Origin of the sequence: Variovorax sp. LG9.2 (assembly GCF_035018885.1) — a bacterium.
GTDB lineage: Bacteria > Pseudomonadota > Gammaproteobacteria > Burkholderiales > Burkholderiaceae_C > Variovorax.
In genome coordinates this window covers 1-113,172 of sequence record NZ_JASJXB010000007.1, presented here as the reverse complement: position 1 = coordinate 113,172, position 113,172 = coordinate 1, and the positions used below count along the sequence as shown (strand labels likewise).

Here is a 113,172-nt window from a genome sequence, read left to right as displayed (position 1 = left end):
TGACGTCCCAGCCCATCTCGCGATTCACGGCGCAGGCTTGTGCAGCGAAGGCTTCGTTGATTTCGAGCACGTCGAGGTCTTGCGGCTTCCATCCGGCGCGTTGCAGCGCCTTGGTCGACGCGGCCACCGGTCCCATGCCCATGATCGCCGGGTCGAGACCCACGGTCGCGAAGCTGGCGATGCGGCCCAACGGCTTCAGGCCGAGTTGTGCCGCCTTCTTGGCGGTCATGACCATCACGGCGGCGGCGCCGTCGTTCAGGCCCGACGCATTGCCCGCCGTCACACCCCCCGCCTTATCGAAGGCGGGGCGCAAAGCGGCCAGACCTTCGGCGCTGCTCTTGCGGTTGATGAATTCGTCCTTGTCGAAGACGAGCGGGTCGCCCTTCTTCTGCGGAATGTTGACGGCGACGATTTCGTCCTTGAACTTGCCGGCGTCCTGCGCGGCCGCAGCCTTGGTCTGGCTGCCCAGCGCCAGCTCGTCTTGCGACGCACGGCTGATATCGAACTTCTTGGCCACGTTCTCGGCCGTGATGCCCATGTGGTACTGGTTGTACACATCCCAGAGGCCGTCGACGATCATGGTGTCGACCAGCTTCCAGTCGCCCATGCGCTGGCCATTGCGCGAGTTGGGCAGCACGTGCGGCGCCATGCTCATGTTCTCTTGACCCCCGGCGATGACGATCTCGCTGTCGCCCGTTGCCACCGCTTGTGCCGCCAGCATCACGGCCTTCAGGCCGGAGCCGCACACGGCGTTGATGGTGAGCGCCGGGACCGACTTGTCGATGCCGCTCTTCAGCAGCGCCTGACGCGCCGGGTTCTGGCCGGCGCCTGCTGCCAGAACCTGGCCCATGATGACTTCACCGATCTGGTCGGGTGTGAGCTTGGCACGTGCCAGAACTTCTCGGATGACGATCGAGCCGAGCTCGGTGGCTGCGATGCCGGCGAGCGAGCCGCCGAACTTGCCGACGGCTGTGCGTGAGGCCGAAACGATGACGATGTCTTCCATGCTTTCTCTCCGATGGTGTAGTTGAAATGACTGTATTGCAAACAAGCTTCAGGCGGCGACCGGCGTCGTGGCTTTGGCCTTGACGTAGCGCCCTGGTGCCGGCTCGCTCGCCTTGTAGGCGCTGCCCTTGCCGTACGCCTTGGGCGCCGCGATCTGCTTGCCCGCGTGTCCCTTGAGCCATTGGGCCCAGTCGGTCCACCAGCTGCCGGGATGCTCCTGCGCGCCGGTCAGCCAATCGGCCTGCGACGCTGGCAGCTTGCCGTCTTCGCGAATCCAGTGGCTGCGCTTTTTCTTGGCCGGCGGATTGATCACGCCGGCAATGTGGCCCGACGCGCCCATAACGAAGCGCTTCTTGCCCTTCAGCAATTGGGTCGATGCATAGGCACCGCCGATCGGCACGATGTGGTCTTCACGCGAGCCGTAGATGTACACCGGCGCATCGATGGCGCCGAGGTCGATCTTCTCGCCGCACACCGTCAGCGCGCCCGGCACCTTGAGCTTGTTCTCGTGGTACGTGTTGCGCAGATACCAGACATAGAACGGCCCAGGCAAATTGGTCGCATCGCAATTCCAGTACAAAAGGTCGAACGGCGGCGGCGTTTCACCCTTCAGGTAGTTGCCGACGACGTAGTTCCAGACCAGGTCGTTCGGCCGCAAGAAGCTGAAGGTCGATGCCAGTTCGCCGCCGTCCAGCAAGCCGCCGGAGCCCATCTGCATTTCGCGAAACTTGACCATCGCCTCGTCGATGAAGATGTCGAGGATGCCGGTGTCGGTGAAGTCGAGCAGCGTGGTCAATAGCGTGACGGAAGCGGCCGGCTTTTCACCGCGTGCCGCCAGCACCGCCAGCGCCGTGCTGAGGATGGTGCCGCCGACGCAGAAGCCGAGCGTGTTGATTTGCTTGCTGCCCCCGATCTCCTGCACCAGATGGATCGCGTTGATGGCAGCGTCTTCGATGTACTGGTCCCACGTGGTGTCTCGCAGCGATTCGTCCGGATTGCGCCAGCTGATGACGAACACGCGATGGCCCTGCTCCACCGCATACCGGATGAGCGAGTTCTCGGGTTGCAGGTCGAGGATGTAGAACTTGTTGATGCAAGGCGGCACCAGCAGGAAGGGACGCTCGTAGACCTTGGCTGTCAACGGCTTGTATTCGAGCAACTGAAAGAGTTCGTTCTCGAACACCACCGCACCCTCGGTCGTCGCCACGTTGCGACCCACTTCGAAGGCCGTCTCGTCGGTCATGCTCAGATGACCCCGCTTCACATCGTCCAGCAGGTTCTTGAGGCCCTTGGCGATGCTCTCGCCCTGCGTGTCGATCGCACGCTTTTGCGCCTCGGCATTGAAGGCGAGTGAGTTGCTGGGCGACGACGCCGCCATCCATTGCTCGACCGCAAAGCGAAGGCGCGACTTGGTCTTGGCGTCGGCTTCGACCGCTTCGACCATGTTGAGCAAGGTGCGGCCGTTGAGCAGGTAGACCGCAGCCGTGAAAGACGAGACTGGGTTGCTGCCCCAGGCCTCGCCGGCAAAGCGACGATCGCTGCTGGCCGTGGTGGATGTCATGCCGGCCTTCCACAGTTCACCGGCCTCCGCCAGATACTGTTCTTGCAAGCTTTGCAGCTTGTCGGGGGCGAACGAAAGCTTGGGGAGATCGAAAGATGGCGTGGCACCGTTGGCACCGATCGACTGCAGAGACGTCAGTGCCTTGTCCCAGCCCTGCGTCAGCGCCTGGTGAAAGGGTGCGAAAGCATCGACCCCGTTGGCTTGTTTTTTCATGTGGTGTCTCCTGCTGCCTCGCCTGAATCGGGTGGCTTTTGAGTATGCTGCATTCGACCAGCGCTCACAACGCCGTGTTTTCGCCTAGCCCTTGTTTTCTACTCCGACAACGACAACGCCCACTCATGCACCTGGTTGTAATTGCCTGGCTCTACGTCACGATGATGATGGCCGTGGCGGAGGCCACCAACACCACCGGCACCGTGCTGGGTGCCAGCGTGACGTTCGTGCTGTACGGGCTACTTCCGGTTGGACTCATCATGTATTTCATGCTGACGCCCGCAAGGCGGCGGCGCGCCCGAGAACGAGAAATCGCAGCGCAGGAAAAGGCTCGCGAGGCGCACCAGTCGAGCAATCCGACTGGCCCCGATGGTCATCCGACCAGCGCTCCGGCAGATGACAACCTTCCGTCAGACCTTCCAGATCAGCGCGGCGAAGCGGCCGCTGCCAGCCTCCCGCCGGTACGAGAAAAACTGTGACGAGTTGCTAACGGTGCACCAGGCATCGCTGCCGTCGTTGCCGTAGACGGCTTCCACGCCCATCGCCCGCAGCCGCTGCCGGGCCAGCGCCGGCAAATCGGCGAGCCACTTGCCGGGCACCGCGCCAGGCTCGAAGCACGACGCGGCTCCGGCGGAATGCGCTTCGAATGCGGCCTTGACCTCCGAGCCGACTTCGAAGACCTTGGGGCCGATGCAGGGGCCGAGCCAGGCGATTATTTTTGAAGCGCCGCGCTCGTGCGCATCGCCTTGCGTCCCAGCGCCCGTTGGCCTCACGTCCTTCGTGAACGTGCCGAGGGTGCGTTCCAGCACGCCCGCAGCCAGTCCGCGCCATCCGGCATGCGCCGCTGCCACGCGCTCCCCGGCTTCGTCGGTGAACAGCACCGGCATGCAGTCGGCGACCATGATGGTGCAGGCGATACCCGTACCGGTGGTAGTGCAAGCGTCCGCTGCGATGGCACCTGACCCATCGGATGTGTCTGCGTCGAGCGCAGCGACATCGGTGCCGTGCACTTGCCGCAGGAACACGGGACGAACACCGATGACCGACCGCAGCCGCGACCGGTTCTCGATAACAGCCTCCGGCGCATCGCCGACGTGCTCGCCCAGGTTCAGGCTGGCGCAAGGGCCGGTCGAGACGCCACCGGCGCGCGTGGTGCAAAGCGCCCGGACGTTGGCCGGCGCCGGCCAGTCGGGCACCAGCGGCACCAGCGGCACCAGCGGCATGAGCGGCACCAACGACTTTGACGACTGCACCGCCATCAATTCTCCGCGTCCGGACACCGTGACGGATGCGCGCGCTGGAAGGCGTCGAGCTGCATGCAGGCCTCGTAAGCCGCCGTGGTGCGCGGCAGGCCGCTCAGATCGCAATCGAAACGCTGCGCGTTGAAGATCTGCGGCACCAGGCAACAGTCGGCCAACGTCGGCGTGTGGCCCCAGCAATACAGGGCGGCCGGCCGCTGCGCCAGCTGGCGCTCGAAAGCCTCCAGGCCGAGCCGGGTCCAGTGCCGGTACCACGCGTTCTTGGCCGCGTCGTCCAGCTTGAGGTCGCGCACCAGGTACTTCAGCACCCTCAGGTTGTTGATCGGGTGGATCTCGCAGGCGATGGTTTCCGCCAGTGCCCGCACATGCGCCCGGCCGGCGGGGTCGCGCGGCATCAGCGGCGGTTCTGGATGCACCTCGTCGAGGTACTCGATGATGGCCATCGATTGCGAAAAGCGCTCGCCTTGTTCTTCGCCCGCGGCAGGTTCGTCCTCGAAAAGAGGCACCAGCATGTCGGCCGAAATCTGCGGATAAGCACCTGCCAGATGCTCACCCCTGGCGATGTGCACGGGGAGGTACTCGTAGTCGAGCCCCTTCAGGTTGAGCGCGATGCGCACCCGGTAAGAGGCGGACGAGCGGAAGTAGTTGTACAGCTTCATCATGCGCCGAGCATAGCTTCGCAACGCCGGCGCGCGCAGGGGTAATGCGCAGGGGCGGTACCCTCTGGCACACTGCCGGTTCGGCGCGCAGCCGGCAGACAAAGGACACAACGCCATGGCATCAGAATTCGTTTTTCCACCTCCCGCGACCGTCTCGGTTCCCGTGGTGGGCCAGACCGCCCGCTTCGCGGTGCACCGCATCTATTGCGTCGGCCGAAACTACGAGGATCACGCCAAGGAAATGGGCTTCACTGGCCGCGAGCCGCCGTTCTTCTTCATGAAACCGGCCGATGCGGTGGTGGTGGTCGACGCCGGCCAGACCGGCACCATGGCATACCCGACGCTGAGCAAGAACCTGCATCACGAGATCGAGTTGGTCGCCTGCATCGGCACCGGCGGCAAGAACATCAAGGCGGTCGATGCGCACAAGCACATCTACGGCTATGCGGTCGGCCTCGACATGACGCGTCGCGACCTGCAGGGCGAGATGAAAAAGCAGGGCCGCCCCTGGGAGATCGGCAAGGCTTTCGAGCAGAGCGCACCGATCGGACCGATCGTTCCTGCGGCCGCGGCCGGCGACGTCGAAAAGGCCGAGATCTCGCTGCAGGTGAACGGCACCGACCGCCAGCGCAGCAACGTGAGCAAGCTGATCTGGAACCTGGGCGAAACCATCGAGCATCTGTCGGCGGCGTGGGAGTTGCAACCGGGTGACTTGATCTTTACCGGCACGCCCGAGGGCGTCGCAGCCGTGGTCGCTGGCGACACGCTGGTCGGTGAAGTCGCCGGTCTGCCATCGCTGACCGTCAAGATCGTTTGAACCCTCTTTAAAGCTGCCGGCCGATGACCTTTCGCGTTCCCATCAAGCACTGCAAGAATTGCGGCTCCGCGGTGGTCTACCGTCTTCCGGACGATGGCGACACCAAGGAACGCGCGGTTTGCCCCGCCTGCCACACCGTTCATTACGAGAACCCGCTCAACGTGGTCGGCACCATTCCCGTGTTGGGTGATCGCGTGCTGCTGTGCAAGCGAAACATCGAGCCGCGCTGGGGCAAGTGGACGCTGCCGGCCGGCTTCATGGAGCTGAACGAAAGCGCATCGCAAGGCGCTGCGCGCGAGACCGATGAAGAGGCTGGCGCGCATTTCGAAATGCAGGGTCTGTTCGCGGTGATGAGCGTGATACGGGTCGGTCAAGTGCACCTGTTCTATCGCGCCAAGCTGCTCGACGACGTGTTTGCTCCCGGCCACGAAACGATCGAGGCCAAGCTCTTCACCGAAGAAGAAATCCCCTGGGACGAGATCGCTTTTCGTACCGTGCGCGAAGCACTCGAATGCTTCTTTGCCGATCGCAAGCGCGGCAGCTTCGACCGGGTGCATACGATCGACATCGCCTGAAATCCATGAACCCTATTCACCGCATCGCCCGTCCCTTTTTGCGCACTCTCGGGGGCGCGTTGTTGCTCGCGGCGACGTTGAGCGCACATGCCGAAGTTGTCGGCGATGTCGACACCGCCTTCAAGCTGATCGGCCCCGATCACAAGATCGTGGTCGAGGCCTACGACGACCCGAAGGTCGCCGGCGTGACCTGTTATGTGTCGCGCGCAAAGACTGGTGGCGTCTCGGGCGCACTGGGCTTTGCCACGGACAAGGCCGAGGCGTCGATCGCGTGCCGTCAGGTTGGTCCGGTGAGCTTCAGCGGCGGGCCGCTGCCACTGCGCGAAGAAGTATTCAGCGAACGGCTTTCGATTCTTTTCAAGCGGCTGCGCGTGGTGCGCATGGTCGACACAAAGCGCAGCGCGCTCGTGTACCTCACCTACTCCGATCTGCTCATCGACGGCTCGCCGAAGAACAGCATCACCGCGGTCGCCATCGACCGCGGTACGCCCATTCCGGTCAAGTAACGGGCCTCACGAAACGCCAAGAGACTCGAGGATGCGCCTGGCACCGGACCAGCCCCTTCGCGTCTTGTACACGGCGCTGTGGCGCTTCGCGCTCGGCGCACGTGGCCAGCTGGTCGCCTCGCTGTCGCTGCTGACCACGTCTCAGCTCATCCGCCTGAGCATGCCTTTCCTGGCGGGCAAGGCCATCAACGCGCTGCAGCATGGCGAGCTGGGCATTGCAGTGCGCTGGATCGCCCTGTTGATCTTTGTCTACGTCGTTTCGTGGAGCGTGCACGGGCCGGGCCGCGTGCTGGAGCGCAACGTGGCCGTGCGCATCCGCGAGACGCTGGCCGACACGCTCTACGCCCACATCGCAGGCGCGCCGATGACATGGCGCGACACGCACCACTCGGGCGAATTGCAGCACCGCGTGCACCAGGCGAGCCGGGCGCTGTCGGACTTCGCGCAGAACCAGTTCGTCTACCTTGCCAACGCGGTCAGCTTCGTCGGGCCGCTGGTCGCGCTGGTACTGCTGTCGCGTGTCAGCGGGTTGATCGCATTCTTCGGCTACGTGCTGGTCGGCCTGATCATCCTGCGCTTCGACCGTGCGCTGATGAAGCTGGCCCGCACCGAGAACGACGCCGACCGGCGCTATGTCGCGGCCTTGCTCGACTTCATCGGCAACGCCTCCACGGTGGTCGGCCTGCGGTTGCAGCAAGCCTCGCGCGCGCTGTTGCGGCGGCGCATGGAGGCAGTGTCGACGCCGCTCAAGCGCACTGCGCTGCTCAATGAAGGCAAGTGGGCCACCGTGGACCTGCTCGGTCTCGGACTCACCTGGGCGCTGGTGCTTATCCACGTTTGGCACGAGCGCACGCCCGGCACGGCGGTGCAGCTGGGCACCGTGTTCATGATCTACCAGTACGCGCAGCAGGCCGCCGCAGTGGTCGGCTCGATGGCCGCCAACTTTCAGGGCTTTGCGCGCATGCACACCGACTACCTGAGTGCCGAGCCGATCTGGAATGCGCCCGATGCGGCGCCCGACACCGCGCACGCAATCGATGCCACGGCCAGCTGGAAGAACATGACCATCGATGGCTTGCGCTGGGACTATGCCGACACGTCGCGCGGCGGTGGCCTGCAGGATGTCGCGCTCACGCTGCGTCGCGGCGAGCGGGTTGCTCTCGTCGGCCCGAGCGGCGGCGGCAAGAGCACGCTGCTGCGCGTGCTGGCCGGGCTCTACGTGCCGCAGCACGGCAGCCTGTCGTTCGACGGTGCCCCCCGCGAATGGCGCTCATTGCGCACGCTGGCCACGTTGATCCCGCAAGAGACCGAGGTCTTCGAGGCCAGCGTGCGCGAGAACCTGACATTCGGCGAAGCGCACGACGATTCGAAGCTTCAGGCGGCCCTTCATTCGAGCGCGTTCGACGAAGTGCTCGAAGCGATGCAGGGCGACCTCGACACGATGCTGACCGAGCGTGGCTTCAACCTTTCCGGGGGCCAACGCCAGCGGTTGTGTCTGGCGCGCGGCGTGCTGGCGGCCAAGGGCAGCACGCTGCTGCTGTTGGACGAGCCAACCAGCGCGCTCGATGCCGCGACCGAGACGCGTGTGCTCGACCGCATTGCCGCGGGCTTTCCGGGTGCGTGCCTCGTCGCGTCGATCCATCGGCTCAGCGTGCTCGACCATTTCGACAGCATCGTGCTGATGGAAGCTGGCCGCGTGCGCGACTACGGCCCATGCGACGCGGTGCTGGCACGTCAGCCGCAACTACAAAAACTGGCGGCACACCCTAGGCCAAACCCTTAAAGTAAAAAAAGGCTACTTGTGGAACGTCTGGCATCGATTGCGTTCCAATGAGCGCCATGCACCTTTCGACCCTGATCCTTCGCGCAGCCGCGGCCGTCTTCATCGCTACCGGCCTCGTGGCCTGCGGCACCAACGTGCCGTTGAATGCGCCGCCGTCGCCCTCGCTGCCGCCGGTGGCGCAGCAGCCGCCTGTTGCTCCACCCGTCACGCCGCCGCCCAAACCAGCACCGCTCTTCGGTTCACCGGCAGCAGGCGCCACTATCGCGCGCTTCGACGGCAACAAGAGCAAAGGCCTGGACATCGCGGGCGAGTTGGGCGACCCGATCCTGGCATCGCGCGACGGCCGCGTCGTCATCGTCAGCAATGCGTTGAAGGCCTACGGCACGATGATCATCGTCAAGCACGACGACACCTACATCACCGCCTACGCGCACATCGACAAGGCGCTGGTCAAAGAGAACGACGTGGTGCGGCAAGGCCAGAAGATCGCCGAGATGGGCAAGAGCGGTACCGACCGCGTCAAGCTGCACTTCGAGATCCGGAAGCAAGGCGTCGCGGTCGATCCGGAGCCTTTCCTGAGCGGCAAACAACGCTAGGCTTCAGCGCGGCGGTGCGGACCTGAGCCAGGCGCCGTGCTCGGGTCGAAGCTCAGGCCTGCGCCGGCTCCAGCACGAAGCCGAAGTCGAGCGTGTGAAACGCGGTTGCCTGCACGCAGCCGTCGGGTGCCGTGCCCGGCGCATGACGCACGTAGTTGCCGATCAACGAGGTGCGCACCCCGAACACCGCATCGCTGTCGAGGTACGTATCGCCGTCGACGAAGACATGCGTGATGAGCGTCTCATAGCCCGGCGCCTTCACGATGAAATGCACGTGCGCCGGGCGCCACGGATGCCGCTTGACCGCGGCCAGCATGCGCCCCACCGGCCCATCGGTCGGAATCGGATAAGCCACCGGCAACACCGCCTTGAAGTTAAGCCGCCCTTCACCATCGGTCTTGAACACAGCTCGGCCTTGCGGGCCGGTGAGCTCCGGGCGTTGCACGTCGTAGAAGCCATCGGCGTCGGCCTCCCACACATCGACCTCGGCATGCGGAACCGCCTCACCGCCGATGCCGCGCACTGTGGCTTGGACGAAGAGCGGCTCACCGACCGCGCCGCCGGACATGTCGTCGCCCTGCTCGAGCTGCGGCGCGCCGTGCACATGAAACGGCCCGAACACCGTCGCCTCAGTGGCTTGCGGACTCTTCGAATGGTTGAGCGCCACCGTCAGCATCGACAGGCCCAGCGTGTCCGAGAGCAGGATGAACTCCTGCCGTTTCTCGTCGCACTTCTGCCCCGTGGCGGTCAGGAACTGGATGCCCTCCATCCACTCGGCCTCGGTGAGCTTCACCTCGCGCGCGAAGTCGTGCAGATGGCGCACCAGCGCCGACATCACTTCCTTCAATCGCGGGTTGTCGCAGCCTGCGATGCTTTCGAGTACGGCGGTGGTGATGGTGTCTTCGTTGATGTTTCTCATGGGGAACGGTCTCCTGAAATTTCAATCAGCCGGCGCTGCGTGGGAAAGAGCGACCAGCCCCAGCGTTGCTGCGCGTAGCCCCACAAGCCCTGCTTGAAGAAAAGGGTGACCACGATCGCGAGCAGGCCGAGGCCGAGCAAATACCAAGTGCCATAGTCGCTCAAAAATTTGTTGAGCGCCCAGAAGATCACAGCGCCGACGAGCGGCCCTTCGATGCGACCGATGCCGCCGATCACCACCATGAAGATCGCGAAGGCCGACCAGTTGACGCTGAAGGCTGCATCGGGGCTGATGCGCAGATTGCCAACGAAGTACAGAGCTCCCGCCAGCCCGGCACCGAAGGCCGCCACCACATACACGGCGAGCTTCATGCGCGCCACCGGGATGCCCTGCGATTCGGCCGCCACTTCGTTGTCGCGTATCGCGAGCAATGCCAGGCCGCGCTTGCTGCGGAGGAAAAGAAAAACCAACGCGATGGCCGCCACCACGCAAGCCAGTGCCATCCAGTAGGTCACGCTTTCGCGCGTCGCTTTCTCGATACCACGCAGCGCGGTGAGCGTGGTGCCGGAGCCACCCCCCACCGCAGACACGTTTGCGAAGCTCAGGCGAAACACTTCGGCGATGACCCAGGTGCCGATTGCGAAGTAGCCGCCCGCCAGCCGGAACGCGACGTAAGACACAGGCACCGCGATGAGCCCCGCAGCGACGGCACCCAGCGGAATCGCGACAAACGGATTGAGCCCGAGGAAATTTCCGAGCATCAGCATCACGTAACCGCCAAAACCGAAGTACGCCTGCTGGCCGATGCTCACCATGCCGCCATAGCCCGCGAGCAGGTTCCACATCATCGCGAAAATGAAGTAGCAGGCGACCTGTACGAACTCGCGCATCCAACTTGATTCGCCCCAGAACGGCAGGCTCGCCGCCAGCACGACGAGCACGGCCGCCACTACCAAAGCGGCACGGCTGGCGGCGGTACCGCGCACGACGTCGACATTCGAATCGGTCACTTGCGTCATCGGCATCATCCTCGGGTCTTCGGAAAGAGCCCCTGCGGGCGCAGCACCAGCACGAGCAGAAAAACGATGTGGCCGAACCAGATGCCCCAGCCCGGATCGAGCCTGAAGCCGATCTGCTGCGTGATGCCGAGGATCATCGCGCCGGCCAGCGTGCCCCAAAAGGAACCCATGCCGCCGATGATCACGGCCTCGAAGGCAAAGAGCAGCAGCAGCGGGCCATCGGACGGCGACACCGTTGTGCGCATACCCTGCAACGCCCCCGCAATGGCGATCAGCACGAAGGCGATTGCCGTTGCCAGCGCGTAGACCTTCTTCGCGTTGAGGCCCATGAGTTCGGCGATCTCGCGGTCATCCGACACCGCCCTGAACGAGCGACCGAGCGCCGTGCGTGCGAAAAGCCACTGCAGGGCGGCCGTCGCCACCAGCGCGATAGCAAGCACGATCAGCGGCAACACGCCGACCGACAGCGACTCACCAATGCGCAAGCCTTGCGTGTTGAGACCAGCCGTCTCGATGGAGCGCGGGTCGGCCGAGAACAATTCGAGCAGCATGTTCTGGATCACGATCGAGAGGCCGAAGGTCACGACCAGCGACGGCAGCGGATCTTTGCCGAGCGTGCCGTTCAACACGTAGCGCTGCAGCGCGTAGCCGAACCCGAAGGCGATCGGCAACACGGCGAGCGCTGCCACCGCCACCTGCAGCGGCGCATCTCCGAACAGCGACGTGCTCGCGATCACCGTAAAGGCGCCAAGGATGATGAAGTCGCCCTGCGCCGTGTTCGTCAGCCGCATCACGCCGAACATCAGCGACTGGCCGAGCGCGAACAGCGTGTAGAGACCGCCGAGCAGAATGCCCTGGAGGATGGTTTCGATCAATGCAGTGGCTCCACTCGCGTTACGTTTCGTGCTGCCATCACAAGCCGAAGTACGCCTGCGATATCTGTTCGCGCGTCATCGAAACGGAGCGGCCCTGCAACGACACACGCCCCTCCTGCAGACAGTAGATGCGTTGCGACACGCGTTGCGCCATCGTCACGTCCTGCTCGACGATGACCACCGTCATGCCTTCACCCGTGATGTCGGGCATGGCGGCGTAGATCTCGCGGATGACGATGGGCGCCAGGCCCAGGGACAGCTCGTCGCACAACAGCACATCGGGGTTGCTCATGAGTGCCCGCCCCAGCGCCACCATCTGCTGCTGGCCACCCGACAACGACGTGGCAGGATGGCTGCGCTTGTCGGCCAGGATGGGAAAGAGCGCGTAAAGGCGGCTCAGGTTCCACGGCCCCTTGCGCTGTGTGAGGCCACCGATCAGCAGGTTCTCCTCGACGCTCAGGCTCGGAAACAGACGCCGGCCTTCCGGCACCATCGCGAGACCGCGCTTGACGATCTCGCCGGGGGGTAATCCGCCAATGGTTTCGCCCTTGAATCGCACCGCATCGCGCGGCGCGCGAACCAGGCCGGTCAGGCACTTGAGCAGCGTCGACTTGCCCGCACCATTGGCGCCGATGATGGCGACCAGTTCGCCTTGCGCCAGCGTGAAGTCGACACCGAACAGCGCCTGCGCATCGCCGTAGAAGGCTTGCAAGCCCTGTGTCTGCAATAGAGCCGTCACGCTTCCATCCCCATGTACACACGGCGCACTTCGCCGTCGTTCATCACGGCACGCGGTTCGCCCTCGGCCAGCTTCTGTCCGAAGTTGATGACGAACAACCGGTCGGCAAGCGACAGCAGCGCATGCACCACATGCTCGATCCAGATCATGGTCATGCCACGCGACTTGATGCGCTGCAGTTCCTCGACCAGCTGCTTGGCCTCGTGCTCGGTAAGGCCGCCCGCGATCTCGTCGAGCAACAGCAACTTGGGCCGCGTCGCCAACGCCCGCGCAAGCTCCAGCCGTTTGCGATTCAGCAGCGTCAGGCCACCCGCCGGCTTGTTGGCGTGCGGCATGAGCCCGGTCTGCTCCAGCACCTCGTGCGCCGTGTTCCAGGCTTCCCGCTCGCTTTGCTGCGCCCCGAAGCAGGCAGCGGTCACCAGGTTTTCGAACACGCTCATGTTGCCGAACGGCTGCGGCACCTGATAGCTCCGGCCGATGCCGGCCTGGCAGCGCTGATGCGGCTTGAGCCCGGTCACGTCGCGCCCCTCGTACTCGATGCGGCCGGCATCGGCCCGCGCGTCGCCCGAGATCAGGTTGAACAGCGTGGTCTTCCCCGCGCCGTTCGGCCCGAGGATGCCCAGCGTTTCGCCCTCGCTCACCGACAACGTGATGTCGTCGATAACCTTGAGCGCGCCGTACGACTTGCTGACCCCGTGCAGCGCCAGAAGCGTCATCGCTCAGCTCGGCATCGGCCGCAGCGTGCCGCCGACCGGAATGCTCTTGGCTGCTTCGTCGTTGACGATGACCATCTCGTACTTGTACTTCTTGCCCTTGCCCCACTGGCCGAGCACCAACGGCGTCTTGCTCACGTTCTTGAACGGGCCCTGACCGCCCCACTTCACCGGGCCGACCACCGAATCGATCGACGTCGCGGCGACGGCATCGCGCACGTCGGACGCCTTCTGCGACTTGGCGCGCGACAGCGCATCGACCGCCACTTCGAAGAGCGCATGCGAAAAGCCGATCGGCTGCGTCCACTGCTTTTTCGTACCGGCTTCGTAAGCGTCGGCCAGCGCCTTGGCGCTCTGCTTGGTGAGGCTCGATGTGAACGGATGCGACGGGCTCCACCAGACTTCGGTCGACAGGCCATCGCCCAGATCGCCGAGCGCTTCAATGGCCCCCGGGAACAGCAGCGCTTTGCCGAGCGTAATGATCTTCGGCTTGAAACCCTGCTGTTTCGCTTGCGTCAAAAAGGTCTTGGCGTCCGGCGGAATCACCACCCCGGTGACGATCTCGACGCCGTCTTTCTTGAAGGCCGCGATCTGCGCACTGAAGTCCTGCGTGCCGTTCTGGAAGCGGCCGGGGTCGGTCAGGGTGAAGCCCATCTGCGCCAGCGGTTTGGGAAAGCCGAGCTCCTTGTCGCCCCAAGCGTTGCCGTCGCCATCGTTGGGGAACAGGCCGCCGACTTTCTTGTTTGTCGCCACCGTCTTCCAGCCATTGGTGTAGGTGGCGATGACGTCCTCGAGCCCCCAGAACACGTGGTAGGTCCAGTTGAAACCTTTGGCCGGGTCGCCCTTGCGCCCAAAGAACCAGGGCTGCCATGGCACCACGCTGGAGATGCAAGGCACCTCGTTCAGCTCGCACGCATCGCTCACCGGGTTGGCGGTTTCGGGCGTACCCGCGGTAAGCATGAGCGCGACCTTTTCTTTCAGGATCAGGTCGTTGGCGACTTCGCCGGCCCGGTTCGGATTCGACTGGCTGTCTTTCAGTACGATCTGCACCGCGTACTTTTTGCCGCCGACGTTGATGCCGTCCTTGAAGGCCGTCTTCATCTGTTCGATGACCCACTTGTCGGCTTCGCCGAACGGCGCGAGCGGGCCGGTCTGCGGCGACACGAACCCGATCTTTATCGTGTCGGCCGCGAACACCAGCGGCGTAGCGCCGGTGGCGGCGAGGGCCGCTGCGGCCTGGGTGAACTGTCTGCGATTGAAAGCCATGGTTGTCTCCTTCTTCGTTATGTCGTTGCACAAATTCGGTTGCTACCGGACGCCATCAGCGCGGCGGCTCGCCATCCCAGGCGCGCTGCAGCAGCGCGCGAATCGCGCCGCGTTCTGTCGGGCCAAAAGGCCGCGGGTTCCAGTACGGATTGCTCACCGCCAGGTCCGCTGCGCGGTCGAGGTCTTCGGCTCGCATGCCAATGTCTTTGAGCGCGGTGGGTGCGCCGTTGTCGCGCGCCAGCGCGTACAGCCCCGCCGCCGCTGACGCGCTGCCCAGCGCCTTGGCAATTCGCGCCATTGCAATCGGCGCCGCACCGGCATTGAAGGCCAGGGCATGTGGCAACACAACGGTGTGTACCTCCGCATGCGGGAGGTTGAAGCTGCCGCCCAGCGTGTGGCACAGCTTGTGGTGCAGCGCCATGCCCACGCTGCCGAGCACACTGCCGCACAGCCATGCGCCATAGAGCGCATCGGTGCGGGCATGGATGTCGAGCGCGTTTTTGCGGATCGACGGAAGCGCGCGTGCCATGGCTGTGATGCCTTCGACTGCCATCAGGTCCATCACCGGATTGCTGTCCTGCGCGTAGAGGCCTTCGGCCGCATGCGCGATGGCGTTGATGCCGCTGGTGACGCTCATCGCCAGCGGCAAGGTCTGCGAAAGCTCGGGGTCGTAGAGGACGGTGCGCGGCAGCACACGCGGGTCTTTGCCGGTCTTCTTCACGCCGGCTTCGGTGAGGCCGTAGATCGACTTCATCTCACTGCCGGCGTAGGTCGTCGGAATGGCGAGGATCGGCAAGCCCGAATCGAGTGCGATCGCCTTGCCCAGCCCGGTGGTCGATCCGCCGCCGATGGCGACGGCGCAGTCGGCGCCGAGCCGGCGTGCCACGTCACGTGCTTCGCGCGCCGTCTCGATCGGCACGTGCATCACGGCGCGGTCGAAGATGCCAGCGGCTTGCGTGCCGAGCATGTCGGCCACGCGCTCGGCCTGCGTGCGTTGCTCGGGCGTCGACAACACCAGCGCGCGGCACCCGCCGAGGGCGTCGATCTCGCGCGCCAGATGCTTCATCGACCCGATGCCGAACACCACGCGCTGCGAATGGCTGGTGTAGACGAAGTCTTGCATCGGAGCTTTCACTGCGGCTTTTTTCAACGTACGAAGTGCGGTGGAATCTGCGCGTCGATGTTGACCCACACACTCTTGACCTGGGTGTACTCGCGCATGGCGTCGAAGCCCATCTCGCGCCCGTAGCCGCTCTGCCCGACGCCACCGAACGGTGAGCCGGGACTGACGCGCTTGTAGCTGTTGATCCACACCATGCCGGCGTGCAGGTCACGCGCCATGCGGTGCGCACGTTGCAAGTTGCCGGTCCACAAGCCGCTGCCCAGGCCGTAGTCGGTGCCGTTGGCGATCTCCATCGCTTCCGCCTCGTCCTTGAAGGTGAGCACGGTGACGAAGGGACCGAACACTTCTTCCTGTGCAATGCGATCGCGTGACGAACGCGCCCGTACGATGGTCGGCTCGACATAGCAACCGGCCGCCAGGTCACCGCCCGGTGCGCGGCCTCCCACCAACACCTCGCCGCCCTGCTCGCGCGCGATGTCGACATACGCCAGCACGCGGTCTTTGTGCAGCGCGCTGGTGAGCGGGCCCATTTCGGTCGCGTCGTCGAGCGGGTTGCCGAGGCGGATCGACTGCGCCAGCGGGACGAACTTGTCGAGGAAGGCGTCGGCGATTTTCTCGTGCAGCATCAAGCGCGAACCTGCGATGCAGGCCTGCCCCTGGTTATGGAAAATTGCCCAGGCGCTGCCGTTGACGGCGGCCTGCAGGTTGGCGTCTTCGAACACGATGTTCGGGCCCTTGCCGCCGAGTTCGAGCTGCACCTTCTTGAGATTGCCAGCACTGGCTTGGACGATGCGGCGACCGGTCGCAGTGCTGCCGGTGAAGGCGATCTTGGCGATGTCCGGATGCTCGGCGATGCACTGGCCCGCCACGCTGCCGAGCCCCGGCAGCATATTGACCACGCCGGGTGGCATGCCGGCCTCGGCCATCAATTCTGCAATCTTCAAAGAGCTGAGCGGCGTGATCTCCGAGGGTTTCATCACGATGCAGTTGCCCGCAGCCAGCGCAGGCGCCATCTTCCAGCTGGTGAACATCAGTGGAAAGTTCCACGGCACGATCTGGCCGACGACGCCGACCGGCTCGCGCAGCGTGTAGTTCAGGAAGCCGGCCTCGACCGGAATCGTCTCGCCCTGGAACTTGTCGGCCATGCCACCGAAGTAGCGGAAGCACGCTGCCGTGCGCGGCACGTCGAGTTTGCGGGAGTCGCGTATCGGATGGCCGGTGTCGAGCGATTCGAGTCGCGCCAGTTCTTCGGTGTTGGCTTCGATCAGGTCGGCAAGCTTGAGCAGGATGCGTCCACGATCGGCGGCCGCCATGCGACTCCACGCGGGAAACGCCCGCTTCGCCGCAGCGACGGCCTTGTCGACGTCGGCCTTGCCGGCGAGTGCGACCTGGGCGATGGTCGAGTTGTCGTGCGGGTTGAGCGTAGCCAGCGTTTCGCCCGATTCGGCATCGACGAAGCGTCCGTCGATAAAGAGCTGGTGGCGAACAGGCGTGACAAGGCCAGCCGCGGCCTGAATGTCCGCAAGAGTCATGAAAAGGTTTTCCTTGGTGCGGTCGCGATGGACCGCATGGCTTCAGAACTGAACGGGGATCTCTGGGCTTTCGCCCTTCTGGATCTCGTGGACCAGGGTGGGCGAGCCGTTTTCCCAGACCAGCAGCATCGAGCGCTTGGGGCTGTAGCCCTGGTGCCGGCAATAGGCGGGCATGGCGGACATGTCTCCCGCCTTCATGATCACGCGGGCCATCGGCTTGCCGGTGTTCTTGTCGGCGCAGTCCCAATGGATTTCATCGGTCATCTGGAAAAACCACTCGACACGATCATTGCCATGAATGATCGGCAGCATGTGCTCTTCGGTGGTCGGGCACATGAAGCTGTGCTTCACCACCGAGGTGAAACTCGGGTTCCACGTCACTTGCGAGCGGCTCAAGAAGCCGAACAGGCTGAACGCATGGACTTCGTTCTCGAAGCCGGGCTCGGGATGCAGCTCGGGCTGAGACTGCGAGACGTCGGCGAAGGCCCGGTTGATCGGCGCCCCGCTTTCATCGCTGCGCAGATTCAGGTCGCCTTTGAGGCCGACGCAACGCGTGGCGAGTTCACGGGCTCGGGTGATCTTCGCGGTGTTGCTGCCGTTCTTGCGCCCGTAGGCGGAGCCGGTTTCCTGCGGGGCGGAGAACGGATCGAAGCTCTCGTTGGTCCAGTCGTCCAGCATCGCCTCGAAGGTGGCACGGATCTGTGCCGTCGGGAAGTTCTCCAGCATGTCGATGCCGGCGTCCTTCATGGTGCCGTTGAAACTGCCGGCGTACATGTCGACCGACTGGTAGTGGTTGACCGTGCCGAACACGTTGTCGAAGTTGACCCAGCCGTAGAAGAAGCCCCAGGCTACGTCGCGCATCAGTGCACGCAGGTAATTGCCGGCGTCCATCGTGTGGCTCATGGGCCGGCCGTCGCGCGTCTTCCAGTTGATATGGACGAAGTATTCGTCACGCCGAAAGCCGAAGCTGCCGAGCGAAAAATTCTTGTAGCCGAGTGAGGCGTCTGGCTGCGACGCGATCACCTTGGCGAGTTCTGCGGGTGCGTTCATGTGCGTGGCTCCTCAATCAGTGCGTTTGGCAGATATCGGCCCACTTCTCGATCGAGAGGTCGCCCTTGCAGGTCTGCAGCACGATCACGCCGGGCTCGCCGGGCGTACGGAACTGGTAGGCGGTGCTCTTGGGCAGCAGCGCCTGATGGCCGCGCGACAACTTCATCCAGCCCATCTTCTGGCCACGGGGTTCGCCCTCGACCCTTACCGCACCGTTCTTCTCGACGTCAGCAACGGCCTGCGCCGCGTCGAGCTTGATCAGGTGCACCTCGACCTCACCGTCCATCACCAGCGCGAACTCGTCGTGCGCACAGGTGTACCAAGGCGAAGTGCCCTCTGCGCGCAGCGTTTCGAGCACGTAGATCTGGTTCTGCCCGAACACGACTTTTTCGTAAGGCTTGCTCTTGCTCGCGATCTCGAAGCAGTTGGAAAACGCGTAGTGGCGCACGTCGTCGGAGATCGGCTCGACATGGCCCTTTTCAAAATTCTTCAGCGATCCGAAACGGGTCTGGTAGACGGCTGCCATGGGGTGTCTCCTTTGGTCATCCTGTGGTGGTCAACGAAGCGCCATCGTGGTGCTGCGGGATGCAGGCACTTTATGAAGCGGACCGGTTTTCCGGTAGGCCTTAAATGTGGCCCGCATTGTTCGGTGAATCCGGTCAATCGACAGGGTTTTCCCGGGGCTGTAACCCCTTGAAGACGCTCAGTCGAAAATCAGTTGCGCGGGCAACAAACCCTTGTCGACCATGGCTGCGTCCCATGGCGGCACGCGCGCGAAAGCTGCCACGATGTGTTCTATGAAGAGCTTGAGCTTGAACGCATTGCGCGACGTCCCGGCATAGACGGCGCTCAGCGAAAACGAAGACAACTGGTGCTGCGGCAGCACCACCTGAAGATCGCCTCGCAAGATCGCGTCGCCGGCGACGAGCGTCGGAAGGCACACGATACCGGCATGCTCCAGCGCATATTCCCGCAGCAGGTGGACGCTGTTGGTGAGCAGGCTGGCCGTCATGTACATGGTCACCTGTTCATCCGCGTGATGAAAGGTCCAGCGGTCGCGCGTGGGGTAGCCCGAGTAGAGCCCGAGCGTGTGCTTATGCAGTTCTCGCGGGCTCTCCGGCGTGCCGCGCGAACGCAGGTAGTCGGGCGTGGCGCAGAACACGCGACGCACAGGAAAGAGCGGGCGCGACACGAGATCGGTCGACGCCGCCGGAAAAATTTGCAGCGCGCAATCGACACCCGCCTTGACCGGATCCACAACGGCGTCGCTGACGATCAGCTCCAGATGAATGTCTGGATAACTCACCTGGAATTCGCGAAGCAAAGACGCGAAGTGACCCAGTACGAAGCCGGTGAGCGCATGCACGCGCAAGGTGCCCACCGGCCCGCTCTTGGCATCGCGCATCTGGTCGATGACGTCGTTCGCCCGTCCGACAAGTTCGGTGCAGTCGCGCAAGAAAGCCTGGCCCACATCGCTGAGCCGGACGACTCGTGTGCTCCGATGAAAGAGCGGTGCGCCGACATGGTCTTCGAGTTGCCTTACGCGGGCGGTGACGACCGAACGCGCGACGCGCATTTGTCGGGCGGCCTCGGCGAAGCTCTGTGTTTCGGCGACGCGGACGAATGTCTCTATGTTTTCTAGGCGGTCCATGCGCGGGAGGGTAACGCGTGTCGTGCGTTCGGTTTTGCGGCCACAGCTTTGCCCGCTTCAATCGACACGCCGGTTTGGTCAGCTTGTGGAAGGGTTCGGCCGTGCAGCATGGCGCACACATGAAAAATGCTCCGCGCCTTGGCCTGTCTCGCGCCGCAATGAAGCGGCTCGTAGGCCTCACCCTGATCCTCGCCGGCATGGGCCTGCTGATCGAAGGCGTGCGCGCCGTGCTGCTTCAGTAACGGCTTGCGTCGAGGTCTGCATGTGCGGCTGGCGTCGCCGCTGCACCCACCGGCCTGGCTGCTAGGTCGTCTTCTCGATCCGCCCACCCAGATACGCCGCCCGCACTTCGTCGTTCGACCACAGCTCCGCCGGCTTGCCTGACACCGCCAGTCGTCCGGTCTCCAGCACGTAACCGCGATCGGCCACCGACAGCGCCATGCGCGCGTTCTGCTCGACCAACAGCACTGTGGTGCCGCGCCGGCGGATCTCGCCGATGATCGAAAACACCTTTTGCACGATGACGGGCGCGAGTCCCAACGAAGGCTCGTCGAGCAGCAGCAAGCGCGGCTTGGCCATGAGGCCACGCGCCACGGCGACCATCTGCTGCTGTCCACCCGACAGCATCCAGCCGAGCGAATCGGCAAACGGTCGGATGTCGGGAAAAAGGTCGAACATCTCGTCGGATTCGCGGATCAGTTCAGCCTTGGCGATACGCCCGCGGTTCGACGCGCCAAGCATGATGTTCTCGCGCGCGGTGAGCCCCGGGAACAAACGTCGCCCCTCGGGCACATGGGCGATGCCGAGCTTGACGATGGTTTCCGGCCCGAGCCCGGCAATCGACTTGCCATCGAACAGCACCTCGCCGCTGGAGGGTTTGTTGAGCCCGGAGATCGCGCGCAGCGTGGTCGACTTGCCGGCTCCGTTAGCACCCAGCAGCGTGACGACTTCGCCGCTCTCGATCGACAGCGAGAGGCCGCGCAGCGCCTCGATCTCGCCGTAGCGGACGTTCAGCCCTTCAAGTGAAAGCAGGGGCATCGGGTTCCGTTCCGAGGTAGGCCGCGATGACGTCGGGCTGACGCAGCACGTCGGCCGCCACGCCATCGGCGATGCGGCGACCGAAGTTGAGCACGGTAATGCTTTCGGCGACCTCGGTCACCAGCGTCATGTCGTGATCGATGATCAAAATGGTCAGGCCCTTCGCGGCGATGCGTTTCAACAGATCGCGCAGATCTAGCTTTTCCGTCGAGTTGAGCCCGGCCGCAGGCTCGTCGAGCAGCAGCAACGTCGGGTTGCCGGCCAACGCCCGGGCAATCTCGATGAGACGTTGGTGCCCGTATGAAAAGCCGGTCACCAGTTCGTGTGCGCGCGCTTCGAGCCCGACGAATGCGAGCGCCGCGCGAGCGCGCTCGACCAGCGCCGCGTGACCCGAAGCAATCTGATTGCCGGGCTGCTCGGCACCGATGATCACGTTCTCCAGGGCCGTCATCGAGCGAAAGAGCCGAATGTTCTGGAAGGTGCGACCCAGCCCCGCGACCGTGCGCGCGTGAGGCGGCAGCGCCGTCACGTCGCGACCGCCGAGCAACACGCGACCCGAGGTCGCGGTGTAGATGCCCGACAGCACGTTGAGCGTGGTGGTCTTGCCCGAGCCGTTGGGTCCGATCAATGCATGAACCTGCCCACGCCGCACCGAAAACGAAATGCCATCGACCGCCTTCACGCCGCCAAAGTGCTTGCAGAGGTCTCGTACTTCGAGCGCCATCGGCGCGGCGTCGGCGCTGGCCGCATAGGCCGGCGCCAGCATCAGCTCGGCCGGCGCTCCGGCGAACGGCGGCGGTGCCAGCCAGCGGCGCACACGGTTCTGCACGAAGCCCCAGATGCCGTCGGGCATGTAGCGAATGATGAGGATGATCGAGAGCCCGTAGATCGCCAGGTACAGCCCCGGCACGCTCTTCAAAAAGCGCAGGCTCTCCGGCAGCACGATCAATAGGCCCGTGCCGATGAGCGCGCCGACCGGTGCCGCGACGCCACCGAGCAGCGTCATCGTGATGAAGACGATCGACTCGGCAAAGCTGAACTGGTCGGGACTCACGTAAGCGAAGCCGCCGGCAAACAGGCCACCGCCGATGCCGCCGAGCACGGCCGACAGCGCGAAGGCGGCGACCTTCACCTTGTAGACGTTGATGCCCGCGACGCCGGCGGCCAGTTCGTTGTCGCGCACCGCGCGCATCGAGCGGCCGAGCGGTGTTTGCGGCAGCCGCCACACCAGGTAGCCGATGACCGCGACCGCGAATACACAAACGCCGAGAAACGCCTGCGACGACTGGAACAGCAGCGGCCGCTGAATGCGCCCGACGCCATCGGGCCCGTGCGTCACCGGAATCCAGTTGACCATGATGAGCGTCACGATCTGCTGGAAGCTGATGGTCACCATCGCGAGGTAGTGACCGCCCAGCTTGAGCGTGGTCATGCCGAGCAAGGCACCCATTACCAGCGCGATGCCCGCGCCCATTGCCAGCGCAAGCCAGAAGTTCATGTGCAGGTCCGCGGTGCCGAGCCCGACCGCGTACGCGCCGAACCCGAAGAACGCCGCCTGCGCCAGATTGATTTGCCCACAGAGCCCGAGCACCACCGTCAGCCCGAACACCGCGATGGCGAAGGTCGATGTCTGCACCAGGATGTGGACCGTGTAGTCCTGCATCGGCACCAGCGTGACGAGTGCCACCGCTGCTGCCGCCAGGGCCGCGAAGCCCAGGGTACCCAACGTCTGCCGTGTGCTCGCCACGGCTATGCTTTCTCGGCCACGCGCTCGCCGAAGATGCCCTGCGGTCGAAAGATGAGGAACGCGACGAGCACCAGAAACGCGAAACCGTCCTTGTACGGAACCGAGATGTAGGCGGCACCGAAAGTCTCGATCACGCCGAGCGCGAGCCCACCGATGATCGCGCCCTTGACGTCACCGAAGCCGCCGATGATGGTGGCCGCAAAGGCCTTCAGCGCGATGGTCGAGCCCATCTGGATCGACACGAAAAGAATCGGCGCCACCAGAATGCCCGCCACGCCACCGAGCAGCGCCGAGTACACGAAGGTGAGCATGATCATCGCGGACACCGGGATGCCGAGCAACGACGCCATCTCCTTGTCTTGCGAGGTCGCCTGCAGTTTTTTGCCGAGCATGGTGCGCTCGAAAAACCAGAAGTTGAAGGCGACCAGAACCAGCGTCACCACCATGATGAGCAGGTACTGGCTGTCGAGGTACACCGGGCCGATCTGCAGGCCCGGCGTTTCGAACCAGCCTTCCAGCACCTGCGGTTGCGGCCCGTACAGCGCGAGCACCGAGTTGGACAGGAAGATGGACGCGCCGATCGTTGCGATGATCACCGGCAAAAACGTGCGGTTGCGCAGCGGGTAGTACACGCCGAGGTTGAACACCGCACCGAGCAGCGCCATGCCGGTGAGCGCCGCGAGAAAGGCCCAGCCGTACGGCCACTTGAGGTCGACGGCGAAGACGACCATGAGGTACGCGCCGACCATCGAGAACTCGCCCTGGGCAAAGTTGACGACGTTGGTCGCGCGAAAGATCAAGACGAAGCCAAGAGCGACCAGCGCGTACACCGCGCCGATGCCCAAGCCCGTGAAGAAGAGCTGAAGGGCGAGATCCATCGCGGATCAGGTGCCCGACTCGACGTGCTTGTCGAAGACGATGTTGCCCTTGTCGTTCTTCACGATGTTGTAGCCATGCAGGCCGTCGCCGTTGGCGTCGAAGTTGTACTCGCCCTCGGCGCCGGCGTGTTTTCGGATCGCCAGGATGGCCTCGCGCACGGCGACGGGATCGGTCTTGCCGGCTTTGTTGATCGCCATGCACAGCACGGTGATGGCGTCGTAGGTCCATGACGACTGGTTGTCGGGCGCGACCTTGGCGACATCGCGGTAGGCCTTGCCGAACGCCTTGGAGGCCGGGCTCGACTCCTCGGCGTAGTCCGCCACGCCGTAAGTGCCGTAGAGCGCCGGGCCGGCGAGCTTCAAGGCCGTGATGTTCACGATCGATGGCGAGCCGATGTAGGGAATGGTCACGCCGAGTTGGCGCAGTTGCCGGGCGAACACGCCGAGGTCGTTTTCGAACGTGAAGTAGGAGCCGAGGATGTCGGCGCCCGACTGCTTGATGGCGAGCACCACCGGCGTGAAGTCCTGGCTCTGGTTGGCGTAGCCCTGATCGAGCGCGATGGTCGTGCCTTCGTGTTTGGCTAGGCCTGCCGTCAGCGCCTTGCCGCCCGCCGTGCCAAAAGCGTCCGTCGAATGCACGATCGCCCACTTTTTCTTGCCGAGCGTCTTGACGCCGTATTCGGCGATGACGCTGCCCGAGTACGAGTCGTTGGGACGAAAGCGAAACAGCCACTGGTTGCCCATGTGCGTGAGCGTCGGGTCGGTGCCACCGATCATCACCGGCTTGCCGATCTTCATCACGTCGGGTGCCATCGCGTGGACTTGCGTCGAACGAATCGAGCCGAGGAAGCCGACGATATCGGTCTGTGAGGCCAACTTGGAAAATGCCAGCACGATGCCCGGATTGGTGGTCTGGTCGTCTTCGACGATCAGTTCGACCTGCTTGCCAAGCACGCCGCCTGCCTTGTTCACAGCTTCGATCGCGAGCTTGGCCCCGATCTGTGCATACCTGCCCGACTCAGCGGCCGGACCGGTCACCGGCGCGCACATGCCGATCTTGATGGTGGCACCCTGCGCCCACGCCTGACCCATGAAGCCGGGCAATGCAATGCTCGCGGTGACAGCACCGGAAAGAGCCCCTGAAAACTTGCGGCGGGAAATGCCGGAGGTGTGGCTGATGGTCATGACGTCCTATGGGTGTGCGGCACCGCTGTATCGCGGCATCGTTGTCTCAACGGGCAATGTATTTCAGCGCCCGGCAAAACCGACCGAGGGTATTCATCCATGACCGGCACTACGTTGCGTGGTGTCGGTGTCGAAGCTCGCTGGCGCGGCGTCCGCTATCGGTCCGTCAGGACGGCCACATCGACTGGTCGTCGGCTGCCGAATTCCAGAACTTCCACCACGGCCGCGCAATCGGCGGCTTCTCGGGCGGCAGTTGTTGCATCTGGCTCGCCCGCAGGCGTCGCCTGCGTTCGACTTCCAGTGCATGCGCGATGCCAAAGGCTTCTCGGTCACCACGTGCCGCCTGCGCACGCCAGCTCGCAGCGAGGCTCGCGAGTGCATCGTCATCGATGTGGGCGAGTTGCGGCGGCGTTGGCACGGTGGTCATGGGAAGTCGAAGATAACGCACTAACGCGACGTCGAGTCGGCGGACACGCCGGAGTTACCTATTTCATACGCTCCCTGCAATAGAACGGCGTCTTTTCTGACACGGGTTTGTAAGGGTGGGCTGCCCACAGCAGCGCTTCCGGTCCATTGTCACGTGGCAGCGCCCGCCTGCGGCTCTCCGTAAGAGACCGTCAAGCGGCAGGGCCGGTCGCTAATCGGCTGCTGGCGTCACGCCACCTTCGGACAGGCGCAGCACGGCTCGCTTCATGTGGCGCGTGGCCATGCGCCGCGCACGCGCGCTGTCGTGTTCGGCGATGGCCTGCACGATGTCCGCGTGCTCAGCCCGAACGGCATTCGCGAAGTCCGACCGGCGTGCCTCGTTGGCCCGCGTCACGCGCATCGCGTCGCGAAGGTATTGCTCGATGAAGCCGATGAACAATCCGAACTGTGGATTGCCGGTCGCCTCTGCAATCTTGCGGTGGAACAACAAATCCTCGGCGACACCGTCGGCTCCGGCGGCGGTTGCAGCGTCGAGCGCCTTCAATGCCATGCGCATTGACCGCACCTGCGTCGCGGTCGCCCGCTCGGCCGCGAGTGCCGCCATCTCTCCCTCGAGCGCACGACGCACCTCGACCACCTGGACAACGGACAAGGGAGAAGTCAGCACGCGCGAATCGAACACCAGCGGTTGCGTCGTCGAAGGCGGCTGAACGAATGCGCCGGAGCCCTGGCGCGAGCGCAACAGCCCGCGCGAGCGAAGCAGGTGCAAGGCCTCGCGCACGACGCTGCGCGACACGCCGTGGGCATTGGCGAGGTGCGCTTCCGTCGGCAAACGATCGCCGGGTCGCAATTCGCCCAGTTCGATCTGCGAAGCGAGAATCGAGGCCAGTCGATCCGACAACCGGTCGACCGACAGCAGGCGGCCCGGGGCGGGGGCGGCCGGCAGGTTCATCGTGCTGGCGATGCGCTCGGCCTGCGGGCCGCGCTTCATTCCGAGTGCCGGCGCCCACGCCCGTAGACGAGCAGCATCGCGATGATGACCACGCCATAGATCACCTGACGGCCCATCTCCGGAATCTGCATCACCGACAGGATCGATTGCAGCAGGGTGATCATCACCACGCCGACGACGGTGCCGAGGTAGGAGCCTCGTCCACCCAATATGTTGGTGCCGCCCAGCACCACCGCTGCGATGGCAGGTAACTGGTAGGCGTCGCCCATTGCCTGGTAAGCCTTGGTCGAATAGCCGGTGAGCAGTACACCGGCCGCGGCCGAGCATGCCCCGGCGATGACGAAGCACAGCAGGGTGACTCGTCGCGTGTCGATGCCGGACAGGTAGGCCGCGCGTTCGCGGTTTCCGACGGCATAGATCGAGCGGCCCAGCGTCGTGCGGTGCAGCAGGAACATGGTCGCAGCGCCGACGACAGCCCACACCAGCAACGCATTCGGCAAGCCGAACACCAGCCGCCCGGTCGCCAGTTCGTGCATCGCAGGGGTCGCCCGGTCTTGCGGCGCAAAGCCACCGGTCTGCAGCACGATCAGGCCCTGGGCGACGGCGTTGATGCCCAGAGTGAAGATCATCGAGGGCACCCGCAGGTACGCCACGCCGATGCCATTGAGCAAGCCCAGCATCGCGCCGCATCCGATGCCGAAAGGAATGGCCAGCAACGCGCCGGTGTCGCCCCACCAGCCTGCCGCGGCAGTCGACATCATGCCGCCCACCGTGACGACCCACGGCACCGAAAGATCGATACCACCCAGCAGGATGACGAGCATCGCGCCGGTCGCAACCACGCCAAGGAAGGAGGCGATCTGCAATTGCAGCAACAGATAGTCGGCCGAAAGAAAGTTGCGGGAATACAGGCTGCCGATCAGCAGGAGGCCGAGCGTGCACAGCGCGCCCGCCACCACCGGCAGATGGCCTGAATCGCGAAGTCGCAGCACGAGGGTCGTCATGCGCGCGTCATCTGAACATGTCGAGCCGGTTGTCGAGCCTGAGCAGGCGGAGCGAACCGAGGCTGACCGCCACCAGCAGGATCACGCCCTGAAACAACGGCTGCCACAACGGCTCGAGGTCGAAAACGAAAAGCAGGTCACCGATGGTGCGAAGCGTGAAGGCGCCGAAGATCGATCCGATGGCGCTGCCGGCGCCTCCCGACAGCACTGTGCCGCCGATCACGACGGCGGCGATCGCATTGAGCGTATAGACGCCGCCGATGGCCGCCGAGGCTTCGCCCGAGAAGGTGACGAAGGTCAGCAGCAGACCCCCCACGGCGGCCAGAAAGCCGGCCAGCGTGTACGCGACGATCCTTGCCCGGCCAATTGCAACGCCGGACATGTAGGTCGCGGCTTCCGACGACCCGATGGCCAGCGCAGCGCGGCCGACGACCGAGCGGCTGTACGGGACCCACACCAGCAGCACCACGGCGAGCAGCACGACCAGCATCGTCGGCACACCGCCAGGCAACGCACCGGTGAGCGCCTCGGCGAGATCGGCCTGCACGTCGCCACCGGGTACCGGCCGTAGGCCGAGGGAGAAGCCGAAATAGATGATGCCGGTGGCCAGCGTCGTGATGATCGGCTGCAGCCTTCCGTAGACGATGATCGCGCCGTTCACGAAGCCGCAGGCAGCCCCTGCCGCCAGCACTGCAATCACGCCGACGGCCGCCTGCAACGGCGTACCGACCACCAAATGCGACGCGAGGCAATTGGCCAGCACGAACACCATGCCGACCGAGAGGTCGATGCCTCCCGTCAGGACCACGAGCGTCTGGGCCATCGCGACGATGGCCAGCAGCACGCCCTTGTTCGCCGCCGTCGTCAAAACAGGCACCGTCCATCCGACCTGGTGCTTGGCAATGTAGAGCGCGAAAATCACGACGAACAAGGCCACTGCGATCAGCGTGGCACGGTGTTCGCGCAGACGGTAGTACGCGTCGGAGTGCATCAGGCGGTCTCGGCCTCGAGGTTGAGCGCGCTCGACACCAGCGCGTGTTCGGTGAGTTCGGCGCCGGCCAGCCAGCGCACGATGCGCCCGTCGAAGAACACCGCGACCCGATCGCAGCAGCCGATGAGCTCCGCATAGTCCGTGGAATACAGCATGACCGCGGCGCCCGCGGCAGCGAGTTCGCGCAGCAGCGCGTAGATCTCCTGCTTGGTACCGACGTCGATGCCGCGAGTCGGGTCGCTGAGCAACAAGACGCGCGGCGCGTTCATCAACCACTTGCCGATGACGACCTTCTGCTGGTTGCCACCCGACAGCGTGCCGACGGGCACGCGCACGTTCGACACCTTGATCGACAGCCGTCGCACCATCTCCGCCACGGCTTTGTCCTCGACCGCGGTCGCGACCACACCCATGCGGCTCAGGCGATCGAGCGCCGCGAAGCTGAGGTTGTCGTTGACCGACATGGGCAGCATCAGCCCGTCGGTCTTGCGGTCTTCGGGCACCAGGGCGATGCCCACCTCGGTGCTCTTGGCGTGTCGGGGATTGCGGACCTTGACCGGCCGGCCCTCCAGCAAGAGTTCGCCGGCCGCACCGCGCAACACGCCGAACAGGGCCAGGAACAACTCGCGCTGCCCCTGACCATCCAGGCCGCCGAGGCCCACGATCTCGCCAGGCCGCACGGCGATGTCGATGTCGTGAAGACGGCCGTTCCACGACAGGCCGCGTACCTCGAGCGCCGGCGTGCCGGAGGGGTCGCAAGGTGCGGGCTTGGGGGGGTACGCATGCGCGATGTCGCGCCCGATCATCATTTCCACGGTCTGCGCATCGCTCTGCGTCCCGGCCGCGAAGGTGGCCACGTGGCTGCCGTTGCGAAACACGGAACAGTCGTCAGCAAGTTCCTTGATCTCGTTCATGCGGTGCGAGATGTAGACGATCGCCATGCCTTCGCTGCGCAGCCGATTGAGCAGCGTGAACACGCGCTTCACGTCGGCCGCGGTCAGCGCCGAAGTGGCTTCGTCGAGGATCAGGATCTTCGGTTCGCGCGCCAGGGCTTTCGCGATCTCGACCATTTGCCGACGGGAGAGCGTGAGGCTCTCCACGGGCGCGAGCGGATGGATGTCTTCGGCACCCGCTCGCGCCAATGCGGCTTCGGCCACGCGACGTTGTGCCTTGCGATCGACCAGGCCGAAGCGCGTGGGTGGATCGGTGATGCAGATGTTGTCTGCCACGCTCAGATCGGGCATGAGCGACAGTTCCTGAAAGATGCAGGCGATGCCGGCGCGCACCGCCTGCTGCGGGTGCGCGAACCGACGCTCCACGCCTTCGAGGACGATCCGGCCTTCGTCCGGCTGGACTACACCGGACATGACCTTGATCAGTGTCGACTTGCCCGCCCCGTTCTCGCCCAGCAATGCATGAATGCGCCCAGGCGCGACGGCAAAGCTGGCGTGCTCGAGCGCACGCACGCCGCCGTAGCGCTTGGCCACGTCGATAAGTTGCAGGATCGGCTCCACGGCGTCGAGTGCGCGGTGTGGCCTAGTTATTCTTCTCGTCCTTGGACATGATGTCCGTGGCCTTCAGGTTCACACCGCAGTCGGGGAACTCGTTGGTAGTGAAGAAGTTATCGCTCAGGTCGGGGTAGTAGGTCTCGCCCGCCTTGAAGTTCGGATGGCTGGTCTGCGGAATCGGCACCGAGATCAACTGCGGCATGACCTTGCCCTGCAGGGCGGACACGGCGGCTTTCATAGAGATCGCGACCAGTCCGGGAGACTGGCCGATCGATGCGCACAACAAGCCGTCTTTCGCATTGGCGACGCACAGTTTGCGAAAACCGTTCTCGTCGGCACCCGACACGGGGATCATCGGATGCTTCGCGTCGATGAGCGCACGCACGGCACCCGTGGAGCCGGCCTGCACGAACATCGCGTCGAACTTCTTGTGCACGGACACGGCATCCGCAACCGCCTTCTGCGCTGTTCCGTCGTCCCAGTTGCCGACGACCTCGATGATTTCGAACTTGTTGCCCGGCGCCTCGACGGACTTCCTGAACCCGAGGTGACGGTCGCGGTCGACCGAGTTGCCCGGCAGGCCGCGCACTTCCAACAGCTTTCCTGTCTTGCCTTTCAGGTTCTTCAACAGCCAATCGCCAGACTGCGACCCAATCGAGGTCTGGTCCTCGTTGACCATCATGACCTGGTCGGAATCGAGCACGTTGTCGAACGGCACGATCACCACGCCCGCCGCGTTGGCACGCTTGATTACCGGACCGAAGGCCGACGGGTTGACCGCCAGCGTGATGATCGCGTCGTAGCCGGAGTTGATGAAGTTGTCCATCGCCGCGATCTGGGCCGCCACGTCCGTGCCCGTCGACACGATCTTGAACTCCTTGACCTGCGACTTCATGTCGGGCGTCGCGGCATAAGCCTTCGCCATCTTGATCATCTGGATGCGCCAGGTATTGCCTACGAAGCCGTTGGCCAGCGCGATGCGATAAGGCCCCTTCTTGGCAGGCCACTGGAAGTATTTGGTGCTGGCGTCCCAAGGCTTGAAGCAACCGGGGTTTTCGCCGGGGCCACTGACCACGGCAGGACCTGCGGCAAACGCTGCGGTAGATGCCACGAGTGCCGCCGTCGCGGCGATGCGAGTGAGGAAGGTCATTTTTGTCTCCTGTTATTTTTGAAAGACTGCTCGAGGCAAACCAACGCTCACACGGTCGCAACCGGGCAGTGCCAACCGGTCAAGTCGTCCATTGAGCAGGTTGGCAGGTCATCATACAAATCCCGGAGTGAAACGATTGAGGACTAACCCTCGCCTCTTTCGATCAACGCAACAAGGCATTCGCTATCAAGCTGGCAGTCGCCGCCCTCATCATTCGCGCGAAGCTGACCACCTAGTCAGCTACCAGCTCGCAGGCCTTCACTGCGGCGGTATCCACAGCGACCTGGCCACCAACGGACAGCAACCGCAAGCCCCTACCCCAAGGACGGGCTGCTCAGGGTGGCGATAGGGGCCATGCGTTTGAAGCGACATCACCGAGCGCTTGATGCCGCGCACCAATTGACGTCCGACTTCCGCTTGCGACTGGCCGCGGTCGTTCGCCCGCAACTACGGCAATGTCCAACTCAAAAGTACCGCGAGGGCGATGCCTCCCATCAGCAAAATGACCGGGCGCGCCCATAGGTTTCGCTTCGTCTCGCCGACGGGCGTCGGCGTCTTCTCAAGGGTGCTGTATTCAGTGTTCATGGAAGGATCCTAGCTGCCTTCGGCTACCCTGTAATAACAGGCTTGAGCGCTTCCATCTCAGCCACCATGAAGTCGAAGAAGGCACTCACACGAGCCGTCTTCCGTATCTCCGGCATCGCCAACAGCCGCCAGTCCCGCGATAACTCAGCGACCGGTCCGAGCACGCGGACCAGCTCCGCTTCCGAGTCGCCCAACGCCGTCGGCAACGGGCCGATGCCCACGCCCGCCTTCACCGACAGCAGCAGGCCGAGCACGCTGTCGTTGCGTGCCACCACGGTGGCATCGGGTGCTACCTGGCGCAGCCACTGGCTCGCGCGGTGGGCCGCCATCGATTCCTCGAATGCCACGATCGGGTGAGCAGAAAGCTCTTGGACACTCGACGGCTTTCCGTGTCGCGCCACGTAGTTCTTGCTGGCATAAACGGCCCACAGCGAGTCGCCCACCTTGCGCCCCACCAGCACGCCATCGTCGGTGTCCCCGGACCGCAGTGCGACATCGGCGCCTCCGGCACGCAGGTCGATGTACTTGTCGCTCATCACGAACTCGACGTGCAAGCCGGGGTGCTGCGCACTGAAGCGGTCGAGCAGGCCTGATCGCGTGAGGCGATTGACCAGAGGCTCCGGGCAGGTGAGCCGGATCGCACCTGCCGCATTGCGCCTGGAGACAGAGAGCGCCTGCTCGAAGGCCTGCACGGCGCACTCGACTTGCTGCGCCGCCTCGAGCATCTCGGCACCGAAATCGGTGAGCCGGTAGCCGCTGGTATGACGCTGAACCAGGGCACGCCCGATATGTCGCTCCAGCGCGGTCAGTCGCCGCTGAACGGTCGATTGGTCGACTTCCAAAGCCCGGCCTGCGGCAAGGGTGCTGCCGTGCCGGGCCACCGCCACCAGGTACTTCAGGTCATTCCAGTCGAGCATGCTCCGTTATGCACTACTGCGGCCCCGTTCTGCAAGTCTGCGCCTTGTGGCGGGCTGGTTGCATGCTTACGCTGAGTCTCCGAATCACATCGCCGCAACCATGAAGACACACGCCCTCGCGACTGGCTTAGTGCATCGCAGCACGAACGGCCTGAACAGCTTTATGCCAAGGCGCAGCGTGCTGATCGCCGTCGCCACCGCCGCCGCCACGCTCGTCAGCCCGTTCGGCTTCGCGCAAACCCCGTCGACACCCAGGCGCGAGCGGCTTCGAATCATTTGCACCGGCCCCGCAGGCAGCGTGCCGGACACCATCGCGCGTCGCTTCGCCGAAGAACTCACGGGCGTGTTCGCGCAGCAGGTCGTCGTCGACAACCGCGCGGGTGCGGCGGGGCAAATCGCGGTGCAGGCACTCAAGTCGGCACCACCCGATGGCTCGACCTGGCTGCTTGGTCAGGGCGCGCTCGCCAGCCTCTACCCCACGCTCTACGAGAAGCTCGGCTACGAACCTGCGCGCGATCTTCGGCCGGTTTCGCTTGCCGCGGAAATGAACCTCGGCGTGGTCGTTGGCCCGGCAGTGCCGGCCGATGTCGACAGCATCGCATCGCTGATCGACTGGATGCGGCGCAACCCTGCTTCGGCCAATGCGGCATCACCGGGAACCGGCACCCTGCCGCACATCCTGGAGGCGATGCTGTTCGACAAGGCCGGCCTGGACTGGCGCCATGTGCCATACCCCGGCGGGCCGCCGGCCATGGTCGCGCTGCTCGGCGGCCAGGTCGCGGTGCTGGTGCTGCCGGAAGGGCTGCTGTTACCGCACCTGGCGAATTTGGCGAATTCGACGAGTCCGCCGAGTGCAGCTGGCGCCCGCCTGCGAATGCTCGGCACCTCGGGACTCGAGCGCAGCCGGTTTTCGCCGGGCGTGCCAACGCTGGTCGAGCAAGGCTACGCACGATCGGAAATGCGCGAGTGGTTCGCCTTCTTCCTGCCGGGTGGCGCATCGGCCAGCGTGGCAGAAGAAGCCTCGGCGGCAGTGAACACTGTCGTCGCTCGCGAGGAACTGGGGCGGCGATTCCATGACGCGGCGATGGTCGCCGTGCACAGCACGCCGGCACAACTCGCCGCGAAGGTCGACGAAGACCGACGGGCCTGGGCGCCGCTGCTGGTCAGCGCCGGTATCCGGGGCGACTGAACGGGCCGACGCGCGGAGGCCGGCAACGCGTTGTGTCCACCACGGCTTTCACCACGAGTGCGCGAAGACGGGCCGCTGCGATGCCACGAAGGCCGCCTGCAGGCGCCGAACGATGCGGACCGGCACATAGCCGTGCGGCGCACGCCGCGCCACCTCGCGTTGCGAGACTGGCGCAATGCGCCAGACCGATGCCGTGCGTGCAATCACGCATCGGGCTTGCGCAGTGGGGACGAGGAGCATGTGAGATTCCGGGGATCGTGAAGAAAAGGAACGAGGGGCAAGCCAGCGGATTCTGGAGACGCGCAGGCCAGTCGCAAACGAACGAATTCGTGTTTGCTGATGCGTTTTTCGTTGCAGCCGCACGCCCGCTGTCTGTGCTTGAACTCGCGAGTTTTTGCGAGGTCCACTCAGATCATTCCCTTATTTGAAAGCAACGAATCGGTAGTTCGGAATTCGAAAGCACGCGCACAGAATTGAAGGCCAGCTGCCTGCTGGCACTGCTTCTTTTTTCTGGGTTCCATGAATTTCCAACAGTTGCGCTCCGTGCGCGAAGCCGTGCGATGCGGCTTCAATCTCACCGAAGCGGCGCATGCGCTGCACACCTCGCAGCCCGGCGTTAGCCGACAGATTCGCGAACTCGAAGACGAGTTGGGCATCGCCCTCTTCGCGCGCGCAGGCAAGCGATTGACCGGGCTCACCGCGCCCGGTGGTCACCTGCTGCCGATCATCGAGCGCGTGCTGATGGAGAGCCAGAACTTGCGCCAGGCCGGTAAGGAATTCCTGGCGCAAGAAGACGGCTTGCTCTCCATCGCCGCGACGCATTCGCAGGCCCGCTACGCCCTGCCGATGGCGGTGCAGGAGTTTCGCAGCCGCTTCCCCAACGTGCAGTTGCACCTGCGCCAGGGATCGCCGCAGCAAGTCGCTCAGATGCTGCTCGAAGGCGAGGCCGATGTCGGCATCGCCACCGAAGCGCTGGGCGACTACACGCAGCTCGTGGCGCTGCCGTGCTTTCGCTGGACGCATTCATTGATCGTGCCGCCAGGCCATGCGCTGCTCGAAGGGCCGCTCACCATCGAGCGCCTGGCGGGCTATCCGCTCGTCACCTACGACAGCGGCTTCACGGGACGCACGCGTATCGATCAGGCTTTCGCCGAGGCCGGCCTCAAGCCGGACCTGGCCATCACGGCGATGGATGCCGATGTCATCAAGACCTATGTCGAACTGGGCGTGGGCGTCGGCATCGTCGCCAGCATTGCCTTCGAAGCCGAGCGCGATCTCAGACTGCGCGCGGTCGACGTCGGACATCTGTTCGGCATCAACCTCACCAAGCTGGCGGTGCGCCGTGGCGCTTATCTGCGGTCCTATGTCTACGCTTTCATCGAAGCCTTCTCGCCGACGCTGACGCGACCGGCCGTTGAAGATGCACTTGCCGCATTGGGTCCGCTTGGAAATGGCACAGCAGATGAAGGCGAAGCGCTGCCCGAGTCGGCACTGGCACAACTGCTATCGCGTTCGCCGGGCGCTGGCGGCTCGATTCCCGCACGGCATTGAGTCGAAGTTCGATGTCATCTACAACTCCTTTCGCTGCCGCCGCTGTCCCTCGCCCTTCCACCGCATTCTCTTCACAGCAACTCGCCGAACGCTTTCACCCGATCTTCAAGCGCATCGCCGGAGCAGTTTTTCGATCTCCTGATCCAGCTCGGCGAGGCTGACTCCAACTTGCCGCAGGTGCTTCGGGCGCACTTCGGCTTCATAGAGCGGCTCTTCGCCGAGGTCGGTTCGGCTTCGCATGAGCGATGGTTTCGTCTTGCCGCGGATGGCGTCATCTTCGGCAATGCCACCACCGAGTTGGGCCACGGCGCGCTGGGCAATCTGCAAACCAAACTGCGCAGGGATGGCGACCACTGGCGGCTGGACGGCGACAAGTTCTACAGCACCGGCACGCTCTACGCGAACTGGATCGGCGTCGCTGCGCAGCGCATCGATGAACGCGAGGAAGGCGAGGAAGGCGCCAACGAGCGGGTACTGGTGCTGGTGCCTGCTGATGCCCAAGGCGTCGAGCGGGCCGACGACTGGCGCGGCTTCGGTCAACGGTTGAGTGCTTCAGGCACGACGCGGTTTCGCGATGTCCGTATAGACCCGGCCAACGTGTTGCCGAGCGCACGCACCGGTCCCACGCCGATGACCGCCTTCTTTCAAACCGTGCATCTTGCGACGCTGGCCGGCATCGCACGCGCCATCGAGCGCGACGTCATCGCCTTCGTGCAGGCACGCAAGCGCGTGTACAGCCATGGCAGCGGCGGCACGCCGCGTGAAGACCCGCTGGTGCAGCAACTCATCGGTCACCTGGCCGCCACGGCCTTCGCAACCACAGCCACCGTGCGGGCCGTTGCCGCCGGCCTGGGCGACATCGACCGGTTGCGTGCGGCGGGCGAACCCGTGCCTGTCGAGCTGCTGGTGGATGTGGAACTGCGCATGGCCAAAGCGCAGGTGTTCATCGGCGATGCGGTGCTGCAATCGGCCACGCGGCTGTTCGACGTGGGTGGCGCGTCCGCGCTGCAGGAAGACGCGCGGCTCGATCGGCACTGGCGCAACGCCCGTACGCTGGCGTCGCACAACCCGGCCATCTACAAGGCGCGCGTGGTGGGCGACCACGCACTCAACGGGATCGATCCGACCTTCTACTGGACGGTCGGCGCCAACGCGAGTTGAGCAGCGATCAGGGCGGATCAACCGCCTTGTTGCGACGTGCTCAGACCAACGCCGGCGCCGCGACAGCGCGGTGACTGCGTTGCAACAACACCGGCACCGCACGCTCGACGGCCAATGCGATGCGTGCCCGCAGCGCGTCGCTGCTCACACGGTAGTTGTCAAACTCCTTGTCGGTCGCATACACGCCGATGGGCAGTGTGTGGGCCTGAAAGAAACTGAACAACGGCCGCAGCTGGTGGTCGATCGCCAGCGCGTGGCGGTCGCTGCCGCCGGTCGCGGCCAGCAGCACCGGCACGTCGATCAACGACTCGTGGTGAACGAAGTCGAACAGGTGCTTGAAGAGCCCGGTGTAAGAGCCGCGATAGATCGGGCTGGCGACCAGCAGCAAATCGGCCGTCTCGATATCGCGCAGGATCGACTCGATCTCCGCGGGCAGATGGGAGCGCTGCAGCACGCTGCCGAACTTCGGGACGATCTCGCCCAGCTCGATGAGCCGCGTGTTGGCAGGCACCGCATCGTTCAACCCTTCGAGCAAGTTTTCTACCAGTGCAAGGGTGTGTGAGGGACGTTGCAGGCCGCCGGAGACGGCGACGATCTTGAGTTTTTTTGCCATGTTGGAACGCTGGAGAAAGAAGTGAACTTCAAGGCGGCTTCAGCAGGCTACCGAGAAATGAAACATCAGACTGTGCAGCCGCAATGCGCGTTTCACCACCGTCGGCCTAGAAGCATTTCAGCTATCGATATGCGGATTGCGATGTCGTGCTCGATCAGCGGCAGCGATGCGCGCGTCCGGTTCAGGGAGGATCTCTGTTTCAGACTCGCAGCGGCCACGGTCTGCTTGCCCGCACTGCGTGATCGCGAAGACAAACGGCTGCTGGTCCAGCGTGATCAACGCACACGCTCTCGCTACGAACCGCCCTCCCCGTGCAAGCTAACGATCAAGGCCCGCAACCATGCGATGGCCGGATCCTTGTTGTAGCGTCGATGCCAAAAGAGATTGATGGCAATTTCCGGGAGCTTGGCGGGATGGCGAACGTAAGCAAGTCCAAACGGATGTGCCAAGGCTTGCGCGAGACGCTCCGGAACGGTTGCCACCAAGTCGGAGTCGTGCAATATGTGCCCGACAGCAACGTAGTGGGGAACGGTCAGTACGACCTTGCGGCTAATTTTTCTGCGCTCCAGCAAGTCGTCTGCTTTTCCATGGCCGGTGCCTTTCGAGATGACGACAACATGCTCCGCGTTCGAGAATTCGCTCAGTGACATCGACCGCTTGTCGAGCGCATGACCGCTTCGAAACATGCAGACGTAGTGTTGCTTGAACAGCCGGCGCTGGTGATAGCCCGCCTTGAGTTGCGGCAGCAGGCCGATCGCCAACCCGACGTGCCCCGCCTCCATTTCGTCCTGCAAATTCACCGCCGCGTTTCGGACCGTGCTGAGCGTGATGCCAGGCGCGACACGGGCTATCTCCTTCATCAACTTCGGCAAGAAGTAGATTTCCCCTATGTCGGTCATCCCCACCGTGAACGCACGCTGCGAGGTCGCCGGATCAAAACTCGCCTGTTGGTTCATTGCGGAATGAATGACCTGAAGCGCACGGGCGGTCGGCTCGGCCAGTTGCTGCGCAAACGGGGTCGGCTCCATCCCGGTCGGGGTGCGAAGAAACAGTGGATCGTTCGTCACCTTGCGCAAACGCGCCAACGCATTGCTGACGCCCGGTTGCGACAGGCCGAGGTTCTCGGCAACCTTCGACACACGCCGGTCCACAAGCAGTTGCTGAAAGACGACCAGCAAATTGAGGTCGATGTCCTTGAGTTCCATTGCGCAGCTCACATTCGCGAAATCAATTTTGCTTATTGCTCATATTCTATTGAACGATGAGAGCCCGGGCTGGATCATTCTTGCAACGCGATAAGCAGCTGTGACACACGGCTGGACAGGAGACAAAAAATGGACAACACCTCAGCCGTGTTTCCCCAGCAAATCCACTGGGAAGACAAGGGCACCAGCCGCATCCCCTTCATGGCCTACACGGAGGCAGACCAGCATCGGCGCGAGCTGGAGCGTTTCTTCTATCGGAACCACTGGTGCTACGTGGGCCTGGAGGCAGAGATCCCCAAGGTCGGAGACTTCAAGCGCACGGTCGTCGGTGAGCGATCCGTCATCATGGTGCGCGACTCCGAGGACTCGATCAGCGTGGTCGAGAACGTTTGCGCTCACCGCGGCATGCAGTTCTGCCGCGAGCGGCATGGCAACCGCAAAGCCGAAGGGTTCACATGCCCGTACCACCAATGGAACTATGCGCTGACCGGCGATTTGCAGGGCGTCCCTTTCCGCCGAGGCGTCAAGCAGGATGGCAAAGTCAACGGCGGCATGCCCGCAGACTTCAAGACGGCCGACCATGGCCTCAACAAGCTGAAAGTCGCCGCCCGCGGTGGGGTCGTATTCGCATCATTCGACTCAGAGATCGAGTCGTTCGAAGACTTCATGGGGCCTGAGATCCTCCGTTACTTCGATCGTCTTTTCGACGGCCGCAAGCTGACGATCCTTGGCTACAACCGCCAGCGCATCCCAGGCAACTGGAAGCTCATGCAGGAGAACATCAAAGATCCCTACCATCCGGGGCTCTTGCACACGTGGTTCGTCACATTCGGACTCTGGCGCGCTGACAACAAATCAGAACTGAAGATGGACCGGCACCACCGGCATGCCGCGATGATTTCGACGCGCGGGGCCAGTGGCAAGGCGGATGAGGTCACGCAGGTTTCGAGTTTCAAAGAGAGCATGCAACTCAATGACCCTCGTTTCCTAGACATCAAACCAGAGGCTTGGTGGGATGGGCCGACCGCTGTGTTGATGACGCTGTTCCCCAGCGTCATTCTTCAGCAGCAGGTCAACAGCGTGTCGACGCGGCACATCCAGCCCAGCGGTCCCGGTGCCTTCGACTTCGTCTGGACGCATTTCGGATTCGAGGCGGACGATGCCGAAATGACGCAGCGTCGGCTTCGTCAGGCCAACCTTTTCGGGCCGGCCGGCTTCGTTTCGGCGGACGATGGGGAAGTGATCGAACTGTCCCAGAAAGGGTTCGAGCAAAAGCCCTTCCACCGTACGCTGGCGGAGCTGGGTGGCCGTGAAGTAGGCGACACCGATCACATGGTCACTGAAACACTGATTCGCGGTATGTACGAATACTGGCGCAAGGTCATGGAGGCGTGACATGAACTTTCAGGATCACCTCGACTTGAACCAGCTGTATGCCAGCTATGCCAGCGCCGTGGATTCGGGACAGTGGGAGCTTTGGCCGGAGTTCTTCACCGAAGAATGCATCTATCGCCTGCAGCCACGAGAGAACTATGAACGTGGCTTCCCGCTCGCAACGCTGTCCTTCGAGAGCAAGGGCATGTTGAAGGACCGTGTCTACGGCATCCGCGAAACGCTGTTCCACGATCCTTACTATCAACGCCACGTCGTGGGTTCACCACTGGTCTTGAAAGCCGAGCAGGACCGCTTCGAATGCGAAGCGAACTACGCGGTGTTTCGCACCAAGCTTTCAGAACTGTCGACGGTCTTCAACGTGGGTCGATACATCGACACCGTCGTTCGAACCGAGGACGGACTCAAGTTCAAGTCGCGCCAGGTCATCTACGACAGCGAGATGATTCCCAACTCGATCATCTACCCGCTGTAAGGACATCATGAGCGAAATCCAATGGACCGATGCGGCCTCGTTCGATGAGGTACCAGCCGACGATGTCATCGGAAAAATCGTTGATGGACGCGACCTGGCGCTCTACAACGTAGAGGGTGAAGTCTTCGCCACCGACAACCTCTGCACACATGGCCACGCGCGTTTGTGCGAAGGGTTTCTGGAGGGCCACGAAATCGAGTGCCCTTTGCACCAGGGCAAGTTCGACGTGCGCAACGGCGCCCCGACCTGCGCCCCCGTCACTGAAGCCATTCGTTCGTATCCCGTGAAGATCGAAGCAGGCCGCGTGTATTTGGCTCTCGGCTGAGCAATGGGGTTGAACACGCCATGAGCACCGAGACCATCGTCATCGTGGGTGGTGGGCAAGCCGGCGGCTGGGCCGCCCAGACCCTGCGAACGAAAGGCTTTGCTGGCCGGATCGTTCTCGTAGGCGACGAAGCGCACAGGCCGTACGAGCGGCCCCCACTTTCCAAAGCCGTGCTGTCCGGCCATGCCATGGTCGAGTCGACCTATCTGCAAAAGCCCGAGGCATTCGAAGCACTCCAACTCGACTGGCGACAGAACGTGGGAGTGACTGCGATCGATCGGCGATCCAGAACGGTCCGGCTCACGCAAGGCGAGCCGATCTCGTACGACAAGCTGATCCTCTGCACCGGCGGACGGGCCCGCAGTCTGAATATTCCTGGTGCAAATCTGCCGGGCGTCTTCATGCTGCGCAGCATCAAGGATGCTGAAAAGCTGGGTGCCGCGCTGGTCGCAGACAAACGGCTGCTGGTCATCGGCGGCGGTTGGATAGGCCTGGAGGTTGCATCGACCGCAAGGAAGAAGGGGCTGGACGTCACCATCGTCGAGGCGTCCGAACGTCTTTGCGAACGGACCGTCCCGCCCGGGGTCTCTGACTACTTGCTGCGTCTGCACACCTCGCACGGGGTCCGGGTCGAACTGGGCGCCGGCATCGAGCGCCTTGCGCCATCGGCCTCAGGGGTGTTGATCGCAATGTTGAGTGACGGACGTGAGGTTGAAGCCGATGTCGTGCTCATCAGCGTCGGCCTTGTTGCCAACGATGAACTCGCACGTGCGGCAGGTTTGGCCTGCGACGGGGGTGTCTCTGTCGACTCGCAATGCCGCACCTCCGACCCTGACATCTTCGCGGCAGGTGACGTCGCCGTTTGGCACTCCAAGTGGGCCGGCCGGCATATGAGGCTGGAGTCCTGGCAGAACGCGCAGGAACAAGGCATTGCGGCCGCTTGTGCCGTCCTCGGCATGGATGTCGACCACCAGCCTCTCCCCTGGTTCTGGTCGGATCAATTCGACGTGAACCTGCAGATCTATGGCATGCCCGCTCCAGCGCACCAGACCGTGTTGCGGGGCAACGCGAACTCCAACGCATTCGTGATGTTCTTTCTGGATCACGGCAAGGTCGCCGCTGCACTCGGACCGAACTCAGCGCGAGATCTGCGCTTTGCGCGACGGCTGATCGAGCGGGGCACCCTGGTCGACCCAGCACTGCTGGCCGACGTCGAGATGCCGCTTTCCAAACTTTAGTCCCGCATTTGCACACAACCATTTCTTCACCGAGACCCACATGACCACCACCTACCTTTGGACCCCGCCCGCCGTCCCGTCACTTCCGGTGCGCGGCAAGTCCGAACGCGCACCCGTCAATCGCCTTTTCTTCGTGGGCCGCAACTACCACGCCCACGCGGTCGAGATGGGGCGCCCTGTCGACAAGTCCGTGGAGTCGCCGTTCTATTTCACGAAGAGCCCGTCCACACTGGTCGAGTCCGGTGCCACGGTTTCGTATCCCGCAGAGACGAAGAACTATCACCACGAAATGGAGCTGGTAGTAGTCATCGGCGCGGCGGGGTTTCGCGTGAAGCGTGCCGATGCGGCGTCGCTCATCTACGGCTACGCATGCGGCCTGGACATGACCCGGCGCGACCTGCAGCTCGTGGCGCGAGACAAGGGCCGGCCGTGGGATCTCGGCAAGGACGTGGAGCAATCTTCGGTGGTGTCGGAGATCGTGCCGATGACGGGAACGGTGCTGGAAAGCGGCGCTCTCGCGCTCAGCGTCAACGGCCAGACGTGCCAGAGTTCCGACCTGGACAAACTCATCTGGAACATCCCCGAACTCATCGAAGACCTTTCGAAGTTCTATCACCTTCAACCCGGCGACTTGATCTTCACAGGCACACCGGAGGGCGTCGGTCCACTGCAGCCAGGCGACCATATCGAAGGCAGCGTCGCAGGCGTCGGGACCATCTCCTTGACGGTCGGCCCGGCAGACTGACGCCGAACCGACGCCACTTCGCATCTACTGCGGTGCGCACCCCACGAAAGACTTCCATGATCGTCGACGCCGTTCCCTCTCCCGTTCGTCTCACGGTGGCAGCTGGCCCCGGACAGCCCGATCCCAGTCCCGAGCTGGAACAGCTCTACCGCGGCTTCGAGCGAGAAATGCTGGTCCCCTTGTGGACCGAGATCGGCGACTTGATGCCACGTCATCCGCGCAGCAAAGCAGCGCCGCACGTCTGGCGTTGGGATCGCCTGCTCGAGCTGGCAGGAGAGGCCGGACGCATCGTCCCTGTCGGCCGCGGCGGTGAGCGACGGGCCATCGCCCTCGCCAACCCTGCGCTGGGTGGACGGCCCTTTGCGACGCCGACACTGTGGGCCGCGATTCAATATCTGATGCCTGGCGAGAACGCGCCCGAGCATCGCCACACCCAACATGCATTCCGCTTCGTCGTCGAAGGGGAAGGTGTCTGGACCGTCGTCAATGGCGATGCGGTCCGGATGTCACGAGGCGACTTTTTGCCGCAAGCGGGATGGAACTGGCATTCGCACCACAACGCCGCGACCGCACCGATGGCCTGGATCGACGGACTCGACATTCCGTTTTCGTACTTCACTGAATCGCAGTTCTTCGAGGTTGGCCGCGAGCGTGTCGCCGATGCCGAGATGGGCACGCCGGATCGATCGCGCTCCGAACGGCTTTGGGGCCATCCGGGACTGCGGCCGCTGTCTCAGCCAGACGCGCCAACCGCCACACCGTTGCTGGCATATCGTTGGGCCGACACCAATCGCGCTCTGGCCGATCAGCTCGCGCTGGAAGACGAAGGTCACGAAGGCACGCTGAGCCCCGGGCATGCCGCAGTGCGCTTCACCAACCCGAGCAGCGGACGCGATGTCTTACCGACCATGCGTTGCGAAATGCACCGTATCCGTCGCGGAGCACGCTCCGCGGCACGGCGCGAAGTCGGCTCGTCGGTCTATCAAGTGTTCGAGGGCGAGGGACAGATCACCGTCGACGAACGAAAGTGGACGGTCAAACGGGGCGATCTGTTCGTGGTCCCGTCGTGGTCTTCGTTCACCGCCAGTTGCGGCAACGACAGCGCTTCTGCCCTCGATCTTTTCCGCTTCAGTGATACACCCATCTTCGAAGCGCTCCACGTCCACAGGTCGAGTTCAGATGCCCCGGCCTGATTCAACCCGGATGACCGGCATGTAAGGCGCGACAGAGCAAACCCATCGATGGAATCAAGCCGAAATCGATATGAACGCTTCCGTCCCCTTCCCTTTCTTCGCATCGAAACGCGCGCGCGTTGAACTGGCTCGACAGCGGTACTTCGAGGAAGGACTGCTGCCATCGGGTGTCGTGAGCGACGCCGTCTACGAATCCTGGGCGCGCTGTCAGCGCTTGCACGCGAGCCCGTCGGGAAAAGTGGCATTCCAGCCGGTGTCGCCCAGCCGCACGCACCTGGCGCTGCAGAAGAACCACGAGCTCGTGCAAGCATGGCTGGACGAACTTCCGAAGCTGCAATCCGTCCTGGGCGCAACCTCCTGCGCGGCGATGCTCACCGATGCCAGCGGCGTGATCGTCGGCGCTACTTGCGTCGGGCGCGCTCACGAATCGATCATGCTGATTGCCGCACGTGTGGGCGTCAACCTTTGCGAAGAAGCCGTCGGCACGACGGCACCTGGGGTTGCCGCGCGCACAGGACTTGCCGTTTCCGTCGATGGCGCAGAGCACTTCTTCGACGCAGTCGGTTCCATGCATTGCGCCGCCGCACCGATCCGCAACATTCGTGGACAGCTCGCCGGCGTCTTGGATATCTCAAGCGAAGCCATTCCCTTTTGCTTCGATGCCACCGCAGTTGTCGGGCTGTACGCCGCTGCGATCGAGAACCGTCTTTTCCTGTCGCAAGCGAGCGAGCACCTGGTCGTTCGATTCCAGATCGATCCCGCTTTGGTCGATTCCAATTTCGTTGCGCTGGTGGGCGTCGACAAGAACGGCGATCTGGCTTGGGCGAACAACTCGGCGTCTCGGCTCCTCGGCCTCGGACCGGTCAAACCCCGTGCCGAGACGACTTCTGTCGAAGCTGCGTTCGATGCAACCACCTCGCAGCTGGCCTCATTGCCTCGATCCGGCTCCGGCCTGCTTCGGCTGGCAAACGGACTGATGGTCTGGGCACGGTCCGAGATGAAAGTACAGGATGGGCATCGCGATCTCGTTCTCGGTGTGGACGCGGGGCGCCTTGATCTCGATGCTGCGAACAGTCGTACCCATACGGCTTCGAGCGACACACCGACCGGGATGACCCCCGCTGTGCGCATCCATCTCGAAGCGGTGCATTCCGAAAGCGGCGACTCGCTCGAACCGATGCACGCGCCAGAACAGCAGGCTCCGAGCCAGCGCTCGCCTCGGCTGCAAGACTGCGGGAAAGACCTGATCGAGCAAACGCTGGCAGCTTGCGAAGGCAACTTGACCAGAGCAGCAGAAATACTCGGCGTCTCCCGCGGCTTGATCTACCGACGGCTCGGTCGTCCAGCACGCCCTTCGCTTTCTGTGTGAAGACAGGGCGTCGCGATCGTTCCAAAACGGAACAACGCGCCGCCCGGGTATTCCCGATGTACCGGCAACGCCATCGCCTCACTTACCTTGCAGTCCGTTGCCAACACGGTGCTCAGGCTCAACGTGCGGCAGCAAGGGGACTCTTTTTCATATTCGGAGGTGGACAACGACATGCAACCTACTCGCCATACTTACAACGCAAGCCAGGACAACGGCTTGTTGGACAGACTTGAACAGGCTCTGCTCGCGGGTCGTCTAGACCGGCGCAGCTTTCTCAGAGCAGCCGCAGCGGCCGGCTTGGCCAGTGCCAGTCTTCCGTCACTTGCCGATGACCTGGACGCAGCGCGTGCCAACCAGGCGGAGCGCTCGGCCAAGCTGCTTCCGGCATACGACTACGTCATCGTCGGAACGGGCAGCGGCGGCTCTGCACTGATCGGCCGGCTTGCCGCCAAGACAAATGCCAGCATCCTGGTGATCGAAGCCGGCGACTGGGACACGACACCGTCCGTCATGGACCCGAAGCTGTGGTTTACCAACCTCGGAACCGAGCGGGACTGGCAAGACGCGGCGCTGCCAGCGGCCAGCACGAACAACCGTGCCATCGCGGAGACCATGGGCAAGGTGGTGGGGGGCGGCAGCAGCATCAACGCGACCATCTGGGCGCGTCCCTTCAAGGCAAACCTGGACCACTGGGCACAGGAAAGCGGCGATGCGAGCTGGGGCTATGAGCACGCACTGTCCATCTACCGCCGAATGGAAAACTGGCAAGGCAAGCCCGACTCGCACTACCGTGGCAAAGGTGGCCCGGTCTGGGTTCAACCTGCGTTCGACCCGCCACTAGTCGCATTGGGAATGCTTGCCGCGTGCAAATCGCTGGGCATGCCGATCCTGGATGACCTGAACGGCGCGCGCGAACTCGGCAGCGGCGGCTTCGCATTGATGAACCAGATCATCAGGGATGGTCGCCGGCAGAGCTTGGCGCGCTCCTATCTGTATCCCGTGCTGGCGCGCAAGAACGTCACTCTCCTGGTGAAGTCCCACGTGGATCGCCTCACCTTCTCGGGCACGCGGGTCACAGGTGTCGAGTTGCGCCAGGGCGATGGCGCCCCGATCCGCATTCAGGCCAACGCCGAAGTCATCCTCTGCTCGGGTGGCATCAACACACCCAAGCTCATGATGCTCAGCGGGATCGGCGACCAGCAACAACTGCGCTCGCACGGTATCAAAACGGTCGTCCACTCCCCAGAGGTCGGTCAGAACTTTCACGATCATCTGCTCCACGGGGGGTGCATCTGGGAGCCCAACGAGCATGTCCCGCATCGCAACAGCGCAGCGAACGCCTCGGGGTTCCTTAAGAGCCGGTCCGACCTTCTGTCGCCTGACCTGAATCTGGTTCAGATCGAGCTGCCATATGCCAGCGACGTCGTCGCCAAGCAGTTCTCCCCGCCACCGACCAGTTGGGCGTTGTGCTCCGGGCTCGTCGCGCCGAAGAGCCGGGGCGAGATCAGGCTCCGGTCCGCCAACCCGAATGATCGACCGATCGTCGACGCACGCTTTCTCAGCCATCCCGACGATGTCAAGGCCATGGCGCATGGCATCGAGGTCTGCCGCGAGATCGGCAACTCCTCTGCCATGCGCCCATTCGTGAAGCGCGAGGTCGCCCCAGGCAAGACGCTCAGCGGACAGGCGATGGACGACTTCGTGCGAAACGGCGCCACGACCTATTTCCATCAGGTCGGCACATGCCGCATGGGGAAGGACGACCGCGCGGTCGTCGACGCCAAGCTTCGTGTCAACGGCGTACAGAACCTGCGGATCGCAGACAGCTCGATCATGCCGCGCATCCCCGCGGTCGCGACGATGGCGACCTGCGCGCTGATCGGGGAACGCATGGCAGAGATACTGCGACCAAAGGCGTGAGTACAGCACCCCTATCGAACCGCGAAGCCTCCCCAATTACTCAATCTCAAAATCAAGGTACGTCATGCAATCCGAACTGATCCTAGACAACGAGAAGCGCGTCGCACAAGGCAGTGCAACGTTCGAGCGTCGTCACCCGATCACCAACAACGTCGTCACGACCGCAGCCGCCGGGGGCGTGAAAGACGCCACCGCAGCCGCAGATTCGGCCGGTACCGCATTCAAGACATGGCGTCACAGCACGCCATCCGACCGGCGCCGAATTCTTTTGAAGGCGGCCGATGCGCTCGAGGGCAAAACTCCAGAGTTCATTGAAACCATGGCTGCAGAAATCGGCGCCTCGGCGCTCTGGGCAGGCTTCAATGTGTTCCTTGCCGCAACCGCGTTTCGCGAAGCCGCATCGATGACAACGCAAATCCAGGGAGAGACCATCCCGACGGACAAACCCGGCGCTCTGTCGATGACTGTGCGTCAACCAGTCGGCGTGATCTTGAGCATCGTCCCCTGGAACGGGCCGGTCGTTTTGGCCGCACGCGCCATTGCCTACCCGCTGATGTGCGGCAACGCGGTCGTGTTTCGCGCATCGGAAGCAAGCCCGCGGACCCACATGCTCGTCGCGGAAGCGCTCGTCGAAGCCGGGCTTCCACCGGGCGTGTTGAACTTTCTGACAAACGCGCCGCAGGATGCGCCGGAAGTGATCGACGCGCTCATCGCCCACAAGGCGGTACGGCGCATCAACTTCACCGGGTCAACAAAAGTCGGACGCATCATTGCGCAGAAGGCTGCGGTTCATCTGAAGCGTTGCCTGTTGGAACTCGGTGGCAAGTCGCCGCTCGTAGTGCTCAAAGATGCCAACATCGACGACGCTGTCAAAGCCGCGGTCTTCGGCTCCTTCTTGTACCAAGGTCAGATCTGCATGTCGACCGAGCGGATCGTTGTCGATGAATCCATCGCCGATGAGTTCGTCGCGAAGTTCGCAGCCCAAACGCGAAACTTGCCCAGCGGTGATCCGATGACCAATCCGCAGTGCGTCATCGGACCGATGATGTCCAAGGACTCCGGCCCTCGACTGAACGCTCTCATCGACGACGCTCTGGCCAAGGGCGCCAAGTTAGCCTGCGGCGGCCGTGCCGATGGCGCCACGATGCCGGCGACCATCGTCGATCACGTGACACGTCAAATGAAAATCTTCGACGAAGAAACGTTTGGACCGGTGACGACGATCGTCCGAGTCAATGGTGACGCTGAAGCCATCGCCGCCGCGAACGACACGGCCTACGGCCTGTCGGCAGCCGTCTTCTGCAAAGACGTGATGCGCGCGTTGAACGTCGCGCTGCAGATCGACACCGGCGCGTGCCACGTGAATGGAGCGACGGTACAAAACGAGGCACAGGCACCCTACGGTGGCACCAAAGACAGTGGCTATGGCCGCTTCGACGGCCGTGCCGTGATTGACGAATTCACAGAGTTGAAGTGGATCACGATCGAACCGGCGGGTCAGCAATATCCTGTGTAGCGCACCAGCGGCCGGGTCCACGCGCAACGCGCTGGACCCGTTTTTCAAGATCAGGCGATCGACATTTCTGGGGTAGCAACGATGGCTGCTTCAGAGTCGGCTATTCGCAGAATCTATGTTCTGTATTTCGCACATCCTATTGGATTATGTCGACGTTGACGCAATGATTGTCTGCCCCTTAAACAGAGATTAGGCGCCTTCCAGGTAGCCTTCGAAGGAGACAGACATGAACCGTTTCTTGCCTTTCCGGCAGCCTCCAGTTTCGTGTTCAACCTTGCTTGCACTCCCATTGATCTGAGTGCCGTCATAAGGTTAGGCGACGACATCGGCCGTTCATGAGCCGGTCTGGCTGACAGGCGAGCAATTCGGCAAATTTGCCAAGTTACCGGCCGATCGATGCGCCCACAGGTTCGCCAGCTTCGATGCGTGCACTCTGCGACTCGCTCAGGGCAGCGATAGGCCGATCGAAACGACCATACTTTCGCTGGTTCAGTAATTCATCAAATATGAGGAATTGGCCAAATTTCGATGCCTGCTGCTGTGTCGACCACTGCGGCCTCGACCAGCGCGACGGGGACCAGCGATCGCCAAACGACTCCGCATGTTGAGACGGCTGGCGCTGAAAAGGTGAACCGACGAATGCGCCTGCGCGAAGCGGATTGTCGTAAGGCGCTCGGTTACTTCCAGTCGGCCCAGCGAAGAAAAAATAAAAGGTAGGGATCTCGGATATCGAGCACATCGTTTGCCGCGTCCCATTCGATGACCTGCCGGTTCTCTGCATCGTTGGCGATGTCTGAGATGTGAACGCAGGCTCCTGTGACGCTTGATCCGCTGGGCGGGTCGCCTTCGCAGACGCTTACGATGCGAACTTGAAGATTTTGATACCGGATTGTGAGTTCGGGCGGGTTGGCGGCAATCGCGCCAAGGATGATGGGGTACACGTCTTTCACAGTGCCATCGAGCATGCGATGCGAGTTGCGGATCGTGCCGCGCGTCTTCGGCCCCTCTTTCAATTTTTCGACCGTCGACGAGTAGTCGGTGGTCATCATCGTGCGGCGACAGCTTCGCGAAATCAGGTCGAGGTCCGCCTGAATGGTGATGGGCTCGGTCGACCGATCTTCCAAGCCCAGTTCGAAGCACGCACTGAGGCACAGCGATTGCATCAATTGCGGCGATCCTGCTGCCTCCCGCGCGAAGGCTTCACTGAGTGCATCCGATGCCGTCGCATTCAGCGCTTCGAAGCCCAACGCGGCGATCTTCTTTAGGTTGGGCACCGACCAGTAATCGAAATCGAGCTTGAATATCCGTCCGCGCAAATCGGAGTTCGCGCGCAACACGTCATCAGAGTGATACGGCACCGCCGCACAAATGAACCGGACGCCGCCACGAATCGCCTCCTTGATCTCGTTCGCGACCTGCTGCTGCACGGCGGTGGGGATGTAATGGAAGTCGTCGATGAACACAACGAAGTCCGTGCCGCCAAGCTCCTTGATCAGCAATTGAAGGTAGTCCGGCGCATAGTCGGTCGAGGTCGCCTCGGTCTTGGCCCACGCGCCAGATGCCGACGCCTCCCCGGACACCACAAGCGGCACACCGGTCGCCGCCTTAGCCCCAATCGTCCCGGTGAACCCACTCCCGCCCGTGGTCGAGCCCCTTGTGGGCGTCCCAATGATTCCGAACACCCGATCCCATAGCTTGGCCGGACTGTCGGCGCCGGCGCCCGTCACCTGAATCAGATTCTCCTTGCCGAGCGTCTTCTCAATGAAGACGGTCTTGCCCGATTTCGAAGGCCCGGATAGTGAGACCACGGCAGCGCCCGTTTCCAGCGCCTGTCTTAGTGTCTTGGTGGCCTCCTTCAGGTGATCGTCGATGAACGTCACGTCTGGCAACTTGTTTGGCGTGAAAACTTCGCTGGCGCGCATAACGTCTCCGGTTGTTCGAGGCGTTGAAGTGCCGTCGAGACTCAGCGGTTTAGGACAAATCAAGGACAAGGCAAGCCAAAATGACAAAGGGGTTAGCAACCACTAAGCTGCTAACCCCCGTCAATACTGGTCGGTGTGAAAGGATTCGAACCTTCGACCCCTTGCACCCCATGCAAGTGCGCTACCAGGCTGCGCCACACACCGAAGTCTCAAATTATAGCGGGGCCGTTTTAACGTCCGACGGAGAGAAGCTCGCGAATTTCGAATAGCTCACGGCGCAGCAAGATGAGCTGCGCGCGGTCGACCTGTCGGGGCGGGTTGGTATCGAGTGCCTGTTGCAGCACGACAGCAGCATCGAACTCTTCCTGATCGATTTCGACTGCCTCCATGCCCTCCAGCGGCACCTCGCCGGCTTTGCGCTTGTCGCGCTCGTTTTGCACCAGTTCCTGCAGCTTGTTGCGGGCGCCGCTGATGGTGAAACCCTGGTCGTACAGGAGGTCGCGGATGCGGCGAATCATGAGCACCTCGTGGTGCTGGTAATAGCGTCGGTTACCGCGACGCTTCATCGGCCGAAGTTGCGTGAATTCCTGTTCCCAGTAGCGCAACACGTGCGGTTTGACGCCACAGAGTTCGCCGACTTCACCAATGGTGAAGTAGCGTTTGACAGGAATAGGCGGGAGCGTTTTCTCCATTGAAATCAAGACGGTGCCGGGGGAAGCTCAGAGGTTACCCCACGTGCACGCAGAGCCACAAGAACTATTCGGCGCCAACGCTCCACTCAACCTCTTTTGCGCCACTGCTTTCGTCTTCGGCAGGGACGATGCTGCCGTGAATCTGCTCTTTGAGCTTGGCGCTCGCATGAAAGGTGGCGACCCGGCGCGCGCCGATCGGAATCGCTTCGCCGGTGCGCGGGTTGCGGCCGGGCCGTGGCGCCTTCACCCGGATCTGGAAGTTGCCGAAGCCCGAGATCTTGACGTCTGTGCCTTCGATCAGACTGCCGGCGACCAGATCGAAAAACGCTTCGACCATGTCTTTGGATTCGCGCTTGTTGAGGCCGATCTGCTCGAACAACAGGTCCGCCAGATGCGCCTTGGTCAGGGCCGGTGTTTCGAGCGCTTCAAACGTAAATTCCATGGCGTCGATCATCCACGCAAACGTGCGCCGAGCTTGGCAGAAAGTTGATCGACGATGGCGCGTACCGCCGGGTCGACCTGCTCGTCGGTGAGTGTCGCGCTGTCGTCATGAAAAGTCAGGCGAACCGCCATGCTCTTCTCGCCCGATGCGAGCCCTGGAGACGCCGGCACCGTGCCGTCGCGTCCGGCTTGCGGCCGATAGATGTCGAACAATGCGGCGTCGCGCAGCAGGCCACCGGTCGATGCCGAATCGATCGCAGCGGACAACGCTGCGAAGCTGACGGCCTCGGCCACCACGACTGCGATATCGCGCTCCACAGACTGATGCCTAGGCACGGGTTGGGCGAGCGGAACGGGGCGCGCGGTCACCGCGTCGAGATCGAGTTCGAACAGCACTGGCGCTTGCGCGAATTCCCATTGCTGACGCCATCGCGGATGCAACTCGCCGACCACACCGATCGCTTTTCCATCGACGAGCACGCGTGCGGCGCGGCCCGGATGCAGCGCCGGATGTTCAGTGCGTTCGAATGTCGGCGCCAAGGGTGCCAGCAACGCTTCGACATCGCCCTTGACGTCGAAGAAGTCGGCGCGCGCCGGCTTGGCATCCCAACGCGCCGCCTGCGCATCGCCCCAGGCGAGACCCGCGACGCGCATGGGCTGATGGATGCCTTTGACGGTGGTGTCGGTCGTGGCAACAGACGCATCACGCATGAAAACGCGGCCAATTTCGAAGACGCGTGCGGCCGGCGCCTTGCGGTCGAGGTTGAACTTGAGCACTTGCAACAGCGAGCCGAGCAACGACGAACGCATCACGCTCATCTGGCTGGCAATCGGATTCAACAGCTTCACCGGGTTCGCATTCCCGGCCAGGTCACGCTCCCAATCGGCTTCGACAAAGCTGAAGTTGATGGTCTCCTGGTAGCCCAACGAAGCGAGCCGATGCCGCACCGCGAAGCGGCTGCGCTGCGCCTCGGTCTGCACGCGCGCGGTGATTGGCGCGAGCGGCGGAGTCGTAGGCAGGTTGTTGTAGCCGATGAGGCGCGCGACCTCTTCGATCAGGTCTTCCTCGATGACAAGATCGAACCGATGCGGCGGCGGCGTGACGATCAATGTGCCGTCGCCTTCGATCAAGGCAAAGCCGAGTCGGCTCAACGCATCGACGCATTGCGCCTGGGTCAACGGCATGCCGATGACGCGCGCCGCGCGTGCAACGCGCAAGGTAACAGGCTTCAAGTCTGGAAGGTGCAGGGTCTGGTCGTCGGTCGGCCCTGGCTGGCCGCCACAGATATCAACGATCAACTGCGTGATGCGTTCGATGATCTGCACGGTGCGGCTCGGGTCGACGCCACGCTCGAACCGATGACCGGCATCGGTCGAAAAGTTGAAGCGGCGCGAGCGCCCCTGGATCGCATCAGGCCACCAGAACGCGGCCTCGACATAGATGTTGCGCGTGCCGTCGGACACGGCGGTGGCGTCGCCGCCCATGATGCCGGCAAGCGATTCGACTTCGCGCTCATCGGCAATCACGCCGACCTTGTCGTCGACGGTCACGGTGTTGCCATTGAGCAGCTTGAGCTGCTCGCCGGGTTGACCCCAACGCACGGTAAGGCCGCCATGAATCTTGTCGAGGTCGAAGATGTGCGTGGGTTGCCCGTACTCGAACATCACGTAGTTCGAGATGTCGACCAGCGCCGTGACGCTGCGTTGACCGCAACGCGCCAGCCGGTCGATCATCCACGCAGGAGTCTTGGCTTCAGGGTCGACGCCCTTCAGCACGCGGCCCGAAAAGCGGCCGCAGAGTTCAGGCGCATCGACCTTCACTGCGAGCTTGCTGTGGTGCGTCGGCATGACGGCGGGTGTCGCCGGCGTCTTGAGGGGCACGCCAGTCAATGCAGACAGTTCGCGCGCCACCCCGTAGACACTGAGGCCATGTGCCAGGTTCGGTGTGAGCTTGAGGGTGAGCAGCACATCGTCGAGCTTCAACACGTCGCGCACGTCGACGCCAATTGGCGCGTCTGCAGAGAGTTCGAGAAGACCGCCGTGGTCTTCGCTGAGCTGAAGCTCGCGCGCTGAGCACAGCATGCCTTGGCTCTCCACGCCACGCAGCTTGCCGAGCTTGATCAAGAAGGGTTTGCCATCTTCACCAAGCGGCAGTTCTGCACCGACGAGCGCACACGGCACCTTGATGCCGACGCGCGCATTGGGTGCGCCACAGACGATGTTGAGCAAGGTTCCCTGCCCGACATCGACCTGGCAAACCTTCAAGCGATCGGCGTTCGGGTGCTGCGTCGCTTCCTTGATTTCGCCGACCACGATTTTCGTGAAGGCAGGTGCGGCGGACCGACGCTCTTCGACTTCGAAACCGCCCATCGTGAGCGTGTCAGCCAGCTCAACGCTGCTGAGCGGCGGGTTGCAGAACTCGCGCAACCAGGACTCGGGGAATTGCATCTCGTCGTACTCGTTTCTGTTTATTGGAACTGCGACAAGAAGCGCAGGTCGCCGTCGAAGAAGTGGCGCAAGTCGTTCACGCCGTAGCGAAGCATCGCGAGCCGGTCAGGCCCCATGCCGAACGCAAAGCCGATGTAGCGCTCCGGGTCCAGTCCCATATTGCGCACGACGTTCGGATGAACCTGACCCGCTCCGGACACTTCCAGCCAGCGGCCGGCCAACGGGCCGGTTTGAAACTGAATATCGATCTCAGCACTCGGTTCGGTAAACGGGAAGAAGCTCGGTCTGAAGCGCAACACCAGATCGTCGGTTTCGAAAAAAGTACGGCAGAAGTCGGTGAACACGACCTTCAAATCCTTGAAGCTCACATTGGCGCCGAGCCACAGCCCTTCGCACTGGTGGAACATCGGCGAATGCGTGGCATCGCTGTCGACGCGGTAGGTACGGCCCGGCGCGATGACGCGGATCTCGGGTGCGTGCACGGTGCCGGTGGTGTCCTTGGCCGCCGCCTCGAACAGTGCAGCGTGCTTCTTGATGTGCTGGTGCGCGTAACGCACCTGCATCGGGCTGGTGTGCGGCCGCAGGTTGTACGGCACACCGTCTTCACCGTCGATGTCTACATAGAAGGTGTCTTGCATCGACCGCGCCGGATGGTTCGGCGGGTTGTTCAGCGAGGTGAAGCTGTGCCAGTCGCTTTCGATCTCGGGGCCGTCGGCCACGTCGAAGCCCATGCTGGAAAAGATCGCTTCGATGCGCTCAAGCGTGCGGGTCACCGGATGCAAACCACCACCGGTGCGACGTCGGCCCGGCAGGCTGATATCGAGCGCTTCGGCCTTCAGTTGCAGGTCGAGCTCGGCATCGGCAAGTTGCTGCCGACGTTCGGTCAGTGCAGCCTCAATGGCCTGCTTGGCAATGTTGATCGCTGCGCCACGCGACTTCTTCTCGTCGACGGCGAGCTGGGCCATGCCCTTCATCAGTTCGGTGATGCGCCCAGATTTACCAAGAAACAGTGCCTTGGCGTTCTCGAGATCCGCGGGGGCCTTGGCATCCGCAAATGCAGTGCGGGCGTTGTCGACCAGGGTGTCCAGCTCGTTCATGGAATTCTTGAATTACTTGGCGCGGGGAAATAAAAAAGGGCTGGAGCTTTTTCAAGCGCCAGCCCTTGTACCGTGGGTGCGGACCACCGTCCCGGGGGACGGCTGGTTCGCTGTGCAGGATCAAGCGGCCAGCTTGGCCTTGACCTGCTCCACGATGCCGGCAAAAGCGGCCTTGTCGTGCACTGCGATGTCCGCAAGCATCTTGCGGTCGATCTCGATGCCGGCCTTGCGGATGCCGTTGGCGAACTGGCTGTAGGTCAGGCCCAATTCACGCGAGGCGGCGTTGATACGCGCAATCCACAACTGACGGAAAACACGCTTCTTGGTACGGCGATCACGGTAGGCGTATTGGCCTGCCTTCATCACCGCCTGTTTGGCGACGCGGAAGACATTGCCGCGACGACCGCGGAAACCCTTGGCGAGTGCGAGAACTTTTTTGTGGCGGGCGCGAGCCGTTACACCACGTTTGACGCGAGGCATGTGTGTACTCCTTGTTCGTCTGGGTTAAATGCCACGACCGGGCAGCATTGCGGCGACAGAAACCATGTTGGTTTCATGCACTGCGACTGCACCACGAAGGTGACGCTTGTTCTTGGTGGTCTTCTTGGTCAGGATGTGACGTTTGAAGGCTTGACCGCGCTTGACGGTGCCACCTGGACGAACGCGGAAACGTTTTTTCGCGCTGCTCTTGGTCTTCATTTTGGGCATGTAATGCTCCTTTAATTGTGCTCGTGAGGCGCCGCGGATATTCCACGAACTTGTTGGCCCCGAGACACTTCTTTATCTCGCTGCTGCCTGCGCCTTTCAGCGCCGGCATTCACGAAATTCCTGCAACTAGCTAAAACTTCAAATCGGTCGGACCTAGGCCGTTGCGGGTGCCACGGATTCCGCCGCCGGCTTCACCGGTGCTCCCGCCTTCTTGCGGCCGGGTGCGATCATCATGATCATCTGGCGGCCTTCAAGCTTCGGAAACTGCTCGACCATGATCAGGTCAGCCAGTTCATCGCGAATACGCTGCAAAAGAGCCAGACCGAGTTCCTGGTGCGTGATCTCGCGGCCGCGAAAGCGCAGCGTGATCTTGCATTTGTCGCCCTCTTCAAGAAAGCGCTTGATATTGCGCATCTTGATGTTGTAGTCACCATCGTCGGTACCGGGCCGGAACTTGATTTCCTTGACCTCGATGACCTTCTGCTTGGACTTCGCCTCGGCAGCCTTCTTCTGTTCGTGGTACTTGAATTTTCCGTACTCGATCAGTCGACAGACCGGCGGGTTGGCCGCAGCCACGACCTCTACCAAATCCACGTCTTGTTCACCGGCCAGGCGCAAGGCCTCGACAAGACTCACAACTCCCAATGGCTCGTTTTCCGGGCCGATCAGGCGGACTTCCGGGGCCATGATTTCCCGGTTAAGGCGGTGTTGGCGTTCCTCGCGGTGGCGGCGGTCGCGAAATGCAGTAGCGATGGTCAGAATCCTTCAAAATTTGCTACAGAATCTGTAGCGAACACCGTTCAGCCCTCGCGGACAAGCGGTACGTTTGGCCAGAAGCAGATGGGGTGCTTCAGGGACAAATCAACGCTTGTCGGCAATGTCCTGAAAGAGCCGTTGTTTAAACGATTCGAGGGACATTGCACCGAGGTCTTGATTGCCTCGGGCGCGCACTGCGACGGCACCGGCTTCCTTTTCCTTGTCGCCTACGACCAGGATGTAAGGGAGCTTTTGCAACGAATGCTTGCGTATTTTATACGTGATCTTCTCGTTGTGCAGGTCGAGCTGGACCCTAACCCCTTGATCCTGCAGCGTTTTAGCCACTTCCGCAGCGTAATCCGCCTGCCCTTCGCTGATATTGAGCACCACGACCTGCACCGGCGCAATCCAGGCGGGCATCGCGCCGGCATGGTGTTCGATCAGCATGCCGATAAAGCGCTCGAGGCTACCGACGATGGCGCGGTGCAGCATGACCGGGCTGGCGCGGCCGCTGGTTTCGGTCACGTATTCGGCGCCAAGGCGCTCTGCCGTGTTGAAGTCGACCTGCATCGTGCCGCACTGCCACTGCCGGCCCAGCGCGTCTTTGAGCGTGTACTCGATCTTCGGGCCGTAAAAGGCGCCGTCGCCGGGCGAGATGATGAAGTCCACGCCCGACCTGCGGAGTGCCTCCATGCAGGCGTGCTCTGCCTTGTCCCACAACTCCTCGGCGCCCACACGGTTCTCGGGGCGCGTCGCCACCTTGTACAAAATCTCGCCAAAACCGAAGTCGGCATAAACCTTTTGCAACTTGGCCGTGTAAGCCACGCATTCGTCGAGGATCTGGTCTTCGGTGCAAAAGACGTGGCCGTCGTCCTGCGTAAAGCCACGAACACGCATGATCCCGTGCAGCGCGCCCGAGGGCTCGTTGCGATGGCATTGGCCGAACTCGCCATAACGGATCGGCAGGTCGCGGTAGCTACGCAAGTCGCTCTTGAAAATCAGCACATGGCCCGGGCAGTTCATCGGCTTGAGTGCGTATTCGCGCTTTTCCGACTCGGTCGTGAACATGCTTTCGCGGTAGTTCTGCCAATGGCCCGTTTTCTCCCACAGACTCTTGTCGAGGATCTGCGGGCCTTTTACTTCCTGATAGCCCGTCTCGCGGTAGACGCGACGCATGTATTGCTCGACCTCTTGCCACATCGCCCAACCCTTCGGGTGCCAGAACACGACGCCCGGCGCCACCTCGTCGATGTGGAACAGGTCGAGTTCCTTGCCGAGTTTTCGGTGGTCGCGCTTCTCCGCTTCTTCGATGCGCTGGATGTACTGATCCAGCTGCTTTTTGTCGGCCCACGCCGTGCCGTAGATGCGCTGCAGTTGCTCGTTCTTCGCATCACCGCGCCAATACGCGCCCGCCAGCTTCGTCAGCTTGAAAACCTTCAGGAAGCGCGTGTTCGGCACGTGCGGGCCACGGCACATGTCGACGTATTCCTGGTGGTAGTAGAGACCCATCGACTGCTCGTCGGGCATGTCGTCGACAAGGCGAAGCTTGTAGTCTTCGCCGCGCGCCTTGAAGACGTCGATGACCTCCGCACGCGGTGTCATTTTCTTGACGACGTCGTAGTCCTGCGCGATCAGCTCGCGCATCCGCGCTTCAATGGCCGCCACGTCGTCGGGCGTGAACGGCCGCTCGTACGAGATGTCGTAATAAAAGCCTTCGTCGATGACCGGGCCGATCACCATCATCGCCGTCGGATACAGCTGCTTCACCGCATGGCCCAGCAGGTGCGCCGTCGAGTGACGAATGATCGCCAGCCCTTCTTCATCGCGCGGCGTGATGATCTGCAGCTTGGCGTCGCGATCGATGATGTCGCTGGCATCGACCAGCAGCCCGTCGACCTTGCCGGCCACGGTCATTTTCGCCAGGCCGGGGCCGATGGATTGAGCGACTTCGGCGACCGAAACGGGGCCTGGATACTCGCGGCGCGAGTTGTCGGGAAGCGTGATCTGGATCATGTGAAAACCTCGGGGCAGAAAACAAAAAAGCGCGGTGATCGACCGCGCTTTGCATTGGCTTGATTGCCGGAGAAATCCAGCGTGCGCGGGCTACCGGTCTCGTCCTTTCAGGAAAAGACCGCTGATGGCTTGCGGCGTAGTTCGCGGTGTCATAACCAAAATGCCTTTCTCGCCCTGGTTGCGGATCGGACCGGAGATTCTATCCGCGCGCACAAAAAAGCCCGGCCAAGGCCGGGCTTTGGGGTCACGTTCACGTTCGCATTTGTCGTGAACGCAGGTTCAGTGGAACTGCTCTTCTTCAGTCGAACCGGTCAACGCCGTCACGCTCGACTTGCCGCCTTGAATCACGGTCGTCACTTCGTCGAAGTAGCCGGTGCCGACTTCTTGCTGGTGCGACACGAAGGTGTAGCCACGCTCACGCGCCGCGAACTCGGGCTCTTGCACCTTCTCGACATAGGCCGACATGCCACGTGCGACGTAGTCTTGCGCCAGATCGAACATGTTGAACCACATCGAGTGGATGCCCGCCAGCGTGATGAACTGGTACTTGTAGCCCATGGCGCCCAGCTCTTTCTGGAACTTGGCGATGGTCGCGTCGTCGAGGTTCTTCTTCCAGTTGAACGAAGGAGAGCAGTTGTACGCCAGCATCTTGCCGGGGTGAACCTTGTGCACGGCGTCGGCGAACTTCTTGGCAAAGGCCAGATCCGGCGTACCGGTTTCACACCACACCAGATCGGCGTAGTGGGCATAGGCGACGGCGCGGCTGATGGCCTGGTCCATGCCCTTGCGAGTCCGGTAGAAGCCTTCGGCCGTACGTTCGCCGGTGATGAACGGCTTGTCGTTTTCGTCGTAATCGCTGGTGATGAGATCGGCCGCTTCAGCGTCGGTCCGTGCGATCACCAAAGTCGGCGTGCCGCAGACGTCGGCCGCCATGCGTGCGGCGATCAGCTTCTGTACCGCCTCGATCGTCGGCACCAGCACTTTGCCGCCCATGTGCCCGCACTTCTTGACCGATGCGAGTTGGTCTTCAAAGTGAACGCCACCGGCGCCGGCCTTGATCATGGCCTTCATCAATTCGAAGGCGTTCAGCACACCGCCGAAGCCGGCTTCGGCGTCGGCCACGATAGGAGCGAAGTAGTCGATGTAGCCTTTGTCGCCAGGATTCGTACCCTTCGACCACTGGATTTCATCGGCGCGCTGGAACGTGTTGTTGATGCGTTCGACCACTGTCGGCACCGAGTCGACCGGGTACAGCGACTGGTCCGGGTACATCGATGCGTAGCTGTTGTTGTCTGCGGCCACTTGCCAGCCCGACAAGTAGATTGCCTTCACGCCGGCCTTGACTTGCTGCATGGCCTGGCCGCCAGTGAGTGCGCCGAGGCAGTTGACGTAAGGCTCGCTGTTGACGAGATCCCACAACTTTTCTGCACCACGATGGGCCAGCGTGTGCTCGATCCGTACCGAGCCGCGCAACCGCACGACGTCGGCGGCGCTGTAGCCGCGCTTGATGCCCTTCCAGCGCGGGTTCGTCGCCCAGTCTTTTTCGAGTGCGGCGATCTGTTGTTCTCGGCTCAGTTGTTCTGTCAGGGTCTGGGGCATGTGCACTCCGTGAGGTTGATTGGTTGACTTGGATCGGTTGGGCGCTTCCGCCATGGGGCAAACTTTAACGCGAAGCCGGAGTCTTATGTCTTATAGAAGACATATTAATACTGAAGCAAAATCAACCACTTACAGAGACTTTTCTCAATGCGGAATAGTTTTTCTTATATTGAGAAAAATTATTGCGTTGCACCAAAGCCGAATTTTGCGATGTGCAATCAAGTATTCGCTAGTGAAACTGTGACAGCAGCCTTCATCAACTTCGAAACCAGTCGCCACTTTCGATGACGGCGCGCCCGGTAACACGCGACGGATGGATCTCGTAGACAAGACAACGTAACGTCATCGCGCCTGCTTCGGTTCGCGGGCCTGATCCGGACAGCACCAACTCGATCTCTCGCTTAACGTACTCGCCGCCGCCGTCGTCGCGCACTTCTTCGAGCAAGTCGAGCTCTGCTTCCACAGCTTTTGTGATGCAATAGATCTCGCCGTGAACCAGCCCGCCATGATCGGCGCGCTGTTTGCCACCGCATGACGCATCGCCCAGTACACCCAGTACAGCACCTGGATATGCGCCGAGGTCGTAGAGCGTGCCCGCGATGTGCGCATGACCGACGAACTGCGGCAACGGCCGGCAACGCGTGATGTCGTTGCTGCCGCCGCGGCGCAACGTGCCGTAAACGAAGACGTGACGAACAAAGCCATTGGCTTCGGCGTCAGGGGACGCGGCGCCCGTCTTGCCAGGCACGACAACTTCATCGGGCATCATCGATCCATCGATTCAATCGTGCCAGTCTAGTGAACCCACCTGCATCAGCGGCATCCACGGTGTCCGCCGCGCCAGCATCTAGCCGTCTCGTTGCCTATGCCTGCCTTGCCTTGAGCATGACGCTCGTCGGCAGCTATGTCGCTCTTTCCAAGCCACTCGTCGCCGCACTGCCGGTGTTGCTACTCGCATGGATGCGCTTCGGCATCGCCGCATTGGCCATGCCGCACTGGCTGAAGCGCCCGGCCGACGAACCGCCAATGACACGACGCACGCGCGGCCTCGTCTTTCTCGAATCGTTCCTCGGCAACTTCATGTTCTCGATCTGCATGCTCTTTGGCGTGAGCATGACGAGCGCGGTGTCGGCCGGCGTGATCATGGCGTCGATCCCGGCGGTGGTCGCGTTGACCAGCTGGATCTTCCTGCGCGAGCGCATCACGCTGCGCGTAGCCGGCGCCATCGGCTGTGCCGCCGGAGGCATCGCACTGCTGGCGTTCGCGCCCGTGCATGTGACATCGACTGCAGCGACAGCGCCGACATCAGGCGCAGTGCAAAGCGGTATGCCTTGGCTCGGGAACCTGCTTGTGTTCTGCGCGGTACTGTGCGAGTCGGCGTATGCGGTCATCGGCAAGTCGCTTACCGGACGTCTCGGACCCAAGCGCATCTCGTCGCTCATCAACCTCTGGGGCTTCGCGCTCTCGACGCCGTTCGGCCTCTGGTTCGCATGGCGGTTCGACTTCGCCTCAGTGCATGTCGGCACCTGGCTTTTGCTCGTGGTCTATGCGATGGCCGCGAGCATCTGGACGGTGTGGTTGTGGATGACGGGCCTGCGCAATGTGCCCGCATCGCAGGCTGGCGTTTTCACCGTGATGCTGCCTGTGAGCGCGGCGTTGGTGGGCGTGCTGGTGCTCGGCGAAAGCCTCTCGATGCTGCAGCTTGTGGCGTTCGCCGCGGCACTCATGGGCGTGATGCTCGCGACCTGGCCTGCCCGCTTGGCGAAACCGTAGGGCGCCCTCTCTCGGCTCTCCCCCGCATTCCCCTCTGTTTCTCCTCTGAAAAAACAACAGCCCCCAATGAAAAAGTCTCTTTTCCACTTGGAAACGCGTTTTTTCTCCTTTAGCATCCGCAGTGCCAGTGGAGACGCTGTTTTTCATTGGTGAATGTCCAACCAAAAAAAGGAAATCAAACCATGGCAACTGCAAAAAAGGCTCCGGCCAAAAAGGCTCCCGCAAAGAAGGCTGTTCCAGCGAAGAAAGTAGCTGCTCCGGCAAAGAAGGCTGCTCCTGCGAAAAAGGCTGCGCCCGCAAAGACGGCTGCTCCTGCGAAGAAGGTTGCTGCAAAGAAGGCTGCTCCCGCCAAGAAGCGCACGCCCAACGCTGCCTTCATGAAGGCCCTGACCCCCAGCCCGGCACTCGCTGCTGTCGTCGGCTCCACGCCGCTGCCGCGTACCGCAGTCGTCAGCAAGCTGTGGGACTACATCAAGAAGAACAATCTTCAAGACAAGGCCAACAAGCGCAACATCAACGCCGACGCCAAGCTGAAGGAAATCTTCGGCAAGCCGCAAGTGTCGATGTTCGAACTGGCTGCGCTGATCGGCAAGCACGTCAAGTAAGCCTCGGGTGCTTCGTGCACCTGAAACTGGAAAGCCGGCTCATGCCGGCTTTTTTTCGTTCAAGGTGAAGGCCGCGCTTGCGCTGCTTTGGTGATCGACGACAACGTGCCGCGCGTCGAGATGATCTCCGCGTCGAGTGGTATCTCGATCAGCGTGCCAATGTCGGCTTCCAGCGCCCGCAGCAACGCGCCTTCGAACTGCGACGTGGCAGTCACTTTCTCAGCCGCATAGCCGTATGCCCTGGCAAGCGCGCAGAAGTCTGGGTTGCGCAGCGCGGTGCCGCTGACCTTGTTGGGGTACTCGCGCTCCTGATGCATGCGGATGGTCCCGAACATGCCGTTGTTCAGCAGCACGATGATGCTTTTGCCACCGTGCTGCGACGCCGTCGCCAGCTCCTGTCCGTTCATCAAAAAGTCACCGTCGCCAGCAATCGTGAAGGCGATGCGGCCGGTCGTCAGATTGGCCGCGATGCCAGCCGGCACGCCGTAGCCCATTGCGCCGCTGGTGGGCGCCAGCTGCGTCTTATGGCCCTTGGCAAGACCGTGGTAGCGAAAGAAGCGATGCACCCAACTCGCGAAGTTGCCGGCACCGTTGGTGATGGCGGCATCGTGCGGCAGATGCTTTTGCAACAACGCCACTACCTCGGCTAGGTCGACTGCGCCACGAGGCATGTCGGCGGGCAAGCCGGGCAAGGGTTGCGGCACGAGGTTCGCGAGATAGTCGGCATGGGCAGCAAACGTCCACTCTTCCCATGGCACTTCAGGCGGGGCACTGAGCACCTCCAGGCTGCGCGCCGCGGCGCTCATGCCTGCATTGATGGCCAGGTCGGCCTGGTACACGCGATTGAGCTCTTCGGCGCTGGCATGGATGTGCACCAGCGTCTGCTTCGCCTTCGGGGCTTCGAGCAGCGTGTATCCACCGGTGGTCATCTCGCCCAAGCGTGGCCCGATCGCGATGACGAGGTCGCTGTCTTTGATTCGCGCGGCGAGCTTGGGATTGATGGCGATGCCGACGTCCCCCGCATACAGCGGATGGTGGTTGTCGAACGTATCCTGAAAGCGAAACGCATTGCCGACCGGTAGCTTCCAGTTCTCTGCAAAGCGCTGCAGCGCCTGCGCGGATTGCGTCGTCCAGCCACTGCCGCCAGCGATCACGAACGGGCGCTGCGCCTTCATCAGCAGTTCGCGCAAGGTACGCAGCGATCCCGGATCGCTCCACGGTTGCACGGCCTCGACGCGGCCGAGTGGGCGTGCCGCCGTGGTCGACCTCAGCATGTCTTCCGGAAGCACAAGCACGACCGGGCCGGGGCGGCCGTTCATCGCGGTCGAGAACGCGCGGGCGATGTATTCGGGAATGCGACTCGCATCGTCGATGCGCTCGACGCGCTTGGCAAACCCTTTGGTGCTTGGCCCGAAGAAGCTGCCGTAGTCGACCTCCTGAAAGGCTTCACGATCGCGAAAATCGCTGCCGACGTCGCCGACGAAAAGCACGAGCGGCGTCGAATCCTGAAACGCGTTGTGCACGCCGATCGATGCGTTGGTGGCTCCCGGGCCGCGCGTCACGAAGCAGATGCCAGGCCGCCCGGTGAGCCGCCCATGCGCATCCGCCATGAAGGCCGCGCCACCCTCCTGCCGGTTCACGATGAAGCGAATGCGGTCGTCGTACGCATGAAAGCCGTCGAGCACCGCGAGAAAACTTTCTCCCGGCACGCCGAATGCAATTTCGACGCCCTGTTCGATAAGGCATTCGACGATCAAGTGCCCCGCTGTCTGCTGCTTTTGCATGCCACGCCCGATTGAGTAGATGAAGAGATGCCGCCGATTATCGTCAGGGAAAAATCGGGTTGGCTTTAATTCACCAAACAGTTAAAAGAACGCATGAAATCCGTTGCAGCTATCGCACCCGAACCGCGCCTCAGAGACGCCGACAGATCGCAGCAAGCGATCCTCGACGCCGCGCGCGAAGAGTTCGCGCTGCTGGGACTGGCCGGTGCGCGCGTCGACAGCATCGCGGAACGTGCGGGCCTCAACAAGCGACTGATCTACTACTACTTCAGCAGCAAGGACGACCTGTTTCTGGCAGTGCTGGAGAGCGCCTACGCCAACATTCGCGAGGCTGAAAAAGAGTTGCATCTGCTTGACCTGCCGCCGGCCGAAGCCGTGCGCCGACTCATGGAATTCACCTGGAACTATTACCTCGAACATCCCGAGTTCATCACCCTTCTCAACAGCGCCAACCTGCACCAAGCGCGCCATCTGGAGAAGTCGAAGCGCGTGCGGGAAATGAACTCGCCGGTGATCCAGACGCTTGGCGACATTCTCGAACGTGGCCGGAAGGAAGGCGTGTTTCGCGGCGGTGTCGATCCGGTGCACCTCTACATCTCGATCGCCGGCATCGCGTACTTCTATCTTTCCAACAACTACACGCTGTCAGCCATCTTCGGGCGCGACCTCATGACGCGCAAAGCGCGCAGCGAACGCCTCTCTCACATGTGCGATGTGATCCTAGGGTATGTCCTGAGGGACTGACTGGCGTGGTCCGTTGACGCTCTGGTTCGCGCTAGTCAGAATTCACCCGCTGGTGAATTAAAACCATAACTGGAGACCTTCGTGATGCATGCCGATTCCGTTCGCAACCTGGCTCGCCGGGTGTTTGTCGTCGCCGTTTTGTCTGCCGCTGCGTCCGGCGCGCTGGCCCAGTGGAAGCCGTCTCGCCCCATCAACTTGATCGTGCCGTGGGCGGCAGGCGGGTCGACCGATCAGGTCACGCGCGTCACTGCAGGCGAGATCGAAAAAGCACTCGGCCAAACCGTCGTCATCATCAATCAGCCGGGTGCATCAGGCGCGATCGGCACCAAGAGCGCACTCGATGCTGCAAAGGATGGCTACACGTGGACGGCCGGTGCCGCACAAGACCTGGGCACCTACGAAACGCTCGGCTCGCTGCAAACGAAGATGAGCGACTGGAACATCTTCCTGACGGTCGCCAACATCCAGGTGATCGGCGTGAATCCGGCGACGCCGTACAAGACAGCCAAGGACCTGATCGACGCCATGAAGGCTCAGCCCGGCAAGATCACGGTGGCGACGGCAGGCGTCACCTCCGCAGGCCACAACGCGATGGACTTCATCGCCGCGGCTACCGGCGTCAAGTACCGCGAAGTGCCGTACGACGGCGGCAATCCTGCGGTGGTGGCCACCGTGTCGGGCGAGGCCGAAGTCACCACGCAACTGGCCGTCGAACAGGCGGACATGATCCGTGGCAAGCGCCTGCGTCCGCTCGCCACGGTCAGCGACAAGCCGCTCGACCTCGAAGGCTTCGGCGTCATTCCGCCGCTCTCCCAAACCATTCCCGGCTTTACCGCGCCGGCCAACTACTTCGGCATCTTCATCCCCAAGGGCGTGCCTGACGAGGTCGTGAAAACGGTGCAGAAGATCTGGGAAGAAAACATCCCGAAGAGCGAAGCGCTGAAGAAGTATGCGAGCAGCCGCGGCGCCCTGTTTTTGCCGACCTCCGGCGAGGCTGCGCAGAAGGCGGTGATGCCGGCTGTGCAGGCGAATGCGTGGATGCTGTTCGGGGCAGGCAAGGCCAAGGTGTCGCCCGACACCGTTGGCATTCCGAAGCCTTGATTCGTTTCCATGACGCCTCCCGCTACCTCGACCTCTGCACAGCCAAAGCAGTCGTCCGAACTCCCGACGACGCCGGTTGAAGAAGCCCGAACCGTCAGCCCGCGCTCCGACCTGATCGCCGCCTTCGCGTGGATGATCTTCGGCGCGGCGGTGCTCATCGGCTCGCTTCGCATGGACCGGCTCGAGAAGCAGGACATCAATCCGTATACCGCGCCCGGACTTTTGCCAGGCTTGCTCGGCATCGTGACGGTGTTGTTGGGGTTTCTGCTGGCGCTGCGCAGTTGGCGTCGACTCTCTGCGCATTCCGGCGAAGCCGCAGTGGCGACGCCTGCGACCAGCAGCGTCGAGAAGAAACGCATCGTGCTGGTGGTGGGCTTGTGCGTCGTCTTCGCGGTCGGGCTCGTGGGGCACGGACTGCCCTTCTGGGCGGCGGCCGCGCTGTTCGTGACCATCGCGATCCTGAGCCTGCAGCACGTGCAACGCAAGGCAGCAGGCGAGTCGCTCACGCTGCCGATCTTCTGCAAGACGCTGGCCATCGGCCTCGGTGCCGGCATCGTCATCACGCTCGTGTTCCAGGAACTGTTCCTGGTTCATCTGCCTTAAGCAACTCTCTGAGCTCAGCAAGACCACCATGTTCGAAGGCCTCGCGCTCCTCGGTCACGCCTACCTCGGCTTCCTCAACATCACGTCGATCACCTTTGGTCTCGGCGGTGCGTTGATCGGCATCATCGTCGGCTGCCTGCCGGGCTTGTCGGCAACGCTGTGCATCGCGTTGCTGACGACGCTCACCATCAAGCTACCGGCCAACGATGCGATCCTGATCCTGATCTGTTCGTATGTCGGCACCCTCTATGGTGGTTCTCGCACGGCCATCCTGCTGAACATTCCCGGCACCGCTGCCAACGCGGCATCGTGTGCCGATGGCTATGCGCTGGCGCGCCGCGGCGAGGCCGGTCGAGCCATCGGCATTGCCACTTCGGGCGCCTTCATGGGGACGCTGTTCGGCGTGCTTTGCCTTGCAGCCTTCACGCCGTTGCTGGCCGAAGTCGCGTTGTCGTTCGGTGCCTACGAGTTCTTCTGGCTTGCGCTCTTTGGTGTCGCAATGTCGGGCAGCATCGTCGGCGACGATCCGCTCAAGGGCTGGTTGATGGGCGCGCTCGGCCTGTTCGTCGCGCAGATCGGGCAAGAAGGCTTGTACGCGTACAACCGATTCACCTTCGACTGGGACCAGCTCTCGGGCGGCATCTCGCTCATTCCTGCACTGGTCGGCGCCTTTGGTTTTGCCGAGGTCTTGACGACACTGGCCGACCCGGTCGAGAAGAAGATGGTCGAGTTACGCGACTCGGTATTGCCGCGCTTTCGCGAGGTGGTGCAGTACTGGCCCACCGTGTTGCGCTCCGGCGTGATCGGCGTGCTCACCGGGCTGATGCCGGGCGTCGGCGAAGACTCCGGTGCGTGGATGTCGTACGCCGCAGCCAAGGCGGCGAGCAAAGAAAAGGAGCTCTTCGGCAAGGGCTCGATCGATGGCTTGATGGCCGCCGAGACTGGCGACATGGCGTCGATTCCGGGCCACATCATTCCGGCACTGGCGCTCGGCATTCCAGGTTCAGCACCGTCTGCCGTGCTCATGGCCGCGATGATCATCCACGGCATCCAGCCCGGTCCGATGATGATGATCTCGCACCCCCAGTTCGTCTACGACGTGGTCGCGATGACCTCGCTCGCCACCGTCAGCATCCTGATCTTCGGCCTGTTTCTGGTGAAGCCGCTGCTGCTGGTGCTGCGCATCAAGCGCACGGTGCTGATGCCGATCATCTTTCTGCTGTGCACTGTCGGCGCCTTCGCCAGCGCGTCGCGGTTGTTCGACATCTACTGCATGCTGGTCATCGGCATAGGCGCTTTCTTTCTGCGGCGCCGCGGCTACCAGATGGCGCCCTTCGTTCTCGGTCTGGTGCTCGGTCCGCTGCTCGACAAGAGCTTGCGCCGCGGGCTGGTCTTGTCCGATGGCGACCTGTCGCCCTTCTTCACACGTCCGATCTGCATCGGTTTTGCGACGGTCACGATCTTCACGATTCTTCTGTATGTGCCGGCCTTCAAAGCGCTGGTACAGAGCATCACCGGTGGCTTCAGCCGCACGCTGAAGTCGCTCGTTTCAAGGCAACCCTCATGAAGATCGCTCTGTGCAACGAAGTGCTCGCCGGCATGTCGCTGGAGAAACAATGCGAGGTCGCCGCGGCACTTGGCTACGACGGGCTCGAAGTCGCGCCTTTCACGCTGAGCGACGCGCCGGAAAAGATCACATCGGGCGAAGCGGCACGCATTCGCGCCACCATCGAATCGTTCGGCCTCATCGTCACCGGCCTGCACTGGCTGCTGGTCAAGCCCGAAGGTTTGTCGCTGACCCACCCCGACGCCGACCTGCGCGCCCGCACGCTCGATGTGATGTCGCGCCTGACCGGCTTGTGCGCCGAACTCGGCGGCATGGTGCTGGTGCACGGCTCGCCCAAGCAGCGGCAGATCCCTGACGGAGAGAGCCACGCCGTCGCCTTGGCGCGTCTGCAGGACGGCCTGGCGCGCGTCGCGGAATCGGCAGCCGCCAACGGTGTCATCTACTGCATCGAGCCGTTGTCGCCGCACGAAACATCGATGCTCAATACCGTGGCCCAGGCGGCAGAGGTGGTGCGCACCATCGACCACCCGAACCTGCGCACGATGATCGATTGCAGCGCCGCCGGCCTGAGTGAAAGCGAGAGCGTGCCCGACCTGATCGACCGCTGGTTGCCGACCGGGCTCATCGGCCACATTCAGGTGAACGACCCCAACCGCCGCGGACCGGGTCAAGGCGCGATGCAGTTCGCGCCGATCTTCGCGGCATTGAAGCGCCATGGTTACGCCGGCGCGATCGGCGTCGAACCCTTCGACTACGTGCCCGACGGCCCGGGCGTGGCCGCGTTCTCGGCCGGCTACCTGAAGGGCTTGCGCGAAAAGCTGGCCTGACCTTTTCCCGAATCGTTTTCCCGCATCCTTTTCGCAGGTCTTTTACCGGTCGCCATGTCCATTCCGTTCCGCATCCTCGACATCCAGCTCTTCGAACGCGGCGTGAAGATGCGCATGCCGTTCCGCTTCGGCGTCGTCACGCTGACGGCTTGCCCGCAGGCCTTCGTGCGCGTTCGCATCCGCACAGACAATGGCGTTGAAGCCGAAGGCGCTTCAGCCGAGTTACTCGCGCCCAAGTGGTTCGACAAGAACCTCGCGCTCAGCAACGACGACAACTTCGATCAGCTGCGCACCTCGCTTCGTTTGGCGAAGGCCGCCTATCTTGCAGATGGCAAATCGCGCCCTGCTTTCGCGCACTTCACAGCGAACTACCAGCCGCAAATCGACGCCGCGGCGGCGCAGCAACTCAACCCGCTCATCGCCTGCTTCGGTCCGGCTTTGATCGACCGCGCGCTGCTCGATGCGCTGTGTCGCGCCGAAGGTATTTCGTTTTATGAAGCGGTGCAACGCAATCTGCCCGGCATCGATGCGACGCTGACGCCGGACCTCGACGCGTTCGACTTCGCCAGCTTCCTCGGCTCATTAGCGCCAGCGAACCGCATCGCGCTGCGTCACACCGTCGGACTGGTCGACGCCATAACGGCAGCCGACGTACAGCAATGCGTGGGCGACGGCTTGCCCGAGACGCTGGAAGAAGTCGTCGCAGCCACCGGCTGCCGCTACTTCAAGCTCAAGGTCGCCGGCAACGCGGAGCAAGATCTGGCCCGGCTGACGCGAATTGCCGAGGTCATCGAGCGCGTGCCCGATTACGTCGTCACGCTCGACGGCAACGAGCAGTTCGCCGATGCCGAAGCCGCCGCGCGCTTCTGGCAACGAGTGCAGGCGACGCCCGCGTTACATCGCCTCGCAGCGGCAACCCTCTACATCGAGCAACCATTGCCACGCGCAACCGCATTGCAAAGCGATGTGCGCGCGCTCGCTGCGATGCGCCCGGTGCTGATCGATGAGTCCGACGGCACGCTCGATGCGTTTCCGCAGGCGCTGACCTGCGGCTACACGGGCGTGTCGAGCAAGGATTGCAAGGGCATCTATCGCTCGTTGCTCAACGCAGCGCGTTGCCGGCAACTCAACCTGCAAGCCGCCTCCGAAGGCCGACCGGCCGCTTATTTCATGTCGGCCGAAGACCTGACCACACAAGCCGGCCTCGCCGTGCAGCAAGACCTCGCACTGGTCAACCTGATCGGGCTCACGCACGTCGAGCGCAACGGCCATCACTACGTCGACGGCTTCAGCGGCCAGGGCGGCAGCACAACAGAAGCGCAAGGCTTCTTGCGGGCGCAACCTGGGCTCTACGAAGCAAGCGGCGACAAGGTGCGGCTCTCTGTGCACGGTGGGATGCTCGACATCACGTCGCTTGCTGCGCCCGGCTTTGCCGCCAGCGCGCAACCCGACTGGGCCACGCTCCAGCCGCTCGCCGGCAGTTGAGCCCACACAAGACCTCCTCAAGAACATCGCAAAAAAAAGGACCTCTGAAATGGCGACCCAACGACTCGGAATCATCATGCACGGCGTCACCGGCCGCATGGGCATGAACCAGCATCTGATCCGCTCCATCTGCGCCATTCGCGCGCAGGGCGGCGTGACGCTTTCGAACGGCGACAAGGTCATGCCCGACCCGATCCTCATCGGACGCAATGCCGACAAGATCGAGGCGCTGGCCAAAGCCCACGGCATCGCACGCTGGGGCACCGACCTCGACCTCGCGCTGGAGAACAAGGACGACACGATCTTCTTCGACGCAGGCACCACGCAGATGCGCCCCACCTTGCTGGCCAAGGCGATCCGCGCCGGCAAGCACGTGTATTGCGAGAAGCCGATCGCGACCAATTTGAACGAAGCAGTCGAAGTCGCACGTCTTGCGCAAAGCTCGGGCTTGAAGCATGGCGCGGTGCAGGACAAGCTCTTTTTGCCCGGCCTGCGCAAACTCGACATGCTGCGTCGCGCCGGCTTCTTCGGCCGCATGCTGAGCGTGCGCCTCGAGTTCGGCTACTGGGTTTTTGAAGGCGACCTTCAACCGATTCAGCGTCCGAGCTGGAACTACCGCAAGGAAGACGGCGGCGGCATGATCCTGGACATGATGTGCCACTGGCGCTACGTGCTCGACAACCTGTTCGGCGAGGTGAAGTCGGTCAGCTGCCTTGGCACCACGCACATTCCCAAGCGCTGGGACGAGGCCGGCGAACCCTACGAAGCCACCGCAGACGATGCGGCCTACGCCACCTGCCAGCTGGTCGGACACAACGGCGAGCCGGTCATCGCGCAGATCAACATGAGCTGGGTCACGCGCGTGCGCCGCGACGATCTCGTCATCTTCCATGTTGATGGCACCGATGGCTCTGCGGTGGCCGGCCTGTCAAGCTGCCGTGCGCAGTCGCGCGTCGCCACGCCGCGCCCGGTATGGAACCCGGACGAAAAGCAGACGATGAACTTCTTCGACCAATGGCAGGAGATTCCGGACTCGCAGGTCTACGACAACGGCTTCAAGATCCAGTGGGAACACTTCATCCGCCACGTCGTCGAAAACGCGCCTTACAAGTGGACGTTGCCCGAAGGCGTCAAGGGCGTGCAGTTGGTCGAAGCCGCGCTCGAAAGCTGGGGCGAGCGCCGTTGGGTCGACGTGCCGGCGCTAAGCATCTGACGAGGCCGGCAGCATGGCGTTAACCCTCACCCTTCCGACCGCCGACGGCGCGCTATCAGCCTATTCGTTGCGCGGCGCTATGCCCACCAAGCCGGTGGCCGGCGTCGCGTTCAACCGCATCGCCTATTCGGCAGCACACGTCGTCGCCGATCCGTTAGCCACCATCGATCCTTGGCTGCAATGCGCGATCGACTGGGACGCGACCATCGGCTACCGCCGTCATCTTTGGTCGTTGGGCCTGGGCGTCGCAGAGGCCATGGACACCGCGCAACGTGGCATGGGCCTCGACTGGCCGACCTCGCTGGAGCTCATCCGCCGCTCGCTCGATGCGGCGAAGGACTTCTCTTCGAAAGACGGCAACGCGCTCGTCGCGTCAGGCTGCGGCACCGACCATCTCGACATCGACAGCGTCAAGAACGTCGACGATGTGATTCGCGGCTACGAAGAACAGATGGCCGCCATCGAAGCGCTCGGCGGCAAGCTGATCGTCATGGCGAGCCGCGCACTGGCCCGCGTCGCGAAGAGCCCGGCCGACTACGAGCGCGTGTACGACCGCGTGCTGTCGCAGGCGAAGCAGCCGGTGGTGCTGCATTGGCTCGGTCCGATGTTCGACCCCGCGCTGGCCGGTTACTGGGGATCGGGGGATGTCGACAAGGCCATGGACACCGCGCTCGGCATCATCGCCGCGCACCCGGACAAGGTCGACGGCATCAAGATTTCGCTGCTCGACAAGGACAAGGAAATCGCAATGCGGCGACGGCTTCCGCCGGGCGTGCGCATGTACACCGGCGACGACTTCAACTATGCCGAGCTGATTGCCGGCGATGGCTTTGGCAGCGACGCGACGCACGGCCAGAGCGACGCGCTGCTGGGCATCTTCGACGCGATTGCGCCGGCGGCCAGCGCGGCGCTAGGTGAGCTGGCTCTGGGCAATGTCGACAAGTTCCACGCCATCCTCGGCCCGACCATGCCGCTGTCGCGCCACATCTTCGCGGCGCCCACGCGCTTCTACAAAACCGGCGTCGTGTTCATGGCGTGGCTCAACGGCCACCAGTCGCACTTCACCATGGTCGGAGGCCAGCAGAGCACACGGTCGTTGCAGCATCTGGCCGAGTTGTTCCGCCTCGCCGATGCGGCCGATCTGCTGGAGCATCCGGAGTTGGCCGTGCGCCGCATGAAGACCTTGCTCACAATGCATGGCGTCGAAGCCTAAGGCGACGGATGCGTGATTTCTCGCTGAACCACGACTGGCTGTCGATCAACACCGCGACGGTGCGCAAACAACGCGGCGTCGAAGTCCCGCTCGACCGCATCGTCGACCAGTGCGCCGAACGCGGCATCAGGGCGATCAGTCCATGGCGCGATCAGGTCGCAGCGGTGGGCATCGACAAGCTCGCCAAGCAACTCAAGGCGCATGGCATCGGCCTTTCGGGCTACTGCCGCGGTGGCTTCTTTCCGGCACCCGATGCGGCTGGGCTCAAAGCCGCACTCGACGATAACCGCCGCGCGATCGACGAAGCGAAGACGCTCGACGCACCGTGCCTCGTGCTCGTGGTCGGCGCGCTGCCCGGCGCGCTCGAAGGCAAGGCGGCTTACAAGGACATCGGCCGCGCGCGCAACGAGGTGCACGACGGCATCGCGGCTTCGCTGGAGTACGCACGCAAGGTCGGCATGCCGCTCGGCATCGAGCCGCTGCACCCGATGCAGGCCGCCGACCGCGCGTGCATCAACACGCTCGAACACGCACTGGACCTGTGCGACGAACTCGACCCTGGCAAAACCGGCGCGCTGGGTGTGGCGCTCGACATCTATCACGTGTGGTGGGACCCGAAGCTGCAGCAGCAGATCGAACGGGCAGGCAAATCGCGCTTGCTGGCGTACCACGTGTGCGACTGGTTGACGCCGACGCGTGACCTGTTATCCGACCGCGGAATGATGGGTGATGGGGTGGTGGAGTTGGAGAAGATTCGCGGCTGGATGGAGGCTGCGGGCTTCGATGGATTCAGCGAAGTGGAGATTTTTTCCAATCTTGACTGGTGGCAACGTACAGGGGAAGAGACGCTCGACGTTTGCATTGCTCGGCACAAGACTGTGGTGTGAACACGAAGGCGGGGGACATGAGCGGAATGGGGTCACCCGGCGCCCTCGGCCCCGCCACGAACACAACCGCGTCCCGCCGTTAGCACCATGCTGAAATCAGCGTCCATGCAAGCCCCGACCATCGATGACCTGCGCCGCTACGCCGTAGCCCGCACCCTCTTCAAACCGACCACATTGCCGCGCGCAATCCAGCGTCTCGGATTCGTGCAAGCCGACCCGATTCGCGCACCCGCAAGAGCGCAAGACCTCACGTTGCGTCATCGCGTCAAGGACTACCGTGCGGGCGATCTTGAAGCGCGATACCCAAGACTTGCAATCGAAGAAGACAGCCTCGTCAACTACGGCTTTCTGCCGCGCGAACATTTGGCGTTGATGCACCCGCGTGAGCCCAAGTTGGCTTGGGATGCGGAGACTGGGCGCAAGGCTGCGGACGTGCTGGCCTTCGTGCGCGAGCGCGGGCAAGTGCATCCGCGTGATGTCGATGCGCACTTCTCGCACGGCCGCATGACCAACTATTGGGGCGGATCGAGCAACGCGAGCACGCACCTGCTCGACGGCATGCACTACCGCGGCATGTTGCGCGTAGCTCGGCGCGACAGCGGCACGCGCGTCTACGAAGCGGTCGACCATGCACCACCGATCGATGACAGCCCGACCGGTCGCGCACTGCGTGCTGCGGCACTGCTCGAACTCATCGTGCGCAAGTACGCCCCGCTGCCAGCCGCGAGCCTTACCTACCTCGTGCGCTTGCTCAATTACGGCGCGCCACATCTGAGCACGCACACCCAGGCCGCGCTGAGTGAAGCACGCGAAGTGCTCGCCAGCAACCGCATCGACGGCACGACCTGGTACTGGCCGGTCGACGAGAACCCCGCTTCCAAACGTCACGCGCCTGACGATGCGGTTCGGCTGCTGGCGCCGTTCGATCCGGTGGTGTGGGACCGTCGCCGCTTCGAGTTGCTCTGGGGCTGGACGTACAAGTTCGAGGCTTACATGCCAGCGCCGAAGCGCCAGTTCGGCTACTACGCATTGCCATTGCTGTGGCACGACCGCGTGATCGGCTGGGCGAACGTGACAACCACGACAGGACGGCTGAAGCCGAGCTTCGGCTATGTCGACAAGAAGCCGAACGGCGCTGCGTTTCGTGCGGCCCTCGACGACGAGTTTCAACGCATGACGGCCTTCATGGCGCCGCGCTGAAGGTCCCGAAACCGCAGCACGACTCGCCGTGGGGTTTTGGCTCGTGCGTGACAGCGCGGCCCTGCGCTCGTCTCTAGAATCCAACTCGCTCCGATGCAAGTCGGGGCAAGCGTTCTCAGGGCGGGGTGCAATTCCCCACCGGCGGTGATGGCGACTCGTTCGCACAAGCCCGCGAGCGCCCGGTCTTCCACGAAGGTCGGGGTCAGCAGATTTCGGTGCGATTCCGGAGCCGACGGTCACAGTCCGGATGCAAGAGAGCGCGAACCGTCTGCATTGCCACGCGCGTTACGTCGCGTGGCGTTGCTGTCGCCTTCGTGCGCCCTGATTCAGGAAACCTGCTTTTTTTCAAAAGGCACCAGAGGCACCATGAGTCAGATCAACGACCTTCCCCTTTCTGTCACGGCCGCCACCGATGCGCCACACGGCAACCGTATCGCCTTCGTCGAAGCGCAATGGCATGCCGACATCGTGCATCAGGCACGCGACGCTTTTCTTGCCGAGATGGGGCGTCTCGGCGTGCCTGCCGACACCATCGATGTGTTCGATGTGCCCGGCGCTTTCGAGATCCCGCTGCACGCCAAGCGGCTGGCCAACTCGGGCAAGTACGCCGCCATCGTCGGCTGCGCGCTGGTGGTCGACGGCGGCATCTACCGTCACGAGTTCGTCGCGACCACCGTGGTCAACAGCCTGATGGCGTTGCAGCTCGAAACCGGCGTGCCGATCTTGTCTGCCGTGCTCACGCCCCATCACTTCCATGAGCATGCGGAACACCGCAAGTACTTCCACCGCCACTTCGCGGTCAAGGGAACAGAGGCTGCCGAAGCCTGCGTGAAAACGATCGAAGGGTTGCGAAAAGTCGACGCGCTCTTGGCGAGCTAGAGGACGCGGGCTAGAGGACGCGAGGTGGATGACGCGAGGTGAAAGACCTCAGACTGCTGCGGGCACAGCGCCGTGCAACCGACGGGTTCGCAGCAACAGCATCGCCGCGATCGACATGTTGAGCAGGTTCCAAGCGATGCCGTTGATAAAGGCCGCGTGATAGCTGCCGGTGAGATCGAACACCTTGCCCGACATCCAGCCACCGAGCGCCATGCCCAGCAACGTGCAGCCGATGACGGTGCCCACGCGCGCGCTGGCCTCGGCCGGCGGAAAGTTTTCGCGCACGATGATCGCGTACGACGGAACGAGGCCGCCCTGGAACAAGCCGAACATGGCCGACACCACGAAGAGCGGCACCATGCCGTCGAACGGCAGGAACATGAAGAGCGCGACGCATTGCAGCATCGATCCGAGCAACAGCGTGCGCAAGCCACCGATGCGGTCGCAGAGGGCACCGGAGACAAGGCGACTCACGATGCCGCAGGCGAGCATCAACGACAGCATTTGGGCCCCGCGTGCAGCGCCGAAGCCGAGGTCGGTGCAGTAGGCGACGATGTGAACCTGCGGCATCGCCATCGCCACGCAACAGGCGGTGCCAGCTACGCACAGCAACCCTTGCGCCATCCCCAGGCTGAAGCCGAAGGGGCGTGCCACCGCGTCGATACCAGCGCGGCCCGCAACCGCCGCGGGCGGCGCATCCATGACGGTCGCCGGCGGCCGCGTTCGCATGAACAGCGACAGCCCTGCCATCGCCAGCCCGCAAAACAGGCCCAGGCCCACATAGGTCGCTCGCCAACCGGAGGCCTCCACGAACTTCTGCACGATGGGCGGCCACACCGCTCCCGCGAGGTAGTTGCCGCTAGCGCACACGGCCACCGCCATGCCACGGCGCTTGACGAACCACAACGAGGTGTCGGCTACCAGGGGCGCAAACACCGCACCGCTGCCTAGCCCGACAAACACTCCCTGCACCGCAGAAAAAGCAACGATGCCGGTCGCGAAACTGGAGGCCACGAAGCCGACACCCACGCACACTGCGCCCAGCAGCAGCGGCCACATCACGCCATGGCGGTCGGCCAGCTTGCCCATGACGATTCCGCCAAGACCGAAGCCGATCATCAACAGCGTGTAGGGCAGCGAGGCCTCGGCCCGCGCCACGCCGAAGTCGGACTGGATTGCCGGCAACACCACCGACACGACATACATGCCGCAGCTACCGACCGTCATGATCAGCAGCGTGACGAAGAGCCGCAGCATCGCGTATCGCGAATCGGGCTGATGACGTTGCAAGGCGTTGGTCGACATGGTGCTCAGTGTGCGCGCCGGCCCTGCAACGGCAGCGCGGGCACTGCGGCCGCCGCGCTCAAGCAGTCGCGGCAACCAGCGACGTGCGCCGCACACGCGTCACATTGAACGCGCTTGCAATCAACACACCCTGCACCACTGCCAGCCCGACGATCACGCTCATGTACTGGCCGTTGTCCATCAACCGGCCGAACACCAGCGGCGCCAGAGCCTGGCCGATGTCGAGACCGGCGTAGACAACGCCATAGACGCGTCCCGTCGCATTGGGCGGCGTCGAGCGCTTGACCAGCAGATCGCGCGAAGGCCCCGCGATGCCGGACGCGAAGCCCATCGCCCCGAAGATCACCGGCACCAGCATGCCGGGGAAGTCTCCAAAGGCCAGCACCAGCGCCAGCGCCGCCGCGACGCCAAAGCCCGCACCGACGATGCGCGCACAGCGTGTCGGGTCCGACGCGAGAAAGCCGCCGAACACCATGCCCGCGGCACTCGCAACCATGTAGACCGTCAGGCAAACCGCGACCAGGGCGACCGGCACGTCGTGCAGATGGCCGGCCGCGACGGGCGCGAAGGTCTGCACCACGCTGATGACGGCGGCGTAGAAAAAGAAGAAAGCGAAGCACATCCACACCGCCGGAATGCGCAAGAAATCGAACTCTCCGCCGATGGGCGCAGCGCCGCCTTGCCCGGTGGCCTTCTGCACCGTCCTGACGTCGAGCGACAGCACACTGCGATAGATCCAAAGGACCAGCAGCACGACCACGGCGAGTACACCGGCCGATGCCAATGCCACGCGCCATGAATACGCGATGGCGATCGGCACCACGAAGGCCGGCGCCAACGCCCAGCCCAGACTGCCAGTGATGCCGTGCACGCTGTACGCATGGCCGAGCCGCGTTGGCGCGACCTTGCGGTTGAAGAGCGTGTAGTCGACCGGATGAAAGACGCCGTTGCCGATGCCGCCCAGCACCGCGAAGGCCAGCAGCATCCAGTAGCTCGTCGCCATCGCGTAGCCAAAGGCCGCCAGCGCCAACGCGCCGAGTCCGACGAACAGCACCGGGCGCGGGCCGAGCTTGTCGACGATGAATCCCGACGCCGCCTGCACCAGGCAAGAGACCACGAAGAACACGGTCAACACCGCGCCCAACTCGGTGTAGCTCACGTTGAAAGCATCTTTCAGCCACGGAAACAGCGGCGCCAGCACCAACTGGCTGAAGTGGCTGACGGCATGCGCGAGGCCCACCAGGCCGATCAACTGGGCGTCGGCACGCAAGGTGGGCGTCGAGGATGAAACTGCTGTGACTGAAGACGACATGGATTGCTACAAATATGACGGGCGGACCCTGATCCTATGTCGCCAGCTACCGTCAGAATGACGATACAGCGACAACATTTGTCGGAACCATGCCAGCCACTGCCTCTATACCTGCCGCTCTTCCAGCATCGCCGCCATCAGCGACCGTCGTGCAACCATCGATGGCACCGTCGATCAGCGTGGGCTCGCTCACACCGCATCTCTATGCGCCTGATGCCGTGCGGCCGCTGCGCGCCAAAGAGCATTTCCTCAAGGCCGACACGCTGGTCGAGCTCCATGCGCATCCGTGGCCACAGCTGACCTTCTCGACACGCGGCGTAATCCGGCTCAGCACCGAAGACGGCAGCTATATCGTTCCGCCGTCGCGCGCGCTCTGGGTGCCGGCCGACATGCAGCACAGCATCACGCTCATCGAAGATGCTGAGCTGCGCACCGTCTACCTGCATGCCTGGCTCGCGCCGAGCTGGGAGAAATGCGAGGTGCTGGAGATCAGCCCGCTGCTGCGCGCATTGATGCTGGCGCTCGACACCACGCCAGATGGCCTGCCGCCGGTCGATGCCGAAGCCGCTCCGCGTGAACGCATGATCGCGCCGTTGCTCATCAGCGAACTGGAACGCGCAACGCAGATTCAGATCGATGTGCCGCTGCCCAACGACAAGCGACTGCGGCAGCTCTGCGAGACGTTGCTGCGCAACCCGGCCGATCGCGCAACGCTGGCGGAACGAGCCGCCGCCATCGGCGCAAGCGAGCGCACCGTGGCGCGACTGTTCAGGGTTCAACTCGACACCAGCTGGCAGCAATGGCGACAGCAAGCCGTGATGGCGCATGCCCTTCCTTTGCTAGCGCGTGGTATGGCGGTGAGTCGTGTCGCAGCGGCCAGCGGCTACGCCACGGACAGCGCGTTCTGCGCCATGTTCAAGGCCGCGACCGGGCAATCACCGACCGCGTTCCAGCACAAGAAACGACAGTAAACATCGCCCTCATCCACACCACCCAACTCATCTTCAAAGGGAAGCCACCATGAAAACACGCACCGCTCTCGCTTCACTTCTTCTGGCGTCCATCGGCGCATCGGTCGGTACCTCCGCTGGCGCGTCGAACCTGCTCGACTCGCTCAAGTCACAGGCCGGGAACTACGCGATGCCGGCGATGGGCGGCAACACGGTAGGCAATGCGGCCGGCGTGCTGCAGTACTGCGTCAAGAACAACTACCTCGGCGGCGATGCGGCGTCGATCAAGGACAAGTTGCTCGCCAAGGTGACCGGTCAGCCCCAGCAACAGACCGGCTTTGCCAACGGTGCCAAAGGGTTGTTACAGGGCGACGGCAAGTCGATCGACTTGAAGTCGGTGTCTGGCAAAGTGAAAACGAAGGCTTGCGACTACGTGCTTAAAAACGCGAAGTCGTTGATCTAGCGTCGGCGCCGACGCCGTCCGCCCAGCGCATGGCTGGTGAGTCGAGCGTGCGCACCGCTTCGGCCGCACCGGGCAACCAGAGCTGCACTGTCGTCAGATAGATGCGCAGCAGAAAGCGCATCGCCTCCATTGCAGCGTCTTCGCGGCCGATCGCTTTCAGCAGCGCCCAGTCGGCTTCGGCGGCCAGCGGCAGGCCGGTCGCCTGCGCGTCCTGCAGCGCGTACCAGACCGATACCGTCGCACGCGACGCAGGCTGGCCCAAAGCGGGCCGCGCACGCTCGGCGAGCGTGACGTCGAGCCAGCGACGAAGGTCATCGTCGATCCCGGTGACCGAATGCACCAGCGCATGGGCCAGCGGTACTGCCGTCAAAGGCAACGCATGCACTGTGAGGCGGTACGGACCAAACCGGTCGAAGCGATCGAACGAGCGTCGGGTCTGCCAACTCCGGAGATCGGCGAATGGACGTAACCACTTATTCATGTCCAAGAGTCGCTGAAGCAATCGGTTTGCGATGTAGGCGCAGTCTGAATCGTGATGCGATTTTCGACGCATTGCTCTGTGAGTCACGCCTCTATACTCGCCTGTCATCCTCAATCAAAAACAATCGAGAGGCGCGCCAAGACGCCACTCCAAGCTACGGTTTTGATAGCAACCACGCCTTCTTTGCGGCAGCGGCTCGCCCACTGGATGCCCTGCCTCGCATGGCCGCGTCCGAGTCGCGCACTGTTGCAAGGCGAAGCACTCGCCGGAATCACGGTCGCGCTGATGGTGATCCCGCAAGGCGTTGCGTACGCGGCCCTCGCCGGCATGCCGCTGGTCACCGGCGTGTACGCGGCGCTGTGGCCCGCACTGGTCGCGGTACTGTTCAGTTCGTCGCAGCGCCTGTCGGTCGGGCCGACTGCCCTCACCAGTCTGCTGGTCGGTGCTTCGCTGGCGCCCCTTGCGGTCGCGGGCAGCGCCGAGTGGGTGGCGATGGCGGTGTGGCTGACGCTACTGTCGGGTGGCATCCAGATTCTGATCGGTGCCGGGCGACTCGGCTGGATACTGCGACTGGTCAACTCGCCGGTGCTCACCGGTTTCACGCAGGGCGCGGCGATTTTGATCGCGGTGTCGCAGCTGCCTTCGCTGCTCGGGTTCACTGGTCGTACAGTGCCGCAGGTACTGCGCGGTGGCTCGCCTCCGGACTGGACTGCGATGGCTTTCGGCCTTGGCAGCATGGCCGTGTTGTGGGCCGGCAAGCGCTGGCTGCCTCGCTTCCCCACTACCATGGCGCTCGTCGCCGGCGCAGCGGCGTTGAGCTGGTCGCTCAGCTATGCGCTCCTCGGCGGCGCCGTGGTCGGCGCACTGCCTTCGGGCTTGCCGTCCTTGTATTGGCCAAGCGCTCTGCCAGGCGGCACGCTGCACACGCTCGGCATGCTGCTGCTGCCCGCGCTCACGATCACGCTGGTGAGCTTTCTCGAAACGGCTTCCAGCGCCAAGATCGACAACGCACGCGCCGGCACGCTGTGGAACGAAAACCAGGACTTGATCGGCCAAGGCCTCGCCAAGGTGGCGTCGGGCCTGACCGGTGCTTTTCCGACCAGCTCGTCGTTCTCTCGTTCGGCCATCACGCTGTATGCGGGTGCGCAGACCGGTTGGGCCACGCTGTTCAGCGTCGGCGTGGTGGCGCTCACATTGCTGTGGCTGATGCCGCTGCTCTATCACGTGCCTCAGGCCGTGCTGGCCGCAGTCGTTATGACGGCCATCGTCGGGCTCATCAAGCCGCGCAGCTTCGCGGTGCTGTGGCGTGTGTCGCGCATCGAGGCCGGCATCGGCATCGGCACCTTCGCACTCACCATCGCGACCGCGCCTTCGATCTACTGGGGCGTGCTCGGCGGGCTGCTGGCGAGCCTCGCGAACTACATGTACCGCCACCTGCATCCGCGCATCATTGAAGTCGGCTTGCACGGCGACGGCAGCCTGCGCGACCGACACCTGTGGCAGTTACCACCGCTGGCGCCCGCTCTCTACGCGCTGCGCATGGATGCGGAGCTCGACTTTGCTTCTGCGGGCACGCTCGAGCGCGCGATTGCAGAAGTGCTTGCAGCGCGGCCTGAAGTCACCGACGTTTGTCTCTTCGCGCATCCCATCAACCGCATCGATATCAGCGGCGCCGAGGTGTTCGGCTCGCTGCGTCGCTTGCTCGAGAGCAAGGGCGTGCGGTTGCACCTCAGCGGCCTCAAATTACCGGCGCAGCAAGTGCTCGACCGTGCGGGCTTGCTCGTGCCCGGACCCCTGCTCTTCAACTACCGCACCGATGCCGATGCGCTGCAAGCGTTGATGACGAACTGCGCGCGCAACGAGTCGCAATCGACGCCAGCGGGCTAGGCATATGGGCCGCGGCCCGCGGCCGCTACAACGCCGAAAACTGCGAAGGCCGATCGGTATTGCAGAAGTCGAAGAACGCGTCGAGCTCGTTGGACTTGTCGAACACCGCATCGGCGCCCAACTCGGTACAGCGGTTGCGCATCTCGGGTGTCGCGTAGTTACTGAGCACCACGACCCGTTGCTGTTCCCCGCGCTGTCTGCATGCGGCCAGCACGCCCAGGCCGGAGCCCTGCTTGAGGAACAGGTCGACGACCGCCAGGTGCCAATCGTCGCGATGGGAAGCGAGCCAGTCGATCGCCTCTGCCTCGGATTCCGCGAAGCCGGCCACCTCGGCATTTGCCAGATCTTCCAGCGTCGGGATGAGGTTCTCCCGAATCGTGGGGTTGTCTTCGACGATAAAGGTGATGAGCGACATGGCGGATGATGAGCGTCGCCAGTTTATGCCACGCCGCGGCGTTGTCGGAGCGTCGCACTGCAGATCGTGCGGCTTCGCGGCCAGACCAGGCTCAGTCCTGCACACGTCCCCGCAGGTTCTTGATTTCCGAGCGCTGGCTCTTGCCTTGCAGTCGTCGCTGCTTCGAACCATAGGTCGGCTTGGTGGCCCGACGCACCAGGGGCGCCGCGGCCACGCCGTCGACCACCTCCTGCAAACGCGCCAGCGCATCGTTGCGATTCATCTCCTGCGTGCGGTGCTGCTGCGCTTTGAGCACCAGCACGCCTTCTTGCGTGATGCGGTTGTCGCGCAAGGACAGCAGTCGCTCCTTGACGTCGTCCGGCAGAGAGCTTGCCGGAATGTCGTAGCGCAGATGCACCGCGCTCGAAACCTTGTTGACGTTTTGGCCGCCCGCACCCTGCGCACGAATGGCAGTTAGTTCGACTTCGTTTTCGTCGACAAGGATCGGCTTGCGCAGCGGCATCGTCCGCTCAAACTCTCTCGAAAATCGCCGCGATCCCCTGCCCGCCGCCGATGCACATCGTGACCAGCGCGTAGCGCCCGCCGGTGCGGTGCAACTCGGCGATGGCCTTGGTCGTGATGATGGCGCCGGTCGCACCGACCGGGTGGCCGAGCGAGATGCCCGAGCCGTTGACGTTGACCTTGGCCGGGTCGAAACCCAGCTCCTGGATGACGGCGCAGGCTTGCGCCGCGAAGGCTTCGTTCGACTCGATCACGTCGAGGTCGCTCACTTTCAGGCCGGTGCGTTCCAGCACCTTGCGCGTGGCCGGCACCGGGCCGATGCCCATGTAAGCGGGCTCGACGCCGGCATGTGCGTAGCCGACCAACCGGGCCAGCGGCTTGAGGCCGAGCGCCTGCACGCGCGAGCCTTCGGCCAGCACCACAGCGGCAGCGCCGTCGTTGATGCCCGACGCATTGCCTGCCGTCACCAGGCCGTCCTTCTTGAAGGCCGGTTTCATCTTGCCCAGCGTATCCATCGTGGTGTCGGCGCGCACGTGCTCGTCGGTATCGAACAGCACGATGCCCTTGCGCGTCTTGACCTCGACCGGAACGATCTGCTCCTTGAAGCGACCGGCCGCGATGGCCGCAGCAGCGCGCTGCTGGCTCATGACCGCCAGCTCGTCCTGCTGGCTGCGCGAGATGTTGTATCGCGCTGCCACGTTTTCGGCGGTGATGCCCATGTGCATCTTTTCCCAGGGGTCGTGCAGGATGCCGAGCATGTAGTCGACCAGCACCGCATCGCCCATGCGCGCGCCATAGCGGGCCGAAGTATCGAAGTACGGGCCGCGGCTCATCGACTCCGAGCCGCCGCCGATGGCGATGTCGCAATCGCCGAGCTGGATCGCCTGCGCCGCCGAAATGATCGCCTGCAGGCCGGAGCCGCAGAGCCGGTTCACGTTGAAGGCGGGCGTCTCGATCGGGCAGCCGGCATCGATGGCGGCGACCCGGCTCAGGTACGCGTCCTTGACGTCCGTCGGGATCACGTTGCCCATCACGACATGGCCGATGGCGTCGGGTGCCACGCCGCTGCGTTGCAGGGCCGCTTTGACGGCGGTGGTGGCCAGTTGGGTGTTGGGCACGTCTTTCAGCGAGCCGCCGAAAGTGCCGATGGCGGTGCGGGCGGTGCCGACCACGAAGATGTCGCGTTGGGTCATTTCAATCTCTCCAGGGTGGTGCCACATTCGGCGGCGGACGCGGAGGGTCGATTTTGACGGGGTTCAGCGCGGCGTGCTTAGGGCGCCGACTTGGGCTGGACGTCGGTCACGCCGCCACCCACGCCATGCACACGTACTGGGCGTTCCGAAGATTCGCCCAGCGCACGCGCACTGACCACGTCGCCCGCGGACGGCTCGGCCGGCGCGCTGGCCGCGCGGAAGCGGTTGAAGCCGGCACCAGGGTTAAAGCGCATGACCCACGGCGTAATCGGCCGGCCGGTAAGTCGTGCCCAACCATAGCGCAGTCCCCACGCCGCACCGAACAACAGCACCGCGACGGCGAGGCTGGCCGCGAAGACCAGCCCCAACATGAAGAGAACCAAGCGAAGGATGAAGTTCATCATCGCGATTAGGCCACCGTCTCCGTCGTTGGTTCCCCGACATCACCCGTGCGGACGGTACGGGCAAACTCGAACTTGCCCGGCGAATGGATCGGATCGGTCGTCACATGGATCGTGTCCTTCGGCCCGAAGCTGCCGTCGAGCAGCAACTTCGACAGCGGGTTTTCGATGCGCTGCTGAATCGCCCGCTTCAATGGCCGCGCGCCGAACACCGGGTCGAATCCGACCTTGGCGATCTCGGCCAGCGCCGCAGGTGAGACCTCGAGCGCCATGTCCATCTTGGCGACGCGCGCCTGCAGTACCTTGAGCTGGATCGCGGCGATCGATTCGATGTTCTTGGCGTTGAGCGCATGGAACACCACCGTCTCGTCGATGCGGTTCAGAAACTCCGGTCGGAAGTAGTTCTTCAACTCGTCCCACACCGCTTCCTTGATCTCCTCGTTCGGCTTGCCGACCATCGCCTGGATGATCGGCGAGCCGATGTTGCTGGTCATCACGATCACGGTGTTCTTGAAGTTGACGGTGCGGCCTTGGCCGTCGGTCAGGCGCCCGTCGTCGAGCACCTGGAGCAGCACGTTGAATACGTCCGGATGCGCCTTCTCGACTTCGTCCAGCAGCAGCACGCTGTAGGGCTTGCGGCGCACCGCTTCGGTCAAATAGCCACCCTCTTCATAGCCGACGTAGCCGGGCGGCGCACCGATCAAGCGCGCCACTGAATGCTTCTCCATGAACTCGCTCATGTCGACGCGGATGAGATGGTCTTCGCTGTCGAAAAGGAAGCCCGCGAGCGCCTTGCACAGCTCGGTCTTGCCGACGCCCGTGGGGCCCAGGAACAAAAAGGAACCGGTCGGACGGCCAGGGTCCGACAAGCCCGAGCGCGAACGGCGAATCGCATTCGCGACCGCGCCGATGGCCTCATCCTGGCCGACCACGCGCTCGTGCAACTTGCCTTCCATGACCAGCAGCTTGTCGCGCTCGCCCTGCATCAGCTTGGCGACCGGAATGCCGGTGGCGCGCGCCACGACTTCGGCAATTTCTTCGGCACCGACCTGCGTGCGCAACAGCGTCGGAACGCTCGATTTACCCTTGCTCGTCTCGCTTTCCTGCGCCTCTTTCAAACGCTTTTCGAGCGCCGGCAGTTGGCCGTACTGCAGCTCTGCGACCTTGTTGAAGTCGCCCTTCTGCGTGAACTCGGCGATCTGAAAGCGCATCTTGTCGATGTCTTCCATCACCGTCTTCGAGCCTTGGGCTTGCGCCTTTTCCGCTTGCCAGATCTCGTCGTAGTCGGCGATTTCCTTTTGCAACTTGGTGATCTCGTCTTCGATCAGGCCAAAGCGTTTTTGCGACGACTCGTCCTTCTCGCGACGCACGGCTTCGCGCTCGATCTGCAGCTGAATCAGGCGACGGTCCAGCCGATCCATCACCTCGGGCTTGGAGTCCATTTCGATCTTGATCTTGGCAGCCGCCTCGTCGATCAGGTCGATCGCCTTGTCGGGCAAAAAGCGGTCGGTGATGTAGCGGTCGGAGAGCTCGGCCGCGGCCACGATCGCCGGGTCGGTGATCTGCACGCCGTGGTGCACTTCGTACTTCTCCTGCAGCCCTCGCAGGATCGCGATGGTTGCTTCGACCGACGGCTCGCCGACGATGATTTTCTGGAAGCGACGCTCCAGTGCGGCGTCCTTTTCGATGTACTTGCGGTATTCGTCGAGCGTGGTCGCGCCGACGCAATGCAGTTCGCCGCGCGCCAGCGCGGGCTTGAGCATGTTGCCGGCGTCCATCGCGCCTTCGGCCTTGCCAGCGCCGACCATGGTGTGCAGCTCGTCGATGAAAACGATGGTCTGGCCTTCGTCTTTCGCGAGCTCGTTCAGCACGGTCTTCAGGCGCTCTTCGAACTCGCCGCGGAACTTGGCACCGGCCAGCAGCGCGGCCATGTCGAGCGACAGCACGCGCTTGCCCTTCAACGAGTCGGGCACCTCGCCGGCGACGATGCGCTGGGCCAGGCCTTCGACGATGGCCGTCTTGCCGACACCGGGCTCGCCGATGAGCACCGGGTTGTTCTTGGTGCGGCGCTGCAGCACCTGGATGGCACGACGGATTTCTTCATCGCGGCCGATGACCGGGTCAAGCTTGCCCAGGCGCGCGCGCTCGGTCAGGTCCATGCAGTATTTCTTGAGCGCCTCGCGCTGGCCTTCGGCATCCGCGCTGTTGACGCCCTGCCCGCCCCGCACTGCCTCGATGGCAGCTTCGAGCGACTTGCGCGTGACTCCGTTGCTGCGCGCAAGGTTGCCGATGTCGGCCTTGCTGTCGGCCAGCGCAAGAAGGAACAATTCACCCGCGATGAATTGGTCGTTGCGCTTGATGGCTTCCTTCTCGGTGGCCTGCAGCAGCTTGCCGAGTTCCGGCCCGACCTGAACCTGGTCATTGCCCTGCACTTGCGCCAGCTTCTTGATGGCGGCCTCGGCCGCTTGCGACAGGCCGGGCACGTTGACCCCAGCGCGCTCGAGCAGTGCACGCGGGCCCTCGTCTTGCCGCAGCATCGCTGCCAGCAGGTGGGCGGGCTCGATGTAGGCGTTGTCGTTGCCGAGCGCGAGCGACTGGGCGTCGCTCAACGCTTCCTGGAATTTGGTGGTGAGTTTGTCTTGGCGCATATAGGTTCCTGCATTCGAAATAAGGTCGTTTGCACGGCCTTCAAGGGCGGACGGATGTTCGAGCACGGCCATTGCCCGGCGTCGTTGCCCTATTTGTAGACGCCGCAGGGCTGTCGGGCCTTGCGCAGGCGCAAGCAAACGAGAAATCAGGAGGGATCAGCCGTTGGTCGCGGCGATGCCCCAACGCGCGAGTGCCTTGTCGTCGGCAACGCGGGCATCGACCCAGCGCGCACCGTCGGGCGTCTGTTCTTTTTTCCAGAACGGAGCCTGCGTCTTCAAGTAGTCCATGAGGAATTCGCAGGCCTGGAAGCTTTCGCCGCGATGCGCCGACACCACCGCGACCATCATGATCTGCTCGAGCGGCTGCAACAGGCCGATGCGATGGATCACGCGGGCGCCGAGGATGTCGAAGCGACGGTGCGCTTCGTTGATCATGGCCTCGATGGCCTTCTCGGTCATGCCAGGGTAGTGCTCGAGCTCCATCGACGCCACGTCGGCCCCGTCGTTGCGATCGCGCACCGTACCGATGAAACTGCAGACGGCGCCGATGGCCGAATTGCTTGCGCGCAGAGCAGCGATCTCGGCCGCGAGATCGAAGTCTGCGGTTTGAACGAAGACGCGCGGCGGACCGCTCACCGATGCACTCACGGATGCGCCGATAGATGCGCTGGCGGACATGTGCCGGTCGCCTTCAGCCGCCGGTGACAGGCGGAAAGAACGCCACTTCAGCGCCGTCCAGCAGCACAGCGCTCTCTACACTCATCACCTGATCCAGCGCCATGCGGACTGCCTTGCCGCGCGCCAGCGCTTCGGCATAGGGAGCACCCCGCGCGATCAATTCGTCCCGCAACACAGCGAGCGTTTCGGCATTCGTCTCCACGGACTCGCTGGACTTCGCAAGAGCTTCGCGGACCGAGGCGAAGTAGCGGATCGAGATTTTCATGTGCGTCTTTGTTGCGGCGGTCATCGAGCGCTCATGCAATCAGCGAAGCGAACGGAATGAACTGCACGGTATCGCCCTTCTTGATCGGCTGGCCGGCCGGCGTGTCGACGACGCCATCACCCCACACGGCGGAGGTCAGCACGCCGGAGCTCTGATTTGCAAACAGATCCAGTCCGCCGTCGGCGTTGCGACGTGCGCGAAGGAACTCGCGGCGCCGGTCGGGGCGGGGCCAGTCGAAGTCTGAACGCATCGCGACAGATTCCACCGCCACGCGCGCCGCGCCTTGCAAGGTGAGGATGAAGGGCCGCACCAGTAACAGAAATGTCATGAAGCTCGACACCGGATTGCCGGGCAGCCCGGTGATGTGCGTGCCGTTGATGTTGCCGTAGGCAAACGGCTTGCCCGGCTTCATCGACAGCGACCAGAGCTGAAGTTCGCCGAGTGCCTGGATGGCGGCCTTGATGTGGTCTTCTTCGCCTACCGACACGCCCCCTGTCGTGATGATGAGGTCGTTGTTTGCCGCTGCTGTGCGCAGCGCATCGATGGTCGCATCGCGCCGGTCGGGCACGATGCCGAGATCGTTGACCTCGCAGCCGAGGCGATGCAGCAACGCTCGCATGAAGAAGCGGTTCGAGTTGTAGATAGAGCCCGGCTTCATCGCCTCGGGCGACACGTCGCCAGGCATCACGAGCTCGTCGCCGGTCGACAGCAGCGCGACGCGTGGGCGCTTTGAAACCGTCAGCCGATCGAAGCCGACGCTGGCTGCGAGACCGAGCGCTGCGGGCGTCAGGCGTTCGCCGCGCGCCAGCACGACATCGCCGGCGGCGACGTCTTCGCCGGCTCGGCGAATCCACTGGCCAGCGTCTGGCGCGACGTTGATGCACACGCTGCCGAGCCCGCCTTCCTGCGGCAACGTCGACGTGTCTTCCTGCATCACGATCGCGTCAGCCCCCTCGGGAATTTGCGCGCCAGTGAATATCCGGGCGGCGGTGCCGGCAGCGAGCGCCGAGCCGACAGTGCCAGCAGGAATGCGCTGCGTCACCTGCAAAACCGAATCGGCGGTGGCGCAATCGGCTGCTCGCACAGCGTAGCCATCCATCGCGCTGTTGTCGCGCGGCGGCACGGTCAGCGCCGAGACGACGTCTTGCGCCAGCACGCGTCCGTCTGCTTCGAAGGTGAGGACGCTTTCAGTGCCGACCGCGGGCGCGGCCTTGGCAAGCAGGCTGGCGACCGCCTCGTCGAGCGGCATCAAAGAAGGACGTGAGGTTGGCGCGGATTCAGGCATGGTGCTGGTTGTATTCGAAGCGATCGCCGCTGTCGATCAGCCAACGCGCCAGTGCTTCGGCATCGTTCAGGTCGAACACCGGCAGCGGCGTGGGCGCAGGCAGTCGGGTCGCGTCGTCGGTCGCGATGCCGACGATGAAGCGATCGTCAATGTAGTGCGCGGTGCGTGCCGGCTCACCGTCTTGTGCTGCACGCCAGACCTCGATCTTGGGCAGGTCGGCATGCCGAAAGCCTTCGACAAAAACCCAGTCGATTCGGGCATCGAGTTCGGCGATGAGGTCATGGACCGAAAGCTGCGTCGGCTGTTCGAACTCGCGCATCAACGCGAGCCGTTTGTCCGACGCCACTACTACCTCGAAGGCGCCCGCCTCACGATGACGGTAGGTGTCCTTGCCCGGACGATCGACATCGAACTTGTGGTGCGCATGCTTGACGACCGAGACGCGTGGGCCCTGTCGCCTCAACACCGGTATCAAGCGCTCGACCAGCGTGGTCTTGCCCGCGCCGGAATATCCGGAAAAGCCGATCGCTTTCATGCCGACTCAGTCCGAGTTTTGCGCAATGTAGGCTTTGATGGCTTCCGCGTCGGCCGGCAATTTGACGACACGCTTGGGCAATGCCTCGATGCCTTCGAAGCCGGCCGGCCGCTCCGGCTCACGACCCAGTGCCTCGACGATCGTTGCTGCGAACTTGATCGGCAGAGCCGTCTCCAGCACGATCATCGGCACGCCCTGCGTGAGGTGTTCGCGCGCAGCCTTGAGGCCGTCGGCGGTGTGCGTGTCGATGAGCGTTGCAAAGCGCTTGTCGGTGTCGCGAATCGTGGCGAGCCGGTCGGCGTGCGTGCTGCGGCTGCTTTTGAAACCAAACCGCGTGGCCGTCAGTGCGAACGCCGGATCGTCGCTTAGGTCGAAACGGCCAGTGCGTGCGAGCTCGGTGTCGAACAAGCTGTGTAAACGCTTCGCGTCGCGGCCCAGCAAGTCGAACACGAAGCGCTCGAAGTTGCTGGCCTTGCTGATGTCCATCGACGGGCTCGATGTTTCGTGCGTGTCGGCGGCCGCGCGCACACGGTAGACGCCGGTGCGAAAGAACTCGTCGAGCACATCGTTCTCGTTGGTGGCGACCACCAGCGTGTGGATCGGCAGGCCCATCATCCGCGCGACGTGCCCAGCGCAGACGTTGCCGAAATTGCCGGAGGGCACCGCGAAGCTCACCTGCTTGTCGTTCCCATCTTTCGCTGCCGGCGTCGCCTGGAAATAACCAGCGAAGTAGTAGACGACCTGCGCCAGCAGCCGCGCCCAATTGATCGAATTGACCGTGCCGATCTTGTACTTGCGCTTGAAAGCGAGGTCGTTCGACACCGCCTTCACGATGTCCTGGCAATCATCGAAAACGCCGGCGATCGTGATGTTGTGAATGTTGGCGTCTTGCAGGCTGAACATTTGTGCCTGCTGAAACGGGCTCATGCGGCCTTCGGGTGACGTCATGAAAACGCGCACGCCCTTTTTGCCGCGCATCGCGTATTCGGCCGCGCTGCCAGTGTCGCCACTGGTCGCACCAAGGATGTTGAGTTCGGCGCCACGGCGCGCCAGTTCGTACTCGAACAAATTGCCGAGCAACTGCATCGCCATGTCCTTGAAGGCGAGCGTCGGGCCGTTCGAGAGGGCTTCGAGGTACACGCCGTCTTCGAGCTCGCGCAGCGGCACGATCTCGTCGCTGCCAAAGACTTCAGCGGTGTACGTCTTAGCGCAGAGCGCTCTCAGATCGGCCGGCGGAATGTCGTCGATGTAGAGCGACAGGATCTCGAATGCGAGTTCGGCATAGGGCAGATCGCGCCACTTCGCCAGCATGGCCGAATCGACCTCCGGATAGTGCTCGGGCAGATACAGGCCACCGTCAGGTGCCAAGCCTTCAAGCAGGATCTCGCAAAAGCGTTTGCGATCGGGGTGACCGCGCGTACTCAGGTAGTTCATCGATTCGATCAGCTCAGTTCTTCTTTGCGAATCCGCACGATCGGCGCCAGCACCGTCGGCAGCGCCTGCAGCTCGGCAATCACGTCGTTGACCGTGCCCTCACGCGCGTCGTGCGTGAGGATAATGAGGTCGGTTTGCGTCGAGCCCTCGCCGCCCACCTCGTCGGCTTCGCGCTGAAGCACGGCGTCGATGCTGATGCCGGCGGTCGCCAGCAGGCCGGTCACCTTGGCGAGCACGCCGGCCTGATCGGCCACGCGCAGGCGCAGGTAGTAGCTGGTGACGACTTCGGTCATCGGCAGCACCTTGAGGTCGCTCATCGCGTCGGGATGGAAAGCCAGATGCGGCACGCGGTGCGCGGCGTCGGCCGTGTGCAGGCGCGTGATGTCGACCAGGTCGGCGATCACCGCACTGGCGGTAGGCTCGCTGCCCGCGCCCTTGCCGTAGTACAGCGTGTTGCCCACCGCATCGCCGTTGACCAGCACGGCGTTCATCGCGCCTTCGACGTTCGCCAGAAGGCGCTTCGACGGCACCAGACTCGGGTGTACGCGCAGCTCGATGCCGTTGGGCATGCGCTTGGTGATGCCGAGCAGCTTGATCCGGTAGCCGAGTTGTTCGGCGTACTTGATGTCTTGCGCGGACAGCTTGGTGATGCCCTCGACGTGCGCCTTGTCGAACTGCACCGGAATGCCGAAAGCGATCGCGCTCATCAGCGTGACCTTGTGCGCCGCGTCGACACCTTCGATATCGAAGGTCGGGTCGGCTTCTGCGTAGCCGAGGCGTTGCGCATCCTGTAGCGCAGTTGCAAAGTCGAGACCCTTGTCTCGCATCTCCGACAGAATAAAGTTGGTCGTGCCGTTGATGATCCCGGCAATCCACTGGATGCTGTTGGCAGTGAGCCCTTCGCGCAGCGCCTTGATGATCGGGATGCCGCCTGCGACTGCGGCTTCGAAAGCGACCATCACGCCCTTGGCGTGTGCAGCCGCAAAAATCTCGGTGCCGTGCACTGCGAGCAGCGCCTTGTTGGCGGTGACCACGTGCTTGCCGGCCGAAATGGCCTCGAGCACGAGTTGCCTTGCAACGCCGTAGCCGCCGATGAGTTCGACCACGATGTCGATGTCCGGATTGGCGATGACGGCGCGCGCATCGTTCACGACCTGCACGGCGTCGCCGACGACGGCTTTGGCGCGCTCGGTGTCGAGGTCGGCCACCATCGTGATCTCGATACCGCGGCCGGCCCGGCGTTTGATTTCTTGCTGGTTGCGCTCAAGCACCTTGAAGGTGCCGCTGCCTACCGTGCCGATGCCGAGCAGGCCTACTTGGATGGGTTTCATTCTTGGAAATTTCGTCGAAAAATCAGGCGTTGCGCGTGCGGTAGCGTTCGAGAAACTTGGCGATGCGGTTGATCGCTTCGCGCAGGTCTTCTTCATGCGGCAAAAACACGATGCGGAAATGGTCTGGCGTGGCCCAGTTGAAGCCGGTTCCTTGCACCAGCATCACCTTGGTTTCCTTCAGCAACTCGAGAAAGAAAATCCGGTCGTCGTCGATCGGGTAGACCTTCGGGTCGAGCTTGGGAAACATGTAGAGCGCAGCCACCGGCTTTACGCAGGTCACGCCGGGAATGGCGGTGATCAGCTCGTACGCCAGGTCGCGCTGGCGGCGCAAGCGCCCTCCCTTTCCCACCAGATCGTTGATGCTCTGGTAGCCGCCGAGAGCGGTTTGAATCGCCCACTGGCCCGGCACATTGGCGCACAGCCGCATGTTGGAGAGCATGTTGAGCCCCTCGATGTAGTCGAGCGCCTCCTTCTTGTCGCCCGACACCACCAGCCACCCTGCGCGGTAGCCGCACGAGCGATAGCTCTTGGAAAGCGAGTTGAAGGTGAGCGTGAGCACGTCGGTGCTCAGGCTGGCAATGGCGGTGTGCTTGACGCCGTCGTACAGCACTTTGTCGTAGACCTCGTCGGCCAGCAGCACCAGGCCATACTCACGCGCGATGTCGACGATGGCCTTCAGAATCTCGTCGGAATAAAGTGCGCCGGTCGGGTTGTTCGGGTTGATGACGACGATGCCCTTTGTGCGCGGCGTGATCTTGGAACGCAGGTCGTCCAGGTCGGGCATCCAGCCGTTCGCTTCGTCGCACAGGTAGTGCACCGGCGTACCGCCGGACAAGCTCGACACCGCAGTCCACAGCGGATAGTCCGGCGCCGGCAGCAACAGCTCGTCGCCATCGTTCAGCAGTGCGTTGGTGGCCATGGCAATGAGCTCGCTTGCGCCGTTGCCCAGATAGATGTCGTCGAGCGTGACGCCGGCGATGCCCTGCTTTTGCGTTTCGTGCATCACCGCCTTGCGCGCTGCGAAGATGCCCTTGCTGTCCGAGTAACCCGCCGACGCCGGCAGATTGCGGATCATGTCTTGCTGCACCTCCTCAGGTGCGTCGAAGCCGAACATGGCGAGGTTGCCGATGTTGAGCTTGATGATCTTCTGGCCCTCTTCTTCCATCTGCTTGGCGGCGTCCATGATCGGACCGCGGATGTCGTAGAGAACGTTGGCCAGCTTGGCCGATTTCTTGATTTGCTTCAAAACGGAAAGCCCTCCCGGGCGGGTTGCTCGAAAGGCCCTGCGGGGCCTCGTGTCACTGGAGAAAACCTATAATTTGACCACAGTTCGCACCCCCGCCAGATGAAGCTCCAGCCCGATAAATCCGACGTTCAGACTCTCACCGCGCACGGCCCTGGCTGGGTCGCGATCAACAATGAAAAAGTCGAGGGCAGCATCGTGGTGGGCTCGCGCGGCGAGCGCTTCGAGTGGGGCTGCACCAGCTTCGACCAGATCGGTGCCGAGCACTTTGCCCAACTCGCTGCGCTGGGGGCCGAGCTCATCATTTTCGGCAGCGGCAAGCGCATCCGGTTCCCGCAAGCGGCGTGGCTTCAGCCGTTGATGGCAAAGCGCACCGGCGTCGAGACGATGGACACTCCCGCTGCCTGTCGCACCTACAACATCCTGGCCGGTGAAGGGCGCCACGTGGTGGCCGCCCTGCTGGTCGAGCCGCCCGACGGTGCCGGATAGTTCTCTTTTCGGGGTAAAATCGCGGGTTGCGACACGGCGAGCTGCCCTCAGTTAGCAACGACCAATCCTTCACTTCGACGAGTGTGCTCGCAAGTGAAACCCAACGGAGAAAACAAGTTTCATGGCGATCGTTGTCAACAAACCCATCCCTGAATTCGATGCCAATGCCACTGGTGGCCTCAAGGTTTCGAACACTTCGCATCTCGGTCACGTACTGGTGATGTACTTCTACCCCAAAGACAACACCCCTGGTTGCACGACTGAAGCAATGCAGTTCCGCGACCGGTTCAAGGACTTCGTGAAGGCTGGTGCCACTGTGTTTGGCGTGTCCCGCGACAACATGAAATCGCATGACGAGTTCAAGGCCAAGCTCGAGCTTCCTTTCGAGCTGATCGCCGACACCGAAGAGAAGATGTGCCACATGTTCGGCGTGGTCAAGAACAAGATCATGTACGGCAAGAAGGTCAAGGGCATCGAGCGCAGCACCTTCCTGATCGGCGCCGATGGCATTCTGAAGGCCGAATGGCGCGGCCTCAAGGTTCCAGGCCATGTCGACGACGTGCTCAAGGCCGTTAAGGCCCTGAAAAAAGCCGCGTGAAAATGCGGTTCGTCGCTGTTTGACTGTTGCAGCCGCAACACGAACGGCTTCGGATGCGTCATCCGTGGTGTGCATAATGGCCTCATGCCGTTGAGGTCCACGACCGCATTCCTCGAACAAAGCCGCCTTGGCCTTAAGGCGGCTTTTTCGTTTTCTGGTTCCCCCTATCCTGCGAGCGAACTTCCACATGCCCTTGCCTCCTGCCCCTACGAAACGCGCCGCCCTGCTCTCTCCCGACGCGCTGGACGCGCCGGCGCATTCATCGCAAAAGGCGCCCCGACGCGGTGGCGGCCGCCACGCTGACGAAGCGCCGGTCGCCGGCACGCAGCCGCTGGAATTGTTAGATCGCCGCCCTGCCGACGCAGGCGGCGGGTCCAACACCGGACCGGCCCAGCAAATCGAGACGAAGCCACGCCCCGTCGTCAGGGCGGAACTGTCACCCGAACCGACGCAAGCCAGGGCCGAACGCACGCCTTCGCCGGCTCAGACGCCAGTGCCTGCGCCCGCGCCGGTTACACGTGCACGGCCAGAGCGCGCACCGCAGGACAGCGCGCGGCCGCGCCGCGCAAAGTCATCAGGCCCGGCCAAGCTGTTCGTGCTGGACACCAACGTGCTTCTGCACGATCCAATGTGTCTGTTTCGCTTCGAAGAGCACGACATTTTCCTGCCGATGATCGTGCTCGAAGAGCTGGACAGTCACAAGAAAGGCACGACCGAAGTCGCGCGCAATGGCCGCCAGACCAGCCGCACGCTGGACGCACTGGCCGGCGCCAAGGATGCCGATATCACCAAGGGGCTGAAGCTCGACGCCACCGGCCATCGGGGTGCGGGTGGCAAGCTGTTCTTTCAGACGGCGCCACTCGATTACTCGCTGCCGACCAGCCTGCCACAAGGCAAGGCGGACAACCAGATCCTGGGTGTGGTGCAGGCGCTGCGCGACCTCTATGCGCAGGACGCACCAGGTCGGCCGAAGCAGGAAGTGGTCCTGGTGTCGAAGGACATCAACATGCGCGTCAAGGCGCGCGCACTGGGCCTTGCGGTCGATGATTACCAGAACGACAAGACGCTCGAAGACGGCGACCTTTTGTACGCCGGCTCCTTCGCCCTGCCGCTCGACTTCTGGACGCGTCAGAGCAAGACGGTCGAAAGCTGGCAGAGCGGCAGCACGACCTTCTATCGCATCAGTGGCCCCATCGTGCCCAACCTGTACATCAACCAGTTCGTGTACTTCGAGGCGCCCGGCGAGCCGAGCATGTACGCGCGCGTGACTGAAATCCGGGAGAAGACCGCGGTGCTCAAGACGCTCAAGGACTACAGTTCCGGCAAGAACGCAGTGTGGGGCGTGGCAACCCGCAACCGCGAGCAAAACTTCGCGATGAACCTGCTGATGGACCCGGATATCGACTTCGTCACGTTGACCGGTACCGCCGGCACGGGCAAGACACTGATGGCGCTGGCGTCGGGCCTCACGCAGGTGCTCGACGATCGGCGCTACACCGAGATCATCATGACTCGCGCCACGGTAAGCGTGGGCGAGGACATCGGCTTTTTGCCAGGCACCGAAGAAGAAAAGATGGGCCCGTGGATGGGTGCACTGGACGACAACCTCGAGTTCCTGGCCAAGGGCGATGGCGGCGGCGCCGGCGAGTGGGGCCGCGCGGCCACTAATGAGCTGATCCGCAGCCGCATCAAGATCAAGAGCATGAACTTCATGCGCGGGCGGACGTTTCTGAACAGGTACGTGATCGTCGACGAGGCACAGAACCTGACGCCCAAGCAGATGAAGACGCTCATCACCCGAGCCGGACCGGGCACCAAGATCATCTGCATGGGCAACCTCGCGCAGATCGATACGCCGTACCTGACCGAAGGCTCGTCGGGTCTGACTTTCGCAGTCGACAAGTTCAAGGGATGGCCGCACGGCGGCCACATCACGCTGGCGCGCGGCGAGCGTTCGCGACTCGCGGACTTCGCCAGCGAAGTGCTCTAGGCGAACGCGCATCACCGAAAGAGCCCGCGCTGCCGATGGTTGCGCGGGCTCTTTCGTCTACAAAAAAACTCGTTGCAATGATGTTGTCAGGAGGCGTGCGTCAGCATCACCGAGTCTTGCCGCGATGTTGCGGCGCCTGCAGGTTGATACGGTGCCGCGCTAGTACTCGTACCCGCCGCCGCTCGCCAGACTCTCGAACTTGGTGATCGGTTTCAGGAACGCAAGCTTGATGGTGCCGGTTGGCCCGTTTCGTTGTTTGCTGATGATCACTTCTGCAACGCCCGGCTCTTTCGAGTCCTTGTTGTAGTAGTCGTCGCGGTAGATGAACATGATCACGTCAGCGTCCTGCTCGATGGCGCCCGACTCGCGCAAGTCGCTCATCATCGGACGCTTGTCGGTGCGGCTTTCAACACCGCGACTCAACTGCGACAGCGCGATCACGGGGCACTTCAGCTCCTTGGCGAGCATCTTCAAACCGCGAGAGATTTCGCCCACCGCAGTGGCACGATTTTCATCGCTCATCGATGTCGAGACGCTCATGAGCTGCAGGTAGTCGACAACGATCAGGCCCAGCTGTCCGCAGGTGCGGGCCAGCCGCCGCGCGTTGGCGCGCAGTTCACTTGTCGTGAGGCCCGGCGTATCGTCGATATGCAGCGAGATGTTTCGCAGTTTCTCGATGGCTTCGGTCAAGCGCGGCCACTCTTCGTCGGTCAGCTTGCCGGTGCGCAGATGCGTCTGGTCGATGCGGCCGATGGAACCGACGATCCGCACCGCAAGTTGCGAGGCACCCATTTCCATCGAAAACACCGCGACAGGCAGGCCTTCGTTGAGCGCAACGTGCTCGGCAATATTGATCGCCAGGGCGGTCTTGCCCATCGAAGGGCGAGCGGCCAGCACGATCATGTCGCCCGCCTGAAAGCCTGAGGTCATCCGGTCGAGGTCCACAAAGCCGGTCGGCACGCCCGTGATGTCGTTCGGGTTGTCTGCCATCTCGGTCACGCGATCGAGCAGTTCGACCACCAGGGAATCCATCCCCTGGAAACCCTGTTTCATGCGCGAGCCTTCCTCGCCGATGTTGAAGATCTTTTGCTCGGCCTCGTCTAGGATTTTGTCGACGGCTTTGCCTTGCGTATTGAAGGCGTTGGTGGCGATCTCGTCGCTGGCCGAAACCAGCTTGCGCAAGATCGAGCGCTCGCGAACGATCTCCGCATAGCGTCGGATGTTGCTCGCGCTCGGGACGTATTGCGCGAGCGAATTCAGATAGACGAGACCACCGATTTCGTCGGCCTTGCCGAGGTTCTGCAAGTGCTCGTAGACGGTTATCACGTCCGCCGGCTTAGTCGCATTGATGAGTGCGCCGACCGACGCGTAGATCAGCTTGTGCTCATAGCGATAGAAGTCGCTGTCGACCAGCAGGTCGCCCATCCGGTCCCATGCGTTGTTGTCGAGCAGCAGGCCGCCGAGCACGCTCGACTCCGCTTCGATGGAATGCGGCGGGATGCGAAGTTGCGCAACCTGACGGTCGGAAGAATCGTTTTCGGCGAAAGAAAAAACAGCGGACATGGGGCCTCGAATTGGAACGGCATGCTACGCCCACGACGGGCGCAGCGTCCATGCACAACGCTGTGCATGTGCTGTGTATCTGCTGTGCAAAACCCTGTGCACAGGCGCTGAACAACATGGAAAAGCTGGGTGACCGTCGACGGGACAAAGAAAAAGCCGCCCGGAGGCGGCTTTCGCAGCAGCGCACCTCTGTGCGCTCCATCAACCTGGTTTCAGGCCTGGATCAGGCGGTTTCGCCGTACACCGTCACGGTGATGTCGACCACCACATCGGTGTGGAGCGCCACGCTCACAGTGCTGTCACCGACAACCTTGATTGGACCGTTGGGCATACGCACTTGCGACTTGGCAACCTTGTAGCCCTGCTTGTTCAACTCTTCGGCGATATCACCATTGGTGACCGAGCCGAACAAACGACCGTCGACGCCAGCTTTTTGCGTGAGCTTGATGGCCGTGCCGCCGAGCTTTTCGCCTTGGGCCTGCGATTCGGCGAGCTTGGTAGCCGCCGCTTTTTCGAGATCGGCGCGCTTGGCGGCGAATTCGGCCTTGTTGGTTTCCGTGGCGCGACGAGCGCGGCCCGACGGAATCAGGAAGTTACGTGCGTAGCCGTCCTTGACCTTGACGATATCGCCGAGGGCGCCGACGTTGACGATCTTGTCCAGAAGAATGATTTGCATGGTGTCGAACTCCTTAGACGCGGTGCTGGTCGCTGTACGGCACCATTGCGAGGAAGCGTGCACGCTTGATCGCGGTGTTGAGCTGGCGCTGATAAATAGCGCGGGTGCCGGTCAGTCGTGCGGGAATGATCTTGCCGTTTTCGCTGATGAAATCGCGCAGGGTGTCGATGTCCTTGTAGTCGATCTCTTCGACATTCGCGACGGTAAAGCGGCAGAAACGCTTGCGCTTGAACAGCAGCGACTGGGTGTTGCGCTTCGGACGCTTGTCTTTGTTGAATTTCTTGAACGTGGCCATGATGGGACCTCTCGAAAATTAATCTTGCTGAAAATCCTGGATGTGCAGTACGGGATGCTTACCGTTGCCGGGAGTCGCCAGAAAGCCCTGAAATCGCCAGAGACTTCCCAACGCCTGACTTGCGAGTCGCTCGGCGGTTGTGCCGAACGCCACGGCCTTCAAAGCCGCCTTCACCTGCCTGGCCTGCCCTGCTTCTTCGATCTTCGATTCATGGTCGAGCCGAAGATCAATGGCGGGCAAGCCGGATGGCGTGAATCGCAAGGCACCGAGTTCGGCGACCACGGCTGTCAGCAGGAGCTGATTGGCCGCGACCGCTTTATCGGTCACCGTCACACCATCAGTTGTTGTTGTTCGCGTACTCGGCTTGTTGGGCCTTGCGAGCCTCTTCGCGCTCGACCGTCTTCATCATCGACGAAGGACCGGTATCGGCCTTCTTCTTGACCACGGTCAGGTGGCGCAGCACGGCGTCGTTGAACTTGAACGCGTGTTCGAGTTCTGCCATCACGGTTTGCTCAGCTTCGATGTTGACGCACAGGTAGTGAGCCTTGCTGAGCTTGTTGATCTGATAGGCCAGTTGGCGGCGGCCCCAGTCTTCGACGCGGTGGATCTTACCGCCACCGGTCGTGATGAGACCCTTGTAGCGCTCCAGCATGGCCGGAACTTGTTCGCTTTGATCCGGATGGATCAGCAGGATGATTTCATAGTGACGCATAGCACTCCTTGTGGAATTTTCCTCGAAACGAGGGGAAAGCCACCCGCAGCGTCGGACGCGGTGTGGCAAGGGAAAGCCCACGATTATAGCAGTCACCCCTCCCATGACGCACTTCGCGTGCCTGCATCAGCCTTCGAGTGCGCGGTCGAGTTCAGCGGCTTTGTCCGCGCCAACGGCTGTGCGGATCTTCGGCGCCAATGCCAGGAGCTCGTCGTACGTGGAGGTGCCCTCGACCGACAGGTTCAAGCGAAAACCGCGCAACCCGAGTGATCCGGTCAGCCGCGTCGCAATGGGATAAGCGTCCTGATATCTTTGTTGGCGCGAGCGCGTGGACGTTGGCTGCAACGGGGCAGCAGCAAGAAAGGCGGGGGCGGCCGCCGGGGACGACAACGGCGCGGGTGAAAACGGCTGGGTTGCTTGTACAGGCGCGGGACGGCTGGGAGCAGGAGCGGGCTCCGCCGATACAGATCGAGCCATCCCATGCGCGCCCATTCCGGTAAGCAGCGCGAGCAACCCCAAATCAACCATGTGATCGAGATCTTCTTGCGAGATTCCCATGCCGGCCGCGAGCACGTCGTCGATCGAACGCCTGCCGTCGCACAGGATGAAGGCCGAGCGCTGCCGCGGCGTCAGCCGCACCGAACGGTCCTTCAACGTCTGCTGACCCGAGTCGGTCTTGACAAGAATCATGATTTCGATGGTCCCGAAGTGAATGGTCGATTGCCGCCAGCGCATCGGTTGCTACCAACACGGCCAGACGCGCTTCATCGATTTCGGAGTTTGACATCAAAAAAGCATTTGGTTGCAATTACACGAAACTGACGCGGGCATTGCGTCAGCAGTGTGAATAAATTGGCAGCACAGGCGCAACAGCCGCGCGCTGCCTGGCAGGCTCAGCGGGCCGCCAGCTGCTTCCATGTGTCGATCACGCTGTCTGGATTGAGAGAGATGGATTCGATCCCCTGCTCAGCAAGCCACATCGCGAAGTCCGGGTGGTCGCTCGGACCCTGACCGCAAATACCGACATATTTTCCTTGGGCCTTACATGCCTTGATGGCGCGGCTCAGCATGGCTTTGACCGCCGGGTCGCGCTCGTCGAAGTCGGCCGCCAAAAGCTCCAGGCCGGAATCGCGGTCCAGTCCCAACGTCAGCTGCGTCAGGTCGTTCGAGCCGATGGAAAACCCGTCGAAGAACTCCAGGAACTCATCCGCCAGGATGGCGTTGCTTGGCACTTCGCACATCATGATGATCTTGAGGTCGTTCTCGCCGCGCTTGAGACCTTCGGCTGCCAGCAGGCCGGTCACGCGCTCGGCTTGACCCAGCGTGCGCACGAACGGCACCATGATCTGAACGTTCACCAGGCCCATCTCGTTGCGCACCCGCTTCAACGCTTCGCACTCCATCAGGAAGGCTTCGCGGAAATCGTCGCTGATGTAGCGAGCGGCACCTCGGAAGCCGAGCATCGGGTTCTCTTCTTCCGGCTCGTAACGCGAACCGCCAATCAGCTTGCGGTATTCGTTCGACTTGAAATCAGACAGTCGCACGATCACAGGCTTGGGCCAAAAGGCTGCGGCAATGGTGGCGATGCCTTCGGCCACCTTGTCGACGTAAAAAGCGCGTGGCGACGCATGGCCTCGCGCCACCGATTCGACGGCCTTCTTCAAGTCGTTGTCGACGTTGGGATAGTCGAGGATCGCCTTAGGGTGCACGCCGATGTTGTTGTTGATGATGAACTCGAGCCGCGCCAACCCGACCCCATGGTTCGGGAGTTGCGCAAAGTCGAAAGCAAGCTGCGGGTTACCGACGTTCATCATGATCTTCAGATCGATGTCCGGCATCGTGCCGCGCTCGACCTCGGTCACTTCGGTTTCGAGCAAGCCGTCGTAGATGAAGCCCGTATCGCCTTCCGCGCAACTTACAGTGACGAGTGTTCCTTCTTTCAGCAGATCCGTCGCGTCCCCGCAGCCAACGACGGCCGGAATGCCGAGCTCGCGCGCAATGATGGCGGCGTGGCAGGTGCGCCCGCCGCGATTGGTCACGATGGCGGCTGCGCGCTTCATCACCGGCTCCCAGTTGGGGTCGGTCATGTCGGTCACGAGCACGTCGCCAGCCTGGACCTTGTCCATCTCGCTGATGTTGTAGACAAGGCGAACTGGCCCCGTGCCGATCTTCTGGCCGATCGCGCGGCCTTCGGCCAGCACTGCACCCTTGCCCAGCAGCTTGTACCGTTGCTCGGCTTTGCCTTGCTGCTGGCTCTTCACTGTTTCAGGCCGCGCTTGCAGAATGTACAGATGGCCGTCGGTGCCGTCCTTGCCCCACTCGATGTCCATCGGGCGACCGTAGTGCTCTTCGATGACCAGCGCGTACCTGGCGAGTTGCTCGACGTCGGCATCGGTCAGCGAATAGCGGTTGCGCTGTTCGGTAGGCACGTCGGTCGTCTTGACCAACTTGCCGCTCGCCTTTTTCTCATCGGCGCTGGCGAATTCCATCTGGATCAGCTTCGAGCCGAGGTTGCGGCGGATCACCGCGCGCTTGCCGGCACGCAAGGTCGGCTTGTGCACGTAGAACTCGTCGGGATTGACGGCGCCCTGCACCACCGTTTCACCCAACCCATAACTCGAAGTGATGAACACCACGTCTTCGAAGCCAGACTCGGTGTCGATGGTGAACATCACGCCCGCCGCGCCCAGGTCAGAACGCACCATCCGTTGCACGCCAGCCGACAGCGCCACCACGTCATGGGCAAATCCCTTGTGCACGCGGTAGCTGATCGCACGGTCGTTGTAGAGGGAGGCAAACACTTCCTTCATCTTGTGCAGCACGTCTTCGACACCGACCACGTTGAGGAAGGTTTCTTGCTGTCCAGCGAAGGAAGCATCGGGCAAGTCTTCGGCCGTTGCCGACGAACGCACGGCAAAACTGGCTTGCGGGTTGCCCGCGCTCAGCGTGGCAAAGGCGTCGCCGATGGCTCTCTGCAAGTTGTCGGGAAATGGCTGAGCTTCGACCATCGACCGGATCTCCGCGCCGACCTTGGCCAGCTCGCGAACGTCTTCAGTGTCAAGCTTGGCGAGCACAGCGCTGATCTTGCCGGCCAGTCCGTCATGAGCCAGGAACTCGCGAAAGGCGTGGGCTGTGGTCGCAAAACCGGTCGGTACGCGCACGCCTTGAGGCAACTGCGAAATCATCTCGCCGAGACTGGCGTTCTTGCCGCCCACCGACTCGACGTCGGTCATTCTCAGATTCTCGAACGGTACGACCAGGGCGGTCGCTTCGAATAGTTCAGACATGGGGAAGCTCCAGAAGTTAAAACCGGTGCCGCATGCAGTCGACTCAGCACGATCGTTCTCGTTGCTCTGGGTGCGTAGGCGTTCTGCATGGGATGTGTGGAGAGCGGGAAGCAGATTCCCGATAATGGGCCGAATTGTAGGCGTGGCACCGTTGTACGCGCCGCAGGACAAGGCCGCAGATCATGCAAACCCGTACCGTTTTCTTCATCTCCGACGGCACCGGCATCACTGCCGAAACCTTCGGCAACGCCGTTCTGGCCCAGTTCGAAATGAAGCCGCGCCACGTTCGGCTGCCCTTTACCGACACGGTCGACAAGGCGCACCAGGCTGTCAGGCAAATCAACCATACGGCGGAGATCGAGGGCGTACGGCCGATCGTCTTCACCACCATGGCGAACATGGAGGTGCTCGAGGTGATTGAAACCGGCAGCAAGGGCATGCTGCTCGACATGTTTGGCACCTTCGTGCGCCCACTGGAGATCGAGCTGGGCGTCAAGTCCAATCACCGCATCGGGCGCTTCAGCGATGTAAGCAAGAGCAAGGAATACACCGCGCGAATCGCAGCGATCGACTTCAGCTTGGCCCACGACGATGGCCAGAGCAATCGCGACCTCGAAGGCGCGGATGTCATTCTGGTCGGTGTGAGCCGAAGCGGAAAGACGCCGACATCGCTCTATCTGGCCATGCAGCATGGCCTCAAAGCCGCCAACTACCCGCTGATTCCGGAAGACTTCGACCGGCGCCAGCTGCCGCCAGCGCTGCTGCCTCATCGCAAGAAGATGTTCGGGCTTACGATCCAGCCCGAGCGCCTCGCTGAAATCCGCAATGAGCGCCGACCGAACTCACGTTACGCAAGCCTCGAGAACTGCCGGCACGAAGTAAGTGAAGCAGAGGCGATGATGCGGCGTGCTGGCGTTCGCTGGCTGTCGACCACCACCAAGTCGATCGAAGAAATCGCGACCACGATCCTTCAGGAACTGCGGCCCGAACGACTCGTCTATTAGCCGCTCAGACCGCCGCGCTTCCTGCTAGGAGTGCTTGTCGCATTCAGGCGGCGACAGCGACCTTCGGTTGCGCAGATTCTTCCTCGACCGGTGCCGTCGTTCGAATCAGGTGATCGAACGCACTGAGCGCAGCCTTTGCACCATCACCCGCGGCGATGATGATCTGCTTGAACGGCACCGTCGTTGCATCGCCGGCAGCGAACACGCCGGGCACCGAAGTCTGCCCCCGTGCGTCGACGATGATTTCGCCGTGCTTCGACAGTTCGACCACGCCCTTGAGCCAATCGGTATTCGGCACGAGGCCGATCTGGATGAAGACACCTTCGAGCGCGACCGTGCGCAATTCACCCGATACGCGATCCTTGTAGAGCAGACCATTGACTTTTTGGTCGCCGGTGATCTCCGTGGTCTGCGCATTGGTGAAGACCTCGACGTTTTTCAGGCTCATCAGCTTGCGCACGAGCACTGCATCTGCGCGCAGTGCCGTGTCGAACTCGATGAGAGTCACATGACCGACGATACCCGCCAAATCGATGGCCGCTTCAACACCCGAATTGCCGCCGCCGATCACCGCAACGCGCTTGCCCTTGAAGAGAGGGCCGTCGCAGTGCGGGCAGTACGCCACACCCTTGTTCTTGAATTCGTGCTCACCGGGCACGTTGATGTTGCGCCAGCGAGCGCCCGTTGAAATGATGATTGACCGGCTCTTCAGCGACGCGCCGCTTTCCAGCTGCACCTCGATGAATTCCTTGCCCGGCACCAGTGCCTTGGCGCGCTGCAAATTCATGATGTCGACGTCGTAATTGCGAACGTGCTCCTCGAGTGCGTGGGCGAACTTCGGGCCTTCGGTTTCTTTGATAGAAATGAAGTTTTCGATGCCCAGGGTGTCGAGCACCTGACCTCCGAATCGCTCGGATGCAACGCCAGTGCGAATACCTTTTCGCGCTGCGTACACGGCGGCAGCGGCACCAGCCGGTCCGCCACCGACGATCAGCACGTCGAACGGGTCCTTGGCGTCGATCTTCTTCGCTTCACGCTCCACGCCGCTGGTGTCGATCTTGGAGAGAATTTCCTCGAGCGTCATGCGGCCCTGGCCGAACTCGGTGCCGTTCAGGAACACGGTCGGCACGGCCATGATCTGGCGCTCCTTGACTTCGTCCTGGAAGGTGCCGCCTTCGATCATCGTGGTGCGGATGCGCGGGTTCTGCACCGCCATCAGATTGAGTGCCTGCACGACGTCGGGGCAGTTGTGGCAGGTCAGCGAAACGTAGATCTCGAATTCGAAATCGCCGTCGAGCGCCTTGATCTGGTCGAGGATGGCTTGCTCGACCTTGGGGGGATAGCCGCCGATCTGCAACAGGGCCAGGATCAGCGACGTGAACTCGTGGCCCATCGGCAAGCCGGCAAAACGCGGACCGTGGTTCTCGCTCGGGCGATTCACCGAGAAAGAGGGTTTGCGATGCCTGTCGTCGCGGCTCTCGGTCAGCTTGACGAGCGGGGACGATTCAGCGACGTCCTTCAGCAACGACAACAGCTCACCCGAGGCATTGCTGTCGTCCAGCGAGGCGACGATTTCGATCGGCTGCGTCGCACGTTCGAGGTAACTTTTCAGTTGGGCTTTGGTGGCGGTGTCGAGCATGACGAATTCACTTCTTTAAGAACGAACTTCTGTAGAAACAAAAAAGCCCGGGAGCAAACGCGCCCGGGCTCGGGCGCAGGTTGGTGCTTAAATCTTGCCGACGAGGTCGAAGGACGGCGCAATGGTCTTGTCGCCTTCGTTCCATTTAGCGGGGCAGACTTCATTTGGATGTGCAGCGGTGTACACAGCGGCCTTGAGCTTGCGGAGTGTTTCCTTCACATCTCGGGCGATTTCGTTGGAGTGCACTTCAGCGGTCTTGATGATGCCGTCCGGGTTGACCACGAAGGTACCGCGCAAAGCCAAGCCTTCTTCTTCGATATACACATCAAAGCCCTTGGCGAGCACGTGCGTCGGGTCACCTACCAGCGGGAACTTGGCCTTGCCAACGGCAGGCGAGGTGTCGTGCCAAACCTTGTGCGAGAAATGGGTGTCGGTGGTCACGATGTAAACCTCTGCACCCAACTTCTGAAATTCAGGATAGTTGTCGGCCGCGTCTTCGACTTCAGTTGGGCAGTTAAAGGTGAACGCAGCCGGCATGAAAATCAGCACCGACCACTTGCCCTTGAGCGACTCGTTGGATACCTCGATGAATTTGCCGTTGAGATAGGCTTGGGTCTTGAAGGGGACGATCGCGGTATTGATCAAAGACATACTGTTTTCCTTGGTGGCTGGTAAAAAAGACAGCTCATAGAGAGCCTTTCACTAGTGTAACTACCAATAGCGCTGAACTTATAGCTATGGGTTATTCCAAGGATTGCGCGCCACTATGAAGCTCGGAGTGTCCGGCAAGGGCTCGTTCACGCACGACCGCGTGCCAACGCGAACGTGTATCAGCATCACACGCGTTCAGACGCGGCGAAGCATGGAATTGCTTGCCCCGACGGGCTTCAACCTCTGACAATCCCCCTTCAGAAAAAGGAAAAGATCATGAAGGGCGACCCACAAGTCATCGAACACCTGCAGGCTCAGCTTAAAAACGAGCTCACTGCAATCAACCAGTATTTCCTGCACTACCGCATGCTCAAGCATTGGGGTCTGGACAAGCTGGCCAAGAAGGAATACGAAGAATCGATCGGCGAGATGAAGCATGCCGACTGGCTGATGGACCGCATCTTCATGCTCGACGGCTTGCCCAATCTGCAGGACCTCGGCAAGCTCAATATTGGCGAAGACGTACCAGAGCTGTTGAACTGCGACCTCGGTGCAGAAACCGCAGCGCAAGCGACCATCAAGGCCGGCATCGCACATTGCGAATTGGTACGCGACTATGTCTCGCGTGATCTGCTGCAGAAAATCCTCGACGACACCGAGGAGCACATTGATTTTCTTGAAACGCAGATCGATCTGGTCGGCAAGGTTGGACTACAAAATTACCTGCAGAGCCAGATGGGCCAACACGAATAAGGCGGCATTTTCTCGACAACAAAGCGGGGCCTCGGCCCCGCTTTGTTTTTTGGCTTTACCTGCCGCTTACCCAAGCTACCTTGCTATCTATTCGATAGCTCCGCTGGCAATCAGGCGGGGCTATGCGAGCCATTCTCCCCACCATAAATCTGCCTCCCAAACGCTATCGTAAATAGTATTCATTCTCATTTGTGAGGATAGAATTGCAGCCTCCGATGACAGCAGCAGTCCCCTCCTCCGCCATTGACAACCGCCGACGCGCCTACTGGCTCAAGACACTGCACGAGTGGCACTGGGTGAGTTCGGCGATGTGCCTGATCGGGTTGATTCTTTTCAGTGTGACTGGCTTCACCCTTAACCACGCAGGCCAGATCGAAGCCAAGCCGGCCGTCACCAATCGCCACGCGAAGCTCGACGCGGCACTGCAGTCCAGGCTTGAAAGTCGAACCGCAGTAGTCAAGGCAGATAAAGCGAGCAAAGGCAGAGCGCCCATGCCGGTCGAACTGCATTCATGGCTACAGAAACAGTTTGCGGTCGACACCTCGGGCCGCGACGCCGAATGGTCCGATGACGAGATCTATCTATCGCTGCCCCGTCCCGGTGGCGATGCGTGGTTGCGTGTGAGCCTTACCGACGGCGATGCCGAATACGAGCGCACCGACCGAGGCTGGCTCTCCTATCTGAACGATCTCCATAAAGGCCGCAACACCGGAAAAGCGTGGAGCTGGTTCATCGACATTTTTGCAGGCGCCGCGTTGGTCTTCTCGATCACCGGCCTGTTCATTCTCAAGATGCACGCGGGCAACCGACCGTTCACCTGGCCGATGGTCGGCATGGGCTTCGTCATTCCTGTGGTGCTTGCGCTGCTCTTTATTCATTGACTCCTTTCCAAGAGGTTTTACGTGCAACTTCGCTATGCCCTGGCCCCGCTCACCGCTTCGGTCCTGTTCGCCGCCCCGGCCCTCGCTAGCGGCTTGGGCGTGAACATCGAGGTGCCGCGCCTTAGCGGGTCGGAATACCACCGCCCTTACGTTGCCGCGTGGATCGAACGTGCCGACAATTCGCTCGAAGCCACGCTCGCGGTCTGGTACGACGTGCGCACCAAGACCAACAACCCCGAAGGCGAAGGCACCAAGTGGCTGAAAGATCTGCGCCAGTGGTGGCGCCGCGGTGGACGAGAGCTCGCAGTGCCTGCCGACGGCATCACGGGCGCCACCAAGCCGGTCGGCAAACAACAACTCAACTTCACCGAAGGCACGGGTGCGATGCCCAAGCTCGCTGCGGGCTCATACAAGCTGGTGGTCGAAGCCGCACGCGAAGCCGGTGGGCGCGAAGTCGTGAGCATCCCGTTCCAGTGGCCGCCGAATTCCTCACAGCCCATGGTGGCAACGGGCAAGGAAGAGCTGGGCGAAATTACTCTTCAACTCAAACCGTGATTCGGGCAAACGTCAAGATTGATCGATCCACTCTCAGTCACCGGAGTCAGCTATGAAAATTTCCGTTCTCTCGACCGCCGCCACGGCCCTCGCCCTTACCACCGTGCTCGGAACGGCCCAAGCGCACAACGCCTGGTTACTGCCTTCGACCACTGTCTTTTCAAAGGCCGACGTGGTCAGCATCGATGCTGCCGTGTCGAACGATCTGTTTGTCGCTAACCACGCTCCGCTGCGTCTTGACGGTCTTTTGATCACAGCGCCGGACGGCAGCACGATCAAACCCGAGAACGAAGCCAAGCTCAAGCAACGAACCGTGTTCGACGTCGCTGTGGCGCAGCCGGGCACTTACCGCATTGCGGTCATCAATTCGGGCGCGTTCGCTTCCTGGAAAGACAAGGCCGGTGCGCAAAAACGGGCGCGCGGCACGGCCGAAACCATCGCCAAGGAAGTCCCGGCCGACGCGACCGATGTGGTCATCTCGCAATCTACGGGCCGCATCGAAACCTTCGTTACCGTCGGCAAGCCATCTGTACTGAAGCCGATCGGCCAAGGACTGGAACTCATCTCGACCGGAAGTCCGACCGATCTCGTCAAGGGCGAGAAGACGAGCTTCACGCTGAACCTCGACGGCCAGCCCGCCAAGGATCTCGAAGTGACGGTGACCGCCGGCAACACGCAGTATCGCGACAAGCTGCAGGAAACGAAGATCAAGACCGACGCCAAAGGTCAGTTCACCGTGACCTGGCCGATGGCCGGCATGTACTGGCTCGACGCCAGCACCAAAGACAATAAGACCACCGTGCCGCAAGCCAAAGAACGACGTCTGAGCTACGCGGCGACGCTGGAAGTCATGCCCTGAACGTGCATCGCGACCTTGCTCATTCAAGCTTAGACGCGCCGGCTCGCTCTGCGGCGCCTTCTTTTGCCACTTGGCGTGCCGGCGGCTATGCCAATCTCGCGGTGCCGCGCCGAGCGGACCCGGTGCGCCTGCAGCAGCTGGGCGGTCGCACGATGGGCACGACATGGTCGCTGCGTTTCGACAACCCGCGCATGCTTCCATTGCCGCAAGTGCGTTCTGCTATCGACGAATCACTGGCGCGCGTGATCGCCCAGATGAGTCATTGGGAATCCGCATCGGACATCAGTCGATTCAACGCGGCGCCCGCAGGCTCGCGTCACACCATCGCCCGGGAGTTTCGCGATGTCTTGGTGTGCGCGCTACGGTGGGCCGAGGCCAGCGGCAACGCAATCGATCCCACGATCGGCGCGCTCGTTGGCTGTTGGGCATTCGGTCCGGACGCGGACGAGTCGACAGCGGCATTCGTTCCGTCGGCCGAGGCAGTCGCCGAGGCACGCGCGCGCACCGGGTGGCAAGGGCTTGCCTTCGATGCGGCCACCGCGACTTTGCTCCAGCCGGGCGGCTTGGCGCTCGATTTTTCAGGCATCGCAAAAGGCTTTGCCGTCGACCATTGTGTTGCGTCGCTTCACGCAATCGGGCTGCATGACTTTCTGATGGAGATCGGTGGCGAACTCCGCGGCGCCGGACGGCGACCAGACGGTCGTCCATGGCAAGTCATGATCGACTCGTCGCTTTCCGAAACCGACGGCACGCCGCAACGTGTGCAACTCAACGACCTTGCCATCGCAACGTCCGGCGACCGCTGGCACACGCGCGAGCGCGACGGCAGGCGCTGGTCGCACACCATCGATCCACGCAGCGGCGAGCCGGTTTCAAACGAACTCGCTGCGGTGACCGTGCTGCATCGGTCCTGCATGGAAGCAGACGCACTGGCGACAGTGCTCACGGTTCTCGGGCCCGTCGACGGCATGGCGTTTGCGGAGACGGGCGACATCGCCGCACGATTCGTTTGCCGGGGCACCGACGCGCTGGACGTGCGCGCCAGCTCGGCGTGGAATTCACGCGATACCTTGGCGCAATGAGCGACATGTTGGTCCGCACGGTGGGCGCAGGCGCGACGCTGCTGGGCTACGCCGCGTTGTGTTCGGCGGTGTTCATCAGGCAGCGCAGACGGCACGCTGCAAAGCGTCTCGCGGCGCAAGCGCTGGCCGGCGATGGAACCACAGAACCAGCACTGGTCCTGTTCGCCAGCCAGACCGGGCAAGCCGAATCGATCGCTTGGGAAACCGCGCGCTGGTTGCACGACGCCGGCACGTCGACGCGTGTATTGCCGCTCGACGAGGTCGATGCGACGACGCTCGAAAGCGCAAAACGCGCCTTCGTTATCGCCAGCACCTATGGCGAAGGCGATGCGCCGGATGGCGCCGCCGTCTTCGCCGAGAAAGTGATGGGCCTGTCGCTGAAACTGCCGGCGCTGCGCTACGCCGTCCTCGCTTTGGGCGACCGTGGCTACGACAATTTCTGCGGCTTCGGGCGAGACATCGACAAGTGGCTGACACGCACCGGCGCCCGACCGATGGTGGCGCGCATCGATGTCGACAACGGAGATCCGGCGGCCCTGGCCCAATGGCGGGCGCATTGGCGAACCCCGGCTACAGACGACGCGGTCAGCTCAGGTGAAACAACTCCGAGTGGCGCGGCAACCGGTGAAACCAGCCTGTTCGCTCCCTGGCAGCTTGTCTCGCGAGTGCTGTTGAACGCCGGCAGCGCTGGCGCGCCGATCTATCAACTCGCGTTCGGACCGCCGCGCAGCGTTGTTGCGGACTGGCGTTCCGGCGACCTCGTGCAGATTCAGCTTGCTGGCGATGCCGGGAGGCTGCGCGACTACTCCATCGCATCGATCGCCATCGATGGTCAGCTCGAATTGATGGTGCGGCAAGAGCAACACCCCGATGGCACGCTGGGTGCGGCATCGGGCTTGCTGACCTCGACTCTCTTGATCGGCGACACGGTTGCGATGCGCCTTCGGCCGCACGCGCGTTTTCGGCTCGAGGGCAACGCCAATCGGCCGCTCATCCTCATCGGTAATGGAACTGGCCTTGCCGGCCTGCGCAGCCACCTGCGAGCGCGAGATCCACAGGGCGCAATCGATACCGCGTCTCCAATCGCTGCCAGCCGGAAAGCGTCCGCTGCTACGGCAGACAACTGGTTGATCTTCGGCGAGCGCAACGCTGCGCACGACTTTCTCTGTCAGGCGGAGATTGAGGCTTGGCAGGTCAATGGTCATTTGCAGCGTCTGGACATGGTTTTTTCGCGCGATCAGACCGAGCGACTCTATGTTCAGCACCGGTTGCTGCGCCACGCCGACGAACTGACGAACTGGGTTAAGCGCGGCGCGGCGATCTACGTGTGTGGCAGCGTGAAAGGCATGGCGTCGGGCGTGGATTCGGCGCTAAGGCAAATCCTCGGCGACGCGGAAGTCAATGCGCTTTCGCGCGAAGGCCGCTATCGGCGTGATGTGTATTGAAAGCCTGAGGGCCCGGACGAGGGTTCGAGCTATTGACCAATAGCGATTGCAAATGCGAGAGATTCGTATTTATAATCATGCTCCTTCAACAGCCAGCCAATCTGCCGCTTCACCGCCATGATCGTTTGCGTTTGCCGCCGAGTCTCTGATCGTGACATCGCACGCCATGCGCGCGCTGGCATGACCTTCGATGAAGTGCAGTTCGAACTCGGCGTAGCCACCCAGTGTGGTCAGTGTGAAGGTTGCGCGCGAGATGTCGTCGCGCAGTGCAGCGCATCGCATCCGGTCGCCGCGTTGAACCGCGAAACCGGGCATCAGTCGATCCAGCTTGCTAATTCCATTTCGGAAAGCAAAGCATGGAACTCTTCTCGGCACTCGGTGGCAGCCTGATTTTCGTGGCCGGCTCGGTCTGGTGGATATTTCGCAAGTAAATCGCGGTTTCTGCTGCATCGCGGGCACGTTTTGGCGTGCGCGCTCTCGAATGGTTGATCGTGTCTGACCGCTTTTCTTCACCGCCAACCGCGCTGGGCTTGTCCCGAAACACCGTCATCGCTGGTGGCGTCGTACTCTTTCACCTTGCCGCACTGTGGGCGTTGCAAGCAGGCCTGATTCGCAAGGCAGCGGAGATCGTCATCCCGGTGGAAATAATCAGTCAGTTCATCGATCCCCCGAAAG

General features: G+C 62.7%; 112 protein-coding genes, 1 tRNA gene, 1 pseudogene and 1 riboswitch (1 of these 115 only partly in view). Of the genes and pseudogenes, 47 read left to right on the top strand and 67 right to left on the bottom strand.

The features are described 5' to 3' along the window. Both QN413_RS09610 and phaC read right to left on the bottom strand, forming a co-directional pair. Window positions 1–1,006: the 5' portion of an acetyl-CoA C-acetyltransferase gene (locus tag QN413_RS09610; protein WP_323496389.1), read on the bottom strand. 173 nt of this gene lie to the left of the window's left edge; only the first 1,006 of its 1,179 coding nucleotides appear in the window; it begins with the start codon at window positions 1,004–1,006; the stop codon falls past the left edge of the window. Window positions 1,007–1,054: 48 nt separating this feature from the next. Beyond that, on the bottom strand, window positions 1,055–2,779 hold the full coding sequence (phaC, locus tag QN413_RS09605) for a class I poly(R)-hydroxyalkanoic acid synthase (protein ID WP_323496388.1): 1,725 nt from the start codon (window positions 2,777–2,779) through the stop codon (window positions 1,055–1,057). A 125-nt stretch (window positions 2,780–2,904) separates the two neighbouring features. Between phaC and QN413_RS09600 the strand changes: the two genes are divergently transcribed. Beyond that, window positions 2,905–3,258, top strand: coding sequence for a hypothetical protein (locus tag QN413_RS09600; protein ID WP_323496387.1), 354 nt, complete (start codon window positions 2,905–2,907; stop codon window positions 3,256–3,258). Here the strand turns inward: QN413_RS09600 and pgeF are convergent. After that, window positions 3,190–4,002, bottom strand: a complete 813-nt coding sequence (gene pgeF, locus QN413_RS09595) for a peptidoglycan editing factor PgeF (protein ID WP_323496506.1) — start codon at window positions 4,000–4,002, stop codon at window positions 3,190–3,192. The two genes, QN413_RS09600 and pgeF, sit on opposite strands and share 69 nt — an antisense overlap. 35 nt (window positions 4,003–4,037) lie before the next feature. Beyond that, window positions 4,038–4,697 carry a maleylacetoacetate isomerase gene (gene maiA / locus QN413_RS09590; protein WP_323496505.1) on the bottom strand — a complete coding sequence of 220 codons (660 nt, stop codon included), beginning with the start codon at window positions 4,695–4,697 and terminating at the stop codon, window positions 4,038–4,040. 115 nt (window positions 4,698–4,812) lie between these two features. On the opposite strand from maiA, the gene QN413_RS09585 reads away from it, so the two are divergent. From QN413_RS09585 to QN413_RS09565, 5 genes are read left to right on the top strand one after another with little or no spacing between them, the layout of a single operon-like run. Then, window positions 4,813–5,514 (top strand): fumarylacetoacetate hydrolase family protein, encoded by a 702-nt coding sequence (locus tag QN413_RS09585; RefSeq protein WP_323496386.1) that lies wholly within the window; start codon window positions 4,813–4,815, stop codon window positions 5,512–5,514. A gap of 23 nt (window positions 5,515–5,537) precedes the next feature. After that, on the top strand, window positions 5,538–6,089 hold the full coding sequence (locus QN413_RS09580; RefSeq protein ID WP_323496385.1) for an NUDIX hydrolase: 552 nt from the start codon (window positions 5,538–5,540) through the stop codon (window positions 6,087–6,089). Window positions 6,090–6,094: 5 nt separating this feature from the next. Continuing rightward, on the top strand, window positions 6,095–6,595 hold the full coding sequence (locus QN413_RS09575; protein WP_323496384.1) for a CreA family protein: 501 nt from the start codon (window positions 6,095–6,097) through the stop codon (window positions 6,593–6,595). Window positions 6,596–6,626: 31 nt separating this feature from the next. Continuing rightward, complete coding sequence (locus tag QN413_RS09570; protein ID WP_323496383.1) at window positions 6,627–8,378, top strand: ABC transporter ATP-binding protein; 1,752 nt, start codon at window positions 6,627–6,629, stop codon at window positions 8,376–8,378. A 56-nt stretch (window positions 8,379–8,434) separates the two neighbouring features. After that, window positions 8,435–8,974, top strand: coding sequence for a peptidoglycan DD-metalloendopeptidase family protein (locus tag QN413_RS09565; protein ID WP_323496382.1), 540 nt, complete (start codon window positions 8,435–8,437; stop codon window positions 8,972–8,974). Between the two features lie 52 nt (window positions 8,975–9,026). Here the strand turns inward: QN413_RS09565 and QN413_RS09560 are convergent, their stop codons facing one another. The 11 genes from QN413_RS09560 to QN413_RS09510 all read right to left on the bottom strand — a co-directional run bounded on the left by QN413_RS09560 (window position 9,027) and on the right by QN413_RS09510 (window position 19,861). Continuing rightward, window positions 9,027–9,893, bottom strand: coding sequence for an intradiol ring-cleavage dioxygenase (locus QN413_RS09560; RefSeq protein WP_323496381.1), 867 nt, complete (start codon window positions 9,891–9,893; stop codon window positions 9,027–9,029). Further along, window positions 9,890–10,912 carry a branched-chain amino acid ABC transporter permease gene (locus tag QN413_RS09555; RefSeq protein ID WP_323496380.1) on the bottom strand — a complete coding sequence of 341 codons (1,023 nt, stop codon included), beginning with the start codon at window positions 10,910–10,912 and terminating at the stop codon, window positions 9,890–9,892. Before QN413_RS09555 ends, QN413_RS09560 begins: the two co-directional genes overlap by 4 nt. Window positions 10,913–10,917: 5 nt before the next feature. Next, window positions 10,918–11,787, bottom strand: a complete 870-nt coding sequence (locus QN413_RS09550) for a branched-chain amino acid ABC transporter permease (protein WP_323496379.1) — start codon at window positions 11,785–11,787, stop codon at window positions 10,918–10,920. 37 nt (window positions 11,788–11,824) lie between these two features. Then, window positions 11,825–12,526 (bottom strand): ABC transporter ATP-binding protein, encoded by a 702-nt coding sequence (locus QN413_RS09545; protein WP_323496378.1) that lies wholly within the window; start codon window positions 12,524–12,526, stop codon window positions 11,825–11,827. Further along, the gene (locus QN413_RS09540; RefSeq protein WP_323496377.1) at window positions 12,523–13,242 is read right to left on the bottom strand and encodes an ABC transporter ATP-binding protein; all 720 of its coding nucleotides are present in this window, start codon (window positions 13,240–13,242) and stop codon (window positions 12,523–12,525) included. The genes QN413_RS09545 and QN413_RS09540 overlap by 4 nt, the downstream gene beginning before the upstream one ends. Before the next feature lie 3 nt (window positions 13,243–13,245). Further along, window positions 13,246–14,505, bottom strand: coding sequence for an ABC transporter substrate-binding protein (locus QN413_RS09535; protein ID WP_323496376.1), 1,260 nt, complete (start codon window positions 14,503–14,505; stop codon window positions 13,246–13,248). A 55-nt stretch (window positions 14,506–14,560) separates the two neighbouring features. After that, window positions 14,561–15,628 (bottom strand): maleylacetate reductase, encoded by a 1,068-nt coding sequence (locus QN413_RS09530; RefSeq protein ID WP_323496504.1) that lies wholly within the window; start codon window positions 15,626–15,628, stop codon window positions 14,561–14,563. A gap of 23 nt (window positions 15,629–15,651) precedes the next feature. Continuing rightward, the gene (locus QN413_RS09525) at window positions 15,652–17,160 is read right to left on the bottom strand and encodes an aldehyde dehydrogenase family protein (protein ID WP_323496375.1); all 1,509 of its coding nucleotides are present in this window, start codon (window positions 17,158–17,160) and stop codon (window positions 15,652–15,654) included. Window positions 17,161–17,202: 42 nt separating this feature from the next. Beyond that, window positions 17,203–18,210, bottom strand: coding sequence for a hydroxyquinol 1,2-dioxygenase (locus QN413_RS09520; RefSeq protein ID WP_187052528.1), 1,008 nt, complete (start codon window positions 18,208–18,210; stop codon window positions 17,203–17,205). A 16-nt stretch (window positions 18,211–18,226) separates the two neighbouring features. Continuing rightward, window positions 18,227–18,736, bottom strand: coding sequence for a hydroxyquinol 1,2-dioxygenase (locus QN413_RS09515; RefSeq protein ID WP_323496374.1), 510 nt, complete (start codon window positions 18,734–18,736; stop codon window positions 18,227–18,229). Between the two features lie 177 nt (window positions 18,737–18,913). Further along, a complete protein-coding gene (locus QN413_RS09510; protein ID WP_187052530.1) occupies window positions 18,914–19,861 on the bottom strand; it encodes a LysR family transcriptional regulator in 948 nt (315 codons plus the stop codon). Between the two features lie 119 nt (window positions 19,862–19,980). Between QN413_RS09510 and QN413_RS09505 the strand changes: the two genes are divergently transcribed. Next, window positions 19,981–20,103, top strand: a complete 123-nt coding sequence (locus QN413_RS09505; RefSeq protein ID WP_323496373.1) for a hypothetical protein — start codon at window positions 19,981–19,983, stop codon at window positions 20,101–20,103. A 61-nt stretch (window positions 20,104–20,164) separates the two neighbouring features. On the opposite strand, the gene QN413_RS09500 is transcribed toward QN413_RS09505, so the two are convergent. The 12 genes from QN413_RS09500 to QN413_RS09445 form a co-directional block, all read right to left on the bottom strand. Continuing rightward, window positions 20,165–20,899 carry an ABC transporter ATP-binding protein gene (locus QN413_RS09500; protein ID WP_187052531.1) on the bottom strand — a complete coding sequence of 245 codons (735 nt, stop codon included), beginning with the start codon at window positions 20,897–20,899 and terminating at the stop codon, window positions 20,165–20,167. Continuing rightward, on the bottom strand, window positions 20,880–22,646 hold the full coding sequence (locus QN413_RS09495; RefSeq protein WP_323496372.1) for a branched-chain amino acid ABC transporter ATP-binding protein/permease: 1,767 nt from the start codon (window positions 22,644–22,646) through the stop codon (window positions 20,880–20,882). The genes QN413_RS09500 and QN413_RS09495 overlap by 20 nt, the downstream gene beginning before the upstream one ends. A gap of 2 nt (window positions 22,647–22,648) precedes the next feature. Further along, on the bottom strand, window positions 22,649–23,524 hold the full coding sequence (locus QN413_RS09490; RefSeq protein ID WP_323496371.1) for a branched-chain amino acid ABC transporter permease: 876 nt from the start codon (window positions 23,522–23,524) through the stop codon (window positions 22,649–22,651). Between the two features lie 6 nt (window positions 23,525–23,530). Next, the gene (locus QN413_RS09485; RefSeq protein WP_323496370.1) at window positions 23,531–24,709 is read right to left on the bottom strand and encodes an ABC transporter substrate-binding protein; all 1,179 of its coding nucleotides are present in this window, start codon (window positions 24,707–24,709) and stop codon (window positions 23,531–23,533) included. A gap of 166 nt (window positions 24,710–24,875) precedes the next feature. Further along, window positions 24,876–25,136, bottom strand: coding sequence for a hypothetical protein (locus QN413_RS09480; RefSeq protein ID WP_187052534.1), 261 nt, complete (start codon window positions 25,134–25,136; stop codon window positions 24,876–24,878). A gap of 210 nt (window positions 25,137–25,346) precedes the next feature. After that, the gene (locus QN413_RS09475; RefSeq protein WP_323496369.1) at window positions 25,347–26,126 is read right to left on the bottom strand and encodes a FadR/GntR family transcriptional regulator; all 780 of its coding nucleotides are present in this window, start codon (window positions 26,124–26,126) and stop codon (window positions 25,347–25,349) included. Continuing rightward, a complete protein-coding gene (locus QN413_RS09470; RefSeq protein ID WP_187052537.1) occupies window positions 26,123–27,091 on the bottom strand; it encodes an ABC transporter permease in 969 nt (322 codons plus the stop codon). The genes QN413_RS09475 and QN413_RS09470 overlap by 4 nt, the downstream gene beginning before the upstream one ends. 7 nt (window positions 27,092–27,098) lie before the next feature. Further along, window positions 27,099–28,082, bottom strand: coding sequence for an ABC transporter permease (locus QN413_RS09465; protein WP_323496368.1), 984 nt, complete (start codon window positions 28,080–28,082; stop codon window positions 27,099–27,101). Beyond that, the gene (locus QN413_RS09460; RefSeq protein ID WP_323496367.1) at window positions 28,082–29,596 is read right to left on the bottom strand and encodes a sugar ABC transporter ATP-binding protein; all 1,515 of its coding nucleotides are present in this window, start codon (window positions 29,594–29,596) and stop codon (window positions 28,082–28,084) included. The genes QN413_RS09465 and QN413_RS09460 overlap by 1 nt, the downstream gene beginning before the upstream one ends. A gap of 22 nt (window positions 29,597–29,618) precedes the next feature. Further along, on the bottom strand, window positions 29,619–30,740 hold the full coding sequence (locus tag QN413_RS09455) for a sugar ABC transporter substrate-binding protein (RefSeq protein WP_323496366.1): 1,122 nt from the start codon (window positions 30,738–30,740) through the stop codon (window positions 29,619–29,621). Between the two features lie 447 nt (window positions 30,741–31,187). Beyond that, entirely contained in the window at window positions 31,188–31,325 is a 138-nt protein-coding gene (locus QN413_RS09450; RefSeq protein ID WP_187052541.1) for a hypothetical protein, read from the bottom strand. Between the two features lie 23 nt (window positions 31,326–31,348). After that, a complete protein-coding gene (locus tag QN413_RS09445) occupies window positions 31,349–32,242 on the bottom strand; it encodes a LysR family transcriptional regulator (RefSeq protein WP_323496365.1) in 894 nt (297 codons plus the stop codon). Window positions 32,243–32,342: 100 nt separating this feature from the next. Between QN413_RS09445 and QN413_RS09440 the strand changes: the two genes are divergently transcribed. After that, window positions 32,343–33,431, top strand: a complete 1,089-nt coding sequence (locus QN413_RS09440; protein WP_323496364.1) for a tripartite tricarboxylate transporter substrate-binding protein — start codon at window positions 32,343–32,345, stop codon at window positions 33,429–33,431. 48 nt (window positions 33,432–33,479) lie between these two features. Here QN413_RS09440 and QN413_RS09435 read toward each other — a convergent pair whose 3' ends face one another. Beyond that, complete coding sequence (locus QN413_RS09435) at window positions 33,480–33,671, bottom strand: hypothetical protein (RefSeq protein ID WP_323496363.1); 192 nt, start codon at window positions 33,669–33,671, stop codon at window positions 33,480–33,482. 279 nt (window positions 33,672–33,950) lie between these two features. Between QN413_RS09435 and QN413_RS09430 the strand changes: the two genes are divergently transcribed. Continuing rightward, a complete protein-coding gene (locus QN413_RS09430) occupies window positions 33,951–34,982 on the top strand; it encodes a CysB family HTH-type transcriptional regulator (RefSeq protein ID WP_323496362.1) in 1,032 nt (343 codons plus the stop codon). A gap of 177 nt (window positions 34,983–35,159) precedes the next feature. After that, window positions 35,160–36,143 carry an acyl-CoA dehydrogenase family protein gene (locus QN413_RS09425; protein ID WP_323496503.1) on the top strand — a complete coding sequence of 328 codons (984 nt, stop codon included), beginning with the start codon at window positions 35,160–35,162 and terminating at the stop codon, window positions 36,141–36,143. 40 nt (window positions 36,144–36,183) lie between these two features. Here QN413_RS09425 and msuE read toward each other — a convergent pair whose 3' ends face one another. Then, a complete protein-coding gene (gene msuE / locus QN413_RS09420) occupies window positions 36,184–36,756 on the bottom strand; it encodes an FMN reductase (RefSeq protein WP_323496361.1) in 573 nt (190 codons plus the stop codon). 293 nt (window positions 36,757–37,049) lie between these two features. Then, the gene (locus QN413_RS09415; protein ID WP_323496360.1) at window positions 37,050–37,961 is read right to left on the bottom strand and encodes a LysR family transcriptional regulator; all 912 of its coding nucleotides are present in this window, start codon (window positions 37,959–37,961) and stop codon (window positions 37,050–37,052) included. Between the two features lie 129 nt (window positions 37,962–38,090). On the opposite strand from QN413_RS09415, the gene QN413_RS09410 reads away from it, so the two are divergent. The 9 genes from QN413_RS09410 to QN413_RS09370 all read left to right on the top strand — a co-directional run bounded on the left by QN413_RS09410 (window position 38,091) and on the right by QN413_RS09370 (window position 48,134). After that, window positions 38,091–39,356: an aromatic ring-hydroxylating dioxygenase subunit alpha gene (locus QN413_RS09410; protein ID WP_323496359.1), complete on the top strand. Its 1,266-nt coding sequence runs from the start codon at window positions 38,091–38,093 to the stop codon at window positions 39,354–39,356. Window position 39,357: 1 nt separating this feature from the next. Beyond that, window positions 39,358–39,828, top strand: coding sequence for an aromatic-ring-hydroxylating dioxygenase subunit beta (locus tag QN413_RS09405; protein WP_323496358.1), 471 nt, complete (start codon window positions 39,358–39,360; stop codon window positions 39,826–39,828). Window positions 39,829–39,835: 7 nt separating this feature from the next. Further along, window positions 39,836–40,153 carry a non-heme iron oxygenase ferredoxin subunit gene (locus QN413_RS09400; RefSeq protein WP_323496357.1) on the top strand — a complete coding sequence of 106 codons (318 nt, stop codon included), beginning with the start codon at window positions 39,836–39,838 and terminating at the stop codon, window positions 40,151–40,153. Window positions 40,154–40,173: 20 nt separating this feature from the next. Next, entirely contained in the window at window positions 40,174–41,391 is a 1,218-nt protein-coding gene (locus QN413_RS09395) for an NAD(P)/FAD-dependent oxidoreductase (RefSeq protein ID WP_323496356.1), read from the top strand. A gap of 40 nt (window positions 41,392–41,431) precedes the next feature. Continuing rightward, the gene (locus tag QN413_RS09390; RefSeq protein WP_323496355.1) at window positions 41,432–42,136 is read left to right on the top strand and encodes a fumarylacetoacetate hydrolase family protein; all 705 of its coding nucleotides are present in this window, start codon (window positions 41,432–41,434) and stop codon (window positions 42,134–42,136) included. 56 nt (window positions 42,137–42,192) lie between these two features. Further along, window positions 42,193–43,329 carry a cupin domain-containing protein gene (locus tag QN413_RS09385; protein WP_323496354.1) on the top strand — a complete coding sequence of 379 codons (1,137 nt, stop codon included), beginning with the start codon at window positions 42,193–42,195 and terminating at the stop codon, window positions 43,327–43,329. A 70-nt stretch (window positions 43,330–43,399) separates the two neighbouring features. Beyond that, on the top strand, window positions 43,400–44,698 hold the full coding sequence (locus tag QN413_RS09380) for a helix-turn-helix domain-containing protein (protein WP_323496353.1): 1,299 nt from the start codon (window positions 43,400–43,402) through the stop codon (window positions 44,696–44,698). A gap of 216 nt (window positions 44,699–44,914) precedes the next feature. After that, window positions 44,915–46,618 (top strand): GMC family oxidoreductase, encoded by a 1,704-nt coding sequence (locus QN413_RS09375; protein WP_323496352.1) that lies wholly within the window; start codon window positions 44,915–44,917, stop codon window positions 46,616–46,618. A 64-nt stretch (window positions 46,619–46,682) separates the two neighbouring features. Next, on the top strand, window positions 46,683–48,134 hold the full coding sequence (locus tag QN413_RS09370) for an aldehyde dehydrogenase (protein ID WP_323496351.1): 1,452 nt from the start codon (window positions 46,683–46,685) through the stop codon (window positions 48,132–48,134). A 677-nt stretch (window positions 48,135–48,811) separates the two neighbouring features. Here the strand turns inward: QN413_RS09370 and QN413_RS09365 are convergent. From QN413_RS09365 to QN413_RS09310, 12 genes are all read right to left on the bottom strand, one after another. Further along, complete coding sequence (locus QN413_RS09365; protein ID WP_323496350.1) at window positions 48,812–50,056, bottom strand: hypothetical protein; 1,245 nt, start codon at window positions 50,054–50,056, stop codon at window positions 48,812–48,814. 127 nt (window positions 50,057–50,183) lie between these two features. After that, window positions 50,184–50,260 (bottom strand) — tRNA-Pro (locus QN413_RS09360). A gap of 26 nt (window positions 50,261–50,286) precedes the next feature. After that, window positions 50,287–50,748, bottom strand: a complete 462-nt coding sequence (locus QN413_RS09355) for a MerR family transcriptional regulator (RefSeq protein WP_187052548.1) — start codon at window positions 50,746–50,748, stop codon at window positions 50,287–50,289. A 64-nt stretch (window positions 50,749–50,812) separates the two neighbouring features. Beyond that, window positions 50,813–51,190 carry an integration host factor subunit alpha gene (locus QN413_RS09350; RefSeq protein WP_187052549.1) on the bottom strand — a complete coding sequence of 126 codons (378 nt, stop codon included), beginning with the start codon at window positions 51,188–51,190 and terminating at the stop codon, window positions 50,813–50,815. A gap of 8 nt (window positions 51,191–51,198) precedes the next feature. Beyond that, complete coding sequence (gene pheT, locus QN413_RS09345) at window positions 51,199–53,637, bottom strand: phenylalanine--tRNA ligase subunit beta (RefSeq protein ID WP_323496349.1); 2,439 nt, start codon at window positions 53,635–53,637, stop codon at window positions 51,199–51,201. A gap of 20 nt (window positions 53,638–53,657) precedes the next feature. After that, a complete protein-coding gene (pheS, locus tag QN413_RS09340; RefSeq protein ID WP_323496348.1) occupies window positions 53,658–54,734 on the bottom strand; it encodes a phenylalanine--tRNA ligase subunit alpha in 1,077 nt (358 codons plus the stop codon). A 120-nt stretch (window positions 54,735–54,854) separates the two neighbouring features. Then, entirely contained in the window at window positions 54,855–55,214 is a 360-nt protein-coding gene (gene rplT / locus QN413_RS09335; RefSeq protein WP_007832499.1) for a 50S ribosomal protein L20, read from the bottom strand. Between the two features lie 24 nt (window positions 55,215–55,238). Next, a complete protein-coding gene (gene rpmI / locus QN413_RS09330; RefSeq protein WP_007832497.1) occupies window positions 55,239–55,442 on the bottom strand; it encodes a 50S ribosomal protein L35 in 204 nt (67 codons plus the stop codon). A 153-nt stretch (window positions 55,443–55,595) separates the two neighbouring features. After that, window positions 55,596–56,204: a translation initiation factor IF-3 gene (gene infC, locus QN413_RS09325; protein ID WP_323496502.1), complete on the bottom strand. Its 609-nt coding sequence runs from the start codon at window positions 56,202–56,204 to the stop codon at window positions 55,596–55,598. Between the two features lie 99 nt (window positions 56,205–56,303). Beyond that, the gene (gene thrS, locus QN413_RS09320; protein WP_323496345.1) at window positions 56,304–58,211 is read right to left on the bottom strand and encodes a threonine--tRNA ligase; all 1,908 of its coding nucleotides are present in this window, start codon (window positions 58,209–58,211) and stop codon (window positions 56,304–56,306) included. Between the two features lie 279 nt (window positions 58,212–58,490). After that, window positions 58,491–59,810 carry an isocitrate lyase gene (gene aceA / locus QN413_RS09315; protein ID WP_187052553.1) on the bottom strand — a complete coding sequence of 440 codons (1,320 nt, stop codon included), beginning with the start codon at window positions 59,808–59,810 and terminating at the stop codon, window positions 58,491–58,493. A 256-nt stretch (window positions 59,811–60,066) separates the two neighbouring features. After that, window positions 60,067–60,576, bottom strand: coding sequence for a gamma-glutamylcyclotransferase family protein (locus QN413_RS09310; protein WP_323496344.1), 510 nt, complete (start codon window positions 60,574–60,576; stop codon window positions 60,067–60,069). 119 nt (window positions 60,577–60,695) lie between these two features. Here QN413_RS09310 and QN413_RS09305 point away from each other — a divergent pair, with 119 nt between their 5' ends. Then, window positions 60,696–61,583, top strand: a complete 888-nt coding sequence (locus QN413_RS09305) for a DMT family transporter (protein ID WP_416352163.1) — start codon at window positions 60,696–60,698, stop codon at window positions 61,581–61,583. A 182-nt stretch (window positions 61,584–61,765) separates the two neighbouring features. Further along, the gene (locus QN413_RS09300) at window positions 61,766–62,188 is read left to right on the top strand and encodes an SWIB/MDM2 domain-containing protein (protein WP_323496342.1); all 423 of its coding nucleotides are present in this window, start codon (window positions 61,766–61,768) and stop codon (window positions 62,186–62,188) included. A 59-nt stretch (window positions 62,189–62,247) separates the two neighbouring features. Here the strand turns inward: QN413_RS09300 and QN413_RS09295 are convergent, their stop codons facing one another. Then, window positions 62,248–63,972 (bottom strand): thiamine pyrophosphate-binding protein, encoded by a 1,725-nt coding sequence (locus QN413_RS09295; protein WP_323496341.1) that lies wholly within the window; start codon window positions 63,970–63,972, stop codon window positions 62,248–62,250. A gap of 93 nt (window positions 63,973–64,065) precedes the next feature. Between QN413_RS09295 and QN413_RS09290 the strand changes: the two genes are divergently transcribed. From QN413_RS09290 to QN413_RS09240, 11 genes are all read left to right on the top strand, one after another. Next, window positions 64,066–64,716: a TetR/AcrR family transcriptional regulator gene (locus tag QN413_RS09290; protein WP_323496340.1), complete on the top strand. Its 651-nt coding sequence runs from the start codon at window positions 64,066–64,068 to the stop codon at window positions 64,714–64,716. An 84-nt stretch (window positions 64,717–64,800) separates the two neighbouring features. Next, complete coding sequence (locus tag QN413_RS09285; protein ID WP_323496339.1) at window positions 64,801–65,817, top strand: tripartite tricarboxylate transporter substrate binding protein; 1,017 nt, start codon at window positions 64,801–64,803, stop codon at window positions 65,815–65,817. 9 nt (window positions 65,818–65,826) lie between these two features. Beyond that, the gene (locus QN413_RS09280) at window positions 65,827–66,420 is read left to right on the top strand and encodes a tripartite tricarboxylate transporter TctB family protein (protein WP_323496338.1); all 594 of its coding nucleotides are present in this window, start codon (window positions 65,827–65,829) and stop codon (window positions 66,418–66,420) included. Between the two features lie 28 nt (window positions 66,421–66,448). Next, window positions 66,449–67,987 carry a tripartite tricarboxylate transporter permease gene (locus QN413_RS09275; RefSeq protein ID WP_323496336.1) on the top strand — a complete coding sequence of 513 codons (1,539 nt, stop codon included), beginning with the start codon at window positions 66,449–66,451 and terminating at the stop codon, window positions 67,985–67,987. After that, complete coding sequence (locus QN413_RS09270) at window positions 67,984–68,814, top strand: sugar phosphate isomerase/epimerase family protein (RefSeq protein ID WP_323496335.1); 831 nt, start codon at window positions 67,984–67,986, stop codon at window positions 68,812–68,814. Before QN413_RS09275 ends, QN413_RS09270 begins: the two co-directional genes overlap by 4 nt. A gap of 54 nt (window positions 68,815–68,868) precedes the next feature. Next, entirely contained in the window at window positions 68,869–70,299 is a 1,431-nt protein-coding gene (locus QN413_RS09265; protein ID WP_323496334.1) for an enolase C-terminal domain-like protein, read from the top strand. A 49-nt stretch (window positions 70,300–70,348) separates the two neighbouring features. Then, window positions 70,349–71,512 carry a Gfo/Idh/MocA family oxidoreductase gene (locus QN413_RS09260; RefSeq protein WP_323496333.1) on the top strand — a complete coding sequence of 388 codons (1,164 nt, stop codon included), beginning with the start codon at window positions 70,349–70,351 and terminating at the stop codon, window positions 71,510–71,512. A 13-nt stretch (window positions 71,513–71,525) separates the two neighbouring features. Next, window positions 71,526–72,725: a dihydrodipicolinate synthase family protein gene (locus QN413_RS09255; RefSeq protein ID WP_323496332.1), complete on the top strand. Its 1,200-nt coding sequence runs from the start codon at window positions 71,526–71,528 to the stop codon at window positions 72,723–72,725. 8 nt (window positions 72,726–72,733) lie between these two features. Beyond that, on the top strand, window positions 72,734–73,612 hold the full coding sequence (locus QN413_RS09250) for a sugar phosphate isomerase/epimerase family protein (protein ID WP_323496331.1): 879 nt from the start codon (window positions 72,734–72,736) through the stop codon (window positions 73,610–73,612). 105 nt (window positions 73,613–73,717) lie between these two features. Beyond that, entirely contained in the window at window positions 73,718–74,812 is a 1,095-nt protein-coding gene (locus QN413_RS09245; protein ID WP_323496330.1) for a DNA glycosylase AlkZ-like family protein, read from the top strand. Window positions 74,813–74,919: 107 nt separating this feature from the next. Then, window positions 74,920–75,075: riboswitch (FMN riboswitch) on the top strand. Window positions 75,076–75,178: 103 nt separating this feature from the next. After that, complete coding sequence (locus QN413_RS09240) at window positions 75,179–75,691, top strand: 6,7-dimethyl-8-ribityllumazine synthase (RefSeq protein WP_323496329.1); 513 nt, start codon at window positions 75,179–75,181, stop codon at window positions 75,689–75,691. 48 nt (window positions 75,692–75,739) lie between these two features. Here the strand turns inward: QN413_RS09240 and QN413_RS09235 are convergent, their stop codons facing one another. Together QN413_RS09235 and QN413_RS09230 are read right to left on the bottom strand one after the other, a co-directional pair. Further along, the gene (locus QN413_RS09235) at window positions 75,740–76,996 is read right to left on the bottom strand and encodes an MFS transporter (RefSeq protein WP_323496328.1); all 1,257 of its coding nucleotides are present in this window, start codon (window positions 76,994–76,996) and stop codon (window positions 75,740–75,742) included. Window positions 76,997–77,054: 58 nt separating this feature from the next. Further along, a complete protein-coding gene (locus QN413_RS09230) occupies window positions 77,055–78,308 on the bottom strand; it encodes an MFS transporter (protein ID WP_323496327.1) in 1,254 nt (417 codons plus the stop codon). Between the two features lie 161 nt (window positions 78,309–78,469). Between QN413_RS09230 and QN413_RS09225 the strand changes: the two genes are divergently transcribed. Continuing rightward, a complete protein-coding gene (locus tag QN413_RS09225) occupies window positions 78,470–79,279 on the top strand; it encodes a helix-turn-helix transcriptional regulator (protein ID WP_323496326.1) in 810 nt (269 codons plus the stop codon). Between the two features lie 49 nt (window positions 79,280–79,328). Beyond that, complete coding sequence (locus tag QN413_RS09220) at window positions 79,329–79,721, top strand: DUF2501 domain-containing protein (protein WP_323496324.1); 393 nt, start codon at window positions 79,329–79,331, stop codon at window positions 79,719–79,721. Here QN413_RS09220 and QN413_RS09215 read toward each other — a convergent pair. After that, window positions 79,696–80,202 (bottom strand): hypothetical protein, encoded by a 507-nt coding sequence (locus QN413_RS09215; protein ID WP_323496323.1) that lies wholly within the window; start codon window positions 80,200–80,202, stop codon window positions 79,696–79,698. The genes QN413_RS09220 and QN413_RS09215 overlap by 26 nt on opposite strands. A 207-nt stretch (window positions 80,203–80,409) precedes the next feature. Between QN413_RS09215 and QN413_RS09210 the strand changes: the two genes are divergently transcribed. Then, window positions 80,410–82,089 (top strand): SulP family inorganic anion transporter, encoded by a 1,680-nt coding sequence (locus QN413_RS09210; protein ID WP_323496322.1) that lies wholly within the window; start codon window positions 80,410–80,412, stop codon window positions 82,087–82,089. Window positions 82,090–82,114: 25 nt separating this feature from the next. Here the strand turns inward: QN413_RS09210 and QN413_RS09205 are convergent, their stop codons facing one another. From QN413_RS09205 to QN413_RS09150, 12 genes are all read right to left on the bottom strand, one after another. Continuing rightward, window positions 82,115–82,504, bottom strand: a complete 390-nt coding sequence (locus QN413_RS09205; RefSeq protein ID WP_323496321.1) for a response regulator — start codon at window positions 82,502–82,504, stop codon at window positions 82,115–82,117. A 91-nt stretch (window positions 82,505–82,595) separates the two neighbouring features. After that, on the bottom strand, window positions 82,596–83,006 hold the full coding sequence (gene arfB / locus QN413_RS09200; RefSeq protein WP_323496320.1) for an alternative ribosome rescue aminoacyl-tRNA hydrolase ArfB: 411 nt from the start codon (window positions 83,004–83,006) through the stop codon (window positions 82,596–82,598). Between the two features lie 7 nt (window positions 83,007–83,013). After that, complete coding sequence (locus QN413_RS09195; protein ID WP_323496319.1) at window positions 83,014–84,198, bottom strand: acetyl-CoA C-acyltransferase family protein; 1,185 nt, start codon at window positions 84,196–84,198, stop codon at window positions 83,014–83,016. A 77-nt stretch (window positions 84,199–84,275) separates the two neighbouring features. Continuing rightward, entirely contained in the window at window positions 84,276–84,599 is a 324-nt protein-coding gene (locus tag QN413_RS09190) for a hypothetical protein (RefSeq protein WP_323496318.1), read from the bottom strand. Window positions 84,600–84,607: 8 nt separating this feature from the next. Next, window positions 84,608–87,247, bottom strand: coding sequence for an ATP-dependent chaperone ClpB (gene clpB, locus QN413_RS09185; RefSeq protein ID WP_323496317.1), 2,640 nt, complete (start codon window positions 87,245–87,247; stop codon window positions 84,608–84,610). A gap of 156 nt (window positions 87,248–87,403) precedes the next feature. After that, window positions 87,404–87,925, bottom strand: a complete 522-nt coding sequence (locus QN413_RS09180; protein WP_323496316.1) for a molybdenum cofactor biosynthesis protein MoaE — start codon at window positions 87,923–87,925, stop codon at window positions 87,404–87,406. A 13-nt stretch (window positions 87,926–87,938) separates the two neighbouring features. Then, on the bottom strand, window positions 87,939–88,190 hold the full coding sequence (locus QN413_RS09175) for a MoaD/ThiS family protein (RefSeq protein WP_323496315.1): 252 nt from the start codon (window positions 88,188–88,190) through the stop codon (window positions 87,939–87,941). A 31-nt stretch (window positions 88,191–88,221) separates the two neighbouring features. Continuing rightward, a complete protein-coding gene (gene glp, locus QN413_RS09170; RefSeq protein WP_323496314.1) occupies window positions 88,222–89,439 on the bottom strand; it encodes a gephyrin-like molybdotransferase Glp in 1,218 nt (405 codons plus the stop codon). A gap of 28 nt (window positions 89,440–89,467) precedes the next feature. Then, a complete protein-coding gene (mobB, locus tag QN413_RS09165) occupies window positions 89,468–90,010 on the bottom strand; it encodes a molybdopterin-guanine dinucleotide biosynthesis protein B (protein WP_323496313.1) in 543 nt (180 codons plus the stop codon). Between the two features lie 6 nt (window positions 90,011–90,016). Next, window positions 90,017–91,444 (bottom strand): threonine synthase, encoded by a 1,428-nt coding sequence (gene thrC, locus QN413_RS09160; protein ID WP_323496312.1) that lies wholly within the window; start codon window positions 91,442–91,444, stop codon window positions 90,017–90,019. A gap of 8 nt (window positions 91,445–91,452) precedes the next feature. Then, complete coding sequence (locus tag QN413_RS09155) at window positions 91,453–92,775, bottom strand: homoserine dehydrogenase (protein ID WP_323496311.1); 1,323 nt, start codon at window positions 92,773–92,775, stop codon at window positions 91,453–91,455. 22 nt (window positions 92,776–92,797) lie between these two features. After that, window positions 92,798–94,021, bottom strand: a complete 1,224-nt coding sequence (locus QN413_RS09150) for a pyridoxal phosphate-dependent aminotransferase (protein WP_323496310.1) — start codon at window positions 94,019–94,021, stop codon at window positions 92,798–92,800. Window positions 94,022–94,120: 99 nt separating this feature from the next. Here QN413_RS09150 and QN413_RS09145 point away from each other — a divergent pair, with 99 nt between their 5' ends. The 3 genes from QN413_RS09145 (at window position 94,121) to QN413_RS09135 (ending at window position 97,095) form a co-directional block, all read left to right on the top strand. After that, complete coding sequence (locus tag QN413_RS09145) at window positions 94,121–94,507, top strand: Mth938-like domain-containing protein (protein ID WP_323496309.1); 387 nt, start codon at window positions 94,121–94,123, stop codon at window positions 94,505–94,507. Between the two features lie 121 nt (window positions 94,508–94,628). Beyond that, entirely contained in the window at window positions 94,629–95,105 is a 477-nt protein-coding gene (locus QN413_RS09140; RefSeq protein WP_187052584.1) for a peroxiredoxin, read from the top strand. 187 nt (window positions 95,106–95,292) lie between these two features. Beyond that, a complete protein-coding gene (locus QN413_RS09135) occupies window positions 95,293–97,095 on the top strand; it encodes a PhoH family protein (protein WP_323496308.1) in 1,803 nt (600 codons plus the stop codon). 159 nt (window positions 97,096–97,254) lie between these two features. On the opposite strand, the gene dnaB is transcribed toward QN413_RS09135, so the two are convergent. The 7 genes from dnaB to ppsA form a co-directional block, all read right to left on the bottom strand. After that, window positions 97,255–98,658, bottom strand: coding sequence for a replicative DNA helicase (gene dnaB, locus QN413_RS09130; RefSeq protein WP_323496307.1), 1,404 nt, complete (start codon window positions 98,656–98,658; stop codon window positions 97,255–97,257). A 223-nt stretch (window positions 98,659–98,881) separates the two neighbouring features. Continuing rightward, window positions 98,882–99,334, bottom strand: a complete 453-nt coding sequence (gene rplI, locus QN413_RS09125; RefSeq protein WP_323496306.1) for a 50S ribosomal protein L9 — start codon at window positions 99,332–99,334, stop codon at window positions 98,882–98,884. Window positions 99,335–99,347: 13 nt separating this feature from the next. Then, complete coding sequence (gene rpsR, locus QN413_RS09120; RefSeq protein WP_068632397.1) at window positions 99,348–99,629, bottom strand: 30S ribosomal protein S18; 282 nt, start codon at window positions 99,627–99,629, stop codon at window positions 99,348–99,350. Between the two features lie 18 nt (window positions 99,630–99,647). After that, complete coding sequence (gene priB, locus QN413_RS09115) at window positions 99,648–99,923, bottom strand: primosomal replication protein N (RefSeq protein ID WP_187055135.1); 276 nt, start codon at window positions 99,921–99,923, stop codon at window positions 99,648–99,650. Window positions 99,924–99,966: 43 nt separating this feature from the next. Next, a complete protein-coding gene (gene rpsF, locus QN413_RS09110) occupies window positions 99,967–100,341 on the bottom strand; it encodes a 30S ribosomal protein S6 (RefSeq protein WP_323496305.1) in 375 nt (124 codons plus the stop codon). Window positions 100,342–100,467: 126 nt separating this feature from the next. Then, complete coding sequence (locus tag QN413_RS09105; protein WP_323496304.1) at window positions 100,468–101,031, bottom strand: hypothetical protein; 564 nt, start codon at window positions 101,029–101,031, stop codon at window positions 100,468–100,470. A 203-nt stretch (window positions 101,032–101,234) separates the two neighbouring features. Then, complete coding sequence (gene ppsA / locus QN413_RS09100) at window positions 101,235–103,628, bottom strand: phosphoenolpyruvate synthase (RefSeq protein ID WP_323496303.1); 2,394 nt, start codon at window positions 103,626–103,628, stop codon at window positions 101,235–101,237. Between the two features lie 182 nt (window positions 103,629–103,810). Between ppsA and QN413_RS09095 the strand changes: the two genes are divergently transcribed. Further along, complete coding sequence (locus QN413_RS09095) at window positions 103,811–104,632, top strand: pyruvate, water dikinase regulatory protein (protein WP_187052590.1); 822 nt, start codon at window positions 103,811–103,813, stop codon at window positions 104,630–104,632. A gap of 43 nt (window positions 104,633–104,675) precedes the next feature. On the opposite strand, the gene ahpF is transcribed toward QN413_RS09095, so the two are convergent. Together ahpF and ahpC are read right to left on the bottom strand one after the other, a co-directional pair. Next, window positions 104,676–106,271 carry an alkyl hydroperoxide reductase subunit F gene (ahpF, locus tag QN413_RS09090; RefSeq protein WP_323496301.1) on the bottom strand — a complete coding sequence of 532 codons (1,596 nt, stop codon included), beginning with the start codon at window positions 106,269–106,271 and terminating at the stop codon, window positions 104,676–104,678. Window positions 106,272–106,358: 87 nt separating this feature from the next. Beyond that, on the bottom strand, window positions 106,359–106,922 hold the full coding sequence (gene ahpC, locus QN413_RS09085; protein ID WP_323496300.1) for an alkyl hydroperoxide reductase subunit C: 564 nt from the start codon (window positions 106,920–106,922) through the stop codon (window positions 106,359–106,361). Between the two features lie 276 nt (window positions 106,923–107,198). Between ahpC and bfr the strand changes: the two genes are divergently transcribed. From bfr to QN413_RS09045, 8 genes and pseudogenes are all read left to right on the top strand, one after another. Then, window positions 107,199–107,675: a bacterioferritin gene (bfr, locus tag QN413_RS09080; RefSeq protein ID WP_323496299.1), complete on the top strand. Its 477-nt coding sequence runs from the start codon at window positions 107,199–107,201 to the stop codon at window positions 107,673–107,675. A 215-nt stretch (window positions 107,676–107,890) separates the two neighbouring features. Continuing rightward, window positions 107,891–108,556, top strand: a complete 666-nt coding sequence (locus QN413_RS09075; RefSeq protein ID WP_323496500.1) for a PepSY-associated TM helix domain-containing protein — start codon at window positions 107,891–107,893, stop codon at window positions 108,554–108,556. Window positions 108,557–108,577: 21 nt separating this feature from the next. Further along, window positions 108,578–109,111: a DUF2271 domain-containing protein gene (locus QN413_RS09070; protein ID WP_323496298.1), complete on the top strand. Its 534-nt coding sequence runs from the start codon at window positions 108,578–108,580 to the stop codon at window positions 109,109–109,111. A 52-nt stretch (window positions 109,112–109,163) separates the two neighbouring features. Beyond that, complete coding sequence (locus QN413_RS09065; protein WP_323496297.1) at window positions 109,164–109,970, top strand: DUF4198 domain-containing protein; 807 nt, start codon at window positions 109,164–109,166, stop codon at window positions 109,968–109,970. 101 nt (window positions 109,971–110,071) lie between these two features. Next, window positions 110,072–111,052 (top strand): FAD:protein FMN transferase, encoded by a 981-nt coding sequence (locus tag QN413_RS09060; protein ID WP_323496296.1) that lies wholly within the window; start codon window positions 110,072–110,074, stop codon window positions 111,050–111,052. Then, window positions 111,049–112,497 (top strand): sulfite reductase subunit alpha, encoded by a 1,449-nt coding sequence (locus tag QN413_RS09055; RefSeq protein WP_323496294.1) that lies wholly within the window; start codon window positions 111,049–111,051, stop codon window positions 112,495–112,497. The genes QN413_RS09060 and QN413_RS09055 overlap by 4 nt, the downstream gene beginning before the upstream one ends. A 117-nt stretch (window positions 112,498–112,614) precedes the next feature. After that, the gene (locus QN413_RS09050) at window positions 112,615–112,887 is read left to right on the top strand and encodes a (2Fe-2S)-binding protein (RefSeq protein WP_323496293.1); all 273 of its coding nucleotides are present in this window, start codon (window positions 112,615–112,617) and stop codon (window positions 112,885–112,887) included. A 101-nt stretch (window positions 112,888–112,988) separates the two neighbouring features. Continuing rightward, window positions 112,989–113,172 (top strand): annotated as a pseudogene (locus tag QN413_RS09045) (energy transducer TonB); the annotation flags it as partial.

Coding starts and splice junctions, on each gene's coding strand:
- phaC (WP_323496388.1), bottom strand. CDS start 2,779: ATGAAAAAACAAGCCAACGGGGTCGATGCTTTCGCACCCTTTCACCAG.
- QN413_RS09600 (WP_323496387.1), top strand. CDS start 2,905: ATGCACCTGGTTGTAATTGCCTGGCTCTACGTCACGATGATGATGGCC.
- pgeF (WP_323496506.1), bottom strand. CDS start 4,002: ATGCCGCTGGTGCCGCTGGTGCCGCTGGTGCCCGACTGGCCGGCGCCG.
- maiA (WP_323496505.1), bottom strand. CDS start 4,697: ATGAAGCTGTACAACTACTTCCGCTCGTCCGCCTCTTACCGGGTGCGC.
- QN413_RS09585 (WP_323496386.1), top strand. CDS start 4,813: ATGGCATCAGAATTCGTTTTTCCACCTCCCGCGACCGTCTCGGTTCCC.
- QN413_RS09580 (WP_323496385.1), top strand. CDS start 5,538: ATGACCTTTCGCGTTCCCATCAAGCACTGCAAGAATTGCGGCTCCGCG.
- QN413_RS09575 (WP_323496384.1), top strand. CDS start 6,095: ATGAACCCTATTCACCGCATCGCCCGTCCCTTTTTGCGCACTCTCGGG.
- QN413_RS09570 (WP_323496383.1), top strand. CDS start 6,627: ATGCGCCTGGCACCGGACCAGCCCCTTCGCGTCTTGTACACGGCGCTG.
- QN413_RS09565 (WP_323496382.1), top strand. CDS start 8,435: ATGCACCTTTCGACCCTGATCCTTCGCGCAGCCGCGGCCGTCTTCATC.
- QN413_RS09560 (WP_323496381.1), bottom strand. CDS start 9,893: ATGAGAAACATCAACGAAGACACCATCACCACCGCCGTACTCGAAAGC.
- QN413_RS09555 (WP_323496380.1), bottom strand. CDS start 10,912: ATGACGCAAGTGACCGATTCGAATGTCGACGTCGTGCGCGGTACCGCC.
- QN413_RS09540 (WP_323496377.1), bottom strand. CDS start 13,242: ATGACGCTTCTGGCGCTGCACGGGGTCAGCAAGTCGTACGGCGCGCTC.
- QN413_RS09535 (WP_323496376.1), bottom strand. CDS start 14,505: ATGGCTTTCAATCGCAGACAGTTCACCCAGGCCGCAGCGGCCCTCGCC.
- QN413_RS09530 (WP_323496504.1), bottom strand. CDS start 15,628: ATGCAAGACTTCGTCTACACCAGCCATTCGCAGCGCGTGGTGTTCGGC.
- QN413_RS09525 (WP_323496375.1), bottom strand. CDS start 17,160: ATGACTCTTGCGGACATTCAGGCCGCGGCTGGCCTTGTCACGCCTGTT.
- QN413_RS09520 (WP_187052528.1), bottom strand. CDS start 18,210: ATGAACGCACCCGCAGAACTCGCCAAGGTGATCGCGTCGCAGCCAGAC.
- QN413_RS09515 (WP_323496374.1), bottom strand. CDS start 18,736: ATGGCAGCCGTCTACCAGACCCGTTTCGGATCGCTGAAGAATTTTGAA.
- QN413_RS09510 (WP_187052530.1), bottom strand. CDS start 19,861: ATGGACCGCCTAGAAAACATAGAGACATTCGTCCGCGTCGCCGAAACA.
- QN413_RS09505 (WP_323496373.1), top strand. CDS start 19,981: ATGAAAAATGCTCCGCGCCTTGGCCTGTCTCGCGCCGCAATGAAGCGG.
- QN413_RS09500 (WP_187052531.1), bottom strand. CDS start 20,899: ATGCCCCTGCTTTCACTTGAAGGGCTGAACGTCCGCTACGGCGAGATC.
- QN413_RS09490 (WP_323496371.1), bottom strand. CDS start 23,524: ATGGATCTCGCCCTTCAGCTCTTCTTCACGGGCTTGGGCATCGGCGCG.
- QN413_RS09485 (WP_323496370.1), bottom strand. CDS start 24,709: ATGACCATCAGCCACACCTCCGGCATTTCCCGCCGCAAGTTTTCAGGG.
- QN413_RS09480 (WP_187052534.1), bottom strand. CDS start 25,136: ATGACCACCGTGCCAACGCCGCCGCAACTCGCCCACATCGATGACGAT.
- QN413_RS09475 (WP_323496369.1), bottom strand. CDS start 26,126: ATGAAGCGCGGCCCGCAGGCCGAGCGCATCGCCAGCACGATGAACCTG.
- QN413_RS09470 (WP_187052537.1), bottom strand. CDS start 27,091: ATGACGACCCTCGTGCTGCGACTTCGCGATTCAGGCCATCTGCCGGTG.
- QN413_RS09465 (WP_323496368.1), bottom strand. CDS start 28,082: ATGCACTCCGACGCGTACTACCGTCTGCGCGAACACCGTGCCACGCTG.
- QN413_RS09455 (WP_323496366.1), bottom strand. CDS start 30,740: ATGACCTTCCTCACTCGCATCGCCGCGACGGCGGCACTCGTGGCATCT.
- QN413_RS09450 (WP_187052541.1), bottom strand. CDS start 31,325: ATGAACACTGAATACAGCACCCTTGAGAAGACGCCGACGCCCGTCGGC.
- QN413_RS09445 (WP_323496365.1), bottom strand. CDS start 32,242: ATGCTCGACTGGAATGACCTGAAGTACCTGGTGGCGGTGGCCCGGCAC.
- QN413_RS09440 (WP_323496364.1), top strand. CDS start 32,343: ATGAAGACACACGCCCTCGCGACTGGCTTAGTGCATCGCAGCACGAAC.
- QN413_RS09435 (WP_323496363.1), bottom strand. CDS start 33,671: ATGCTCCTCGTCCCCACTGCGCAAGCCCGATGCGTGATTGCACGCACG.
- QN413_RS09430 (WP_323496362.1), top strand. CDS start 33,951: ATGAATTTCCAACAGTTGCGCTCCGTGCGCGAAGCCGTGCGATGCGGC.
- msuE (WP_323496361.1), bottom strand. CDS start 36,756: ATGGCAAAAAAACTCAAGATCGTCGCCGTCTCCGGCGGCCTGCAACGT.
- QN413_RS09415 (WP_323496360.1), bottom strand. CDS start 37,961: ATGGAACTCAAGGACATCGACCTCAATTTGCTGGTCGTCTTTCAGCAA.
- QN413_RS09410 (WP_323496359.1), top strand. CDS start 38,091: ATGGACAACACCTCAGCCGTGTTTCCCCAGCAAATCCACTGGGAAGAC.
- QN413_RS09405 (WP_323496358.1), top strand. CDS start 39,358: ATGAACTTTCAGGATCACCTCGACTTGAACCAGCTGTATGCCAGCTAT.
- QN413_RS09400 (WP_323496357.1), top strand. CDS start 39,836: ATGAGCGAAATCCAATGGACCGATGCGGCCTCGTTCGATGAGGTACCA.
- QN413_RS09395 (WP_323496356.1), top strand. CDS start 40,174: ATGAGCACCGAGACCATCGTCATCGTGGGTGGTGGGCAAGCCGGCGGC.
- QN413_RS09390 (WP_323496355.1), top strand. CDS start 41,432: ATGACCACCACCTACCTTTGGACCCCGCCCGCCGTCCCGTCACTTCCG.
- QN413_RS09385 (WP_323496354.1), top strand. CDS start 42,193: ATGATCGTCGACGCCGTTCCCTCTCCCGTTCGTCTCACGGTGGCAGCT.
- QN413_RS09380 (WP_323496353.1), top strand. CDS start 43,400: ATGAACGCTTCCGTCCCCTTCCCTTTCTTCGCATCGAAACGCGCGCGC.
- QN413_RS09370 (WP_323496351.1), top strand. CDS start 46,683: ATGCAATCCGAACTGATCCTAGACAACGAGAAGCGCGTCGCACAAGGC.
- QN413_RS09365 (WP_323496350.1), bottom strand. CDS start 50,056: ATGCGCGCCAGCGAAGTTTTCACGCCAAACAAGTTGCCAGACGTGACG.
- QN413_RS09355 (WP_187052548.1), bottom strand. CDS start 50,748: ATGGAGAAAACGCTCCCGCCTATTCCTGTCAAACGCTACTTCACCATT.
- QN413_RS09350 (WP_187052549.1), bottom strand. CDS start 51,190: ATGGAATTTACGTTTGAAGCGCTCGAAACACCGGCCCTGACCAAGGCG.
- pheT (WP_323496349.1), bottom strand. CDS start 53,637: ATGCAATTCCCCGAGTCCTGGTTGCGCGAGTTCTGCAACCCGCCGCTC.
- pheS (WP_323496348.1), bottom strand. CDS start 54,734: ATGAACGAGCTGGACACCCTGGTCGACAACGCCCGCACTGCATTTGCG.
- rplT (WP_007832499.1), bottom strand. CDS start 55,214: ATGCCTCGCGTCAAACGTGGTGTAACGGCTCGCGCCCGCCACAAAAAA.
- rpmI (WP_007832497.1), bottom strand. CDS start 55,442: ATGCCCAAAATGAAGACCAAGAGCAGCGCGAAAAAACGTTTCCGCGTT.
- thrS (WP_323496345.1), bottom strand. CDS start 58,211: ATGATCCAGATCACGCTTCCCGACAACTCGCGCCGCGAGTATCCAGGC.
- aceA (WP_187052553.1), bottom strand. CDS start 59,810: ATGCCCCAGACCCTGACAGAACAACTGAGCCGAGAACAACAGATCGCC.
- QN413_RS09310 (WP_323496344.1), bottom strand. CDS start 60,576: ATGCCCGATGAAGTTGTCGTGCCTGGCAAGACGGGCGCCGCGTCCCCT.
- QN413_RS09305 (WP_416352163.1), top strand. CDS start 60,696: ATGACGCTCGTCGGCAGCTATGTCGCTCTTTCCAAGCCACTCGTCGCC.
- QN413_RS09300 (WP_323496342.1), top strand. CDS start 61,766: ATGGCAACTGCAAAAAAGGCTCCGGCCAAAAAGGCTCCCGCAAAGAAG.
- QN413_RS09295 (WP_323496341.1), bottom strand. CDS start 63,972: ATGCAAAAGCAGCAGACAGCGGGGCACTTGATCGTCGAATGCCTTATC.
- QN413_RS09290 (WP_323496340.1), top strand. CDS start 64,066: ATGAAATCCGTTGCAGCTATCGCACCCGAACCGCGCCTCAGAGACGCC.
- QN413_RS09285 (WP_323496339.1), top strand. CDS start 64,801: ATGCATGCCGATTCCGTTCGCAACCTGGCTCGCCGGGTGTTTGTCGTC.
- QN413_RS09280 (WP_323496338.1), top strand. CDS start 65,827: ATGACGCCTCCCGCTACCTCGACCTCTGCACAGCCAAAGCAGTCGTCC.
- QN413_RS09275 (WP_323496336.1), top strand. CDS start 66,449: ATGTTCGAAGGCCTCGCGCTCCTCGGTCACGCCTACCTCGGCTTCCTC.
- QN413_RS09270 (WP_323496335.1), top strand. CDS start 67,984: ATGAAGATCGCTCTGTGCAACGAAGTGCTCGCCGGCATGTCGCTGGAG.
- QN413_RS09265 (WP_323496334.1), top strand. CDS start 68,869: ATGTCCATTCCGTTCCGCATCCTCGACATCCAGCTCTTCGAACGCGGC.
- QN413_RS09260 (WP_323496333.1), top strand. CDS start 70,349: ATGGCGACCCAACGACTCGGAATCATCATGCACGGCGTCACCGGCCGC.
- QN413_RS09255 (WP_323496332.1), top strand. CDS start 71,526: ATGGCGTTAACCCTCACCCTTCCGACCGCCGACGGCGCGCTATCAGCC.
- QN413_RS09250 (WP_323496331.1), top strand. CDS start 72,734: ATGCGTGATTTCTCGCTGAACCACGACTGGCTGTCGATCAACACCGCG.
- QN413_RS09245 (WP_323496330.1), top strand. CDS start 73,718: ATGCAAGCCCCGACCATCGATGACCTGCGCCGCTACGCCGTAGCCCGC.
- QN413_RS09240 (WP_323496329.1), top strand. CDS start 75,179: ATGAGTCAGATCAACGACCTTCCCCTTTCTGTCACGGCCGCCACCGAT.
- QN413_RS09235 (WP_323496328.1), bottom strand. CDS start 76,996: ATGTCGACCAACGCCTTGCAACGTCATCAGCCCGATTCGCGATACGCG.
- QN413_RS09230 (WP_323496327.1), bottom strand. CDS start 78,308: ATGTCGTCTTCAGTCACAGCAGTTTCATCCTCGACGCCCACCTTGCGT.
- QN413_RS09225 (WP_323496326.1), top strand. CDS start 78,470: ATGGCACCGTCGATCAGCGTGGGCTCGCTCACACCGCATCTCTATGCG.
- QN413_RS09220 (WP_323496324.1), top strand. CDS start 79,329: ATGAAAACACGCACCGCTCTCGCTTCACTTCTTCTGGCGTCCATCGGC.
- QN413_RS09215 (WP_323496323.1), bottom strand. CDS start 80,202: ATGAATAAGTGGTTACGTCCATTCGCCGATCTCCGGAGTTGGCAGACC.
- QN413_RS09210 (WP_323496322.1), top strand. CDS start 80,410: ATGCCCTGCCTCGCATGGCCGCGTCCGAGTCGCGCACTGTTGCAAGGC.
- QN413_RS09205 (WP_323496321.1), bottom strand. CDS start 82,504: ATGTCGCTCATCACCTTTATCGTCGAAGACAACCCCACGATTCGGGAG.
- arfB (WP_323496320.1), bottom strand. CDS start 83,006: ATGCCGCTGCGCAAGCCGATCCTTGTCGACGAAAACGAAGTCGAACTA.
- QN413_RS09195 (WP_323496319.1), bottom strand. CDS start 84,198: ATGACCCAACGCGACATCTTCGTGGTCGGCACCGCCCGCACCGCCATC.
- QN413_RS09190 (WP_323496318.1), bottom strand. CDS start 84,599: ATGAACTTCATCCTTCGCTTGGTTCTCTTCATGTTGGGGCTGGTCTTC.
- clpB (WP_323496317.1), bottom strand. CDS start 87,247: ATGCGCCAAGACAAACTCACCACCAAATTCCAGGAAGCGTTGAGCGAC.
- QN413_RS09180 (WP_323496316.1), bottom strand. CDS start 87,925: ATGTCCGCCAGCGCATCTATCGGCGCATCCGTGAGTGCATCGGTGAGC.
- QN413_RS09175 (WP_323496315.1), bottom strand. CDS start 88,190: ATGAAAATCTCGATCCGCTACTTCGCCTCGGTCCGCGAAGCTCTTGCG.
- glp (WP_323496314.1), bottom strand. CDS start 89,439: ATGCCGCTCGACGAGGCGGTCGCCAGCCTGCTTGCCAAGGCCGCGCCC.
- mobB (WP_323496313.1), bottom strand. CDS start 90,010: ATGAAAGCGATCGGCTTTTCCGGATATTCCGGCGCGGGCAAGACCACG.
- thrC (WP_323496312.1), bottom strand. CDS start 91,444: ATGAACTACCTGAGTACGCGCGGTCACCCCGATCGCAAACGCTTTTGC.
- QN413_RS09155 (WP_323496311.1), bottom strand. CDS start 92,775: ATGAAACCCATCCAAGTAGGCCTGCTCGGCATCGGCACGGTAGGCAGC.
- QN413_RS09145 (WP_323496309.1), top strand. CDS start 94,121: ATGAAGCTCCAGCCCGATAAATCCGACGTTCAGACTCTCACCGCGCAC.
- QN413_RS09140 (WP_187052584.1), top strand. CDS start 94,629: ATGGCGATCGTTGTCAACAAACCCATCCCTGAATTCGATGCCAATGCC.
- QN413_RS09135 (WP_323496308.1), top strand. CDS start 95,293: ATGCCCTTGCCTCCTGCCCCTACGAAACGCGCCGCCCTGCTCTCTCCC.
- dnaB (WP_323496307.1), bottom strand. CDS start 98,658: ATGTCCGCTGTTTTTTCTTTCGCCGAAAACGATTCTTCCGACCGTCAG.
- rplI (WP_323496306.1), bottom strand. CDS start 99,334: ATGCAAATCATTCTTCTGGACAAGATCGTCAACGTCGGCGCCCTCGGC.
- rpsR (WP_068632397.1), bottom strand. CDS start 99,629: ATGGCCACGTTCAAGAAATTCAACAAAGACAAGCGTCCGAAGCGCAAC.
- rpsF (WP_323496305.1), bottom strand. CDS start 100,341: ATGCGTCACTATGAAATCATCCTGCTGATCCATCCGGATCAAAGCGAA.
- QN413_RS09105 (WP_323496304.1), bottom strand. CDS start 101,031: ATGATTCTTGTCAAGACCGACTCGGGTCAGCAGACGTTGAAGGACCGT.
- ppsA (WP_323496303.1), bottom strand. CDS start 103,628: ATGTCTGAACTATTCGAAGCGACCGCCCTGGTCGTACCGTTCGAGAAT.
- QN413_RS09095 (WP_187052590.1), top strand. CDS start 103,811: ATGCAAACCCGTACCGTTTTCTTCATCTCCGACGGCACCGGCATCACT.
- ahpF (WP_323496301.1), bottom strand. CDS start 106,271: ATGCTCGACACCGCCACCAAAGCCCAACTGAAAAGTTACCTCGAACGT.
- ahpC (WP_323496300.1), bottom strand. CDS start 106,922: ATGTCTTTGATCAATACCGCGATCGTCCCCTTCAAGACCCAAGCCTAT.
- bfr (WP_323496299.1), top strand. CDS start 107,199: ATGAAGGGCGACCCACAAGTCATCGAACACCTGCAGGCTCAGCTTAAA.
- QN413_RS09075 (WP_323496500.1), top strand. CDS start 107,891: ATGACAGCAGCAGTCCCCTCCTCCGCCATTGACAACCGCCGACGCGCC.
- QN413_RS09065 (WP_323496297.1), top strand. CDS start 109,164: ATGAAAATTTCCGTTCTCTCGACCGCCGCCACGGCCCTCGCCCTTACC.
- QN413_RS09055 (WP_323496294.1), top strand. CDS start 111,049: ATGAGCGACATGTTGGTCCGCACGGTGGGCGCAGGCGCGACGCTGCTG.
- QN413_RS09050 (WP_323496293.1), top strand. CDS start 112,615: ATGATCGTTTGCGTTTGCCGCCGAGTCTCTGATCGTGACATCGCACGC.